Annotated in this window: 89 protein-coding genes and 5 tRNA genes; 45 read left to right on the top strand and 49 right to left on the bottom strand. The window is 57.2% G+C overall.

Going from position 1 to position 103967, the window contains the following annotated elements; genetic code table 11:
* The 7 genes from ACTRXA_RS13045 to ACTRXA_RS13015 all read left to right on the top strand — a co-directional run.
* A partial coding sequence (locus ACTRXA_RS13045; RefSeq protein ID WP_442427609.1) for a hypothetical protein occupies positions 1 to 2221 on the top strand: 2221 nt, incomplete at its 5' end.
* A gap of 269 nt (positions 2222 to 2490) precedes the next feature.
* Positions 2491 to 6138, top strand: a complete 3648-nt coding sequence (locus ACTRXA_RS13040) for an eCIS core domain-containing protein (RefSeq protein WP_442427608.1) — start codon at positions 2491 to 2493, stop codon at positions 6136 to 6138.
* A gap of 152 nt (positions 6139 to 6290) precedes the next feature.
* Positions 6291 to 7667, top strand: coding sequence for an MmgE/PrpD family protein (locus ACTRXA_RS13035; protein WP_442427607.1), 1377 nt, complete (start codon positions 6291 to 6293; stop codon positions 7665 to 7667).
* Positions 7664 to 8512 (top strand): isocitrate lyase/PEP mutase family protein, encoded by an 849-nt coding sequence (locus ACTRXA_RS13030; RefSeq protein WP_442427606.1) that lies wholly within the window; start codon positions 7664 to 7666, stop codon positions 8510 to 8512. The genes ACTRXA_RS13035 and ACTRXA_RS13030 overlap by 4 nt, the downstream gene beginning before the upstream one ends.
* Complete coding sequence (locus ACTRXA_RS13025; protein ID WP_442427605.1) at positions 8502 to 9698, top strand: citrate/2-methylcitrate synthase; 1197 nt, start codon at positions 8502 to 8504, stop codon at positions 9696 to 9698. The genes ACTRXA_RS13030 and ACTRXA_RS13025 overlap by 11 nt, the downstream gene beginning before the upstream one ends.
* Positions 9699 to 9733: 35 nt before the next feature.
* A complete protein-coding gene (locus ACTRXA_RS13020) occupies positions 9734 to 10999 on the top strand; it encodes a cobalamin-dependent protein (protein ID WP_442427604.1) in 1266 nt (421 codons plus the stop codon).
* The gene (locus tag ACTRXA_RS13015; protein WP_442427603.1) at positions 10989 to 12740 is read left to right on the top strand and encodes a methylmalonyl-CoA mutase family protein; all 1752 of its coding nucleotides are present in this window, start codon (positions 10989 to 10991) and stop codon (positions 12738 to 12740) included. The genes ACTRXA_RS13020 and ACTRXA_RS13015 overlap by 11 nt, the downstream gene beginning before the upstream one ends.
* Before the next feature lie 7 nt (positions 12741 to 12747).
* On the opposite strand, the gene ACTRXA_RS13010 is transcribed toward ACTRXA_RS13015, so the two are convergent.
* A complete protein-coding gene (locus ACTRXA_RS13010) occupies positions 12748 to 13917 on the bottom strand; it encodes a thiolase family protein (RefSeq protein ID WP_442427602.1) in 1170 nt (389 codons plus the stop codon).
* Positions 13918 to 13962: 45 nt separating this feature from the next.
* On the bottom strand, positions 13963 to 17817 hold the full coding sequence (locus ACTRXA_RS13005; protein WP_442427601.1) for a DUF6537 domain-containing protein: 3855 nt from the start codon (positions 17815 to 17817) through the stop codon (positions 13963 to 13965).
* A 478-nt stretch (positions 17818 to 18295) separates the two neighbouring features.
* Here ACTRXA_RS13005 and ACTRXA_RS13000 point away from each other — a divergent pair, with 478 nt between their 5' ends.
* The 5 genes from ACTRXA_RS13000 to ACTRXA_RS12980 are packed head-to-tail and all read left to right on the top strand — an operon-like array spanning position 18296 to position 23513.
* Positions 18296 to 19708 (top strand): thiolase C-terminal domain-containing protein, encoded by a 1413-nt coding sequence (locus ACTRXA_RS13000; RefSeq protein ID WP_442427600.1) that lies wholly within the window; start codon positions 18296 to 18298, stop codon positions 19706 to 19708.
* Positions 19709 to 19711: 3 nt separating this feature from the next.
* Positions 19712 to 20311 carry a hypothetical protein gene (locus ACTRXA_RS12995; RefSeq protein WP_442427599.1) on the top strand — a complete coding sequence of 200 codons (600 nt, stop codon included), beginning with the start codon at positions 19712 to 19714 and terminating at the stop codon, positions 20309 to 20311.
* Positions 20312 to 20329: 18 nt separating this feature from the next.
* Positions 20330 to 21232, top strand: coding sequence for a 3-hydroxyacyl-CoA dehydrogenase family protein (locus ACTRXA_RS12990; RefSeq protein ID WP_442427598.1), 903 nt, complete (start codon positions 20330 to 20332; stop codon positions 21230 to 21232).
* A 3-nt stretch (positions 21233 to 21235) separates the two neighbouring features.
* On the top strand, positions 21236 to 22594 hold the full coding sequence (locus tag ACTRXA_RS12985) for an acyl-CoA dehydrogenase family protein (protein ID WP_442427597.1): 1359 nt from the start codon (positions 21236 to 21238) through the stop codon (positions 22592 to 22594).
* 28 nt (positions 22595 to 22622) lie between these two features.
* The gene (locus ACTRXA_RS12980; RefSeq protein ID WP_442427596.1) at positions 22623 to 23513 is read left to right on the top strand and encodes a hypothetical protein; all 891 of its coding nucleotides are present in this window, start codon (positions 22623 to 22625) and stop codon (positions 23511 to 23513) included.
* 109 nt (positions 23514 to 23622) lie between these two features.
* On the opposite strand, the gene ACTRXA_RS12975 is transcribed toward ACTRXA_RS12980, so the two are convergent.
* The 7 genes from ACTRXA_RS12975 to ACTRXA_RS12945 all read right to left on the bottom strand — a co-directional run bounded on the left by ACTRXA_RS12975 (position 23623) and on the right by ACTRXA_RS12945 (position 27511).
* On the bottom strand, positions 23623 to 24666 hold the full coding sequence (locus ACTRXA_RS12975; RefSeq protein WP_442427595.1) for a PIN domain-containing protein: 1044 nt from the start codon (positions 24664 to 24666) through the stop codon (positions 23623 to 23625).
* A 39-nt stretch (positions 24667 to 24705) separates the two neighbouring features.
* A complete protein-coding gene (locus ACTRXA_RS12970; RefSeq protein WP_442427594.1) occupies positions 24706 to 25599 on the bottom strand; it encodes a S1 family peptidase in 894 nt (297 codons plus the stop codon).
* 252 nt (positions 25600 to 25851) lie between these two features.
* Positions 25852 to 25928: transfer RNA gene (locus ACTRXA_RS12965), tRNA-Pro, on the bottom strand.
* Positions 25929 to 25992: 64 nt separating this feature from the next.
* A complete protein-coding gene (locus tag ACTRXA_RS12960; RefSeq protein ID WP_442427593.1) occupies positions 25993 to 26661 on the bottom strand; it encodes a Spy/CpxP family protein refolding chaperone in 669 nt (222 codons plus the stop codon).
* Positions 26662 to 26726: 65 nt separating this feature from the next.
* Positions 26727 to 26803 (bottom strand) — tRNA-Arg (locus ACTRXA_RS12955).
* A gap of 9 nt (positions 26804 to 26812) precedes the next feature.
* Positions 26813 to 26888: transfer RNA gene (locus ACTRXA_RS12950), tRNA-His, on the bottom strand.
* Positions 26889 to 27037: 149 nt separating this feature from the next.
* Complete coding sequence (locus ACTRXA_RS12945; RefSeq protein WP_442427592.1) at positions 27038 to 27511, bottom strand: ClpXP protease specificity-enhancing factor SspB; 474 nt, start codon at positions 27509 to 27511, stop codon at positions 27038 to 27040.
* Positions 27512 to 27610: 99 nt separating this feature from the next.
* On the opposite strand from ACTRXA_RS12945, the gene ACTRXA_RS12940 reads away from it, so the two are divergent.
* Complete coding sequence (locus tag ACTRXA_RS12940) at positions 27611 to 28489, top strand: MBL fold metallo-hydrolase (protein ID WP_442427591.1); 879 nt, start codon at positions 27611 to 27613, stop codon at positions 28487 to 28489.
* 79 nt (positions 28490 to 28568) lie between these two features.
* Here the strand turns inward: ACTRXA_RS12940 and ilvB are convergent, their stop codons facing one another.
* The 4 genes from ilvB to ACTRXA_RS12920 all read right to left on the bottom strand — a co-directional run bounded on the left by ilvB (position 28569) and on the right by ACTRXA_RS12920 (position 33775).
* Positions 28569 to 30368: a biosynthetic-type acetolactate synthase large subunit gene (ilvB, locus tag ACTRXA_RS12935; protein WP_442427590.1), complete on the bottom strand. Its 1800-nt coding sequence runs from the start codon at positions 30366 to 30368 to the stop codon at positions 28569 to 28571.
* A 253-nt stretch (positions 30369 to 30621) separates the two neighbouring features.
* A complete protein-coding gene (locus ACTRXA_RS12930; protein WP_442427589.1) occupies positions 30622 to 31563 on the bottom strand; it encodes a Ppx/GppA phosphatase family protein in 942 nt (313 codons plus the stop codon).
* Positions 31564 to 31575: 12 nt separating this feature from the next.
* The gene (lptG, locus tag ACTRXA_RS12925) at positions 31576 to 32679 is read right to left on the bottom strand and encodes an LPS export ABC transporter permease LptG (protein WP_442427588.1); all 1104 of its coding nucleotides are present in this window, start codon (positions 32677 to 32679) and stop codon (positions 31576 to 31578) included.
* A 22-nt stretch (positions 32680 to 32701) separates the two neighbouring features.
* Positions 32702 to 33775, bottom strand: a complete 1074-nt coding sequence (locus ACTRXA_RS12920; RefSeq protein WP_442427587.1) for an aminoglycoside phosphotransferase family protein — start codon at positions 33773 to 33775, stop codon at positions 32702 to 32704.
* Positions 33776 to 34010: 235 nt separating this feature from the next.
* On the opposite strand from ACTRXA_RS12920, the gene ACTRXA_RS12915 reads away from it, so the two are divergent.
* Positions 34011 to 34337 (top strand): (2Fe-2S) ferredoxin domain-containing protein, encoded by a 327-nt coding sequence (locus ACTRXA_RS12915; RefSeq protein ID WP_005007988.1) that lies wholly within the window; start codon positions 34011 to 34013, stop codon positions 34335 to 34337.
* A 46-nt stretch (positions 34338 to 34383) separates the two neighbouring features.
* On the opposite strand, the gene yihA is transcribed toward ACTRXA_RS12915, so the two are convergent.
* The 10 genes from yihA to ACTRXA_RS12865 all read right to left on the bottom strand — a co-directional run bounded on the left by yihA (position 34384) and on the right by ACTRXA_RS12865 (position 48093).
* A complete protein-coding gene (yihA, locus tag ACTRXA_RS12910; RefSeq protein WP_442427586.1) occupies positions 34384 to 34995 on the bottom strand; it encodes a ribosome biogenesis GTP-binding protein YihA/YsxC in 612 nt (203 codons plus the stop codon).
* Positions 34992 to 36287 carry a DUF1015 domain-containing protein gene (locus tag ACTRXA_RS12905; protein ID WP_442427585.1) on the bottom strand — a complete coding sequence of 432 codons (1296 nt, stop codon included), beginning with the start codon at positions 36285 to 36287 and terminating at the stop codon, positions 34992 to 34994. The genes yihA and ACTRXA_RS12905 overlap by 4 nt, the downstream gene beginning before the upstream one ends.
* A 153-nt stretch (positions 36288 to 36440) precedes the next feature.
* A complete protein-coding gene (locus tag ACTRXA_RS12900; protein WP_442427584.1) occupies positions 36441 to 36935 on the bottom strand; it encodes a c-type cytochrome in 495 nt (164 codons plus the stop codon).
* Between the two features lie 2 nt (positions 36936 to 36937).
* Complete coding sequence (locus tag ACTRXA_RS12895) at positions 36938 to 37624, bottom strand: c-type cytochrome (RefSeq protein ID WP_442427583.1); 687 nt, start codon at positions 37622 to 37624, stop codon at positions 36938 to 36940.
* Between the two features lie 5 nt (positions 37625 to 37629).
* Positions 37630 to 40557: a hypothetical protein gene (locus tag ACTRXA_RS12890; protein WP_442427582.1), complete on the bottom strand. Its 2928-nt coding sequence runs from the start codon at positions 40555 to 40557 to the stop codon at positions 37630 to 37632.
* A 7-nt stretch (positions 40558 to 40564) separates the two neighbouring features.
* Positions 40565 to 42643 carry a hypothetical protein gene (locus ACTRXA_RS12885; RefSeq protein ID WP_442427581.1) on the bottom strand — a complete coding sequence of 693 codons (2079 nt, stop codon included), beginning with the start codon at positions 42641 to 42643 and terminating at the stop codon, positions 40565 to 40567.
* Between the two features lie 82 nt (positions 42644 to 42725).
* Positions 42726 to 43043 carry an Hpt domain-containing protein gene (locus ACTRXA_RS12880; protein WP_442427580.1) on the bottom strand — a complete coding sequence of 106 codons (318 nt, stop codon included), beginning with the start codon at positions 43041 to 43043 and terminating at the stop codon, positions 42726 to 42728.
* A 79-nt stretch (positions 43044 to 43122) separates the two neighbouring features.
* Positions 43123 to 45225: a glycogen debranching protein GlgX gene (gene glgX, locus ACTRXA_RS12875; protein WP_442427579.1), complete on the bottom strand. Its 2103-nt coding sequence runs from the start codon at positions 45223 to 45225 to the stop codon at positions 43123 to 43125.
* A 74-nt stretch (positions 45226 to 45299) separates the two neighbouring features.
* Positions 45300 to 45809: a nuclear transport factor 2 family protein gene (locus ACTRXA_RS12870; RefSeq protein ID WP_442427578.1), complete on the bottom strand. Its 510-nt coding sequence runs from the start codon at positions 45807 to 45809 to the stop codon at positions 45300 to 45302.
* A 94-nt stretch (positions 45810 to 45903) separates the two neighbouring features.
* The gene (locus ACTRXA_RS12865) at positions 45904 to 48093 is read right to left on the bottom strand and encodes an NHL domain-containing protein (protein WP_442427577.1); all 2190 of its coding nucleotides are present in this window, start codon (positions 48091 to 48093) and stop codon (positions 45904 to 45906) included.
* Positions 48094 to 48523: 430 nt separating this feature from the next.
* Between ACTRXA_RS12865 and ACTRXA_RS12860 the strand changes: the two genes are divergently transcribed.
* The 7 genes from ACTRXA_RS12860 to ACTRXA_RS12830 all read left to right on the top strand — a co-directional run bounded on the left by ACTRXA_RS12860 (position 48524) and on the right by ACTRXA_RS12830 (position 55004).
* Positions 48524 to 50338, top strand: a complete 1815-nt coding sequence (locus tag ACTRXA_RS12860) for a B12-binding domain-containing radical SAM protein (RefSeq protein WP_442427576.1) — start codon at positions 48524 to 48526, stop codon at positions 50336 to 50338.
* Between the two features lie 60 nt (positions 50339 to 50398).
* On the top strand, positions 50399 to 50671 hold the full coding sequence (locus ACTRXA_RS12855) for a hypothetical protein (RefSeq protein ID WP_442427575.1): 273 nt from the start codon (positions 50399 to 50401) through the stop codon (positions 50669 to 50671).
* 219 nt (positions 50672 to 50890) lie between these two features.
* Positions 50891 to 51700 carry a diaminopimelate epimerase gene (dapF, locus tag ACTRXA_RS12850; RefSeq protein WP_442427574.1) on the top strand — a complete coding sequence of 270 codons (810 nt, stop codon included), beginning with the start codon at positions 50891 to 50893 and terminating at the stop codon, positions 51698 to 51700.
* A 27-nt stretch (positions 51701 to 51727) separates the two neighbouring features.
* Positions 51728 to 52603 carry a 4-hydroxy-tetrahydrodipicolinate synthase gene (gene dapA, locus ACTRXA_RS12845; RefSeq protein ID WP_442427573.1) on the top strand — a complete coding sequence of 292 codons (876 nt, stop codon included), beginning with the start codon at positions 51728 to 51730 and terminating at the stop codon, positions 52601 to 52603.
* 91 nt (positions 52604 to 52694) lie between these two features.
* On the top strand, positions 52695 to 53501 hold the full coding sequence (dapB, locus tag ACTRXA_RS12840) for a 4-hydroxy-tetrahydrodipicolinate reductase (protein WP_442427572.1): 807 nt from the start codon (positions 52695 to 52697) through the stop codon (positions 53499 to 53501).
* Positions 53502 to 53517: 16 nt separating this feature from the next.
* Positions 53518 to 54282 carry a molybdopterin-dependent oxidoreductase gene (locus ACTRXA_RS12835; RefSeq protein WP_442427571.1) on the top strand — a complete coding sequence of 255 codons (765 nt, stop codon included), beginning with the start codon at positions 53518 to 53520 and terminating at the stop codon, positions 54280 to 54282.
* A complete protein-coding gene (locus tag ACTRXA_RS12830; RefSeq protein ID WP_442427570.1) occupies positions 54282 to 55004 on the top strand; it encodes a formylglycine-generating enzyme family protein in 723 nt (240 codons plus the stop codon). Before ACTRXA_RS12835 ends, ACTRXA_RS12830 begins: the two co-directional genes overlap by 1 nt.
* Before the next feature lie 17 nt (positions 55005 to 55021).
* On the opposite strand, the gene ACTRXA_RS12825 is transcribed toward ACTRXA_RS12830, so the two are convergent.
* The 12 genes from ACTRXA_RS12825 to ACTRXA_RS12770 all read right to left on the bottom strand — a co-directional run bounded on the left by ACTRXA_RS12825 (position 55022) and on the right by ACTRXA_RS12770 (position 66078).
* Positions 55022 to 55621 (bottom strand): GNAT family N-acetyltransferase, encoded by a 600-nt coding sequence (locus tag ACTRXA_RS12825; RefSeq protein WP_442427569.1) that lies wholly within the window; start codon positions 55619 to 55621, stop codon positions 55022 to 55024.
* A gap of 115 nt (positions 55622 to 55736) precedes the next feature.
* Positions 55737 to 58319, bottom strand: a complete 2583-nt coding sequence (locus ACTRXA_RS12820; protein WP_442427568.1) for an ATP-binding protein — start codon at positions 58317 to 58319, stop codon at positions 55737 to 55739.
* A gap of 351 nt (positions 58320 to 58670) precedes the next feature.
* Complete coding sequence (locus ACTRXA_RS12815; protein WP_442427567.1) at positions 58671 to 59153, bottom strand: hypothetical protein; 483 nt, start codon at positions 59151 to 59153, stop codon at positions 58671 to 58673.
* An 85-nt stretch (positions 59154 to 59238) separates the two neighbouring features.
* Positions 59239 to 61038, bottom strand: a complete 1800-nt coding sequence (locus ACTRXA_RS12810) for an SUMF1/EgtB/PvdO family nonheme iron enzyme (RefSeq protein WP_442427566.1) — start codon at positions 61036 to 61038, stop codon at positions 59239 to 59241.
* A gap of 19 nt (positions 61039 to 61057) precedes the next feature.
* Entirely contained in the window at positions 61058 to 61651 is a 594-nt protein-coding gene (locus ACTRXA_RS12805) for a peroxiredoxin family protein (protein ID WP_442427565.1), read from the bottom strand.
* Positions 61652 to 61696: 45 nt separating this feature from the next.
* Entirely contained in the window at positions 61697 to 61918 is a 222-nt protein-coding gene (locus tag ACTRXA_RS12800) for a NifU family protein (protein WP_005008039.1), read from the bottom strand.
* Positions 61919 to 61981: 63 nt separating this feature from the next.
* Positions 61982 to 62236, bottom strand: coding sequence for a YfhL family 4Fe-4S dicluster ferredoxin (locus ACTRXA_RS12795; protein WP_442427564.1), 255 nt, complete (start codon positions 62234 to 62236; stop codon positions 61982 to 61984).
* A 49-nt stretch (positions 62237 to 62285) separates the two neighbouring features.
* Positions 62286 to 62741: a Mov34/MPN/PAD-1 family protein gene (locus ACTRXA_RS12790; protein ID WP_442427563.1), complete on the bottom strand. Its 456-nt coding sequence runs from the start codon at positions 62739 to 62741 to the stop codon at positions 62286 to 62288.
* 115 nt (positions 62742 to 62856) lie between these two features.
* Positions 62857 to 63156 carry a 2Fe-2S iron-sulfur cluster-binding protein gene (locus ACTRXA_RS12785; RefSeq protein WP_442427562.1) on the bottom strand — a complete coding sequence of 100 codons (300 nt, stop codon included), beginning with the start codon at positions 63154 to 63156 and terminating at the stop codon, positions 62857 to 62859.
* Complete coding sequence (locus tag ACTRXA_RS12780; RefSeq protein ID WP_442427561.1) at positions 63150 to 63497, bottom strand: hypothetical protein; 348 nt, start codon at positions 63495 to 63497, stop codon at positions 63150 to 63152. The genes ACTRXA_RS12785 and ACTRXA_RS12780 overlap by 7 nt, the downstream gene beginning before the upstream one ends.
* Before the next feature lie 54 nt (positions 63498 to 63551).
* A complete protein-coding gene (locus ACTRXA_RS12775) occupies positions 63552 to 64592 on the bottom strand; it encodes a rod shape-determining protein (protein ID WP_442427560.1) in 1041 nt (346 codons plus the stop codon).
* Entirely contained in the window at positions 64585 to 66078 is a 1494-nt protein-coding gene (locus ACTRXA_RS12770) for a GAF domain-containing protein (protein WP_442427559.1), read from the bottom strand. Before ACTRXA_RS12770 ends, ACTRXA_RS12775 begins: the two co-directional genes overlap by 8 nt.
* 266 nt (positions 66079 to 66344) lie before the next feature.
* Here ACTRXA_RS12770 and ACTRXA_RS12765 point away from each other — a divergent pair.
* Both ACTRXA_RS12765 and ACTRXA_RS12760 read left to right on the top strand, forming a co-directional pair.
* Positions 66345 to 66420 (top strand) — tRNA-Val (locus ACTRXA_RS12765).
* A 132-nt stretch (positions 66421 to 66552) separates the two neighbouring features.
* Positions 66553 to 66629: transfer RNA gene (locus ACTRXA_RS12760), tRNA-Asp, on the top strand.
* Positions 66630 to 66736: 107 nt separating this feature from the next.
* Here ACTRXA_RS12760 and ACTRXA_RS12755 read toward each other — a convergent pair.
* Positions 66737 to 67291, bottom strand: a complete 555-nt coding sequence (locus tag ACTRXA_RS12755; RefSeq protein ID WP_442427558.1) for a DUF2059 domain-containing protein — start codon at positions 67289 to 67291, stop codon at positions 66737 to 66739.
* 148 nt (positions 67292 to 67439) lie between these two features.
* Between ACTRXA_RS12755 and ACTRXA_RS12750 the strand changes: the two genes are divergently transcribed.
* Entirely contained in the window at positions 67440 to 68171 is a 732-nt protein-coding gene (locus tag ACTRXA_RS12750) for a TlpA family protein disulfide reductase (RefSeq protein WP_442427557.1), read from the top strand.
* Between the two features lie 40 nt (positions 68172 to 68211).
* On the top strand, positions 68212 to 68844 hold the full coding sequence (locus tag ACTRXA_RS12745) for a class I SAM-dependent methyltransferase (RefSeq protein WP_442427556.1): 633 nt from the start codon (positions 68212 to 68214) through the stop codon (positions 68842 to 68844).
* Here the strand turns inward: ACTRXA_RS12745 and ACTRXA_RS12740 are convergent.
* The gene (locus tag ACTRXA_RS12740; protein WP_442427555.1) at positions 68841 to 69242 is read right to left on the bottom strand and encodes a hypothetical protein; all 402 of its coding nucleotides are present in this window, start codon (positions 69240 to 69242) and stop codon (positions 68841 to 68843) included. The two genes, ACTRXA_RS12745 and ACTRXA_RS12740, sit on opposite strands and share 4 nt — an antisense overlap.
* Before the next feature lie 715 nt (positions 69243 to 69957).
* Between ACTRXA_RS12740 and ACTRXA_RS12735 the strand changes: the two genes are divergently transcribed.
* Positions 69958 to 70656: a response regulator gene (locus ACTRXA_RS12735; RefSeq protein ID WP_442427554.1), complete on the top strand. Its 699-nt coding sequence runs from the start codon at positions 69958 to 69960 to the stop codon at positions 70654 to 70656.
* The gene (gene pnpS, locus ACTRXA_RS12730) at positions 70653 to 72455 is read left to right on the top strand and encodes a two-component system histidine kinase PnpS (protein WP_442427553.1); all 1803 of its coding nucleotides are present in this window, start codon (positions 70653 to 70655) and stop codon (positions 72453 to 72455) included. The genes ACTRXA_RS12735 and pnpS overlap by 4 nt, the downstream gene beginning before the upstream one ends.
* Here pnpS and ACTRXA_RS12725 read toward each other — a convergent pair.
* Positions 72452 to 73069 carry a DUF1566 domain-containing protein gene (locus ACTRXA_RS12725; protein WP_442427552.1) on the bottom strand — a complete coding sequence of 206 codons (618 nt, stop codon included), beginning with the start codon at positions 73067 to 73069 and terminating at the stop codon, positions 72452 to 72454. The genes pnpS and ACTRXA_RS12725 overlap by 4 nt on opposite strands.
* 103 nt (positions 73070 to 73172) lie before the next feature.
* On the opposite strand from ACTRXA_RS12725, the gene ACTRXA_RS12720 reads away from it, so the two are divergent.
* Positions 73173 to 73478, top strand: coding sequence for a Rieske (2Fe-2S) protein (locus ACTRXA_RS12720; RefSeq protein ID WP_442427551.1), 306 nt, complete (start codon positions 73173 to 73175; stop codon positions 73476 to 73478).
* A 4-nt stretch (positions 73479 to 73482) separates the two neighbouring features.
* Here ACTRXA_RS12720 and ACTRXA_RS12715 read toward each other — a convergent pair whose 3' ends face one another.
* Together ACTRXA_RS12715 and ACTRXA_RS12710 are read right to left on the bottom strand one after the other, a co-directional pair.
* On the bottom strand, positions 73483 to 76059 hold the full coding sequence (locus ACTRXA_RS12715) for an ABC transporter permease (RefSeq protein ID WP_442427550.1): 2577 nt from the start codon (positions 76057 to 76059) through the stop codon (positions 73483 to 73485).
* The gene (locus tag ACTRXA_RS12710) at positions 76056 to 76745 is read right to left on the bottom strand and encodes an ABC transporter ATP-binding protein (protein ID WP_442427549.1); all 690 of its coding nucleotides are present in this window, start codon (positions 76743 to 76745) and stop codon (positions 76056 to 76058) included. The genes ACTRXA_RS12715 and ACTRXA_RS12710 overlap by 4 nt, the downstream gene beginning before the upstream one ends.
* Positions 76746 to 76863: 118 nt before the next feature.
* On the opposite strand from ACTRXA_RS12710, the gene ACTRXA_RS12705 reads away from it, so the two are divergent.
* Positions 76864 to 77463, top strand: a complete 600-nt coding sequence (locus ACTRXA_RS12705; protein ID WP_442427548.1) for an arylesterase — start codon at positions 76864 to 76866, stop codon at positions 77461 to 77463.
* 4 nt (positions 77464 to 77467) lie between these two features.
* Here ACTRXA_RS12705 and ACTRXA_RS12700 read toward each other — a convergent pair whose 3' ends face one another.
* The gene (locus ACTRXA_RS12700) at positions 77468 to 78592 is read right to left on the bottom strand and encodes a hypothetical protein (protein ID WP_442427547.1); all 1125 of its coding nucleotides are present in this window, start codon (positions 78590 to 78592) and stop codon (positions 77468 to 77470) included.
* 46 nt (positions 78593 to 78638) lie between these two features.
* Here ACTRXA_RS12700 and ACTRXA_RS12695 point away from each other — a divergent pair, with 46 nt between their 5' ends.
* The 3 genes from ACTRXA_RS12695 (at position 78639) to ACTRXA_RS12685 (ending at position 81917) form a co-directional block, all read left to right on the top strand.
* Positions 78639 to 80357 (top strand): radical SAM protein, encoded by a 1719-nt coding sequence (locus ACTRXA_RS12695; RefSeq protein ID WP_442427546.1) that lies wholly within the window; start codon positions 78639 to 78641, stop codon positions 80355 to 80357.
* Positions 80358 to 80365: 8 nt separating this feature from the next.
* Positions 80366 to 81259, top strand: coding sequence for a CDP-alcohol phosphatidyltransferase family protein (locus ACTRXA_RS12690; protein WP_442427545.1), 894 nt, complete (start codon positions 80366 to 80368; stop codon positions 81257 to 81259).
* 118 nt (positions 81260 to 81377) lie between these two features.
* Entirely contained in the window at positions 81378 to 81917 is a 540-nt protein-coding gene (locus tag ACTRXA_RS12685) for a hypothetical protein (RefSeq protein WP_442427544.1), read from the top strand.
* A gap of 238 nt (positions 81918 to 82155) precedes the next feature.
* On the opposite strand, the gene ACTRXA_RS12680 is transcribed toward ACTRXA_RS12685, so the two are convergent.
* From ACTRXA_RS12680 to ACTRXA_RS12645, 8 genes are all read right to left on the bottom strand, one after another.
* A complete protein-coding gene (locus tag ACTRXA_RS12680) occupies positions 82156 to 82815 on the bottom strand; it encodes a putative metal-binding motif-containing protein (RefSeq protein WP_442427543.1) in 660 nt (219 codons plus the stop codon).
* Positions 82816 to 83044: 229 nt separating this feature from the next.
* Entirely contained in the window at positions 83045 to 83695 is a 651-nt protein-coding gene (locus tag ACTRXA_RS12675; RefSeq protein ID WP_442427542.1) for a response regulator, read from the bottom strand.
* Positions 83692 to 84996: an ATP-binding protein gene (locus ACTRXA_RS12670; RefSeq protein ID WP_442427541.1), complete on the bottom strand. Its 1305-nt coding sequence runs from the start codon at positions 84994 to 84996 to the stop codon at positions 83692 to 83694. The genes ACTRXA_RS12675 and ACTRXA_RS12670 overlap by 4 nt, the downstream gene beginning before the upstream one ends.
* Before the next feature lie 270 nt (positions 84997 to 85266).
* On the bottom strand, positions 85267 to 85956 hold the full coding sequence (locus ACTRXA_RS12665; RefSeq protein ID WP_442427540.1) for an LON peptidase substrate-binding domain-containing protein: 690 nt from the start codon (positions 85954 to 85956) through the stop codon (positions 85267 to 85269).
* A 9-nt stretch (positions 85957 to 85965) separates the two neighbouring features.
* On the bottom strand, positions 85966 to 86853 hold the full coding sequence (locus tag ACTRXA_RS12660) for a transglutaminase family protein (RefSeq protein WP_442427539.1): 888 nt from the start codon (positions 86851 to 86853) through the stop codon (positions 85966 to 85968).
* A 19-nt stretch (positions 86854 to 86872) separates the two neighbouring features.
* Entirely contained in the window at positions 86873 to 87607 is a 735-nt protein-coding gene (locus ACTRXA_RS12655) for a peptidase (protein ID WP_442427538.1), read from the bottom strand.
* The gene (locus ACTRXA_RS12650; protein WP_442427537.1) at positions 87604 to 88587 is read right to left on the bottom strand and encodes an alpha-E domain-containing protein; all 984 of its coding nucleotides are present in this window, start codon (positions 88585 to 88587) and stop codon (positions 87604 to 87606) included. Before ACTRXA_RS12650 ends, ACTRXA_RS12655 begins: the two co-directional genes overlap by 4 nt.
* Before the next feature lie 45 nt (positions 88588 to 88632).
* Positions 88633 to 90078, bottom strand: coding sequence for a circularly permuted type 2 ATP-grasp protein (locus ACTRXA_RS12645; RefSeq protein ID WP_442427536.1), 1446 nt, complete (start codon positions 90076 to 90078; stop codon positions 88633 to 88635).
* Positions 90079 to 90261: 183 nt separating this feature from the next.
* Between ACTRXA_RS12645 and ACTRXA_RS12640 the strand changes: the two genes are divergently transcribed.
* The 13 genes from ACTRXA_RS12640 to ACTRXA_RS12580 all read left to right on the top strand — a co-directional run.
* Positions 90262 to 91659: a hypothetical protein gene (locus ACTRXA_RS12640; protein WP_442427535.1), complete on the top strand. Its 1398-nt coding sequence runs from the start codon at positions 90262 to 90264 to the stop codon at positions 91657 to 91659.
* Positions 91660 to 91671: 12 nt separating this feature from the next.
* The gene (locus ACTRXA_RS12635) at positions 91672 to 91914 is read left to right on the top strand and encodes a glutaredoxin family protein (RefSeq protein ID WP_005008148.1); all 243 of its coding nucleotides are present in this window, start codon (positions 91672 to 91674) and stop codon (positions 91912 to 91914) included.
* Between the two features lie 17 nt (positions 91915 to 91931).
* Positions 91932 to 93065, top strand: coding sequence for a KamA family radical SAM protein (locus ACTRXA_RS12630; protein WP_442427534.1), 1134 nt, complete (start codon positions 91932 to 91934; stop codon positions 93063 to 93065).
* Positions 93066 to 93192: 127 nt separating this feature from the next.
* Positions 93193 to 93654: a pilus assembly FimT family protein gene (locus ACTRXA_RS12625; protein ID WP_442427533.1), complete on the top strand. Its 462-nt coding sequence runs from the start codon at positions 93193 to 93195 to the stop codon at positions 93652 to 93654.
* Entirely contained in the window at positions 93651 to 94109 is a 459-nt protein-coding gene (locus ACTRXA_RS12620; protein ID WP_442427532.1) for a prepilin-type N-terminal cleavage/methylation domain-containing protein, read from the top strand. Before ACTRXA_RS12625 ends, ACTRXA_RS12620 begins: the two co-directional genes overlap by 4 nt.
* A gap of 4 nt (positions 94110 to 94113) precedes the next feature.
* Positions 94114 to 94602: a prepilin-type N-terminal cleavage/methylation domain-containing protein gene (locus ACTRXA_RS12615; RefSeq protein WP_442427531.1), complete on the top strand. Its 489-nt coding sequence runs from the start codon at positions 94114 to 94116 to the stop codon at positions 94600 to 94602.
* Position 94603: 1 nt separating this feature from the next.
* A complete protein-coding gene (locus ACTRXA_RS12610) occupies positions 94604 to 95701 on the top strand; it encodes a DUF7305 domain-containing protein (protein WP_442427530.1) in 1098 nt (365 codons plus the stop codon).
* Between the two features lie 183 nt (positions 95702 to 95884).
* Positions 95885 to 97711, top strand: a complete 1827-nt coding sequence (pilM, locus tag ACTRXA_RS12605) for a type IV pilus assembly protein PilM (protein ID WP_442427529.1) — start codon at positions 95885 to 95887, stop codon at positions 97709 to 97711.
* Positions 97708 to 98295, top strand: coding sequence for a hypothetical protein (locus ACTRXA_RS12600; RefSeq protein ID WP_442427528.1), 588 nt, complete (start codon positions 97708 to 97710; stop codon positions 98293 to 98295). Before pilM ends, ACTRXA_RS12600 begins: the two co-directional genes overlap by 4 nt.
* Positions 98296 to 98302: 7 nt before the next feature.
* The gene (locus ACTRXA_RS12595; protein ID WP_442427527.1) at positions 98303 to 98731 is read left to right on the top strand and encodes a hypothetical protein; all 429 of its coding nucleotides are present in this window, start codon (positions 98303 to 98305) and stop codon (positions 98729 to 98731) included.
* Positions 98732 to 98878: 147 nt separating this feature from the next.
* Positions 98879 to 100843, top strand: a complete 1965-nt coding sequence (locus tag ACTRXA_RS12590; RefSeq protein WP_442427526.1) for a secretin N-terminal domain-containing protein — start codon at positions 98879 to 98881, stop codon at positions 100841 to 100843.
* A 9-nt stretch (positions 100844 to 100852) separates the two neighbouring features.
* Entirely contained in the window at positions 100853 to 102382 is a 1530-nt protein-coding gene (locus tag ACTRXA_RS12585; protein WP_442427525.1) for an AAA family ATPase, read from the top strand.
* Positions 102382 to 103967 (top strand): tetratricopeptide repeat protein (locus tag ACTRXA_RS12580; protein ID WP_442427524.1); only part of this gene is annotated, 1586 nt, incomplete at its 3' end. The genes ACTRXA_RS12585 and ACTRXA_RS12580, both read left to right, overlap by 1 nt.

Here is a 103967-nt window from a genome sequence, read left to right as displayed (position 1 = left end):
ATTGAACGGCCGCGAGGCCTCGGTGCGGGATGTGCTCGACGCGCTGCTTTGCGATATGAACGCGGCGCACCTGCCCCTCGATGTGGACGACACCGAAAACTGCCTGCTCACCCGGGACGAAAACCTGGAGACGGTGCAGCAGGCACTCAACCGCCTGTGCGAACGCATCCGCGATCTGACGGCGGAGGACATCGCGTTCACCCTGCCGGAATGCGCCGAGCCCAGTCTCAAGACCTGCCTGGAGGACCTGGTCGAACCCAAGTGGAAACCGGAAAACCCGGGTGAACCCACGGATGTGGCGAAGGTGCTGGAAACCCTGCTTTGCCAGCTCAACGCGCGGCACCTGCCGATGGACCCTACCGACAGCCAGTTGTGCCATGAGTTGAAGGAAGACAAAACAGTACAGGATGCATTGAACACGCTTTGCCTCATGCGGCGTCAGGGATGCGTCACCCTGTCGCTCGATCCCGCCGATGGCGACATCGCGCAGGTGATCGAAACCCAGGTTCAAAACGACCCGGCCATCACCGACGTGCACGTGTGCCTGCGTACCGGCGAGTTTCGCATCAGCAAGCCGGTTCTACTGAAGGACAAAGGCCATATCAAGATCAGCGGTGCGGGCAAGGGGACGCGCATCGTTTTGGGCCAGGGCGAGAAAATTTTGGAGTTCGAAGGATGCAAGAGCGTGGTCGTCGAGGACGTGCATCTGGAAAGTGAAACGCTGTCGACGGGACTCCACGGGCGCAACGGTTTGCTTCATGCGTTGAACTGCGGCCCGGTGCAGGCGGAGCGGGTTTCTTTCAAGACCGCTGCGGGAGTGCGCACCAAGGCGACGGGAGTCACCGTGCGCATGGATGATTCCGCAACAGCCGCTCAAATGAAAAATGCTAGAGCGCGTATTCGGGAATGCGAGTTCAACGTCGGCCACCTGCAACAGGGCATTTTACTCATCAACATGAAACGCTCCATGGTCGAAGACAATGTCCTGCGTGTGGCCCCGAAACCGAAAAACCTCACCTTCGACACTCTGGTGAATAACAAAACCCGACAAAACAAACTGGTCAATCGCCTGATCTCCAATTTCAAGATCGACAAGACCGGCGTGACCGGTGCCTCCAAGGGCGACGAAAAAACGTTTACCATTGCCAAGGGCGGCAAGACGTATAAGGTCACCATGAAGTCCTCGGTTCCGGAAAATCAGTGGACCGCCTACTTCAAGAACAATCCCCCCAAGGACGCAGACATGAAGGATGAGGCGTCTTTTGAAGCGTACCTTGAAGAACAGATTAATAATGTAGTGGATAATCCGGATAAACTGCCGTCTTACAAATCCCAGTCCAACCGCATGAGATCCATCTTCGAAGCGCAGGGCACCATGGATGTGTACAACGGTCGGGCAATGAAAGCTGCGCGCCGCAACATGCTGGCAGGAGAAACGAAAGTCGAGGCTGCGGAATCCAAAGAGACCACGTCTTACCATGTGGCATTGAAAGTGGGAAGCCTGGAGGCACGCTTTGATTCCGAATTGCCCACCGACGTCTGGAAGCGGGTGTTGCAGGATGTGCCTTCCACACAGAAAACCGAATCCAAACTGGAAGGCGCGTTGCGCGCGCAGGCGGAAAAGATGATTGTCGATGCGGCTTATCGGGACAAGTTTGCGGAGGCGAAGGCATGGTGGGAACGATTGCGGACAGAGAGCAATCCGGCGGTTGCCGTGCAGGGCATCGTCTGCGCCGGACACCACGCGGAGGAGGTGCGCATTCACAACAATTCGCTGGAAGGTGTCAATGAGGGCATTCATGTCGGCACCAGCGCAAACCAGAAGAACCCGAACCGGGTTTACCACAGCGGCACCGTTTTCATTTCCGGAAACGTCATGAGCCTGCGCCGACCGGTGGAGCAGGCGGTGGGGGTCTCCGGGATTTTCGTCGGCAATTGCCGTCACCTGACGATCGAGAACAACCGCATCAAGGTCCCCACGTTCAAGAAAACGAAATCGCAGCCGTTTCACCACAACTGGGGCGTTCTGATTTTCGGTTACCTGGGCCGCATGGTGGTGGTGCGCCAGAACCGCACCCAGCATTGCCGGACCGGCGTCGGTGTGTTCGCCCGGCCGCAATCCGAGTCGGGCAACATGTGGGTGGCGGAGTACAATCTGGCAGAAGGTGCGAACATTGTGGTCAACGCACCGGACTTCATCAAGTCGAACAATATTTCTTGAATGGCGGTCATGGTTTGCTATAATTCGTTTTGCCACATTGATAATTTGGTGGGTCATCCGGAATTAATAAAAGAGCCGGCGATCCGGGGTTCGAGTCCCCAGTGGCGAATTAGGACACTATTGGAAGCGGGGCTATTGAAGGCCCGCTTCTTTTTTTTGTCCTGGACCCGGCAAGCCCTCGCTCCTCCCTTCCCTTATTCATTCCCTTCCGCTCCTTTTTGCACTTCGCATGATTTTGCGTTTACGCACTCTTTTAAGGAGGGTGTGTGATGGAAACGACGAAAGCACCTGTCCGTAAAAAATCGGCCACGTCCTCCTCGAAGAAAAACGCCTCTATCGAGTACAACCCGGCTGCCGCGGTACAGAAAAAAAGTCTGCGCCGTGCCCTGAAAGGCGAGGCCGGTGGCAACGCCGTTCCTGTCGGTCCCGTATCCGACAAGTACGAACAGGAAGCCGACCGCGTGGCCGATTCGGTCATGTGCATGCCCGATCCGGCGGTGCGTTCGATGAACCCTGCCGCAGGGCCCCCTTCCCAAGTACAGCGTAGCGAAACGCCCTCTGCATCCTCTGAAGAAATGAAAGAAGAGCCGCAACCGGAGGTTCCCCAACCTGAAGAGCAAAAGAAAGACTCCGAGGTTCTCAAGAAAAGCGTTCTCCAGCGCACAGCAACAGAAGATCCCTCCATACCTGACGAAAAGCCGGATGAAAAGGAGATGGAGCAGACCGAAGCCCGCGTACAGCGACAGGAAGCGGAAAGCGGCGGGGGGCAGGAGCAAGCGGGCCAAGCGGAAGGAGCGGGCAGTGAAGAGGAAATTGCTCAACAGGAAGCGGAAGCGCAAGGGGAAGCCGGGGAACCGGTGAGCGAGGAGGAACCGGAAGCCTGGCCGGAACCGGAACCGGGAGAGGTGGAGTCGATCGAAAAGGTGCAGCGCAAAAGCAACGGCGGCGGAATGACGCATGTGGCGGATCCGGGCACCAATGCGCGTATTCAATCGCCAAGTGGGGGTCGCCCGTTGTCCCCGGGATTGCGGTCGTTTGTCGAGCCGCGACTCAACCAGGATTTCTCCAACGTTCGGGTGCACGACTCCCAGCAGGACCGGGAAGACGCGTCTTCTTTGCAGGCGCGGGCCTTCACCTATGGCAACCATATCTGGGTCGGCAAAAACGAAAGTGCTGACGACCGCCGGTTGATGACACACGAACTGGTGCACGTGGTGCAACAGGGCGGCGGAGTGAAACGCAAACTGGCTCCCGAAATTTCGAAAGCTCCGAAACTGGTGCAGGGCGGCTGGTGGGACGATCTCAAATCCGCCGGCAGCGCGCTGGTGGAAGCTGTGGCCGATCCCGCCGAAGCTTTGCGCAAAGCCAAGGATGCGTTGCTCAGCAAGGCGTCGGAGTTCGTGCAGGAAGTGCCCGGATTCAAACTGCTCACCGTCATCCTCGGCAAGAACCCGATCACCGACAAAACGGTGGACCGCAACGCCAACAACCTGATCGAAGGTTTTCTCGAGTTCGTGCCCGGTGGCACAAAGATGTTCCAGAATCTGAAGGAATCCGGCGCCTTGCAAAAAGCCTACGACTGGTTGCAGGAGCAGTTGAAAAAACTCAACCTCGGCTGGTCCGTCATCAAGGGACTGTTCCGCAAGGCATGGGACGCGGTCAGCCTGTCCGACATCGCCAATCCTTTCGGCATATTCGATAAATTGAAACGGATCTTCATGCCGCCTCTGATCCGCATCAAGAACTTCGCGGTGGCGGTGGGCGAGAAGATCATCGAATTCGTTTTTGAAGGGGCGATGAAGCTGGCCGGGCCGCTGGCACAGAAAGTAATTGGAGTTTTCAAACAGGGCAAGGACGTGTTCTCCACCATCATCAATGATCCCGTTCAGTTCCTCAAAAACCTGCTTTCTTCGGTGAAAGGCGGTTTCGGCCAGTTCAAGGACAACATCGTCGAGCATCTTAAAAAAGGGTTGTTCGGCTGGCTGTTCGGCGCGCTGGAAGGCGCGGGCCTGACCCTTCCCAAAAAGTTCGACCTCAAGGGAATCCTGTCCATCACCCTGCAAGTGCTTGGCCTGACGTACGCCCGCGTGCGCACCAAGCTGGTGAAGGTGATCGGGGAAAAACGGGTGACCTACATCGAAAAGGCCATCGAAGTGGTGAAGATTTTGGTGACCGAAGGCCTCGCGGGGGTTTGGAAAAAACTGCTGGGCTGGATCGGGTCGTTGAAGGAAATCGTCATCGCCCAGATCCGCAACTGGGTCATCACGCAAATCGTCAAGGCCGCCGTAAAAAAACTGGTCTCGCTGTTCAGTCCCGTCGGCGCCATCATCCAGGCCATTCTCACCACGTACGACGTGATCGTGTTTTTCATCGAGCGCATCAAACAGATCATCGCGGTGGTGGAATCGATCTTTCAGTCCATCGGCAAAATCGCCCGCGGTCAGTTGGGCGAGGCCAAGAACTTTGTTGAGCAGACTCTGAGCCGAACCGTTCCGGTGGTGATCAGCTTTCTCGCCAGCTTTGCCGGGCTGGGCGGCATCTCGAAAAAGATCCAGGCCATCATCAAGTCCATTCAGAAGAAAGTGGACACGGCCATCGGCAAACTGGTCAACTTCATCGTGGGCAAGGCGAAGGCGCTGTTCGGCAAGGCCAAGGCGGCCGCTGGAAAAGTAAAACAGTGGTGGAGCGAGCGCAAGACCTTCACCGTCGGAAAGAAAAAGCATTCCATGTTTTTTGAAGGTGCGGACATCATGGTGCAGAGCGAGAAGAAGTCGCTCGGCAAGTTCCTCAAGGACGCCAAAACCCAGCTGGACCAGTTGCAGGCCGGCCAGAAGGGAGCGGACAAGGACGACCTGGGTCGCCTGTCCAAAATCTACGGCAAGGCCGATCTCCTGTACGCGCAGTTGAAAAGCGCCCGCGACAAGACCATGAGTGCCGCGCGCAAGGGAGAGGGCGACGCGCCCACCCAGGATGAAGAAAAGAAGTACACGGAATTGCGGGATGCCGTGGCCACACTCATGGCGACTTTGAGCAGCGAGGGCGGTTCCACCGCTGAGCCGACGAAGGTCCAGTACGGCGGACTCGAACACGGCCAGATCGGGAAAAGCGCGACTGCAAACCCGCTCAGCATCAAGGGGGAAGCGGGAAGCGAACCCACCTCGGCCGTCAACACGGACATCTGGAACGCGGTCAGCCAGCGCAAGGAAAACGGCCGTAGTTTTTACATCCGGGGCCACCTGTTGAACGCGCGCCTGCACGGACCCGGCGATAAAAAGGAGAATATCACCCCGATCACCGAACCGGCCAACAAGCAACATTCCCGGGAAGCCGAGGAAAAAGTGAAGGACGTGGTGTGGAACCGGAAAGGCGATAAGGGGACGGACGAAAACTCCGAGGGCGTGGCCGTGTATTACAAGGTGACGGCGGTGTACGACGGCGGCAACAAATCCACCGCCGACAAACTGATCAAGCAGGTGGACACCACCGACAAATACGATTCGCAGGCCGGGCGCGATGCGGCGAAACACATTCTGGAGAACGAAAAGAAACTCCCCACCGCGCTCAAGGTGGAAGCTCACCGTCTGGACGACAACAAAACCCCGATCAAAGTCACCGCCAGCATATCGAGCAAGATGCCGGATGCGCTTCCCGGGGTCGAAAGCGCCCGTCCCACGCCGGTGAACCTGAGCACCGACGATGCCGCAACCATCCACGCCAACACCGACATCGGCATGGCCAAAGCCAAGCTGATCGCCGCGTCGCGTGCCGCGGACGGGTATCTGTGGTGGGAATCCAAATCCGCCGCCGATGGAGGTGCGACGGACGGAAAGCACACCGCCATCGAATCGATTCCCGGTATCGGATCCAAGACGATTGAGAAACTTAAAAGCATGCCGTGGGTCAAGCTTCGGAAATGAGTTTCCGGTTGGTTCCCAACATTTTTCACCTGCCATTCCCTTTGAGCATCCCTAAATTTTTCCTGAAAAAACGCAAGTTATGAAATGAAGTTTGACGTGCGGAGCCAAAACGCAGGGCCTATATTGAACAGTGTAGGCAGGAGGCTTTGCGTATGGACCGGTATGAAGAACAAATCACCCGGTACGTCACCGGGCTGACCTACGACCGCCTGTCGGAGCACGCTCTCTTTTGTGCCAAGGAGCGCTGGCTGGACAGCCTGGCCACTGCGTGGGCGGCGTACGATGCGCCTCCGGCCGTGGGCATGCGCCGCTTCGCCACCTCGGCCACAGCCATTCCCGGAGCGACGGTGCTGGGCACCGCTCACAAAGCCCCGATGGATTACGCCGCCCTTCATTTGGCGACATTGATCCGGGCCCTCGACTGGAACGACACCTACCTCAACCGCGAACCCGCTCACCCCAGCGACAACCTGGGCGCGGTGCTGGCCGTAACCGAAGCGGAAGGACGAAGCGGGCAGGACCTCCTTTTGGCCACCATCCTCACCTACGAATTGCATTGCCGGTTGTGCGATGCGGCGGCGCTTCGGCGTAAAGGGTGGGATCACGTCACCTACGGGTCCATTTCTTCCACCGCTGCCGCAGCGAAACTGCTTGGCTTGACAGTGGAACAGACCCGCGACGCCATCGCCATCGCTATCACCACTGGGAATTATTTGAGGCAGACGCGTATCGGCACCATCTCGCAATGGAAAGCTGCGGCATTCGCGCAGGCGTCCCAGAACGGGGTGCGTGCGGCACTGTACGCGAAGCATGGACTCACCGGACCCAGCGATATATTCACCGGGAAGCACGGATTCATCAACCAGATCACGCAGGGGGAATTCGACCTGGCACCCTGTTTTGGCGGGGAGGACCGGGAAGAGTTCAAGATCGTGGACACGTACATCAAATATTTTCCCGCCGAGTACCATTCGCAAAGCGCCATCTGGGCGGCGTTGGAACTGCGCGAGAAAATCGGTGCGGACAGCGTGGCCGGCATCGAGCGCATTCACGTGGAGACCAGTTTTCATTCGTATGAAATCATAGGCAAGGAACCGGAGAAGTGGACGCCCGGAACAAAGGAGACCGCCGACCACAGCCTGCCCTACATCGTGGCGGTGGCGCTCATGGATGGGGATGTCACCCTGGAGCAATTCAATCCCGCGCACCTGGAGGACCCGGCTCTTCAATCGCTGGTCCAAAAGGTGACGGTTTCCGAAAACAAACATTTCACGGATATGTATGGGAAGTCGTTCCCCAGCAAAGTCACGGTCACGATGAAAGACGGCAAGGTGTTCGAGCAGGAGGTGCTCGACCCGAAAGGGCATCCCAACAATCCGCTCAAACCGAAGGAACTTGAGAAAAAGTTTCGCGAAGCGGCCGGACCGTGGCTGAGTGTCCATCAGCAGGACCGTGTGGTAGAGATGGTGTGGCGCATGGACGAGTTGAAAAGCCTGGAACCACTGATGCAAGCCATGGTGTTGCCATGAAACCCCGCGCTTCGTTTAGAAACCTGCTGGCCGGTTCCAAAAAACCGCTGGTCCTGCCCGGCGTTTACAACGCCTTCACCGCCAAGCAGGCGGAGGCCATGAAGTTTTCCGGGTTGTACCTGTCCGGTGCAGCTCTTTCCAACAGCCTGGGGGTGCCGGACGATGGGACTCTCGGGCTTGATGAGTTCGCCTGGCTGGGCCGATGGATCGTGAAGGCGGTGGGCCTCCCTGTATTGTGCGATGCAGACACGGGGTTTGCTGATATCGAAGTGACGGTCCGCCGTTACATTGAAACCGGGTTCGCCGGAATCCAGATCGAAGACCAGGTGTTTCCCAAACGGTGTGGTCACCTGCAGGGGAAAGAAGTTGTGCCAATCAATGAGATGGTATCCCGATTGAAACAGGCGGTGGCGGTGCGAAATGGACTGGCTCCCGATTTTCTCATTGTGGCCCGCACCGATTCCCGTGGCGCAGCCAATGTGGACATCGCTTGTCAACTTGACGAATGCATCGAACGCGGCAACCGATACCGCGAGGCCGGAGCGGATGTGATCTTCCCCGAAGCGCTGAAAGATGGAGATGAGTTTGTCCGCGTTCGAAAGGAATTGGTGGGACCGCTTCTGGCCAATATGACCGAGTTCGGCCAGACGCCGCTCATGGGCGCCCGCGAGTTCGCCAGAATGGGATACGATTTCGTCATTTTTCCCGTATCCCTTTTCCGTTTTCATGCCGGATGCACTAAAGGATTTTTCTCGACGTTATCCAAAGAGGGCAGCCAGAAAAACAGGCTGTCCGAAATGATGAACCGGAAAGAAATCAATGGAATCCTTAATTATGAGCCCTAATACCGAAGTGCTGAATACAGTAGACAACGGATTGGACGGGGTTCCGGTCTGCACCTCCGACATTTCCCTGACCACGGTTGACAAAGACGGCAATCCCGTTCTCCTTTACCGGGGGTATAGCATTTACGATCTCATCAGGGGTTCTTTTGAGGAGACGGTGTACCTGATTCTTTATGGAGCCCTGCCCAACCGGGACGAGTTTGATGCGTTTAAGTATGAATTGAACGGTTGTGGGCACCTGAACGAAAAGATTATCGAGCATCTCAGATCGTATCCGATAAACGTGCACATGATGGACATGCTCATGACCGCCCTGTCTTTTGCACGCATGTGGGATGCCGATTATGCCAACTCCTTGTGGCAGACTCCGAAAATGGATGAAGAGCTGGCCCGCCTGCTATTGAACGCAGGCGTCCGGCTGGGGGCGAAGATCCCCATGCTCATGACGGCGGGCTGGCAAATCCGAAACGGTCTGGATCCGATCGCGCCGGACCCGCATATGTCATTTGCCGGAAACATCCTGCGTATGCTGGGTATCCGTGAAGAGCCGGAACTGGTGAATGCGCTCAACACCATCCTGATCCTGTACCTGGATCATACGATCAACTGCTCGACGTTTACTGCGCTCGTGGTCGAGTCTTCAATGACGGATCCCTACACCCCGCTCATTGCCGCGGGTGCGCCGCTCAAAGGCGTCCGGCATGGTGGCGCAAATGAATTGGCGGCAATGATGTTTGAGGAGATCGGCACACCGGATCGCGCGGCGCCCTACATTACGAACAAACTGAAGGGTGGGGAATTGGTATTTGGTTTTGGGCACCGCCTGCCGCACTACAAGCACAAGAAAGAATCGCGGGTCACCATCGCGGAACGGATCGGCCGTCCTTTGGCGCGAAAAAAGGGGATGAGCCACCTTTTTGAAATCTACGACATCATCAGCCGCATCATGCTGAAGGAAAAAGACCGCGCTCCCAATGCAGACCTGCCTATCTGCCTTCTACTCAAACTCCTGGGCATTCCGCGGGAACTGAACACACCGATTTTCCAGGCCAGTCGCCACTTTGGATGGCTCGCCAATATTCTCCGCCAACGTCGGGCGAAGGGACCGTTGTTTCGTCCCACGCAGGAATACACCGGGCCCGGTGTGGATGAGATGCGAACGTACGTTCCCCTGGAGAAACGGTGATTCCTTTTGTATTGCATTCAGCAGGATCAACACGCATGCCACTGTCCCGTCACAAGATCCGTGGATTCCTTGGGGTCAAAAGCAACGACGGCCACGATGCCCCCCTGTTGATTGTTGCCGATGCCCTGAAGCAGGCGGGCCTTGAAGTCATTCTTGGTGGCTATGATCTCACAGTGGACAAGTTCGTCCAGGCGATTGTGCAGGAGGGTGTGCAGTTTGCAGGAATCAGCTCCTACAACGGCGGGCACATTCCCTTTTTCCGTGCGGTGCGCGACCGACTTGAGACAATGGGGCATTCTCACATTCATCTGATCGGCGGCGGCGGCTCCACATTTCTCGATCGCGATATTGAACTGCTGGAGAAGGAAAAAGGAATAGACAAGATTTTTCGAACAGGTGAAGGTGCCAAAAGCGCGGAATTCATCCGCACTCATTACGGATTTTCCACCGTCCCGGAACGGCTGGATGATCTTTCAGAACGTGCAAGGGGAGGAGAGGTTACCGCCATCGCTCAACTGTTGAATGTGGCGGAAGAAAAAGCGTGGCTGCAGACCCTGATGGATTCGGCCATGCATTCCGGAAGTGAAGACGCCCTGGCGACAGATGGGGAGTTTTCCGACTGGCAGGAACGCATTCGCTATTTCGGGGATTGCCTGGATTCATTGAATGGAGCTTCATTCCAGGGCCAGGTTATCGGCATTGCAGGCCGGGGCGGGTCCGGAAAAAGCACGTTGCTTGATGAATTGCTCCTGCGCTGGTTTCAGGACAGGGACAATAACGAATCCAAGGTGGCGGTGATTGCCATCGATCCCTCCTCGCAAAGTTCGGGGGGAGCCCTTTTGGCCGACCGCATTGCGTACATGTACGCCACCGATAAAAACTGGGTGGACACCGACCGTATTTTTATCCGCAGTGTCGCGTCCCGGGGATACGGCGAGGGGCTGGCCCGGCCATTGGCGGACATGATCCGGGTCCTTCAGGTTGCAGACTACCATGTGTTTGTTGAAACCTACGGCATCGGTCAGCCGGATGCGGGGATCGTGGACCTGGTGGAAAAGTCGGTTCTGGTGACCACGCCTGATCTCGGGGGACCCTACCAGTTGATGAAGGAAGAAATGCTCAATCGGCCTGATGTCTTGGTGGTGCTGAATAAAAGCGAACTGCTCGGAGCCCGACGCGCGCAAAGCCTTTTACGTTCACGCGTTCCGGAAGGCAACCTGTTTATGACCACCGCTACCGAACATCGCAATCCGGGTGTAGATTCATTGTACCGGGCATTGATGGAACCTCATGAGCGATAGCTTCCTGAAAAATATCATTTCGGCCAACGAAGCGTACCAGGGGTGTGTCGAGGATTCCGTGCGTCGAGCAAAGTCGGATCCGGAATGCCAGCAGGAACTGCTCAAGCTCTGGAATGACAAGGCCGGCCGTGTTCAAAACCACGATCTCCCAACCGGAACATCAATTCCTCTCATTGCCCTGCCGCAGATCGATCACCCTGTTCAAATTGCGCGCTACCAGGGGGAATGGGGGTTTCCCGGAGAGTTTCCCTTTGGCCTTTCCATTTACCCGCAGGCCTTTTTAATTGTTGAAGGAAGGCGTGACCATGAGGAACCCACCCGCCTGTTTGCAGGGCTGGGCTCGCCGGAGATGACCAACGAGCGCTTTCATTATATTGTCAGCGGCCAGCAGTCCAAACGCCTGAGCACCGCCTTCGACACGAACACCCTGCTTGGGCGAAGCGCCGACGACCCGGATTATTTTTACGACATCGGTGAAGGCGGAGTGTCGGTTTGCACCTACAAAGACGTAAATACGTTGTATCAGGGATTTCTCAAGGAAGATGTCAGCATTTCCATGACCATCAATGGACCGTCGCTGTGGATGACCGCGGCGCGGTTGAAGGCGGCGCAGGAAGCAGGCCTGGATTTGAAACAGGTTCGTGGAACGTCTCAGACCGACCCCTGCAAGGAAGATGACGCCCAGAACGAACTTTTATTCCCTCTGGATAAGTCCATTTGTCTGGCCATGGACATGTTCGAATGGTGCATGGGGAACGCACCGATGTATTACCCGATTAATGTCAGTGGATACCATATCGAGCAGAAGGGGGCGACGCCCATCCAGCAGGCTGCGTTCACGCTGGCAAATGGATTTGTGTATGTGGAGGAGGCATTGAAACGGGGCCTGGACATCAACCATGTCGGAAGGCGTCTCCCGTTTTTCTTTACCTCCGGCACGGACTTCGAATACATCGCCTTACTGAGCGCCGCGCGGCGGTTCTGGGCTGTGGCCATGCGTGACGTGTATGGAGCAAAAGATTCTTCCGCCCAGAAACTCAAGGCCCATATTCAAACGTCCGGGCGCAGTCTGCACGAAAGGGAATACCTGAATAACATCACCCGCACTGCGCTGGAATTGTTTTACGCGTTATTGAATTACCCTCAGGCCCTTCACAGCAATTCTTACGACGAACCGTTCACCGTTCCCACGGAGCAGAGCGTGCGCATTGCTTCCGATGCGCAGGCGATTCTTTTGGAAGAGATGGGAGGATTCAAGGACATGATGGGATTTTTGAGCGACAGCTCCGGCCGCTATCAAGCTTACCGGAAGGTTCTTGATGGAATTTTGGATTATTTTAGACAGATTGACGATCTGGGAGGGGTCTTGGAAGCCAAGGCGGAAGGGTTTTTTCGTGACGAGATCACACGTTCATCTGCACGTTACGAAGAACAGCTGGAAAGCGGACGGCGTAGAATTGTTGCCGTCAATTGTTATCCACGACGGGAGGAGGAGAGGCCGAACGTGGAACGAACCGAAATATCGAACGCCCTGAAACGCCAACGCGCACAGGAAGTGAAACGGTTCAAGAAGAATCGCAACCCGCTGCATGTGCGGGAAAGCCTTCGCCGGCTGAAGGAAACCGCGAGCAAAGGTGGGAATGTGTTTGCGGTCACCCTGGACACAGTGAAGGAAATTACGCTTGACGAGTGGACCCGCGCTTTGCAGGAAGTGTACGGTATTTACCGGCGAAAGCTTTGATTGCAGTTCAAGCCACTCTTTCGATACCGAGAGCCACCGCTTCCCCTCCACCCAGACAGATGGCGGCTACACCTTTTTTAAGATTGCGGGCCTGCAGCGCATACAGCAGAGTGACCAACAGGCGTGCGCCAGAGGCTCCAATAGGATGTCCCAGCGCCACCGCACCGCCGTTCACATTCACCTTTTCCCGGTCCAGATGAAGGGCATCGCAGACGGCAAGCATGGCAACGGAAAACGCCTCATTGATCTCGAACAGGTCGATGTCCTCGATGCGGGCCGGCCACCCTTCCAGTAGCTGTGTGATGGCTTCAATGGGTGCGACAGGAAAATGAGTCGGATCGGTGGAAAACGTCGCCTGACCCGTGATCCGTGCCAGGGGTTTGAGATTGTTGTCCTCGCGTCCGATGACGAGGGCCGCTGCACCGTCGTTGATTTTGGAAGCGTTGCCCGCGGTGATGCACCCGGTGTCTTTCATAAACGCAGGTGGTAAATTGGGCAGACGTTCGAGATCGTTGGCGAAAGGCTGTTCGTCCTTATCGATCACCGCCGTTCCGTTTTTGCTTTCGATGGGAATGCCGACGATTTCATGAGAAAACCGGCAGTTCTCCTGCGCCTCCCGCGCCCGGCGGTAACTTTCGAGCGCGTAGTCGTCCTGCGCTTTTCTGCTGTACCTTTGTGAGAGCGCTTCCGCAATCTCCCCCATATGGCATTGGCCAAAGCTGTCCCAAAGCCCGTCGAGGATGAGGCTGTCCAGGGCTTGAATGTGGCCTAGCCGGGTTCCCTGCCGGGAGTTGGGCAGGAGGTGGGGGGCGAGACTCATGTTTTCCATACCCCCCGCCACGATGAAGTCGGCGTGACCCAGACGAATCGCATCGTCGGCCAACATCACGGCCTTCAATCCCGAGCCGCACACCTTGTTGATGGTGACCGCACCGACGGTGGAAGGCAAGCCGGCATGGATGGCCGCCTGCCTCGCCGGGGCCTGCCCCAGTCCCGCGGAAACCACGTTGCCCATAATGACCTCACCGATCGCATCCGGCTTCAGACCACTTCGTGCCACGGCTTCCCGGATTGCCGCTGCGCCCAGTCGAGTTGCGGGTATTTTGCTCAGCCCGCCACCCACTTTTCCAATCGGGGTGCGAGCCGCACCATAGATGTAAGTGTTATCGGGTTTCATGGATCACTCCCTGTTTGCGCTCAAACTTGCTGGCGCATCGGGATTTCATCCCGGGGTGTGAAAGGCTTCCGCGGCTTTTTTATCCGTCCATGCTTCGGTGCTTTTCAACGGGGCCGCGGAGAAGGTCTGGAGCATTATCTGGTACTTCTCACGCCACATGGATTCCGCCTGCTCGGTATGGATCTCCTTGACCAGTTCATAACCGCTGGCTTTGGCTGGGTAGGCCGCCGCTTCGCAGGCGATATGGTAGTTCTTTTCATTCAGAAGAGGAATGAGTGACAGCATGCGGCGCCGATAAAGACCAATGGCTTTGCGCTCGTGCTTTCTCAGGTCGCTGAACAGATGAAACACGTCCAGCTTCGTTCCACGCAAGAACTTGAAGTATCGAAGGAGTTTCAGCGACCACGGCGGAAACTCCCATTTACCGTCTTCCTCAAACCGTTTCCGGATGTAACTCCAGTCGCGAAGAAGGGGAATCTGTTCCAGGATCGGCGGTCTCAACTGGAACCGGATACGCTCGATCTCACCTGGGGCGTACATGCAGAGGATCCGTTCCAGTTCCTCAGGCCGGGTCAGGAGGTCCGCCACCCGGTACTCGTCCTTGTACGCCATCAATTGATAAAGGTGATCCGCGACAACCCGCGTGAAGTGCAGGTTGCGGTCCGGAAAGCATGCCTCATCGAAGCGGAAAATCTCTTCGACAAAGTCAACGAATTGCTGCGCGTATTTTCCGTTCTGAAAGCGAAACAGTTCGTGCACTTCGCGTGCAAACCTGGATCTATATTCACCTTCGAAGGGAAGCTTTCGCGCCAGGCTGTCGAAATGGACCCGCTGCCAGAATGGAAGGCTCCGTTTGAATCCGCGAATCCGTTCTTCCAGGGTTTGAGGCTTGGGAAAGGCCAGAGAAAAAACCCGTTCCGGATCGATGGCATACAATCGGCCGAAACGGAATGCAAGCAGATTGATTTCCACCTCCACATTGTTTTTTCGGATGCCTTCCTCAATGCTTTCCGGATCGTTCACCGGAAAATTTTCAATACTCTGGAACGCAATCCCCAGCAGGAACAGGTTGGTGGGCTTGTGATCCATGAACAGGGATTCCACGATATCCGTTGCATTGACGTAAATGTTTCGATCCGCATTGGTGAAGGAATCGATGATGCCGCGCAGGGACTGCACGGAAGGATACTCCGCCTTGCCGACAATCATGGGCATGGTGGGCACCTTGGCGGTATTGATGATGGCCCGGGTTTTCTCCGGGGAAGCCGCATTCAGGTTTTCCGGATTGACGGCCCCGATCAGGTCCGAACAGATATACAGGTCGGCTCCTCCCGCCTCGATTTTAAATCCTTCGCGCAAATCCTGCCCTGGGTAGGCGATCTTCAGGTTGTTGCGCACCTCACCGCCTTTCTGGGAAAGTCCGGTGTCGTCTTCCTTCACGATATTCCTTCCTTCCCGGGTGGCAGCGCGGGCAAGAATTTCATAGGCCGTCATCAATCCCCAGCCGCCAATCCCCACCGAAAACACCTCGTACACTTTTCCGGTATCGGCCCGACGGAAGGGTTTGGGCAGATCGGAGACGTGCTTTTGTAGTTTGTCCAGGCCTGGTGTTTTGAATGGCGTTCCGGTACGCGTATACACTTTCACGTAAGAGGGACAGTCTCCCTTGGTGCAGGCCATGTCCTGAATGCAGGAGAACTGGTGGATTTTGACTTTGGGCCCAAACTCGGTGTCGGTCTTCCACACCGAACTGCATTTCGCCTCGACCCCGCAGTCGCCGCAATCCTCACAGACTTCCGGATTGACGTGCACCCGGTAACGCGGCGCCAACTCTTCGTTTCTTCGCCGTTCCCGGATTTTCTCGATGCCGCATTTTTGCACGTACCAGATCACGCTGAGCCCAGCCTTTTGGGAAAACTCCTCTTTCACGCGAAGCGTTTCAGATTTCGGGTACACTTCGATGCCGTAGCGCTTTTTGAAGTGGCGGAACTCTTCCGGAGCTTCCGCCACCACGGCGATATGCTCGATGCCTTCGCGTTGAATATTGACAATGGCTGTTTCCGGATCGTCCTGCCCGACAGGACGCTGGCCGCCCGTCATGGCGACGACGCTGTTGTCCACGTAGAGCAGGGTCTGGTTGGTGTCGTCGATGCCGTAATGCTTTTTCAGGTGCAGGATGGCGTCGCGGATGAAATTGATATTGAGCCGGGCCGAGTGAAAATAGGTCCCGTCACCACAACCCTGATCGGCGTGCATCCGGTAACTGAAAGCCGAGGCGCCCATCCACAGCAGGCCTTCGCTTTCCATCGGACCCACCACCACCGAGCGGTTGCTGGCCAGCGAATCGATGATCGACATGGTGGAACAGCCGATGCCAATGCCCATGAGGTGTTTGGGTGAAATTTCAATGGTGACGGGATTGCCGTCGAGATCGTGTGAATGCACCGTTGTTGTGTCAACCGTGCCCTCACGGAGGTGGTGTCCCGCTATTTCCAGAGCGGTTCGGTGCTGGCAACCGGAACAGTAGGCGGGGGGGCGCTTGATCTGGATGGGCAAGTCGAGTTCCGCAAAACGGCGGCGTTCGTTCAATACGGTTTCCAGCTTTCTATCGCGGAAAGCCGGTTTTTCAGCAAGCCGCGGACCCAGGATTTGAGCGATTTGATCGGAATCAAGGTTTCCATTCGCCGGAAACAGCGTCACGCCGTTTTCATCCTGCTTGCCGACGATGACAGGCCGTCCTGCGTCATTGTATAGAGAATTTTTGATGTGCGATTCATAGAACGACCGTTTTTCTTCGATGACAATCAATTCTTTTTTCCCGCGGGCGAAATCGCGAAGCGATTCCATGTCTGCGGGCCAGGTGATGAGCGGTTTGAAAATTTCGATTTCCTCGCTGGAGATATTCAATTCCTTGAGCGCGCCCAGAAGATCGTAATAACTTTTTCCGGTGGCGATGATGCCGAAATCCGATTTTAAGTTGCGGTTGTACCATTGGTCTAAACCGAAAAGGCGCGAGATCTCGGAGATCATCGGAAGTTTGGAATATAAAAGTTCGGACTCATTGACCAGCACGCTGGGTGGCAACAGCACGGGACTGAAATGCCGCGCGTAATCTTTATTCTTTTCCAGGAAGTCCAGAAACTTTTCCGCCAGTTCGAAATCTTCGTCCGGGTCCAGCAAAAATTCCTGCGATCCGTCGCAGACGTAGGTTTCCAGTTTCAGGTTGATGGCGAGCCCGGAAAGCATCGATACGAGCATGATCCGCTTGCCGGACTCCAGAATTTCACGGACGTTTCCGGGGTAGGCAGTCGGAATGTGGTTGGCGTAATGGATGAGGTCGGTCTGGTGCGGCGTGGTGCTGCTTTTGCTCGAGTGGTCGTCGCCGCTGATGAAATAGGCGGAACAGAACTTGTCGATCCCCGCCATCTGCATGTGATCCTGCACATCGGCGATGCGGCGCACGCCAGGCCCCTTGCCGTACCACGCGCCGATGACGCCGTCCACCTTGGACGGCCCGAACAACCGGTGGATCTGGCTGCCCCACATCATGTTGGCCCCGGCTTCTTCGTTGCCGCCGGGTACGTGCAGAATGTGCCAGTCTTTAAGGAGCGAATAAACCTTGCGCAGGTTGATGTCGAGCCCACCCAGGGGGCTGCCTTCGTAGCCGGAGATGAAGTAGGCGAACCGCTTTTCCGGATAAATGGTCTGGAGCAGGCGCAGGTTGTCGAAGTTCAACCGAACCAGAGCCTGAATTCCGGTCAGGTGAATCGGACCTTCCGTTGTCAGGTACCGTTCTTCTTCAAGGGACAGCTGCTTTCGCTGCGTTCGCCGGATACGGACCGTCTCGCCCACGGGTTGCAAAGATTTCTCCTTGTTTCTGGACCTGGAACGAATCTTCATAACCATCTCCTTTGAGGTCGACAAGCCGAACTTACGGCCACCCCGTACCAAGGGGTTGCAAGTCGCCACTGCTGAGAAGGCGGTGTCAATCCGCCTCCGTTTCGGTGAACTCCTCATTCCCCTCAAAGAACTCGAACAGCGATAACTGCACTCATTATTAAAATTAGGCCTCGGAACAGCGATTCGCCAACCTTTTTGACACGTCTCATTGACTGAATTACCGGGAGTTAAATGATTAATGGAACGGAGAACTTTCAAAAGGGGGAGAAAACTCGAACATTGCCGCCGTGTGTTTTGCAGATACCCGGGAAAGGTTTAGTCAAACCCCCAACGCTTTATTCAAAATGAGATTCGGGAACTGGGTCTCCAGTCGTTTCATTGCCTGGGGATTCAAAAGCTATTTAAAGTGTGCGCAGTTTCGTTGAAAACTTTCAGCGCGGGCACCATATTACTTTAAGAATGTATGGAGGTACGACCCATGGCCGGTTCATTGCAGAGAAACGTGGTGCTCGTTTCCGGCGGCAAGGTGGATCATTTCGCCAAAGCCAACCCGGACCTGATGTTCTATGAAATGACCATGCAGGCGGTCCGTGAAGCCGTGACCGACCTCGGTCTCAAACCGAAAGAGTTCCGCTCGCTACTCAAGGAACGCGGCGGGGTGGTGATCACCCACTTCGCCGACCACTTTGCCGGGCAGCTTCTGGGCGAGGCGTTGACGCGCGACTACCTGGGCCTCAATCCGGTGGAGGCATACCGCGTGGTGGGGGGGGGTGCCACGGGCGGGCTTGGTGTGCAGGCGGCGATCGAAAAGGTGGCTTCCGGGCGTGCCGACATCGTGCTCGCCGTCGGTTACGAAAAGATGTCGGAGGTGGATACCTTCCAGGGAAACGAGTTCATCGCGCTGGCGTCGGACACGGTGACGGATTTCCCCAACGGCGGATTCTATCCGCTCTACTACGCGGCGATGGCCCAGGCCTACCTGGACACCTTCGTCGGCAAAACTGTTTCGGCAGAAGACCTGCGTGCCGCGTTTTCCAAAATCGCGGTGCTGATGCGCAACAACGCGCAATACAACCGCCGTGCCCAGACTTCCCATGAAAACCCCTACGCCACCGCTTCGACCAGCGGATTCATCCGTGTCGACCAGGTGGAGCAGTCGGGCATCGTCGCCACCCCCTCCTACCGGCTGGACTGCTGTCTTATGACCGACGGCGCGTCGGCGTTGATTGTTGCAACGGAAGAGTTGGCGAAGGAGTTCACCAGCAAACCGGTGCGCGTGACCGGGCTGGGCAACGGCACCGACTGCATGCGCACCGGCGAGCGACCGCGCCTGCAGGGTGGATTGGTAAAGGAAAACCTGCTCCTGCCGCATGAGTTGGACGACCCGGAACGGGTCGCCTATTACGAATCGCTGGTGTATCCGGGACTGCATTCGTTCCGCGCCGGGCGCTGGGCGGCGAAGAAGGCCTACGAGATGGCGGGTATCCGAACCGATCCGCTGGAATATTTCGACCTGATCGAAATCCACGACGCGTTCGTCATTTCGGTCGTGCAGACGATGGAAGACCTGGGCATGGTGCCCTACGGCCAGGCCTGTCACCTCTTCAACGAACTGCCGGTGACCAACGGCAGGGTGCCGATCAACCCGAAGATCGGCGGCGAGCGTGGGCTTTATGTCAACCCGTCGGGCGGTTTGATCGGGCAGATGCACGGTGTCGGCGCCACAGGCAACGTGCAGGCGGTGGATGTGCTCTGGCAGATGCAGGGCCGGATCGAGGAGAAGTACGGCCACGCCGAAACGCAGGTGCCCAAGGTGGAACGGGCGTTGTTTCACAGTCACGCCGGAACGGGAAGCGACATCACGGTGACGACCGTGGAGAAAGGATGGTGAGCAATGCCGGTCAATGATTCGTACCTGGACCCGAAAGACAGGGCCTACAAGCCGGCCAAAACCGAAGTGGTGATGGTTCGGCGGCAGGTGTCCATCGATTACAAAAAAACCTACGGCGGCCTCTCGCCTTACATAAATGGAATCATGGGGGGCACGCGGGCGCGGCTGCTGTTCACTTTTTGTGAGAACGCGGAGGGACACGACTTGGGCAAGGTGTTGCGCTTCCAGGTGCCGCGCGTCGATTGCCCGGAGTGTTACGGGCGCACGGAGTGGGCGGCGCTTCCCGGCGAGACGCGTTTCTTCATCGAAACGCTGTCCACCGCGGTGGAACTGGCGGGCATTTCCTTCAAGGACCGCCTGCCGGTGACGGTTGCGTGGGTACGGGCCCACCTGCCGGATGTGGAGTTCACGGAACTCGACACGCTGGTGGCGGGCATGGTGGAGAGCGACGATTATAAAAAACTGAAGCGTGGCGACGAGCTCAGGCCGGTGTTCCGCGACGATCCCATCGCCAATTTCAGCGACGTCATGTGGGTGCTGGCCGGCACACCGCGGAAAGAGTTTCCGGAAGGTTACGTCGCCAGCAAGCATTACCCGGTTTGAGACTGTGAGGTCGAAGCGATGATTCCCAGGATTGTGGGCGTTGTGGGCGCGGGGCAGATGGGAAGCGGCATCGCCCAGGTGCTGGCAGAGGCCGGCCTGGGCGTCCTGCTCCACGATGCCGCACCGAGGCAAATCGAGAAAGGAATGGACGCCATTCGCGGAAGATTGGAAAAATCCGTGGCCTTGAACAAAATCACGAGCGAACAGATGAAGAGCACACTCGGCCGCGTGATCGGGGCCAAGGGGCTCAAGGAGTTCAGCGACGCGGGGTTCATCATTGAAGCGGTGGTGGAAGACGAGGGTGAAAAGAAAATCCTTTTCGAGGGGTTAGGCGATATCGCCTCACCAACCACCATCCTGGCGTCGAACACCTCGTCCATTCCTATCACCGAGTTGGCGGCGGTGGCGCGTCACCCGGAAAACGTGATTGGGTTCCATTTCATGAACCCGCCGTTCCTCATGCCGGGTATAGAGATTGTTCGCGGCCTGTTGACTTCCGACGGCACCTTCGCCGCCGCCAGGGAACTGGCCGGGCATTTGGGTAAAGAGGTCGTGGTGTCGAAAGACCGCGCGGGGTTTGTGGTCAACCGCATATTGATGCCGATGATCAACGAGGCCGTAGCGCTGGTGGGTGAGGGCACGGCCTCGATCGAAGATATAGACCGCGGAGGGGTGGCCTGTCTCAACCATCCGATGGGGCCGCTGGCCCTGTCGGATACCATCGGAAACGACACGACGCATCACATTCTATCGGTGATGGAAAGGGAGCACGGCGACCGGTTTCGCCCGGCGCCGTTGCTCACCCGGCTGGTGGAGGCGGGTCTTTTCGGCAGGAAAACGTCTGCCGGATTCTATGAATGGCAGGGCAACACGATCCAGCGCGTCAATCCCGGAGTGCTGGAGTTTCGAAATGCGGGGTGATCCATGAGTTACGCCGTCAGTGCGCAGAAAGATCTGTTGACCATGATGTACGGGGACGAAACGCATCTCGAGATGCTCGACGCGTTCGGCAAACTGGTGGAGGAGCGTGTGCTTCCGGCGGAGATGGCAACGGAGGTGGCACGCGCCGCCAATCCTCTGCAGGAATTCCGCTCGCAATTGCTGGCGCAGAACACGCTCGATAAAAACGCGGTGGAAGCGGTGTACGAGAAGGCGCGATCCAAACGCAAGGTTCCGGACAACGTGTTCCAGCAGATTGTGGAGTCCGGCCTCACCGCCATGCCGTTTGCGGAAGAGCTCGGCGGACTCGACCTCCCGTTCCCCCTGTTCATCGCGTTCCTGGAAACGCTGGGCAAGGCGTCGCCCAGCATCGGCGTGCGCTACGCCATTTCCAACACGGTGGCGGAAGGGTTGAAATTCAATTATCACGCCGGACGCCTGTCCGATTATGGCCGGCGCATGCTGGAAGCGCTGGTCTCCGGCGAGCACCTGGCGGCGTTCTGTCTCACCGAGGCGTCGGCGTCGGGGTCGAACATCATGCAGGAAATGGCGACGCGCGCGGTGCTGAACGGCGACGGCGGTGAGTACTCGCTGACGGGCAACAAGTTCTGGATCACCAACGCCGAGTCGGCGACGGTGTTCGGCGTGTTCGCGCGCACGTCGAAGGACCCGCGCCACGGGGTCAGCCTGTTTCTGGTCGAGCGAGCGCAGGAAGGATGCCGCACGGGACAGGTATTCGAAAAGTACGTGGTGGAAAACTCGTCTTTCGGGGAGATCGTGTTCAACGAAGTCAAACTGCCGCTCGACCACATGGTGGGGCAGGAAGGTTTCGGAATGGACTACGCCATGCGCATGCTGAACTCCGGCCGCATCACCATCGCCGCGCTGGCGACGGGCCTGGCGCAACGCGCGTTCGAGGAATACCTGGAGGTGGCCATCGAAGGCAAGAGGACCGCCGGGCGGCACCTCATCGAATTCGACCGCACCAAAACGAAAGTCGCCGAGTTGTCGACGGAAATCGATGCGGCGCGCGGCATGACCTACCGTGCGGCGTGGATGAAGGACCAGTACGACAAAAATTCCAGCGACGGCGACCTGCTTTCGCGTTATGTCGTCGCCGCCAACAGCGCCAAGCTGAAAGCCGCGGCGGTGGCGCAGAAGGCGTGCAATTACCTCATTCAAATATGGGGAGCGAGTTCCGTGGTCAAGGAAAACCGCGCGATGAAACATTACCTCGACTCGTGGCTGTATTACTTCGGCGAGGCGGTGCCGGAGGTTCTGGAGAACACCCTGTCGCGCATGGAAGTGAAACGCTACAAGGCGCGGAAAAGATTGCAGGACTGATATGGGCACGCACGTGGAATCGAGATCAATGAAAACCAGACCGCTGGAGATAAACCTGTGCACGTTCGGCATGGCGGCGGAAGACAGGCAACTGAAAGAAATCGCGCGAAGGGTGGAGTCGGCAAACGCCGGCGACATCCTCCTGTTTCCGGAGTACGCCGCGTACACGGCGGAGGGATCGGACATCGCCTACGACGCGTTTTGCCGCTGGGCGAAGGAGAAGCAGGTCACGCTGGTTACCACTCTCAACCGCGGGGCGGACGATTTGCCATACAGCGAGGCGGGCGAGCGCACGAACACGTTGTTCGTGTTTTCCGCCAATGGGAAAGTGCATGCGCCCCAGGCGAAGGTGACGCCACAGTCGTTCGAGATGAACTGGATGGATGAGAAGTCGCCGATCATCAACGTCCAGCCGTACACGCACCTCAACCGCGTGGTGCTGCGTCACGAAGGACAGGCGTACTCGGCCCTGTTTTTCATCTGTTCCGACCTGTACCTTTTGAAATTGTTTCCGCCGGAAGAGTTGCAGGCGGACGTGCTGTTCTGTCCGGCGAACTTCGGCAACGGTGCGGAGGGCGTCGCGGGACGGCTCATCGAAACCTGTGTGAAGTATGGCGTGTTCGGCCAGGCGTTTTATGCCAACTGTTACCAGAAACCGAAGAACCAGCACGTTCCCCTGACGGTGGCGGTGACGCAAAGCTACCGGGGGATGGACGTCGCGGCTGCGAAGCTGGAAAGCGCCGACCTGGTGCGGCAGGTGGATGCCTCGCATCACTTGTATCATGACGACAGCCATCCCAATTTTTTGAGCATGCTGGAGCTGACCCGGCAAGGCGGGTTCACCGTGCCGCATTCGCGCAGTGTGGAGTCCGGCCTCACCGTGTACTCCGGAGTCTACGATCGGGTGATCGAAATCTAATCAAATTTCAAATTTTGATCAAAAAGACCAAGTATGAAATGGTGCCTAAAAAAATGACAAATGCGAACTTTTGTTGGCAGTTATCTTAGTAAATACAAATTTATTCTTCTCATTTATAGAGTTCAGAAGGATAAAGATCGATAAATGTAAAATCATCGTTCCTAAATAGGAAATCATCAATTTGTACGGGATTGCTTTCGTCGTCGGTTAGGATTGTCATAGAAAAATCGGCATAAAGAGTAACTTCAGTTTCTCCAGCCACCTCATCCCAAGGAATTAGTACCTTGTCCTCTGAATCGTAAGATGCGGTCCCCCAATCAGGGTGGGTATAATAAACTTGAGTAGTAATTTTTAATGTTCCAACAACCAAAATGCTCCGATCATCTTTATCGTGGAATGAAAAGCTAATAAGCTCTACTGGTACCACTTCCAAAACTTGATCTATTTCAATGTCAGCATCCATTACATCGGAGGCGTAAAGGGTAAAGTCTATTAGTTCCCTTTCGCATAATTTCAACAATTCTGCTTCCTTCTCAATAAGGAACTCCTCTATCTCGGGGGCCTCTACCTGTAAACCAAGGTTTTTAAATAACGTAGGGAGATCCTTGACTAGTGAGATATTATTTTCAGACTCAACAGGACTTTCAAAGTCATTATCAAGTGAAACTATTATGACAGGTGAATCCGCCGAAGCTTCAGCCTTTAAGCATTCGAAAATAAAAGCGTCGGGAAACTGATCTTTTTTTCCCTTTCCAGAAAAAAAACTACTTTTGTCTCCATACGCTTTAAAAACGTTTGATGGTTTTACATTGTCTATGGCAAGGGTCCTAGCGTTAAGTTTATTGAACATCAATTCAACCTCTTTTAAATATTCTTGAAAGATTGATGCTCTTAGTTCATCTTTGTTTAATTCTGGTAAATTTAACCCGATGTGTTTTTTCGCTAGATTTTGGAAATGGGGGCTACCCAATTCCTTTATGACATTATAATCGTTTTCAGTATGTTTTTTTGCAACCTCAGTTACTGTTAAATCCGTGGTAAGGACTTCAATTATTTGAGCTTTTGCGAGATCCTCAATACGCGAAACAATGGGCCCTCCCGGTGGTTTGCCCCCCTGTATAAAAATATTTGAATCGATAAAAATCCTGAACATGCATCTTCTCCATGATGGTCGAGGTATTTGGCCATTTCCTCAAACATGTTTCTTTATATAACGCATTGTGATTGGCCCACCCGTACCTAGTTGATCTTCAATTTGAACACGATCCCATCCATTTGGCTCAAAAATTCCTTTTGCTGCCAAATCCTGTAAGTTGTAACGGATGCCTCCAGAAACACCTGGAATCAGACGAGCATCTATAGGGATTGCCATCATTGGCCATAGCATGGTGACATAGGAAACATGACTGTAATCATTTAATCCAGGAGGCAGACTTCCACATACAATTCCGCAAACCTGACTCTCCTCGTTAATTACCAGTCCACCGCTCATACCATGGTCAAATCTGGCATCAACTTCAAAACAGGGAAAGCTATATAAACCGGAATCTCTTTTATCCCAATAAATTTGCTTTATAGTTCCAGTTGATGTGGAACGTTCGCTTTTTATCTCAATATGTTCGAATTTCCCATTTGAATTTACTCGAGACCCGTCGAAGGAGATGTCATGGTACCCAAAAGCTCTAACTGTAGATCCAATTGGTGGCACGTCAAATGTTATTGGAAGAATTGACCATTTACTATGTTGGGCTGCATTTTCATCAAAAGCACGTAACCAAATAATTGCAATGTCAGAGTGGGGTGAGGTGGCTATAGATTCAATTGTCCAGATGATGTAGTTGTGATCGTCACCGGCCCATTTGATTTGAATAACCCAATATTCAGTGTGGGATGTACCAAATTCAATATTAGGATCATTTCTCAAAAGTTCTTCGAAAACATGTTTTGCTGTTATTGCCATATGAGGTCCGGCGATAAAACATGATCCATAAAATGATAAATTTTCATTTGGACCGATCCCGATCAAAATAGGCATCAATTCATAGAAAAATCGGTCATTCTTATTTACAGGTCGAAAGTCTGGCATTTTTCGATCAAAAAATTTGAAGGATAAAAATTTAACTCATCATATTATTGTAGGAAAACCAACTCCGCGTAATAGTTTAAGATAGGTCGAGGACTAAGCGAAGGCAATTTACCCAATGTATCTTGAATCACTCAAGATAGAAACCATGCTGATTAACTTGAACTAATTATAATTGAGTAGAGTGAGTTAGAATTTAGGTTTTTCAAATTACAAAAGGGATCACGGCGTGTTGCCGTGATCCCTTTTCGTTTCTGGTCGGGGCGAGAGGATTTGAACCTCCGACCCTCTGCTCCCAAAGCAGATGCGCTGCCAGGCTGCGCTACGCCCCGTTGAATGCCATGCGTCGTTCACGATTTGGGCGATGTGCCCCGCCGCCCGTCCGGACTTCCGGACTCAGCCGCCGTGGTGCAGGCCGCCGATCTTCTTCCGCTGTTCCTCGGTCAGCACCTGAAGCAGCGCGATCTTCGCGTCGATCATCAACTGGATCGATGCTGCCTTCACCGTCTTCATGCGCTCGCCGACTTTGCGGATGGCGCTCTCGTCGAACTCACCGCTGTGCACCAGTTTCTCCAGTTCCATGTGCGCGATGCGGTGCTCGGCATGCAGTTGCACGCTTTTCTTCTGGTACTCGAACTGCTTGTCACTGATGGTTTTCAACTGGTCTTCAGTGAGACCCAGCGGCTTGGCGAACTTGAGCAGGTGCGAGAACGGATCGCGGTCGCCGTGGTGTCCGCCGCCATGACCGTACTTGCCGTGGCCTTTTTTGTGATGGCCTTTGTAGCCGTGTCCGTACCCTTTCGAACCGTGGCTGTAACCCTTGCCGTGTTCGTAGCCCTTGCCACTGCCTTCTTCCTTGCCGTGGTGGCCGGAGTAACCGGAATCGTGCGGGGATTTGCCATGCGGCGACCCGTGGGTGTAGCCGTGCGGCGATTTCGGGTGGCCTTCGGTTTTACTGCCTTCTTCCGGGCTGGCCGACGCGAAGGTGACCGTCCCGGTCAGTAACAGGGGCAAGGCGAATCCGTAAACGAGAACGCGGGGAACGGATGCAATGAAATGGCGCATGGGATACTCCTTTCTCACTCACTTATGAGGCAGTCTGGACTGGGTCCGGAAAGATGGAACCAAAATGGCACGCCCGGCAGGATTCGAACCTGCGACCTACGGATTCGAAGTCCGGTACTCTATCCAGCTGAGCTACGGGCGCAGAAAAAAATGGGGTGAGCGACGGGATTTGAACCCGCGACCACTGGAGCCACAATCCAGTGCTCTACCAGCTGAGCTACGCCCACCATAGTGTCTTGTAGGGTATTATATAAAAATAAGGAGTGCAGTTTAAACCATTCATTCAGCGGGTACAAGCAAATATTCCCCGCCAACTGCTTGAAAACCGGGGCCTACAGGCCGTCAGGCGGCATCCCACACGATTGCGGGGGTGTTCTCACTTGATGACGCGCAAATGCGAGCGGTCGCGTTTCGGTTTTTCGCCGCTTTCCTTGTCTTTTTCAGTTGATTTGGCGGCGGCGCGGGTTTGCGGCTGGATGGTGGTTTTCCGCGTGGGGTCCGGTTTTTTTGCCTTGCTCATCTCCTCCATCAGGTCGATGTCCTGCGGGATGCTTTCTTCCCACACCTGGCCTTCGTTGGTTTGCGGGTCATACATGGCCCATACGGAGGTGAAGGGGATGATGCACTTGTGGGGTCGGCCGCCGAACGACAGGGTGGCGTAAATTCCGTTTTCATCCGCTTCGATGGGGCGGCGGAACCCCAGGTTGAGCACCAGGTTGAGCATGGGATTGTGCTTGTGTTGTTTGGGCACGTCCACATCCGGCTGGCGCGCATCGAGACACACCATGGCGTCGCCCTGGCTGAGCAGGTGGTTCAGCATTTCCTGTTTGGTCTGGGAAGGAGTCTCCATGGCCCCAAAGTTACCACAATTTTTTTTCGGCGAAAAGCGGATCATGATACCATTTGCGTTCACAACGAAAGTTCAATTAGATACAAAAGAAGGACAATCATGATCGCAAGCAAGGCAGGGAAACGAGCGGGTTGGGTGTTGGCAATCTGGCTGGCGTGGGCCGGCGTGGTGGAAGCGCAGGAAAAAACGATCGAGATCCTGCCGCACATCTGGACGGTTCATTCCGAAGGCGGGCCGGATGCGAACGCGACGTTCATCATCACCGACCAGGGCGTGATGGTGATCGACACGCGGATGACCGCGGAGGGCGGACAACACCTGCTGGGCGAAATCCGCAGCAAAACGGACAAACCCATCACGCACGTGGTGAACACGCATCATCACAAGGACAGCGTGCTCGGCAATTCGGCGTTCAAGGAGTGTCCTTCCATCATCGCGCACCTGAAAGCGCAGAAAAACATGGAAACCATGGCCGAACTGGAAGGTTTGAAAAACCTGACCTACCCGAACCTCGCGTTCGACACGGAAGTGGAGCTGACGTTGGGAGGGTACCTTCTTGAGTTGCGGCATCCGGGTCCGGGCCACACCGATGGGGATTTATATGTATACCTCCCCACCTGGCGGACAATCATCGGCGGCGGGCTGGTTTTCAACCGGGTCATTCCGGACACGCGTGACAGCTACATCGATCCGTGGATCGACGCTCTTCAGGAGATGGAAGACGTGGATGCGGAACTGATCGTGCCCGGTCAGGGGCGTCCCGGCGGCAAGCAGATCATCATCCAGGCGAAGCACTACCTGATTCTTCTTCGGCAGTATGTCAATCGCGAACTCGACAAGGGATACGATCTGAACAAAACGGTCGAGAACGTGACGGCGAGGCTGATGGAAAAGTACAGCGACTGGGCGCACACCGAGAGGATAAAGGAGAACATCCGCCGGGCGTTCATCGAATACACAGCCAAACGCGAAACCTGATAAGAGCAGTCTGATCTGAAATAAAAAACCCCTTTCCCGATCCGGGAAAGGGGTTTTGTTTTTTGATCGATGATGCGGTTTAAATGTCGATTCCTTTTTTCTTCCAGTAATCGCGCAGGTTGGTATCCGTGTCGAGAATGGTGTCTAGGTACGTGTGGCCGCCCGGGATCATCGGGATGACGTGGCCGTGGCTCTTGTCGTTGTACGGGTACTTGACGTCGAGCACGTAGGGTCCCTTGTGTTTCAACATGCGCTTCAGGGCCGGTTCCACTTCCTCCGGTTTGCGGATGGACTCGCCTTTGATGCCGAAGGCGTCGGCGATCTCCGCGAAATCGGCGTCGCCGATGTACGTGTGTCCCCGCAGGGACTTGTAGAAGCGGTCTTCCCACTGCGCCACCATACCGAGGTGCGCGTTGTTGAGAACAACGCTTTTCACCGGGATGTTCTCGATCTTGCAGGTCTGCAGTTCCTGTATATTCATGAGGAACGAACCGTCGCCGTCGATGTTGATGACAGGCACATCCGGCCGCGCCACCGCCGCACCCATCGCCGCGGGCAGGCCGAATCCCATCGCGCCGAGGCCGGACGAACACAGCCAGTGCCGGGGTTGCTTGAACCGCCAGAACTGAGCCGTCCACATCTGGTGCTGGCCGACGCCGACCGAGACGATCGCCTCGTCTCCGACAAGGCGTTGCAGTTCGGTGATCACGTGCTGGGGCACGATGTCCTTGTCGCTCATTTTGTACGTCAGCGGAAACTCCTGTTTCCACTCCTGGACCTGTTGCAGCCAGGGGCCGATGTCCTTTTTCTTTTCCGCCAGTTCGACCATCATCTTGAGCGCCTGCTTGACGTCGCCCTGGATCGGAACATCGACGGTGATGTTCTTGTTGATCTCCGACGGATCGATGTCCACGTGAATGAACTTCGCGTTCGGGCAGAATTCGGAAAGCTTTCCGGTAACCCGGTCGTCGAATCGCACGCCAAGGGCGATGACGAGGTCGGCGTGGTTGATGGCGATATTCGCATACACCGCGCCGTGCATGCCGAGCATGTGGAGCGAAAGCGGGTCGTCCATCGGGAAACTGCCGAGCCCCATGACCGTGTTGGTGATGGGGATGCCGGTCTTCTTGACGAACTTGCGCAGTTCGTCAGAAGCTTCCGCGGAGATGATGCCGCCGCCTGCGTAGATGATGGGCCGCCGCGACTCCTTGAGCAGGTGCATGGCTTTCTTCACCTGTTGCGGCGCGGGCTTCAGATTCGGGCGGTAACCCGGAACGTCCAGCCCGACCTTGAAATCCGGGATCGTCTCCTGTTGCTGGATATTTTTCGGGATGTCCACGAGCACCGGACCCGGCCGCCCCGTGGAGGCGATGTGAAACGCTTCGTGAATGATCTGCGGAATATCGTTGATGTCCTGCACCAGGTAGCTGTGCTTGACCAGAGGAAACGAGGCGCCGACGATGTCCGTTTCCTGAAACGCGTCGCTGCCGATCACCGGCGTCGGGACCTGACCCGTGATGGCGACAAGCGGAATGGAATCCATCTTTGCGTCCATGATGCCGGTCAACAGGTTGGTGGCACCGGGGCCGGAAGTAGCGATGCACACGCCCGGCCGACCCGTCACACGCGCGTACCCGCCCGCGGCAAACGAACCACCCTGTTCGTGGCGCGGCAGAACGTGACGGATTTTCTTGGTGAGCGTCAGTGCCTGGTGGATTTCCATCGACGCGCCACCGGGATAGCCAAATACCGTGTCCACGCCCTCGTTTTCCAGAGCCTTTACGAGGATGTCCCGTCCCTTCATGGGCGGGCTGGCGAGATCTTTTTTGCGGTCGATGTTGACGACTTTTTTTGCTGTGGACGGACGCGTGCGTGACATGGCTTATAACGTGTTAAAAATTAATAAGATAAGTTGAACCTTAGCCTATGGGCCGGGGCTTGTCAACCCAAACTCCGGGCGCAAACCGGGCAGGACGGGTGACCTGCTGTGCTGTGGATGGTGATGACGGGATTCGGCTCCGGATACTCTTTTATAACGTGAACCGCCGGAACCTATCAAATTTTTTTTACCCCGCGGCGTAGGGAGGACGTTTTTATAATCCACAGGCCGATATTCAGGGGGCTCCTCTCGCTCAACCCCCGCCGGCCCGGTCGCCGAAGGCGTCGATCAGCACCCCTTCCCGCAGGCTGTATTCGCTGACCGTCAGGGTTTCGCAGGCGAAGGTGTGCATGGTTTCCAGCAGGATGGCGGTGCCGGCGATGATGAGGTCCTCGCGTCCTTCCTCCAATGTGCGGATTTTACGACGCTCTTCGATGGATTTTGCCTTCAATTCGCCGTTCAGGCGTTCGATGTCCGCCAGCGGCAGGTGCATGCCGTGGATACGTTCCGGATCGTAAGGGTAGATATCGTCGCGGATGGCGGCCAGGGTCGTCACCGTACCCGCGGTGCCCACCAGAATTTCGGGTTTCGGCGATCCCAGTTTGCGCGACACGTCGGCCAGTTCTTCCGCCAGGAAAGCGCGCAGGGGCCGGTACTCGGTTTCCGCCACGGGGTGCTGAGTGAGAAACCGTTCCGTCAGGCGAACCACCCCCAGAGACGTACCCGCCACCGCTTCCACCTTGCGGCCCCGGGAATAGATGAACTCGGTACTGCCGCCGCCGATGTCGAACGTCACCATCGGCCGGTTGTCTTCAGGCAGTTTCCAGAACACCCCGGCCAGGGTCAACCGTGCTTCTTCCTCCCATGGAATGACGTCGATCGTGAGGTCCAGTTCGTCTTTCGCGCGGTTCACGAAGTCCTCTTTGTTCGCGGCTTCGCGTACGGCGCTGGTGGCGACGAGTTTCATCGGCACGTCGCCGTACTTGCGGCACCGCTCCTGAAATCCGCGGAGGGTGTCCAGTGCAAGGTCGATGCGGTGCGGCAGGAGCTTTTTTTCGGTATGGATGCCTTCGCCCAGACGCGTGATGGCACGCTCCGAGTCCACTTCATGAAACTCGCCCTGTCCGTTGACCTGCATGACGAGCAGACGGATGGTGTTGGAGCCGATATCGACCGACGCAAAGTGGTTCATCATGAAGTCGTCTCTTTATATGGGCAGCACTTTTTCGCTGTCGAGTGTGAGTAAAAGATACAGGCCCACGGTGATGAACAACAGGCACGGACCCCACGCCGCCAGCACGGGTTCGAAGGTTCCTTTCTGGCCGAGAGAAATGGAGGTGGCGTAGAAAAAGAAAAACAGGAACCCGATGGCGAGGCTGATACCGATGCAGAACAGAAGCCCGCCCCGCCTGCTGGAACGAATGGAAAGCGGAATACCCACCAGCGCCAGCACCACGCTGATGAACGGATACGACAGCTTGTGGTGCAGGTCGACGCGGTTTCTGGCCGTATCGAATCCTTCCGATTCCTTAATCAGGATATTCTGGTACATCTCACGTGCACTCATCTCTTCCGGACGTTTCTGGACCTTGTTGAAATCTTCCGGTTTTTCCATCACAGGAAACACCTGTGTTTCAAAAAACTGGGTTTTGTCGAGACCGCCCGGGGAGAAAAACCGCATCGCACCCTTTTCAAATACCCACTGGTCCCCGGTCCACGAAACTTTTTGCGCGTCGATGCGCTGTCGCATGACGGGATGTTCGCGATCATAATAAAACAGGCTGACATCATACATCACGTTGTTAACCGGATCGAAGGTTTCCATGTTCCAGATGGAACCGTTGGGCGACCTCAACCACAAATTCTGGTGCGAAGCCTGGTGCAGGTTTTCGTGGCCGCGCACTTTCACGTAAAAAATATAATTCATGTTTTCGCTGGTTTTGGGGGTCACGAACTCGTTGAGGAAGACCAGCCCCAGCGCAATGATGAGCGAAGTGCTCAGGATCGGTTGTGTGATTCCGGTCAGGCTGATACCGCAGGCGCGCATGGCAGTCAGCTCGTTGTTGCGGGCCAGCTCCACCAATGTCACCACCGTCGCCAGCAGGATCGCCTGGGGCGCCATGTAAGACAGGATGAATGGAATTTTGTAAATGAAATAAAGAACAAAATCCCAGAACGTACCGTGCTTGGTGACGAATTCATCGAGCCGTTCGAAGGCGTCGATCACCAAAAATACGCCGACCATGGCGACGACCATCAACAGGTACGTCTTCAGGAACTGGGCCAGGATGTAGCGTTTCAGGATTTTCATAAGGGTAAGGGTGCGGAAAGAGTCAGGAGGCAAGCTCCGGGATGGCCGACTCCAATGCGTGACGCAGGCCTTTCCAATCGTCGTGGCGTTGCAGGGTGGTGCGTACGTAGTTCAGGGTCGGAGCGATACAGGGTTCATAACGTTCGTTGCCAACGGCGTGTTTCTGGTAGGCGAAGGTGCCGATGGCTTTCAGGTTGCGCTGAACGGACATCAAATCGAACACGCGCCGGTATTCGTCTGCATCCACATCCCCTTTTTCCTTTTGTTTTTTCAGGCTGATGAAGCGAGTCACCATGTCGCTCACAAATTCCTCCGGAAGGACGTGGTACGAGTCGCGGAGAAGGGATGCGAGGTCGTACTGGCTGGGGCCCATGCGTGCATCCTGAAAGTCGATCATCACCAGCTCCTCATCGTGGACCATCAGGTTGCGGCTGTGAAAATCCCGGTGGGTGAAGTGCAGCGGTTGCCGGTCGAGTTCGGAACAAAGGCGCTGCAGGTGGTGCTGCAACGCATTCCATACGGTGTCGTTCAGTTTCAATCCCAACAGGCCTTCGATGTAGTGCTCGATCATGAAGTCCATCTCCCCCATCAGCTTGGCTGTGTCGAAACGCAGGTGGTACGCCGGGCAGTCCGGGCGGATGCGTTGCGTCGCGCGGAACTGCATGTCGGCCAGCTTGTCGACCGCCTGCCGGTACCATGCGCGGCTTTCGGCCTCATCGCTGTTTGAAAGCTGGTGCTCCAGTGTGATGTCGCCGCAGTCCTGCAGGAAAACAAATCCCTGCGCGACGTCATAGTGGTAAAGATGGGGGACCGAAACATTCAACCCTTCCAGAAATTTCTGGATCAGGACGAAATCATATTTCTCGCCGGGAAAGGGTTCCGGCAACTGCATCAGGACAAGTGAGTCCGGTCCGCGTCCGCGCGACCGGTAATGCGGATGCAGGCGAAAATAACGGCGGGTGGAGGCATCACCCTGCAGCGGTGTGGCCTCGACCCCGGCCACCGATTGCCCGAACAGCCCCCCCAGCGTTTTGGCCAGGTAGGGCAGGTTGAAACGCGGCTCGGCGGAAGGGCTGGTTGCGATTTTGGAATTCATTGGATAGGTCGTTTATGGCCTGTGAATACAGGTTCGGTTTGGAACTTTGTGCAATTATAGTATACTACCAGCCCGTTTGGCCGGAGACAATGCGGCCCCGGGGCGGGTGAAAGAGGGAAAGCCACCCTGCCCACGGAATTTTGGAAGATTTCCTTTAAATTTCCAAAGCGAACCCTAACCAGTCGCATCATAAATGGGACCTGCGGGTCCCTTGAATTATTTACGGAGGAGAACAATGCCGAAACCTGCATATCACATCCTGGTCTGTACGAACCAGCGCCCTCCGGGACATCCCCGGGGTTCCTGCGGCGAAAACGGAGCCATGGAAGTCTTTGAAAAAATCGGAATGGGCATCGAACAGAAAAATTTGTTTGGCAAAGCCATGCTCACCACCACGGGATGCATGGGACCCTGTTCCATGGGGCCGGTGGTGGTTGTGTACCCGGACGGAGTCTGGTACAAGGGCGTCAAGCCGGACGACGTGGACGAGATTCTCGAATCCCACATCATGAACGGCAAAAAGATCGAGCGCCTGGAAATTCCCGACGAGATGTGGGGCTGATCCCCGTTCGTTACGCTGGTATCAACAAGTAAATAAAAGAGGAAGCTCACTCCTCGGCGGGTTGGGCTTCCTCTTTTTTTCTGCGGTTTGAAAAATAGTTCCACAGTTCCTTCCGGCCCTGGTTGTTCTTGCTGGAATACATCAGCACCGTGCGCACCCCGTCACCGCCAAATTCTTTTTTGATTTTGGTCATCTGCTGTTTTCTCTCCGTCTGCGACAGTTTGTCGGACTTGGTGGCGACCACAACGTAGTCCAGCCCCGCGTCCTCCAGCCAGTCCCGCATGACCAGGTCCAGCTCCGTTGGTTTCCGGCGGATGTCTACGATCAGCACCACGCTCTCCAGACGTTCGCGTTCCTGCAGGTAGTCTTCAATCAGCACCTGCCATTTCTTCTGCACCTGCGGGGGTACTTTGGCGAAGCCGTAGCCCGGCAGGTCCGCCAGCATCCACACATCGTTGATGTTGAAAAAGTTGATCATCTGCGTTTTTCCCGGTGTGGCGCTGGTTTTCACCAGCTTTTTGCGGTTGACCAGCGAATTGATGAGCGACGATTTGCCCACGTTGGACCGCCCGATGAACGCGATTTCGGGAAGCGGCTGGTTGGGAAACTGTTTGGCGGACACCGCACCGGTGATGAATTCGGCCTTGACGATTTTCATGATTTGAAACGGTTGATCACCAATCCGGAGAGCAGTTTGGGATAGAAGTAAGTGGCTTTCTGGGGGAGCCGTACGCCCTGCTCGGCGAGGCTCCGCACCTGATCGATGCGGGTTGCGTTCATGAAGAACGCGAGGTCGAACTCGCCTTTTTCCACGTTTTGAATCGATTCCTCCGCCCGAACATTGTAGGTGATGCACTGCTGATGCTCCGGACGTTTGGTGTCTATGCCCATGAGGTGTTTCAACACCAGGGTATGCAGTTGAAATACATCGAGCACTTTCAGCGGCTCCGCGTCATCAGCGTTCATGTGCGGAACCACGGCATCGATATCTTTCAGTTTCAGTAATGCCGCATTGCCGTTACCCAGATACGCGCAGAAGGCGATCCCATGATGCCCGACTTCTTCCAAAGTGGCAATCATTACGCTGGCAGAAGCATTTTTCGGGAAGGATTGAATATGAAAATAGGATTCCAGTTTTTTGAGGAAGGCATCGCGGTCGAACGGTTCCGGTGATTTGATCTGCCGATGGATGGGATAGATGGCGAGGGCGTCGTTGTCCATGTTGGTGAGGAACATCAACACGTGCGCCGAATCGCTCCCGGGTCCGCCGTTCTCCAGATGGTAGGCGAGAGCGGTTTCATAACGGTGATGCCCGTCCGCGATGTATACCTTTCTATTCTCGAACTGTTCTGCAATCCTGGCGAGCGTCGCGGGTTCGGTGAGCTTCCAGAACCGGTGCGTCACGCCGTCTTCCTCAATCACTGCCAGTGGCTCCGACTGCATGACCACTTCAAGTGAGCCGTCTACGGTGCGTTCGGGATCGGAATACAGACCGAACACGGGACTGAAGTTGGCCTTGCAGGCGCGGATCAGTTTGGCGCGGTCTTCCTTTGCTTTGGCCAGCGTGAACTCGTGCGGGCAGATGTTGCCCTTGCTGAACTCTTCCAGGCGAACGCGGGCGAAAAATCCGTAGCGGCTGTACGGCCGGCCGTTGTAGGTGTACTCCTGGGAGTAAACGTAAAATCCCGGCCGGTCGTCTTCCTTCAAAATGCCCTTTGCCTGCCAGTCGGCGAAGTCTCTGGCCGATCGGGTGTAGCGGTTATCGGTTTCGGTATCCTGACTGCATTGTTTGCCCAGAATCAGGCGGACCACATTGTACGGACTCCGGCGGTACAGGTCGTCCTGCTGATCGGGAGTGATGACGTCATAAGGCGGCGCGACGAGATCGGCCAGTGGTCCGGCGGTCCGTTCATCGTATAGCAGTCCGGTGAAGGGAGCGACATCAACCATAATGCGGTCCTGGGAATCGGGTAAAAAATAAATATAGATGGTCTATTCAGGCAATATAAATTCCACCGAAGCGGGCGGCGGATATAAAAATCATTCTACGCCCTTTGCCGAATTGAGACAATTGCTACTTGGGAAGTGCGGTGGAGTTCGGGTTCAGGTCAGGCCTTCGCACTCGCACAACTCACGGATGTAGCTGACGAGGGAGTGGATCATGGCGTCATCGAAAGTGTTTCCCCAGGCAGGCATGCACGGGGCCCGGCCGGTGGAAAGGCCCCCATGCTTGATGGCGTGAAACAATTGCTCGTCGGAACGGCTTTCCAGGTACACCGCTTTCGTGTGGTCACGTGGCGGCACCACAACATGACGCGCATTGATACCGTCGCCCTTGCCTTTCAGGCCGTGGCACTGCGTGCAGTAATACTGGTACGTGGCACGGGTCTCTTCAGTGACGGGATAGGAGCGGGCAGTTTTTGGTGGTTCCGGTTGCATCGGTGGAGGAGGGGTCTGAGCTACCGGCGGTTTGGGTTGGGATGATTCGGTCTTGGACGCATCGTCGCCGCAGGCGGAAAGCATCAACGCAATCACCAGTGCGAGCACAAGGGGATGGATGAAATGCCCACGCCTGGATCTGGAGAGCCGGTCACGCATCCTCATTCACCCTTCTTGTGAGACAAAACGTAGCGCGTCATCAGTTTCAATTGGATTTCGTCAAAATCATAAACCGGCATGCGGCTTTTCTCAGTGAATTGTCTGGGGTTTTTCAGCCAGCGGTACACCCACCCGGGTTGCAGGCGGTTTCCTGCATTGATGAGCGACGGACCCGACACCCCCCCGCGCGGCTGCCGGGCCAGATTGTAGCTTTCGTGGCAGGCGATGCAGCTGTGGTCCCGTTCGAACAGCATCTTGGCGCGCACCCGCTCACCGCGCGCCAGCGGCTGGAAATCGAGCGACAACGGTTCCAGTCCCTCCAGCTTCTGCGCCATAAGCAATGAGGCCAGCGATTCCGCCTCCTGTTTGCTGACCGACATGTGCGGTCCTTTGAATTCCGGTTCGCCTTTCAGAAACCCCGGGTCGCGAGGATGCCCCATCTTGCGGACGATCCCTGGGTTCTGCAGGTATTCGATCAGCCACGCATGTTGGTATTTGTCCCCGGCGTAAAACAGGTCGGGTGCGGGGTGAGTTTCCGCGGGCTCGTCCGCCGAAAGTCGATGACAAGTGCCGCACCGTTTCTGTTCGAACAAAGCTTCATCGGCGAACGCAGGGACGGGGGTGGTGAGCAGAAAAAAGATCGCTCCCATCCAGTACAACATATTGGTCTGCCAGGGGTGTCGGTGCATGATTTTCACTCGATCGGCGGCGGTATGGTGCGCAGTGGATTGGATTTCGGTTCGGGCGTGAACTCCGGCGTCGGCTCCGAGCCGAAAGGGAAGATGGGGAACGATTCCGCCGGCGGCGTCACTTCCTCCACCGCTTCCGGTCCCGGACCGGGGGGCGGGGTCTTCATGTCTTCCGGTGGATGCATGCGTTCTTCGGATTTGACGCGGTTCTCGTTCAGGTCGTAATACAGCACCAGGTCTTCATCCCCTGCGGGCTTTCCGAATTTTTTCTCATTCAGTTCATGACGGCTGTCGAAGGGATACACCTCGCGTACCAGCAGGCGTCCCAGCCCGCGCGATTTGAGGTCGGTGTAATACCAGCCGCGGTACCGTTCAGTCATGCCATTGAGTGAGTCGAGAAGTTTTTTGTCGAGGAAATTCGCATCGGGCACCGCGGTTTGAAGCGCCCGGCCTTTCGGGGTGACGGTCTGCTTGATCTGGAACTCCGGCAGGACGCGATTTTCTTTTTTCAAGGCCTGTATGAACCGGTTTGCGTCTTCCACCCTGTGCAGTTGCGGCTCACCCAGCCCGGTTGCGACGGAGTTCTGGTGGCAGGATTCGCATTTGCGCGCGCTTGATCGGATGGTGTGCGGCGTGTGCTTCGTCCACACCAGGCCCGGTTTGCCGTCGGTGGTGATGGGCACCTCCGCCTCATTGCGCTGGTCGCCCTTCTCAACAAGGTCGGTGACAAAATACTGGTAACGCGGTTGCACGACGATCACCTTTCCGCGGCGGTCGGTGCCCAGCATGGGTTCGCTCCAGCCGGACTCGGTGACGAGGTTCACCCACACCCCTTCCTGCCACGTGCCTTCAATGCCTTTCGGCGTTTGCCGGGCCCTTGTCCAGTCGAGCATTCCGGGATCGGTTGAGGTTTCCTGCGGTTCTTCGTCTGCACCTGTTTTGAAATCCGGCGTGGTGAAGCGTTGTTGCAGAACCGGGTCGGCAAAGTTCCATTCGTTCCACTTGCCCGGCTCCAGTTTTGGTTCGCGGATGGCATGCAGGCCCCACTCGTTTGCAGACCAGCGCGCGTGGCAGGCGGCGCACTCGACCTGGGTCAGGTGTTCGGTGACGCGGTGCGCCAGCGGAACGGATTTCAATTCGTCGAGGACCGGGATGACGTGTTTCTTGCCGGTGACCTTGGAGAACAGCACCCATTTGCCGTCCTCCTGCTTTATGTGCGGCAGGGGATTCCCCTGTCCATCCAGCATCACCACGTCGCCCATCTCGACCTTGGTCATGAGGTTGGGATTCAGCTGGTTCGACTTTAAGAGTTGCTGCGCCTTTTCATCCGCTTCCACCAGTTTGTATCCTTCCGGCGGTTTGTGATGCACCCCGTGGCAGGTCTGGCAGCGGATGGTGACAGCGCTGTGCATGGTCGGATTCGTCGTGGCATCGGCTTTCAGGTCGCCCGCACCGTGGCAGTCGATGCAGTGCATGCCTTTTTCGCGATGGATGTCGGGAATCAGGAACTCATGCTGGCGGCCGTACAGGACGGGTTGATCGGCCAGCACGTCGGCATGCGATGTTTTCGGCCGCGCGGGTTTGCCGAACAGGCCTTCAAATTCGTTGCCGACGCCGTTGTTGTTGTGGCAGTGCTCACATTGCACGCTGGGCACGGCGACGGTGAACTTGTGCACCAGGGGGTAACCCCGCCGGTTTTCGAGTGGCGTCGATCCGTACCGATAGGCAAACCGCGAACCTTTTTTGCGGATGTCTTTCTTCTGCACTTTCTGGATGGCGCGGTCGCGGCTCAAAGTCACGCCGTCGTTGGTGTAGATCATGTGGCAGGCGGCACACCCCGTGGCGCGGTAATCCCCCGCGCGATGCGGCGCGGGCGACTGCAAATGACAGCGCATGCATTTTTTCTTGAGAAAGTCGTCGGCACGGTGGCCCGTGTCTTCAAACGTCCACGGCTTCGGATCTTTGCCGCCACCTTTGGAGTCGTTGAACGGTGAATGGCCCCAGGCATAGCGTGTGGTTTCCACCAGGCCCCGCGGATTCGCCATGATGGATTTGTTTACCTGTTCGACCTGATCCGCGTGGCACTTGCCGCAGGCATTGGGCGCGTGTTCAAGAGAGGATGGATTCGGGATCATGCCCGTGTGTGCCTGCTCCGGCGTCTGGCCGCGTTCGTTTCCGTTGTGGCAGGTGGTGCAGTCGAAGCGGTGATTCTCGCTGATCTCCTCAATACCCCGGTGGCAGGTGAGGCATCCCCCCTCGATGTTGACGAGGTCGATCCGGCCGAACACGTCACGCAGGCGGAAGTTGGAATCGCGGTAAAAGTTTTCAATGAATCCGTTACTCTCCGCGTACGAGTTGAAACGGATGCCGTCCAGGGTGGTCCCGGGTTTCAGCACTTCCTGCGACGATTCGCGCTTGTTTCGGATAAGAAAAAACGGGTCGCGGAAATCGTCGGCGGAGAGCGGGACGTCCGAGGAAAAGGGTGGGATGAGCACCATCTTCTTTTCAAACGTGACCGTGGGTTCCGGCTCCGCGCTGTGCGTTTCCGGTTCGGCGGTTTCGGTTTTGGGTTTGCCAAAAAACGGTTCCGGCTCGGGTTGCGGTTCCGGCTGGGTTTCCGGTTGTGTGGCAAAGGGATTCCACGGCGTCGCCTCCTCCGGTGAGAACGGTTCGCTGGAGGGGGGCGGTAACGGCGTTTGGGTCGGTTCCTGCGTCGGGGATTCCTTTTCCTGTTCCGGAGCTTTTTCCGTCGGGCCGAACAGGTGTCCGCCGGGCACAGCAGGAGAAAACCCGAGGTCCGGTTCCTCTTTCTTTTCTTTGGACGGTTCTGTGCCGAAAGGCGTAGCCATCTGGGCCTGCAGGTTCGGGATCAACAGGAAGGCGGGCAGGGCCAGGAAGGCGGCGATCCAGACTGTTCGTTTGAAAAAAGTCATATCGGTTTCAGCGTTGGTTCAGAATCCGGTCACGCAGTCGGCGGTGCTGGATCTTTTTCTCAAATTCATAACTTTTTCCCAGGTTCCGGTAAACCGGATCATCATACGCATCGTGACAGGGAATGCAATTGCCCACGCGCAGGGTACGGAGGATCTCCGACTGGTTGAGCGGCCGGGCGTTGGGCTGGCCCGTCCCTGCTACCGGTTCCCCGCGTATGGTCACGGCGGCAGAGGGTCCCAAATGACTCTTCAACGTCTTCAGATCCGTCAGCACAAGAAAATTGTATGCGTCGTCCTCGCCAGAGGAGTCGCCCTGGATTTTCAGTTCGCCTTCGCCCAGGCCGAGAGACTCCGGCGACAGGTGACAGCTTGCGCAGGAACGCACGGATTTCGTTACCGAATGCGGCTGGGCGGCGTACATCAGAGTGGACCCAGAGTATCCCAGTGGATTCGTGAATTGCCACTCATTATATTCGCCTTCCTTATCTCCTTCCTCATTGATGACGGGAAGGGGATGCCCCTGTCCGTCGAGCACGGTGAGTGAATGAAGTGGTTGATCCATTACGGGTGCGATCTTGCCGCGGGGCCCTTTCATGAGCCGGGGTTTGGTCCAGCCGGTGGGATGGGACGGACCCGATCCCCATGGATTCTTTCCTTTTTCATAGGCCGCCTGATCGTAGGTGATATGGCATCCCTGGCACTGCGGCACCCATGAGGCGTGGCAGGTGGTGCACTCCAGCTTTCCCTCATGTCCCGGCAGGGTGTGGGCGCTTCGTTGCCACGCCGCCTGCGGAATGGGAATCTGCTTGCCGTCGCGTTTGCTGAAAAAGACGAAACGCTTGCCGATTTTTTTCACGTTCGTCATTTTATTGCCGCGAGCGGTGAGCACCATCTCGTCGCCGGCCTGGTTCTGGAATCCTTTGTAATGCCGGCTCAGGCGCAGGGCGGGGTCGTTTTCGGATTCGATTATTGCGGTCTCCGGATGGGCCGACTCCGTGCCGTGGCAGGTGGTGCACCGGATTTCCACAGCCTGGTGCTGGCGCGAATAAATGTTGCCGTCGCCCATCACATCGAACGCCGTATGGCAATCGATGCATTCCATGCCTGCCTTACGGTGGACGTCTTCCACCGGCCGACCGGTTCCAGCGAAACGGAAATGCCGACGCTGGCCATCGAATCCGGTTTGGGAAGCCAAAGGCGCGCCTTTTTCAAACTGCCGGTGGCACTGCGTGCACACCTGCTCCGCAGGCAATACGGTCATCGCGTGCGAGGCCGGATGGCCCGGTTCGTCCTTCGGGATGGTGGGATCGTCACCCGCATACAACCCGGTTTCGTTATAACGGGAATGGCAGGCGGCGCAACCCTGCGAGCGGAACACGCCTTCCGGGGCCGGGGCATCCAGGTGACACGAAAAACACCGGTCGCGCAGAAGCAGGTCGGCAAAGTGGTTGGACAACAGCACCGCGTCGCCGGTTTCCTCGGTGGGAGGGTTGCGGCGCACGGTTTTTTTGTCGAAGTAGGGCAGGCGGGACAGTTTTTCCACCGCGCCCTGCTCGAGGGGCGTGTTGCCGTCCTCATCTTCCACGGCATAGATGCCGAACTTCGCCTCCTTGCCGGTTTGCCCAGACCATTGAAAGCGCAGACCGGCGATCATCCCGGCCAGTGTGCCCATCGGCGATTTTCTAACATGGTCCGCCCAGTTGCGGCTCTCGTCGGCAAACCCCGAGTGGCACTGTGCCTGGCCGCAGCTCAGGTGCACCACCTTGAGGGAGGAGGGGTTGCGTTTTCCCGTGCCCGCCTCCGGATCATATACGAGCGTGGCGTGTGCGTCCTCTTTTGTGGTGGCTGTGGCATCGCCGCCATGACAAGCGGTGCAACCGAGTTTGAGCGGATGCGACCGGCTGGCCGGCTCAATGCCGTTGTGGCAATGCAGGCAGGTTTCCTGGTCTGGTGCGATGGATTGCATGGGGTTCCATGCTACCGGTTTCGCCTCCGGGGTGTTGGAAGCGGTACCGCTGGGTACGGGCAGAATCGCAGCGGTCAAGGCCATGGCCGCAATCCAGATCCAGTTGCGAATGGCAGTCACCAGCGTCCCCGTTTATGAAGGTGGCGCCGGACGCAGGGATGGCGAAGGACAGGCTTTTCTTTCAGAAAGGGGGGGAACCGATTCATACGTATTCAATCTCCACATTGTCGAGATACCGCGCCATGCGTTCCAATACCGGCGTGATTTTTTCCGGTTCGCTGTCGGCGGCGGTTTCCAGCGTCTCCCCCAGAAAACTCAACTCCTCGAAACCGTAACTGGCGCCCGAACCCTTGAGCATGTGTGCCAGGTTTTTCAAGGTGGCGAAGTCGTTCCGCTCCAGGGATGCCCGCATTCGTTCCACATCCTGCCGACGGTCGTCAAGGTAGCCGGGGATGAGGGGGCTCAATTCTTTAGGAATGAGGACCGGGATTTTCTCCGGGGACGGGTTGGGCTGGTTCATGAACTCACTTCCAAAACGTTGAAACACTTATCCTAATGAATTTCACGCGGAGTTTTCAACTGGTTCCACGGGAAAAAACTCAATTCCATTGCAATACGGCCAGCGTGTGCGCGGCAAGGGGATACAGGCTGTCTGCCGGATGCAAGGTTTGCAGACGGTTTTCAATGGTTTCGGTATCGAGAAGCACCTCCCAGTTGCCAGCGGGGGGCAGGGAAGGCAGAATCCACGGGCACTCCTCCAGGCCCGCGTTCATGAGGAGCAGGATGGAGCCCCGTGCCAGGAGCGTTTGATTCACATCGGGACAGGTGAAAAGGCAGGCGAGAGTCAGTGCTTCCGGGTCGTGCCAGTCCGTTTCTTCCATTTCCGTACCATCCGGTTTCAGCCACGTGACGTCTTTGAGTCCCGATTCAGGATCGGTTTCTCCTGTCAAAAACCGGTCCCGCTGGAATATGGGAGAGGACTTGCGAAGATGGATGAGTTTTCGGATGAACTCCAGAAACTCCTGTCTGCCGTGGTCGAGATGCCAGTCATACCAGCTGGTGCTGTTGTCCTGGCAATAGGCATTGTTGTTCCCGCGCTGGGTGCGGCGCAATTCGTCGCCCCCGGAAATCATGGGTGTGCCGAGCGAGAGCAGGAGGGTGGCCATCAGGTTTTTCATGTGGCGCGTGCGCCGTTTCAGGATTTCGGGTTTCCGGGTGGCGCCTTCGATACCGTGGTTGCAACTGGCGTTGTCGTTGTTGCCGTCCCGGTTGTGTTCGCCGTTGGCCTCGTTGTGTTTGCGCTGGTAGCTGACCAGGTCCTGAAGCGTGAAGCCGTCATGGCAGGTGATGTAATTGACGGAGCTTCGCGGGGAACGATTCTGCGGTTGGTAGAAATCGCCGCTTCCCGAGAGCCGCCGCGCCATGAGTCCCACGTGGTCCGGTGCGCCCAGCCAGAACCGGCGTACCGTCTGCCGGTACTGATCGTTCCACTCCGACCAGCCGTCGGGGAATCCTGCCACCTGGTAGCCTTCGTGACCCAGGTCCCACGGCTCGGCGATGAGCTTGACCCGCGAGAGAACCGGGTCGGCTTGCACCGCCTGGAAGAACGCCGCATCGGTGGAGAAGCCGTTTTCGTCCCGGCCCAGCACCGCCCCGAGGTCGAAACGGAAGCCATCGACGTGCATGTCGGTGACCCAGTATCGCAGGCTGTCGAGGGCGAGCTGGCGTACCTGTGCGTGAGCAAAGTTCATCGTGTTGCCGCAGCCGGTGATGTTTTCGTACTGCGCTGGATTTTCGGGATCGAGCCGGTAGTAGGTGCGGTTGTCGATACCGCGGAAACAGAGGGTGGGGCCGCGGGCATCGCCTTCCACGGTGTGGTTGTACACCACGTCGAGGATCACCTCCAGCCCGGCTTCATGCAGGCTCCGCACCATCTCCCTGAATTCGCGGATGGGGTCGCCGGTGGCGGCGAGACGCAGGTCCGGTGCGAAGAACAGGAGCGTGTTGTAGTTCCAGTAATTGGTGAGCTGGCTTTGGACCAGGCGCTGTTCCTCTGCACCCTGGTGAATGGGTAACAGTTCGACGGCGGTGACGCCGAGGGATTTGAGGTGTGCGATGGCAGGCTCGCTGGCCAGGCCGGCGAAAGTGCCGCGCAGGCCGGGAGGGATGTCCGGATGCTGGCGGGTGAAACCTTTGACGTGGGTTTCGTAGAGGATGGTCTCCGCCCACGAGGTACCAGGCGGTTTGTCTCCCTGCCAGTCGAACTCCGGATTCACCAACCGGCAGAGCGGCGCACAATCGGCGTTGTCTGCCCCGTCCGGCCGGATCCTGGATTCGGATCCTCCCTCTAGGTCGGGGGGCAGGCTGTGCCAGCGGCGGTTCCATCCGGGTCTGCGTCCCAACAGGCGACCATAAGGGTCGGCCAGGACCTTGGAGGGATTGAACCGGTGTCCCTGCTCCGGTGCGTAGGGACCGAACACTCTAAAGCCGTACAGGCAACCGGGTTTGAGATCCGGCACCCAACGGGTCCAGAGGTGATCCGTCCCTCGCTCCATTTGCAGACGGCGGGTTTCGGGCCCCTTGTCCGATTCAAACAGGCATAGTTCGACCTGCGTTGCATTCTCCGAAAATATGGAGAAGCGGACCCCATCCGCGGAAATCACGGTTCCCTGTACAGGCCGCGTGTGGGGTGAACCGGTCATGGTGCGCTCCCGCCGGGGATTCCGCGAAGGCGGCCCCCCGGCATCCGTCAACGGGAAGGCTTATCGCATTCCCGTCAGTACACCGGATTGTGGAAATAATACAACGCGTCGTCCCCCGGCACGATGGTGTAGTCCGGCAGGCTGGAACAGTGTTCATGCGTGATTTTCCACTGTCCGCTGTTCTTGTTGAATACGTAGGTGCAGACGCTGTGCTGGCGTTCGTCCGTGCTGAGCCGGGAAGTGACGCTGATCAGCTCGTCCACCAGCAGGAAACCGACCTTTTCGCCGGCGTTGCCAGCCAGCACGGTGCGGTTCTGTTCGCATTTCAGACCCTGCAGTTCCGAAATCATGACTTCGTAATCCTTGATCCGGTTTTCGGGCAGGATGCGCTTGTCATCGTTGATGATGACCATGTCCGCCGAATAGAAATTGAATATCTGCCGGGGCTGGGTGCACACCACCTGGTCCACCTTTTTGAGCACGTTGGTCAACGCATCGGTATCCGCCGCGAACGCCTGGCCGGCGTTCACGATCCAGAATACCCCGGTTACGAGCAGGGGAAGAAGGCGATTATATCGTTTCATGAGAAATGTCTCCCAAGTAGTCACTTTTTAAATTTATGAATGAATTGGATTCGTTATTCCGCGTTCCGCAATCCGTTTTCGATTGCGGTGGGCGTCACGGGAAGTTTTGGAAGTAGATGTTGACCTCTTCCCCCTCATATCCCCAGCCGAAGCTGCCGCGGCCTGCAAGAGTGGTGATGATGCCATTGGTATCCACCTTGCGGATGCGGTTGTTGCCCATGTCGGTGATGTACAGGTTTCCCTTGGAATCAAAAGCGATGCATGCCGGTTGCTTGAGCATGGCTTCCGTCGCCTTGCCACCGTCGCCAAACAATCCCTGGACTCCCGCCCGCCCGGCAACCCGTTCGACTTTTCCATCGCGGGTTATCTTGCGGACCGTGTGGTTTCCGGTTTCGACCACATGCAATTCACCGGAAGGGCTGAAGACGATGTCGCCGATCGACTTGAACCCGGCTTCCAGTGCCGGACCACCGTCGCCACTGTACTCGTGGTTGCCGTTGCCGGCGTAAGTGGTGACGATGCCGTTCTTATCGATCTTTCGGATCACGTTGTTGGCGGTGTCTCCGATGTAGAGGTTGCCTTCTTTGTCCATGGTCAGGGACTGCGGGTCCCGGAAGGACGCATGCTTGGCAGGTCCGTTATCACCCGTGTAATCAGAGTTCCCGTTACCGGCGATGGTGATGATTTTGCCTTCGGGTGTCACCTTGCGGATCTGGTGATTGATGCGGTCGGAAACGTACAGGTTTCCTTCCTTGTCAAACGCCAGACCGGAGAACTGCGTGATGATGGTGATCTCCGAATGCGACGACCGGCCAGTGTAGCCCGCCTGCATGACGGCCTTTTGGTAGTCCTGGTCGCCGGTGGAAATCAGAAGGCTGATGATTCCGTTGTTGTCAACTTTGCGGATGAGGCTGACGAATCCGCTGGGACTTAAGAAGAAGATTTCATCCTTATGGTTCAGCTCCAGAATGGTGGGGAATACCGATGCTTCCAGCGCGGGACCGTTGTCACCGATATTGCCTCGGATGCCGTTGCCCACGATGGTGGAAATGACGCCTTCCGGATCCACCTGGCGGATCCGGTAATGGCCCTTGTCCGCGAATATGACATTGTCGTGCTTGTCCACCACGATGCCATGCGGGAACTCCAGATTGGCACCGGTGGCGGGACCGTTGTCCCCTGCGAAGTTCTTCACACCGTTGCCGGCGATGGTCTCCACGCGGCTTCCCTTCTGGTACATCTTGCGGATGCGGTAATGCGACCGGTCAACCACCAGCAGATCGCCGTTGTTATCAAGCGTGAGGGCAAAGGGCAGATGCAGGTTGGTTTCACGCGCCACTTCCGCGTCGCCGTTGTAATCCTGCTGTCCCGTGCCCATGACGGTGCGGATCATGCCCAGCGTGTTGATTTTGCGGATGCGGTTGTTGTTGCGGTCGGCGACGTAAACGTTTCCTTCATCGTCAACGGCCACGTCCGTCGGACCTGCAATACTCGCCCGATAGGCGGGGCCGTTGTCCCCGATGAAGAAAAAGCCGCCGTCGCCCCCGATGGTGCTCATCAGGCCGGAATCCGCGTCCACCTTGCGGACGCGGTTGTTGCCACGGTCGGCAATGTACAGGTTGCCTTGCTTGTCCACCGCCAGCCCGAAGGGTTTGTCCAGATTGGTGCGGAGGGCGGGCATGTTGTCGCCATTGTAACCTTCGTTGCCCGTTCCGGCGTAGGTGGTGATGGTGCCGTTGCGATCCACCTTGCGGATGACGTTGTTGGACCGGTCGGAGATGAACAGGTTGCCGTTGTGGTCCACCGTCATGTCCGAAGGCAGGTTCAGAGCCGCCTTGGTGGCCGGTCCGTTGTCGCCGCTGTAACCCGCTTCCCCGGTACCGGCGAAGGTGGTGATGATGCCGTTTGCGTCCACCTTGCGCACGACGTGGTTTTCGCGGTCGGCGATGTACAGGTTGCCTTCCTTGTCGAAGGTGAGACCCGCCGGAACTTTCAGCGTTGCCGCCGTGGCCGGGCCGCCGTCGCCGCTGTAGCCGGATACGCCGGTTCCCACCACGTTGGTGAGAGTTCCATTTTGATCGATCTTGCTCACGATGTTGTGTGAGCGGCGTGAGATATAAACATCCCCGTTGGGTGCCACCGCGATTCCATCAACCAGCGAAATGGAAACGTTGGTGGCCTTCCGGGGCTTGCCGATTTTCGCCTCTCCCGCAGGAGGTATCAGAAAAACGGCTGCCAGCAAACACAGGCCGGCATAAAAGGCGGTTCGGAGTGTTGGTGTCATGCAAAACCTCGTTTTGAAATTACGGACCCGAGGGGGTCCTTCTTTTTGAGTAATGACCCAGAGTATCACTTTCCCGGCGCCGGAGGGCACCCCTCAAATTCCTGTTTGGCTGACCGGTGAATGTTGCACCGGATCAAGAGATTCTCAAGATTAAAATGCCCGTCAGTTTTCTGGGGAGTGGCCCCCATCCAACCCGGGCGCAAATCCTGTAACTCTCTTGAATATTGGAATTTTAACGGATTATACGGAGCCACCCCCTGATGTCAACGGAATTTGTGGGTTTTGCGCAGGGTGGGTCGGTGCAATCCTCACTGCGGATCAAAAGTTGTGGAAAGCATGGGATCGGTTCGGGAAAAATGATATGATGGATTTCACGCGAAACGAGGCATCCCGTATGGTTATTTAAGGTAGGAAGAAAGCTTAACGTATCATGAAAGTACTTCTTATATTTCCACCGGACTGGCTTCCCTCGGAGCCGTACCTCAGCCTGCCCGCCCTGACATCCGTCCTGCGCCCGGCCGGGCACGAGGTGATCCAACGCGACATCAATGTGGACATGTACGACCTCATGTTCAGCGAACGGTTCCTGCGACACGTGCAGAACCGCATCGATTTTGAGCTCCGTCACCTGCAGGTGGTGGCCGACCAGCGCGGCCTGGACCAAGAGGAAGGGGAACTTCGCCGGCAGTTGGAGGTGTGGGACGAATCCAGCCTGCAGGCCCTCATTCGCGACGTGACCGAGGCCAAACGTATTCTTCGGTGTGAGGATTTTTACGACATCGACAAGCTGGAATGGGCGACCCATATCCTGCATACGACGATGGCCTATATCAGCCTCGGCTATTATCCCGCCCAGATTTGTTTTCCCCCCATTGAAACGGAACTGGTTTACAAGCCGTTCATGTCGTCGGAAATCCTGGAGGCATTGGACGACACTCAAATCAACGTATACCGGGATGTGTACCGATTCTTACTGGCAGATGTCATCGAGCAGGAAAAACCCGATGTTGTGGGCATCTCCATTGTCCAGCAGAAGCAACTCATCTCCACGTTTACGTTCGCAAAGCTGATCAAGGAGCAGGCCCCCAGCACGCACATCACCATCGGCGGCAACATCGTTACCCGGCTGCGCGACGCGCTCATGGAAAAAGGCGACCTGTTCCAGTTCGTGGATACGGCGGTGCTGTATGAAGGAGAAAGCGCGTTCCTGAAACTGGTCGATGCGCTGGACGCGGGCGAAACCGATCTCACCCACCTGCCCAACCTCATCTGCCGTACCGAACACGGCCTGCAGAAAAACAAGGATGTGTTTGCGGAGGACATGGACAAGTTGCCTCCGCCGGATTTCGACGGCCTGCCGCTGGAGAAATACTTCGTGCCGCGACTCATCCTGCCGTACCTGGCCACACGCGGCTGTTACTGGGGCAAGTGCACTTTCTGCGATCACTTCCAGGGTTACGTAGAAGGCTATCGCACCAAGCAGATCGGCCAGATCACCGAGGAGATCCGATTCCTCCAGAACAAATACGGCAACCGGTATTTCCATTTCACCGACGAATCGTACCCGCCGGCCCTGTTCCGCAAGCTGTCGAGGTCTCTCATCGACAATAAGATCGACATTGCATGGACGACGCACATGCGCTTCGAGGAAACCCTGCTGGATGAGGAGGTGTGGCGGGTTGCGGCGGAATCCGGGTGCCGCTATCTGCATTTCGGTTACGAGTCCGGCAACAAGCGGGTCCTCGACCTCATGGACAAGGCGACGAAGCTGGATGCCATCCGCACCAACCTGCGCATGTCGTCGAAGTTCGGCATCTGGAACCACATCATGGGCTTTTTCGGCTTTCCGGGAGAAAAACCTGAAGAGGCGGAGGACAGCAAACGCTTCTGCCATGAAAACCGTGAGCACATTCACTCTCTGGGATTCATGACTTTCGTTCTCGGCCGTTTCAGTCCGGTGGCCATGGAGCCGGAAAAGTACGGCCTGACGGCGTACAAGAATCCTGAATGGGATCTGGCTCTCGATTATTATTTCACTGTCGATGAGGGATTGAGCATCCAGGAGGCGCTGGAAGTGTTCGACGAGTTTGAACGTGACCACGATCCCAAATGGGATCTCCGTACGGCGGTGCGCGAATACATCTTTTTGTATGTGGATCACTTTGGGACCAACGAACTCACCCAACTGCACGTCCGCCCCGACCAGCGTCCCGCCGTTTACAACAACCCCGTCGGCATGGTATAGAACGGAACCTCACCGGGATCATCAACAACGTTCTCTATTGAAAGAGGAAAGCGAGGGCACATGAAACACTGGATTTGTGCGGTTTTGTTTCTGGGAATGGTGGGTTGCGCCACGGCGCCGGTCAACCCGGAAGACGTGGACAACTCGATGGGCGAGGCGCGGAAGGTCAACAAAAAGTACGGTGCCGGATGCCTCTCCATGGGCTGGCCGGAAGGATCGATTTCCTACATCAACTGCGTGCTCAATTTTTACCAGCAGGAAAAGACGGATGTGGAGGACAGGCGTCCCGTTCTGGTGGAAGCGTTGAAGCGCGTCACGCAGAAAGACGACTGAGCGCAGTTCATAAACAGAGTGTGGAACCCGGCCCCCGCAAGCCGGGTTCCATACGGATTTTCCGACCCTGCATGGGTGGGCCGTTCGCGAACGGGTGTCTGCCCGGTTGTTTGATTCCTCCCCCGGCCGTGTGCTAAACTCCCGTTGCTCCCACCGGATTGAATCCTTCGTGGCAGTACCTGCATCCTAAATGAAACAACTCTTTTGCAAGGTTTCCAAATGAATATCCCCTTCACCAAAATGAGTGGAAGCGGCAACGACTTTGTCATTATAGACAACCGCGACGGCGTGGTGGCGGATACCATCAAGCGCGATTTTGTGGAAAAGGTCTGCCGCGTGAAGGACTCCGTCGGCGCCGACGGGGTGATTTTCATCGAAAACACGGACCGCGCCGACTACAAGTGGGATTTCTACAACAGCGATGGCTCGTCCGCAGAGATGTGCGGCAATGGCGGCCGCTGTGTGGCGCGTTACGCGTTTGAGAAAGGCATCGCCCCGAAGTCCCATACGTTCGAAACCGTGGCGGGCATCATCAGCGCGCAGGTCAACAGCCCGCTTGTGAAAGTGAAATTGACCCCGCCGGAGCATTTGCAGGAGGGGCTCGACATTGAATTCGAAGGGGTCCACTACAAGGTGGACAGCGTCAACACCGGGGTTCCGCACGCCATCGTCTTCTCCGAGGACGTGGAGAAGGAAGACGTGACCACCGTCGGCCGAAACATCCGGTACCACACCGTGTTCGCCCCGGCAGGCACCAACGTCGACCTGGTGCAGAGGCAGAACGGCGGGCTCAAGGTCCGCACCTACGAGCGTGGGGTCGAGGGGGAAACGCTCGCCTGCGGTACCGGCGTGGTGGCCTCCGCCCTCATCGCATCCAAGCGGTTCGAGATCCCGTCTCCCGTAGAGGTTGAGACACGCGGGGGAGAAGTGTTGAAAGTGCATATCGAGCCCAATGACAACAGTTTGCCCACGGTGTTCCTGGAAGGCATGACCAAGCTGACGTTCGAAGGAACCATCGTCGAACTCTGATCCAACCTCAATCCTACGGAATCCAACATGTTTGAAGGCTCCCTCGTTGCCATCGTCACGCCGTTTAAAAACGGCAGGGTGGATGAGCAGGCATTTGAAAAACTGCTCCGGTTCCATATCGACCACGGAACCCAGGGCGTGGTGCCCTGCGGCACCACCGGTGAGTCCGCCACCCTGACGCACGAAGAACACCACCAGGTGATCCGGCAGGCGGTCGAGGTGTGCAAGGGCAAAATCCCGGTGCTGGCGGGAACCGGTTCCAATTCCACCGCCGAGGCGATCGAACTCACCCGGCACGCTGAGAAGATCGGCGCCGACGGATCGCTCCTCATCACGCCTTATTACAACAAGCCGTCGCAGGAAGGGCTGTATCAGCATTTCACCGCTGTGGCGAAAGAGACGAGCCTGCCGATCATTCTCTACAACGTGCCCGGGCGCACCTCCGTCAACATGCTTCCCCCGACGGTGGAGCGGCTGGCGAAGGAACACAAAAACATCGTCGGCATCAAGGAGGCCTCCGGCGACCTGATGCAGATCAGCGAAGTGGTGGAGCGTTGCGGCGATGATTTCGTTGTGCTGTCCGGTGACGACGGTCTGCTGTGGCCGATCCTCGCGGTCGGCGGCAAGGGCGTGATTTCCGTCACCGCCAACGTGGTGCCGGAAAAAATGGCGGCGCTCTGCAAAAGTTCCGCCGACGCGGACATGAAAACCGCGCGGCAACTTCACTACGAACTCATGGCGCTCAACGACGCCCTGTTCATGGACACCAACCCGGTGCCGGTGAAGGCGGCCCTGTGGCTGATGGGCATGATCTCGGATGAGCTGCGCCCGCCTTTGGCGAAGCTGTCCCGCGAGCACATGGAGCGGCTGAAAGCCACCCTGAAGCAATACTCCCTCCTTTAACAGCGCATCCCCGAACCCTCCCGGATTCCGCTTGCAAAGGCGTGGGAGGTTATTGTCCAATAGAATTGAAAACCCGAACAGGAGACATACCTTGATCAAAGTGGGTGTGGTCGGCGCCGCCGGCCGTATGGGACGCAACATCATCGCAAGTATTGAAGACACCCAGGGTGTCGAACTGGGTGGCGGCACGGAAGCGGCGGGCTCTCCGGACCTGGGCCGCGATCTGGGCGAGCTGGCCGGACTGAATAAAAAAAATGTCGCATTGACCGACGATGTTGGTGCACTGGCGGAGGCGTGCGATGTGATCATCGACTTCACTCTGCCGGAAGTCAGCATGGGCACGCTGAAAGCGGTGACGGCGAAAAAGAAAGCGGTGGTGTTCGGCACCACGGGGTTTTCCGCCGAGCAGAAACGCGAGATCGAACAGGCGGCCAAAAGCATCCGTTGCGTGCTTGCGCCCAACATGAGCATCGGGGTCAACGTATTGTTCAAGATCGCCGGCGAAGTGGCGCGCGTGCTGGGCGATGGGTACGACGTGGAAATCGTCGAGGCGCACCACAAGTTCAAGAAAGACGCGCCGAGTGGTACTGCCGTACGCATCTCGGAAATCGTCGCCGAGGCGCTGGAGCGCAACCTCGATGAGGTCGGCGTCTACGGCCGCAAGGGTTTCAGCGACGGCCGCGGTGAAAAGGAAATCGGCGTGCACACCCTGAGGGCGGGCGACATCATCGGCGAGCACCGCGTGCTGTTCGGCGGCATGGGGGAAACGCTGGAATTGTCCCACCGGGCGCAAAGCCGCCAGACGTTCGCGCGGGGTTCCGTGCGCGCGGCCGAGTGGGTGGTCAACCAGAAACCGGGTTTGTACGACATGCAGGACGTACTCGGTTTGCGGGATTGATTGAAGGATACACATCATGCCGGGCATGAACTTCAAACTGGACCGACGTGTCTTCCTGAAAGCGTTTTCGCTTTCGGCGCTGGCCGCCTTGTGGCCCAAAAGGTCCGAAGGCACGGTGCAGTTCCAGAACGACGAACGATTCCCCTCCCATTACATCCAGAACCGCGATGTGCCGGGGTTTTACATCCGCAGTGCCAACCCGTTTCCCGGTGTCAACATGAACGAATGGGCGCTGTCGGTCCGGGGACTGGTGGAGAACCCCACTGCATTCCAATACGAGGACCTGTTCGGCTTCAAGATGATCAGGCAGACCTCGCGCCTCAAGTGTGTGGAATGCTGGTCGGCGAAAGCGGAATGGGAAGGCTTCCACATGAGCGAGATCATTGATAAGGTGAAGCCGAAACCGGAGGCGAAGTACGTCGCGTTTTCCTCGGCGGATTCGTATTACGAAAGCTACACCATCAACGAGTTGCTACGCGACCGGGTGCTTTTGGTCCTGCGCATGAACGGCTCGGCGCTTTCCCCCAATCACGGGTTTCCCCTGCGGCTCATTGCGCCGTTCAAGTACGGTTACAAGAACATCAAGTACATCACCGGCATCGAGTTCACCGATGACCGCAAGCGCAACTACTGGGCCGATTTCGGACCCTACTCCGTGGACGGCACCATCCAGCCGGGCATCGACCATCCCCTCGATTTCAACAAAAAGCCCCTGCCCATCAACGGCGGCGAGGTGTTTCACTTCTTCGACAAGCGACCCGATACCCGACGGAAAGGCTGATGATCCGGACACGCGGCCTGCTGGGAGTTCTGGTATGGTGCGTTGCCACTGCCTGCTCCGACAACTCCGTCGAGCAGATCGAGGTCACCGTGCCACCGGGCGTCACCGTTCCCGAAAACATGGTTTATATTCCCGAAGGCGAGTTCGTTTTCGGCGACCCCTCCGACCCCAAAACCGCCCTCGGCAAACGTGTGAAGCTCCCCGCCTACCTCATCGACCGCTATGAAGTGACACGGGGTGAGTACAGCCGGTTCGATTCCAGTTACAAGGTGGACTCCAGTCGAGCGAAGCTTCCCAGGGTACTGGTTGATTACGATCATGCCCGCGCCTTTTGTGAGTGGGCGGGAAAACGCCTGCCGACGGAACAGGAATGGGAAAAAGCGGCTCGGGGCACCGATCGCAGAAAGTGGCCGTGGCTCAATTTTCAGCCGCATCCCAACAACGGCTTTTCCGGGTTTTTACCGGAACCGGTGGACAGGCGGAACGAATGGATCAGTCCCTACGGCGTGTACGGCATGGGGCACAATGTATGGGAATGGACTTCCACGGATTACGATTACAACGGGATGCCGGGATCGGAACAGGGCCGTTTCAAGGTGATCCGCGGCGGTCTTTTACAAAGCCACCTCAAGATCGATTTCACTCCCACCTGGCATCGAAATCACATGGAACCGGAAGCGCGCTACAATTTCCTGGGATTTCGTTGTGCGAAGGATGTTTGAAAAACGAGCGGGAACAATCAGGGTTTGAAGACCAGACGGCGCAGGGTGTAGTGCATGCGTTTGAGCGATTCGTCGGTTTTGTCGCGGATGACGTGAAGCAGGCCGGGCCGGTCCAGTCCCTTTAAATCCAGCGTCCGGTGCAGGGATCCATCCTGTGAAGGAAGGAGGGTGAATTCCAGGCTTTGTAAAACCCGGTCCGCCGCGGGATGGGGTGTCGCGGCGCTGATGGATTGAAGGGAGTCGCCCAGCGTTTCCAGCAGGTAGTACATGCCCATGAGCATCATCGAACGACCGATGCCCATTCCACGAAAGCCATTGGCAACGATCACGAGGTCCAGTCGTGCGTTATAAAAGACGCGATTGAGTGTGTCCGTGCGGGGTAGATGGACGAGCGAAATGCAGCCCAGCGGATCGTTTTTGTATACAAGGACAAGTACCTTGTGGTGGTTTTCCAAGGCTGTCGGGTTGGAATCCAGCAGGCTCACCAGTCCCGGTTCCAGGAAGCGGAAGCGCTTGAAAGTGACCATGTCTCCTTCCAGCACCCGCATCTGGGGATAGGTCGCCACCCGGCTTTCCACCGATTGACCTGCCTCGAAATTTAAGGTTTCGTCTTTCACAATCCGTTCTTGCTCACAAGTTTGGAATTATCTTCAGTATAAAGGCTCGGAATTGTTTGCCAACCGGGGTCAATCCGATATTTTCAGGAGCGTTTTTTAAGAAGGCAAATTACAATCAGTTTTCAACCTGAACCTGATCGAGAATTTTGAGGATGCCTTCCATGTCGTAGGTGTGGATGTACGATTTCAGGTGGGTGGCCAGTTCGCGGCTGTCGCCTTCCAGGTCTTCGAGGTATTTTTTAAGCTGAGTGATGTTGTAGAACTCCGCCGCGTCCCGCAGATTTTTCAACAGTTCTTCCGGAACCACAAAATGCGAATAGTCGTCCGGTATTTTCTGCTCGACTTCGGGTTTTATTTCCTCGTGGTATTCAAAGGTGACATCCAGAAGCTTTTTCAGGGAATTGAACACCTCCTGCGTGCGGAACGGTTTCAGGATGATGTCGTGGCATCCAAGCTGGAGGAACCGCTCTATCTCATGTTCCAGCGCTGAAGCGGTGATGACCACAATTTTGAAGCGGTCATTGCCGAATTCCCGGATGATTTCCTGAATGGCGCGGGTGCCGTCCATTTTTGGCATGCGAATGTCCATGAAAATGATGTCAGGAAGGTGTTCCCGGGTTCTTTCCAGGGCTTCTAGGCCATCTTCCGCCTCGATGGTCGTCACGCCGATGCTTTTCAGGAACCGGCACAGGACTTCCCGGTTTTCCTCCACGTCATCGGCAACGAGTGCGGTGATGTGCTGGCCTTCCTCCAACCGGGAAACAAACTGAAACATATCCTGGGCGGGTTTCACCTCCTGGGTCGGGGTGGGCAGCTTGACTGTAAATGCGAATCGGGTCCCTTTGCCAACTTCAGACTCCACCTTCAAGTCGGAACCCAGCAAAATCACCTGTTTGCGTGCGATGGCCAAACCCAGCCCCGTCCCTCCCGACTTGATCCCCTGATCTCCCTGCCGGAAAGGGTCGAAAATCGACTGCAGGTCTTCCGGGCGAATGCCCTGTCCGGTGTCAGCCACTTCAAATTTATAAAAATGGTTGTTCTCCGGTATGACGGAAATGCGGATGCTCCCCTGGTGGGTGAACTTGATGGCGTTGCTGATGAGATTGATGAGGACCTGCTTGAGTTTCGCCTCATCACCAAATACCACGGTCTTTTCCTGTGGAAGAGGAGTGACTTTCAGTTCCAGTCCTTTTTGTTCGCTACGCAATTTGAACATGGAGATCAGGTGGTCGAGAAGCATATCCAGGCTGAAAGGAGCGGGTTGCAATTCCATTCGGCCTGCTTCGATTTTGGAGATGTCGAGGATGTCGCTGATGAGAGCCAGCAGATTGCTTCCGCTCGAGATGATGGTTTCCACCGCTTTCCGTTGTTCTGGGTCGAGCCTTTGATCGCGTTGCAGGATCTGCGAGTAACCCAGGATGGCGTTCAGCGGCGTGCGGATTTCATGACTCATGTTGGCGATGAAGGTGCTTTTCGCCATGTTCGCCGCCTCCGCGGCCGCTTTGGCCTGTTGCAGCTGGATTTCGAACTGTTTGCGTTCGGTGATGTTGGTGCACAAGGCACAAAGACCGTAAATTTCGTTGTTTGAATCCCGCAGGGGAAACTTGACCGAAAGGTAGGTTTCGGTGGAGCTGTTTTGAATCACCAGCTCCTCGGTTTCCACGGATTGACCGGTCTGAAAAATGTCTTCCTCCTTGAGGAAAAACTGGTCCAGGAGATCCCGATCAAAAATTTCTTCCGAGGTTTTTCCGCGCACTTCGTCATTGGAAAGCCCGAACAGATTCACAAACTGATGGTTGACCAGTAGAAAGCGGCGTTGCAGGTCTTTCATGTAAACCAGGGGCGTCGCATAATCGAGAACGTTCTGCAGGCGTTGTTCGCTTTCGCGGAGGGCGTTCTCCGACTTTTCGCGTATCTCTATTTCATGTTGCAGGTCGCGGGTGCGTTCTTCAACTTTCGCCTCAAGCTCTTCGTGCGCCTGCAGCAGGGCCTGGTCGCGCTCCTGGATCTGACCCAGCATGACGTTGAACTGGTTGACGAGAAAACCCAATTCGTCTTCCCGGTCCCTTTCAACCCGAATTGAAAAATTCTGTTCCTTGGAAACGCGGTTCACGATTTCTGCGAGATGAAGAATTGGTGCGGAAACCGTGCTTTGCACCCGGGCGGAAATGAGAAAAGAAACCAGCAGGGAGAGTGCGAATACGATTCCCGATACAACGGCGTAATGCTGAAGGCGCTCCGTAAGCAGGTTGGTGTCCGACTGGAGGTACAACGTGCCAATTTGTTCTCCATTCGCCATTACGGGGCGGAACAAATCGATTATGTCGTCCCTGTGGAATTCCGCCGAGCTTTCAGGGGGCGGGCGGGGGAATGTTTCAGGCCCCTTTCCCTGCCGATGGTAATGGGAAAACAGGTTGCCCTGTTTGTCGTATAAAGCCGCGGAGACAATACGGGAATCCGTTTTGAGGGCCTGCAACAGTTCAAACCCGGTCTGGGAATCATGAAACCGCAGGGAGGCGGTGCTGTGGGCCCCCAGGATCTGCGCCAGGCTTGCGAGCTCCCGGGTTTGCGTGTTGCGAAAGGTCAGTACGTCGTGGATGCTGAGGCCAATGACCGCAAGCAACAGGGCCACGGTACTGGTCAGCATTATGATGGCGATCAGTTTATGCCGGAGGGAAATGTGTTTCCAGAATTTCATAACCGCTCTTGAAATGAAAATTTGCGATAAATTCCTCCCTTATTATTTTAAAGTGAAAATCCGAAAAGCGAAGTCTTTATCCACTTCCTGGAAAAAGAAAGCCCCACCCGGGGAGGTGGGGCTTTCAGTCCTGTTGGAGAGTCTCCAGAAGAAACGACCGGTTGGGTCATTTCAAACCGGAGGCTCCCATTGTACAGTGACTAGACAATGGATCACCTCCTTTCATCCAGGGGGTGGATCATCACGCTCAGGGCTCCCTGGCTCCCATTTGCGCAACCCTCCCCAATCCCGATTGAATCATAAAATTGCAATCGGGAAAACAGAATCTGGCAAGGGTTTTGCGCGGGCGCTTCAGTACCCGCGCAGATGCTGGCGGATCTGCTTCGCCGCCATTTTGTATAACTGACGTTCCGAGCCTCCGAGCATGCCACCGCTGACTTGTGTGTGCACTTCCCACGCGCCCAGCATGCCCTGCTCTCCCATGAGCGCGAACTTGACCACCATGTGTGCCTCCGCCGAATCGCTCAGCCCGAAGCTGAAAAACCGGCCCCAGCGGTTTCCCGCTGAATACCGGTCGATCTTGAACTTCAGCTCCCACCGGGCGTCTTCGGGTTCGAGAGCGACGATGTACAGGGAGTTGCGAAACTCCTCCTCCAGTGCCAGTTTCAGCTTGAGGCCGGGCTCGGCGAACGCATTCCGGTTTTCCGTCAGGTGGTTCAGGAACACGGTGTTGCGATGCTCGCTCCAACGCTTGTGTGTGGTGGACTCGGCATGCGTGCACGCGTTCAAAAGTAAAGTCGTGATCAACGCAATCAATGTAAAAAATCGGGTCATCGGGCTGGATACTCCAGAATACGATCGGGTTTTCATGTTAGCGGTTTGAACAGGTACAGTTCAAGTAGGGTCCCTTAAAGTCAGGTCACGACAGCCATTCCACCACCTTTTCCTCGAAGCCGCTGAACCAGATTTGCAGTTCGATCGGGATCATGCTGTTGAAGTAAGTCAGGTAGCCCGCGGCCAGAGCGTAACCCAGGCCGATCAACAGCAGGCCGCTGAACAGGTTGGTCGAGTGCAGAAGAAACGTGCGGCTGCCCAGTTGTATGTTCCAGCCCTTGCCGCGCAACATGCGCCAGAACCAGCTGTCCTTGCTCAGGTGACTGCAGAACGCCGACAGGATGACCAGCGGCATGCCCAGCCCCACCGCGAAAAAGAACAACAGTGTCATGCCCTGAAGAATGGTTTTTTCCGAAGCGGCAAGGATCAGGATGCCGGACAGGATCGGCCCCACGCAGGGGGTCCAGCCCATGGCGAAGGTTGCGCCGAACAGAAAATACCCGATGAAGGTCGAAGCCGGTGCGTTCTGAAACGTCGCCCCGGAAAATCCCTTGCCGAAGAGGGTCATCACCCCGAAGATCAAAACCAGGACTCCGCCCCAGGTGGTCAGCGAAAACAGGTAGTCACGAAGCAGGCTTCCGAGAAAACTGGCCGATGCCCCCATCAGGATAAACAACGACGCCAGCCCGCAGAAAAACGCAAACGAGTTGAGCGTCATGCGTGCCCGCGTGGTCTGCGCGGTGACGGCAAAGTACGCGGGCAGGATCGGCAGGGTGCACGGAGACAGAAAACTGAACAATCCCGCCAGAAAGGAAAGAATGCTCAGCAGGAGGATGTTGGCTTTCGGCAGGGTGGATTCGGGCTGGAAAGGATTCGACGCGCTGGCGGAAAACAGACTGCCGCTTTCAGAAGAGGCGTCACTGGACGAGCCGAAAGGCGAATCTCCGCTGTTGCCGAAAGGATTGGACCCGGATGCGTTGTTGTCGGAGGGCGTGTTGGAAAACGCGGCCTGGGTGGTTTCCTTGTAATGCTTGGGCGCGTGGTTGCTGGCACAGCGGAAACCGACATCCGGTCCCATCGAGTCCGGCGGGGTGTACTGCCGGTAACCCGCACGCGCAAACTCTTTCAACACGATGTCATAAAAACCGCCGGGAAAGTGCCCGGTGTTGGCCGCGGAGTGGCCGCGCAAAACCTTCTGCCCCTGACCGAACCCGGTCAATTGTTTGTCATTGCCTTTGTATCCATTGTAATCGTCCGCCACCCATTCCCACACGTTGCCGACCAGGTCGTGCACGCCTTCGGGAGTGGCGCCTTCCGGATGCGAGCCGACTTTGTTCAGTTTCAACTTCGTGCGCGAGTTTTTGGGCAGGTTCGCCCTGGTTGCGTCGAACTCATTGCCCCACGGGTATTCGCGCCCATCGGTACCGCGTGCGGCGCGTTCCCATTCCTTTTCCGTGGGCAGTCGCTTCCCCGCCCAGTCGCAGAAATTGGAGGCGTCGTACCACGATACCCAGACCACCGGCAAATCGCCTTCTCCTGCGGGGTAAGTGCCGTTTTCCCAGTAATCCGGCGACACCGCGCCGAGGGCGTCCACGTATTGTTTGTAACGGCGGTTCGTCACTTCATGGCGATCGATGTAAAACCCTTTGAGGAAGGGTTTCTGCAGGGGTTGCTCGTCTTTGTACAGAGGTTTGGGGACGCCGACCGCCAGCAGATCACCGGTCTTGTCCACCTTGTCGGTGCCGAAGACGAACTGCCCGGCGGGGATGTGCACCATGTCGCCTTCCAGCGGGCGGTCCGGCTGACCATCCTCATGCGCGAAGGCGGGCGCGGCACTGAGGCACAGGAAGCAGATCAGATGTGTGATGAATGTGCGCACGGTCATGTCCGGTAGGAGAACGGCATCAGGGTCCGGAAGTGGAGCTTTTAAGCGGAGCGCCCTGTTGAACTTTCAAGAGGTCCATGAAGTAGGCGATGGTTTCCGGCTTGGACCAGTCTTCCGCACCGGCCAGCACTCCCAGAATCCGGCCTTCGGGATCGATCAGAAAAGAGGTCGGCAGGCTGTGCACGCCGTACTGTTTGCTGATTTCCTGCTTGGGGTCGAGCAGGACGGGAAACGTCAGGTTGTAGGCATTCATGAACGGTTCGACCACCCGTTTGCCAAAGGGGTCATTGGAGATGCCGAGCACGGTCAGGTTTTCCGCTTGAAACCGGCGGTGCAGGGCTTCCAGCGAAGGCATTTCCATTTTACACGGACCGCACCACGTGGCCCAGAAGTTAAGAAGCAGGTAGCGCCCACGGTAATCCTTGAGAGAGCGGTCGCCGCCGTCCAGGGATTTCAGGGTGAATGGAGGCGCAGGGGTGGTGTCCGATTCCGCCACTGCGGGGGAGGAAACCAAAAGCGCCGCTGTGAGCAGAACCGCAAGCCCGAAGAAAACGTGCCTGAAATGAAAACGACCCGGCTGGCACAGCGGCCGGGTCGAAATTACCTGACGCATACGCAATGAAACGGGATGACCGGGACAGGCCCGGTGTGTGTCCAATTACTCGACCGCCTCTATACAGCGTACCATGGGAATGGCTTTTTTCAAGGCGCGTTCGATGCCCATTTTCAGGGTCATCGTGGAACTGGAACAGGAACTGCATGAGCCCACCAGGCGCAGTTTCACGATTCCATCTTCGATGTCCACCAGCTCCACATTGCCACCGTCCTGCATGAGCTGCGGTCGCAAGGTGTCGAGGACGGACTCGACCTCATCTTTCATTTCATCAGCCAAGGTTCCGGTTCCTTGTTATTGCGGTTGGGGTCCAGAGACTGGACCCGAGGATCAGTCTTCGTCGCCGACGAGGGCTTTTTTCTTCTCGAGCAGCTCTTCCTCGGTTTCATCGTGTTCCGGATCCTTGGGAATGCAGTCCACCGGGCAGACCTCCACGCACTGAGGCTCTTCGTACCAGCCCACACACTCGGTGCAGCGCTCCCAGTCGATGATGTAGATTTCGTCGCCTTCAGCTATGGCTTCATTCGGGCATTCGGGTTCACAGACTCCGCAGTTGACACAATCCTCGGTGATCATCAAAGCCATGGTGTAACTCCTCCGCCAATTTCAGGCAGGCTAATTATGAATCGGGGTATCAAACCCGTTTTTCAAACGATTGGGAATCGGGGTCCCATTCAAAGAACGCCTGATCCCGTATTTCCCTATTATACACAGAAATCACCAGGTACCGGGCCTCGGGGTAGGTCGGCTGACCGTCGAACAAGGCCATTGCCTTATCTTCCTCCGAAAAGTATGCATCGTGTTCCGGATGGGAATGATAAAACAACTTGATCGCCAGTTTTTTCTGTTCCGCCTCGCGAAGGATCCCCATCAACTCCTTGGGGTCGATGTAGAAGGCGGTGCGTGCGTCCCGCACAAATGTTTCAGGATCCTTTTCGTGCAACTTGTTCTGAATGTTGGTGCACCGGAAAAGGATGTCTTCTCTATCCGAATCGGGCTTTCCAATGATGATCCCACAGCATTCGTATGGATACTCATCCAGAGCATGCTGGCGCGCTTCTTCCAGCTTGTCGGCTGCCAGTGAGATCATGATTTATTCCCTATTTTGGTTCCCGAAATCGGGGTTTGTCAATGAATTTCTGGGGCGTTTCCGGGGTCCGTAAATGGCCCTCGTGGTTGTCCTAAGGCCTGCAGACACAACCGTTTTAAACGTGCGAGCGGACCACGAGATCGTCTTCCACCTTGATCTGGCAGGCCAGCCGCAGGTTGGGATTTTTGGTGAGCGCTTTTTTGAGGTTGTTCTCTTCCACCTCGTTACGGGGCGCCACGTTTCCCGATGTGATCTCCACCCGGCAGGAGGAGCACAGGCCACGTCCACGGCAGTTGAGAATTTTAAAAATATGCTGGTAGATGCCGATTTTGTTGCCAATCGCGGCTTCCCGCAGATTGGTGCCCGGCTCCACTTTTATGGTGCGGTTTTGTTTTTCAAAATGAACAGTCAGCATGCTTCCACCTGTACGAAATCACCCAGATGTCCTTTTCCCAGATACCCGTGAAAAGCGCTGCCCACAGTGGTGCAGGCAACGGTCATGTGCACGTACTGGCGTTCGCCATTGTCGGCCTTCAGCACCCCGACCTGGGTGTACGGGGGGATCTTGCCGCCGCAGTTGGCGCATTCCACTGAGTGGGTCTTGCAGATCGATAGCAGACAGGACCGGCACACAACGGGGTTGAACACGTGCACATCCTGACCTTCGTATTCGATGGCGGTCGGCAGGCTTTCCACTTTTGCGCCGCACTGGATGCAGGAATGGGTGTCCGTGGTACCCGGGGTCTGGTCAGTCATCAACGATCTCACCGTTTTTCAGCAGGTTCGAGGCCATTGTATACCAAACGGGGTTCAGTTGATGCAAACTTTTCTCAACTCACGGAACTGGTCGATGACCTTACCCGCGCCTTTCACGATGCTGAGCAGGGGGTCTTCCGGCTGGTTGACCTTGAGGCTGGTGGTTTCTTCCAGCAGTTTGTCCAGACCGCGGATCAGGGCGCCGCCGCCGGTCAGGTACAGGCCGTTGGTGTAGATGTCACCGGAAAGCTCCGGCGGGGTTTTTTCCAATGCTCTCAGCACCGCGCCGGTGATGGCTCCCAGCGGTTCCTTCAACGCTTCACGGATTTCCTCGTCGTTGACCAGGATGGACGTCGGCACACCGGTCTTCACGTTCAGACCGCGTACCTGCGTGGTCAGCGGTTTGGGTTGGGGATACGCACTGCCGACGGCGATCTTCACGCGCTCGGCTTCGAAGATACCGACGTTGAGGTGATGCTGGAGGCGCATGTAGCGCTGGATGGCCTCGTCCATCTCGTCGCCGCCCAGACGGATGGACTCGCCGTAGGCGATGGCGGAGAGACACGTCACCGCCACATCGGAGGTGCCGCCGCCGATGTCGATCACCATGTTGCCCTCCGGCAGATGCACCGGAATGCCCACGCCGATGGCCGCGGCCATGGGTTCTTCCACCAGGTACACTTCGCGCACGCCGGAAAGAAGGGCGGCGTCGATGACGGCTTTTTTCTCCACCTGCGTGATGCAGGTCGGGATGCCCACCACCATACGTGGTTTCACCAGCCGGTAATTGGTCAGCACTTTTTTGATGAAGTACGAAATCATCTTGTTGGTGACCTCGAAGTCGGCGATGACGCCGTCCTTCATCGGGCGGATGGCCTGCAATTTCGCGTGGGTCCGGCCATACATGCGCTTGGCCTCCAGCCCCACCGCCTCCACCTGCTGAACCCCCGCGCCGTTGCTGCTGACGGCGACAATGGACGGCTCGTTGAGCAGGATGCCCTGGTTCCGCACGTACACCAGCGTGTTGGCCGTGCCCAGGTCCATGGCGACGTCCGAAGTGAACAGGTTGACGAGATGACTCCATAAACTAGGCATGCACGTTGTCTCCGGTGGGGGCGATGCGGGTGAGGGAAGACACCAGCAACGCGGTCAGGTGATCGCCGTCCTCGGGATAAGCGGATATTCCGAATTCCAGATCCGGACGGTACAGGGTGTCGCCGCTGGAAAAGACGGGCTCTCCCAGCGCCTGCAGGATTTCCGGCTCCAGCGCCAGGGCCTGTTCGCCATCCACGTTGACCAGCAGCGCGGCCAGGGTCGTCTCCCCCGCCTTGAAGAGCAGCTTGGGCTGGGGCAGGACCGGGGCCAGGCGCGTGGCGGCTTCGTTCAAAATGGTCTCGCTGGCTTCGAATCCCTGCTTGCGGGCGAGGCCGTCGAGGTTGGTGAAATGAATGCTCAGCATGCTGATCGTGCGGTCGGGACTGAAGATTTCGTCTTCCACGCTGACCGACTGAACGGCGGCGAAATGCGGCGTGTGCAGATACCGCCGGGCTGGTGGGTCTTCTCTTTCCTGTGCGCCGAGCGCCGGGGATTGCAGGGCGAAGGTGGTCATCCACAACAGCCGCCCCAGGTCCACCGGTTGCAGGCCGCCCACACGCTGGGTGGCGCAGAGGACCACGCCGGCGGGGTCGCGCCTGAAGTTTATCGGCACGGCGAGAATGGATGAGAACGCACCGACGTTTTCGTTTTTGGCGAACAGCACGAAGGGACGGTTTCTGGTATCGCCGATCAAAACGGGGCTTCCGGACTTCGCCGCCTGTCCGCAGATGCCCGTGCCCAGTTCCAGCGGCAGGTCCTTGAGGCCCGCACCCCAGCCCCGCGAGGCGGCGAGGCGTCCGTCGCCGTTTTCGTCGAACCACACGACGGCGAGGGCGTCCATCTGCATGATGTTTTTCGGAATGTGCACGAAGCGCTCGCTCAACGCCCGCAGGTCCGGCGATTCCGCCAGGAAACGGCACCACTTGAGGAGCGCTGCGAAATCCGCGGGCTCGCCCGCAAACGAGACCGGTGCGGTCTCCTGCTCCAGGTGCCACAACAACTGGCTGGTGAGGGGTGTCATCATCTTCTGCACCTTGGTGGGCACGCGGTACTGCTCCTTGGAGTCGATGTACAGGATTCCCTTCAAGGCATCGTCATCCATCAACGGGATCACCCACAGGGATTTCAGGTCCTCTTTCCTGCGGTAGAGCTCCAGCTTCGGCGCGGCTTCCTGGGAGAAGTCTTTGACCAGCGGTTTCAGGTCGAACGCCGCCCGGCCCAGCAGGCCCTGTCCGATTTTGAACGACGCGTCTATTTTAATCTGGGGGCTCAACGACTGATGCACGCGGAGCGTCAGGGTTTCCGCGTCCGGTTGCAGGACAAACAGCGCCGCGGTGTAGGCATCGGCAAGGTTGCAGATGATGTCCATCAGGTTGTGCAGTGGATTGTCGGTGGCCATGACGCAGGTTTGTTCCCGTCGGCGCGGGCGGCGCGCCGTCACGAAGTGTGTTGGATACTCGACACCGTTCAAAAGCCCGGACCGCATTTTTCCGGAACCCGACGGCGTTAAAAAAAACAGGTTTTGGGAAGGCGGTCCGCAGTTTCAGGTGGCCCTGGATTGCAATAACCCATTTAAAATAAATATTTTAAAGCCCGTCTGGGAGGGTGTCAATCGTTTTACAGAAATGGCGGACCGGACCCGGTGGAATGTGCGTTTGGTTTGCCGTGCAATTACCTTGACAGAAACTCAAGGGGTGAATATACTCCTAGCCTCTTGCACGGATTTTTTGTTATGATTCCGGAACATAGCGTGGGCTGATAGCTCAGCTGGGAGAGCATCGGCCTTACAAGCCGAGGGTCACAGGTTCGAGCCCTGTTCAGCCCACCATTTTTTTTGCAATCCGGGACGGGGGCCGGAAAAGGGTGCCGAATCCACCTTCCGCCGCCATTTTTCCCGCCGTCGGATTCTTGTGACATGCAGTACCCGGGGACAAGGCCCGTCCCCCCACGACACCAGAGCGGGGTCGTAGTTCAGTTGGTTAGAACGCCGGCCTGTCACGCCGGAGGTCGCGAGTTCGAGTCTCGTCGGCCCCGCCATTTTTTCTGCAGGCCGTGAACACGGCCCAGCCGGACGCCCGATTTTCAGTTGACGAATCGGGCGATTTTTTTTGTCTGCGGTTCCCGTCCAGCGGAACCTTCCCGCATCAACGCATGCCGCCGCCCTGCGGTGCGCCCTCGCTGGGCTCCCCCAGGTTGTATTTCATTTTCAGATTTTCCAGCCTCTGCTGAATGACGCCCGACTGGGCCAGGCTTCGACCCCAATTCCGCCCGGCCTCGGACGACGCCTGCATCATCGTCGGCAACCGCTGCACCCATTTGCGGTAGGCGGGCGTGCGGAACGCCTCGATCAGTTCGCGGATTTCATCGTGTGTGAAGTTCTGGTCGTAGATCGGCAGGATTTCGTCCACCAGGCTTTCGAGATCGGCGTCGGTGATGATCGTGTTCATGAACTCGTCCCAGAACCCCTGCGGGAGGTTCTGGTCCTTGTACGCCGTTTTCAGGATATTGGAATAACTCTGGAGCATCAGCGGCCGGAACTGCTTGAGGCTCTCGATGGTGCCGGACACCTCCATCAGTGTCTGGATGTCGCGTTTCTTGGCGGGGTCCATTTCCGCCCAGGCGGGCAGGGCGAGCCCCCACCCGGCCAGCAATACCAGTCCCACCGTCATCGTTTTCTTGATCCTCTGCCAGGTGCCCATCGCCGCCCCTCCTTGAAATTGGAAAGAAAAAATGAAATCCTTACCAATATAACCCGACTACCGAAAAAGAAAAGGCATCGTTGAATCGGATTCGCGGCGCCCGGGTTTGCCTCCGGCGCGGCCGCGGGCCGGAATCAGGAGGTCTTCCATGGACACGGCCTACAACTACCCCCGCTTTTCCCACGAATATTACGATTTTTCAGAGTTTCCCGGACCCAGACCCGGCGAGATCATTCCCGATATTTCGGTGACCGACCTCGAAGGCAAGCCGGTGCGGCTGTCGGATTTTCGCGGCCGGCCGGTGGTGCTGGAGACGGGTAGCGTCACCTGCCCCATCTACGTGCAGGAAATCCGCCCGATGAACCGGCTCGCGCGCGATTACCCGGACGTCAAGTTCCTCACCCTCTACGTGCGCGAGGCGCATCCCGGCGAGGAGTTGCACGAGCACAAGGACATCGAGGACAAGCGCCGCTGTGCGGGCATGGTGGCGGAAAAAGACGGCGAGAAACGGCAGATCCTGGTGGACGATCTCGACGGCAACGCGCACCGGAAGCTGGGCGGCTTTCCCAACATGGTGTACGTCATCAACGCCGAGGGTACGGTCATCTTTCGCGGCAACTGGAATCACCCGGACAAGGTGGAGGAGATTCTCCAGTCCGGCGACTTCACGAGTGTGCGTCACCGGGACCTGTACGGACCCGACTTCCCCACGCCGTACACCATGTACCGTGTGCTGGCGCGGGGAGGCAGGCTGGCCTTCTGGGACCTGGCGAAATCCATCCCGCGCCTGCTCAAGAACCACCAGGTGGTGGAACAGCAGGGCCGGCGTCAGGAGGAAACCCACCGGCCTCAACCCACCACGGAAGCCCGCGCCGGTTGAACGGGAAACCGCAATGCCGCGTCGCGGGTTTTGAGGGATCATGGGATTTTATGAAGAACACATCCTGCCGCGCGGCATCGACTGGGTGCTGTCGGCGGAACGCTTTCACGCGGTGCGTCAGCAAACGGTTGCAGGCGCGCAGGGTGTCGTGCTGGAAGTGGGCTTCGGCTCCGGACTCAACCTGCCGTTTTATTCTGACGCGGTGAGCAAGCTGTACGCGCTCGATCCCTCCCGCGTAGCGCGCAAACTCGCGGCCAAACGCATCCGCCGCGCGCCATTCCCCGTCGAGTTCGTCGCCTTAAAGGAAAACGGCGTCATCGACCTGCCGGATCAGTCGGTGGACGCCGTCGTCACCACCTTCACCCTGTGCACCATTGCGGACGCCGCCGCCGCGCTCAAGGAGTTTCAGCGCGTGCTCAAGCCCGGCGGGGTGTATCATTTTCTGGAGCATGGACGCGACCCCGATCCCAACATCGCCCGCTGGCAGGACCGGTGGAATCCCATCCAGAAATGTCTGGCGGGCGGCTGCCACGTCAACCGCCCCATCGCGCAGATCATCCAGGACGCCGGCTTCACCCTCCACGAGTCCACCAACTTCTACATGGACGGCCCCAAAATCTTTACTTATATGTATCAAGGAAAAGCGGGGATGGCGGGAAGTGGGTCGCTTTAATAGTTCTTCCAGCTTTGGTCGGAGTCGAGCTTTGATCGGATGGTTTCCTCGGAAATGACTTGTCCTTCTTCTAGGTAAACGATGTGATTCCCGTATCGGGTTCGAAGGATTCCTCCGTGGCAGTAAACAGTCAACCCTTCGCCGCTCTCCTCACAATCCTCAATCCACAAATCCTGTTTCTGAATTGTAGAAATGTTCTGCAGATAATGGCTTTGGTCTTCGGGTTTAAATTCAAATAACTTGCAATTTCGAAGCTCAAGCCAAATCCAGTCGTTTTCTTTAGAGAACAATTGTTTCAGCCATTTGATTTCTATTTTGAGAAGCAGATCGCCCGGCACACCCCCGTCGATGCTTGCGATGCTCCCGTCGTGAAACAAGTCCCAGACTCCGGATTTCATTTCTTTTCTCCAGCAAGAATAGCCTTGATTTCATCCAGCTCCCTAAGTTTAAACAATATGACATATACAAGAATTGCCGCATGGGCAGATACGGACCAGTAAATTGAGGCGGCCGGATTCATTTTTTTACAAATAAACATCATTAGGAGAATGGTGAACAACGTAAAAGACGCGTGCAAAAAATACAAATAACACTGTTTTAAAAGTTTGACTTTGGCGTTGCTATTCTCCAACGCTATTTTCCTGTAATAGGGAATAAAAAATGCATTGAGGTAAAAAACAAAAGCCAAAAACATACAGATGCAAATCAAAAGATAGATAATATGGGGAAACATTGTGCAATTTGATTCCTAGTGGAATGTTTTAGTCTAATTCCTTGCAACAGAGTAGCCTTTGCAAAAGCCATCCCAATACCCTCAATATTTATGGTAAAGGGCTTTGCGGGAATTGCAACTGGGACGGGCCGAAGGAGATGCCATCGGTACCTTATCCGGACCCACGCAACTGACCCGGGAGGGATGGCGGCAATCCAAAACCCTTTACAATCTCACCGGTTACAAATTCCCGCCTCGCTGTTTCTCCCCGGCGGGTCCGGGAAACCGGCCGCGCCGGCCCCGGCCGGGCGCGATCTGCCCACATTCAAACAAAACGCTAACCGGATTCAAACATGGCGGTCGTTTAATGGTACGATATGAAACGATTTTTGGAGGGTCGCATGACCGCAGAAAAGATACTGGTGGTGGAAGACGAGGAAGACATTCAGGAACTGATCCGTTACAACCTGTCGCGCGAGGCGTTCAAGGTCACCTGCGTGGACACGGGCGAGAAGGCGCTCAAGCAGGTGGCGGCGGAGGTGCCGGACCTGGTGGTGCTGGACCTCATGCTGCCGGGCATCGACGGCCTCAATGTCTGCCGCTCGATCAAAGCCGATGCCGCGTTGCGCGACATCCCCATCATCATGGTCACCGCCAAGGGTGAGGAGAGCGACGTGGTGACGGGGCTTGAAATGGGCGCGGACGATTACGTCACCAAACCCTTCAGTCCGAAAATTTTTATCAGCCGCGTGCGCGCCGTCCTGCGGCGCCGGGGCGAGGCCGCGAAGCCCGCCGACCCGAACGGCGTCCTCACGGTGAAAGACCTCAGCATCCACCCCGGCCGTCACGAAGCCAAGGTGAAGGGCCAGAAACTGGACCTCACGTTCACCGAGTTCCGCATCCTGGAAATCCTGGCGTCGCGCCCGGGCTGGGTGTTCACGCGCGGGCAGCTGGTCGATGCCATCCGCGGTGAGGACCACGCCGTCACCGACCGCTCGGTGGATTTCCAGATCGTCGGCCTGCGCAAGAAGCTGGGGGACTGCGCCGACTACATCGAAACGGTGCGTGGGGTGGGATACCGTTTTCAAGACGACGCATGATCAACAAAACCCTCCATCACCAGATTTATCTCTCCTACCTCCTTCTTACGTTCATCGCGCTCGGCGCCATCGGCTGGTACTCCTTAAGCTCCCTCCATGATTTTTTGTACGAACGAACCTTTCAGGACCTGGAAGCGCGCGCCAACCTGGTCCGCACGCAGACGCGGGACCTGTTCCGGTCCGGGAACCACGACCGCCTGCGTCAACTGGCGGATGAACTGAGCCGCGCAGGCGGCATGCGGGTGACCGTCATCACCGTGAAGGGCGACGTGATCGCCGACTCGCACCGCGATCCGTCGCAGATGGACAACCACGGTTCGCGGCCGGAAGTGGTGAAGGCGCTGAAGGGCGGGCACGGTTCGTCGCAACGCTACAGCCATACGGTCAAGGAAGAACTGATGTACGTCGCCGTGCCGTATCGCCATAACGGACAGGTGACCGGCGTGGTGCGCACGGCCCTGCCGCTCACGCTCATTCATGAAACGCTGGAAGGCATCACCTACAAGATCGCGCTGGCGGGACTCGTCATCGCGCTCATCGCCACGCCCATCAGCCTGTTCGTGTCGCGGCGCATCAGCCGTCCTTTGCTCGCGATGAAGGAACACGCCGAACGGTTCGCCAGCGGCGACCTGCGTTCGCGCATTCATGTGGAAGGACCGCAGGACATCGACAACCTGGCCGACGCCCTCAACACCATGGCGGCGCAGCTGGACGACCGCATCCGCACCATCACCGCCCAGCACAACGAGCAGGAGGCGATTCTCGCCAGCATGGTGGAGGGAGTCATTGCCGTGGACAGCGACGAGGCCATCATCAGCATCAACCAGTCGGCGGCGGAGTTCCTGGAGGTGCGGGTGGAAGATGCGCAGGGGAGGAGTGTGCCGGAGGTGTTCCGCCATTCACAGATTCAGCAGTTCATTCGAAAAGCGCTCAAAAGCAGGGAGCCGGTGGAAAGCGACCTGGTGCTCGACCGGCCGGACAACGAATGGTATTTGCAGGCGGTGGGCACGGTGCTCAAGGATGCGGGCGACACCACCATCGGCGCGGTCATCGTGCTCAACGACGTCACCCGCCTGCGCCGACTGGAAAACATGCGGCGCGATTTCGTTGCCAATGTGTCGCACGAGTTGCGCACGCCCATCACATCCATCAAGGGTTTCGTGGAAACGCTGCTCAGCGGCGCGTTGAACGAACCGGACAATGCCGATCGGTTTTTACAGATCGTCGCCAGGCAGGCCGATCGCCTGAATGCCATTATCGACGACCTGCTCAGCCTGTCGCGCATCGAGCAGGATTCGGAAAGGGAAGGCATCGTCATCAAGGAAACGGGACTGCGGCAGCTTCTGGAGACCGCAATCCAGCAGTGCAATGCGCGGGCCCTGGAGAAAAACATCGTCATCGAGCTCGACTGCGATCCGGAACTCAAGGTGGCGCTCAACCCACCTCTCATGGAACAGGCGGTGGTGAACCTGGTGGACAACGCTATCAAGTACAGCGGGGAAGACACCACGGTCCGCGTGGCCGCAGCAGCCTCGCACCAGCAGGTGGTGGTGTCGGTGAAGGACCAGGGACGCGGCATCGAGAGCGAACACCTGCCGCGGCTGTTCGAACGGTTTTACCGCGTGGACAAGGCCCGAAGCAGGCAGATGGGTGGGACCGGGCTGGGGCTGGCGATCGTCAAGCACATTGCACAGGCGCACGGAGGAAAGGTGAGCGTGAAGAGCAAGGTGGGCGAGGGCAGTGTGTTCCACATCCACCTGCCGGTGGGCGATGCCGGACGCGCGGTGGAGAAAACCTAGTCTGCGTTGCGAACCGCGCGCACGCCGCCGTTCTGGCAAAACGACAACCGGCGCACGTTGACCAGGCCGCGTGGGAAGTACATGGAGCGGGCGCAACAATCGGTCAGTTTCGTCTCTTCCTTTTCGCTGGACCAGTACCAGTACGCCGCGCCCGGTGCGAACTTTTTGTCCAGGCGGAGCGGGTTTGTCGGATCCTTGTCCCACGCCAGCACGTTTTCCTTGGTGTCGTCGTAAATGGTGGCCAACTCCTGGATGGTGGGCATGCGCCAGTCGGTGTGGCCGCCCGTCTTGAGGCTTTGCACGTATTTGAAGGCATCCTGCCAGTTGACGCAGTGGCCGAGATCGGCGTAGCTGTCCTTTTGCGTCCACATCAACCCGTTGGCGTCCGTGAGGGTCCCGTCACCGTTGTCGGAGAAATGGGTTTGGGGTGGCGGGGGAGGGGGAGGCACGTATGGGGGCGCTTCGAAGGGTTTGTCCTGAATGTAATGACTGGGATCGGCGGCGTCGGCTGATGCCAGGCCCAGGGTTCCGGCAAACAGCACGGCAAAAAAAGGCCACGACCGGTTTTTAAAGAAATCCCTCCGCTTCAGCCCTGTTGATTTTACAGGTTTCATGCAACCCCCTCTTCAATTGGTCCCCCCGGATTGTATATCATACGGAAGAAATGCAAATGGAATTTCTATTACCCAACCCATCTTTACGGGATGAAGGTACGTCATGGCCAAATATAAAGTCTGCAAAACCAGCGACCTGGCCGAGGGCCAGGGCAACAAATACGAAGTGAACGGACAGGACATCGCCGTTTACCACGTGGACGGCCAATTCTGGGCGACCGCGGATTTCTGTCCGCATCGGGGCGGGTCCCTGGGATACGGCAGGCTGGACGGCAAAACCGTCATCTGCCCCAGCCACGGGTGGCAGTTCGATATCACCACCGGCGAATGCCTGAACAACGTGAGCGGGGAAGTGAACACGTTCGAAGTGTCGGTGGAAGGCGACGACGTTTTCGTGGAGTTGCCGTGAGGCGTTATCCGTCCACGCGCCTCAACGTGTGGATGGGCTTGTTGCGGAGCACATCGACACTGCTCAGGATGCCCGTGATGGTGGTCAGCACGAACGCCGCGAGGAACGACCAGCCCAGTGGCCCCATTCGGAAGTGCCAGTCGGATTTGACGATGTATTCCATCACCGCCCACGACGTGCCGATGGACAGGAGCACGCCGACCGCCGCCGCGACCACGCCCAGCGTACCGTATTCGTAACCGAGGATCGCCGCCACCATGCGCCGCCGTGCGCCCAGCGTTTTCAGGATGGCGGCTTCTTTCAGGCGGCGGAACTTGGTGGACGCCACCGCGCCCGACAGGATGAACAGGCCGGAGGCGATGGCAAACGCGGACATGAAGTCCACCAGCGTCAGCAGTTTGTTGACCACGTTTTCGATGCTCTCCACGATGTCGCGCGTGCCCAGTGCGGTGACGTTCGGCAGGGCATCGACCACCGCCTGTTGCAGCTGCAGTTCCTTTTCACGCGGAATGTACACCGTGCTGACAAAGGTCACCGGCGCGCCTTCGAGTGCCCCCGGCGAAAACACCATGTAGAAGTTGGTGCGCATGTTGCGCCAGTCCACCCTTCGGATGTTGTGCACCGTGGCGGAAACATGAATGCCCTGGATGTCCATCACCAGTTCCGAGCCGATGTGCGCGTCCAGCCGCCGGGCCGCGTCTTCCTCCAGCGACACCAGCGCCTGCTTCCCCTGCTCCGGCGTCCACCACTCTCCCTTGATCACCTCGTTGCCGTCGGGCGGCGCATCCAGCCGGTACGTCAGCACGAACTCGCGGTTGATGAACCATTCCTCCGCGTGGCGGTTGGTGTAATCCCACTGGTCGGCGCGGTGTCCATCGATGCTGAACAGGCGCGAGCGCACCAGCGGGGTCGTTTCCTGCTTTGCCTCCGCACCGAAGGAGTCGATGATCCGTTTGTACTCAACCACCTGGTTTTTCTGGATGTCGATGAAAAAATAATTCGGCGGTTTGTTCTCGGTGTTCTTGTTGAGCATGGCGATCATGTCCATCTGGATGAGATGGATGGACAGCACCAGCATGATGCCCATGCCGAGCGCGGTGATGATCGACACGGCCTGGTTGTTCGGGCGGTACAGGTTGGCCAGGCCATAGCGCCGCGTCATGAGCGGCGACGGCGGCAGTTTGCGGATTGTTTTCAGAAACAGCGTCGCCACGCCGGCGAGCAGGAGCGTCGAGACCGCGAGAATGGAAAGAAACACCAGGCCGCGCTTGATGGATTCCGCCTGCCAGAACACGATGGCCACCAGCCCGAGCGAAAACAGAAGGCCCATCGCCCAGCGCTGGCGGCGCGATCCGCGCGCGAGTTCTTCTTCTTCCGCGATGTGGCGGAACAATCTTAAAGGACGCGTCCGCACCGCGCGGATGAGCGGCCATACGGTGAACAGCATGGTTGTCAGCAAACCCAGCAGAAGCGACTGCACTGCGGGCTCCCAGTGAAAGCCGGGGCTCACCTGCAGGTTCAGCAGATCGGACATTTTCCCCGGCAGGCTGTACTGAAGGGCGTAGCCGATACCCACGCCGGCCAGGCTTCCCGTCAGGCCCAGCAGGAGCGCCTGTATGAGGTACACGTAAAGCACCGTGCGTGAGGTCGCGCCGAGGCAGTTGAGGATGGCGATGGTGTCCATCTTCTGCGCCATGAAGGTGCGGATGATCATGGCTACGCCGATACCCCCCATGAGGAGCGCGATGACGCCGACGGAGCCGAGGTACTTGCTCATGCGGTCGATGGCCCCGGTGAGCGACGATTCCATATCCTTATAGGTGCGTATGGAGGCGGCCTTGTCCTGAAGTCCGCGCTCCAGCAGGGCGACCCCCTTCTCCAGTGGAAAGCCTTCCGGCAGGTGAACGAGGGTCTTGTTCTTCACGCGGCTTCCCGGCGCGATGAGTTTCGCCTGCTCGAGCGTTGCGTTTGACACCATCACGCGGGGGCCGATGCTGAATGCGCGGGAGATGCGGTCGGGTTCGCCTTCGATCACCGCCGCCACGCGCGCTTCCACCTCGCCCAGTTGGAACCGGTCTCCCACTTTCAATTGCGATTTCACCAGGAAATTCGGCTCCACCAGCGCACCGTGGTCGGCGAGCAACTCCGAGAGCGGTCCCGAAGGATTGGTGACGAGCGTGCCGTAGAAAGGATAAAACGGCGGCGTGGCCGGAACTGATTTCAACTCGACCAGCAGGTTGGCCTGGTGGCCCGCACGTTTGGGATCGGGGAACCGCGTCATGGCGTGCAGTTCCTTAATAAATAGAAATTCGGTGCCCGGCGGCAAAGTGTCCTTTTGATAGGCGCGGTCTTCGGGGCTTTGCGGCCAACTGCTTTTGATCTCGATGTCAGCGGCGAGCAGGGCTTTCGATTCGCGCTGAATGGCCTGCTCGAGGATGTTGGAAAAACTCTTGATTGTCATGATGGCGCCGACGCCGATGGCGAGGCAGATGACGAAGAAAACGAAACGCTTCCCCGCGCCGCGGCTTTCCGCCAGGGCCAGCCGCAACAACTGGGAAAACGACAACTGTGCCGATTTCATGACTGCTTCCAGTTGGAATTGAGCACGTCATCCTCGATGTTGCCGTCGCCCATGGTGAGCGTGCGCTGGGTGCGCGCCGCGATGTGCGCCTCGTGTGTGACGAGGATGATGGTCGCCTGCTTGACGCGGTGAAGCTCCGTGATCAGGTCCATGATCTTGTCGCTGTTTTTGGAGTCGAGGTTGCCCGTCGGTTCGTCGGCGAGCACGATGTCCGGTTCGTTGACGAAAGCGCGGGCCAGCGACAGGCGCTGTTGCTCGCCGCCGGACAACTGCGACGGGTAATGGTGCAGGCGTTCGCCCAGACCGACCACGCCCAGAATGTCTTCCGATTTCTTGTGCGCGCCGGATCCGCCGTTGAGCTCGGCGGAAAGCAGGACGTTCTCCACAGCGGTTAGGGTGGGGATGAGGTGGAAATTCTGAAAGACGAAACCGAAGCGCTCGCCGCGCAGAACGGCCAGTTCATCTTCGTTGAGATTCGTGATATCCTTCCCGTCCACGATGATGGACCCGCTGGTCGGGCTGTCGAGCCCCGCAATGAGGCTGAGGAGGGTCGTCTTGCCGCTTCCGGAAGGCCCGGTGATGGCGACGAATTGCCCGTCCGGCACCGTCAGGTCGATGCCCTTCAGGATGTCCACCCGGTGTCCGCCGCCATAGAGGGATTTCGTGAGTTTTTGGATTTCGATCATCAGGTTCCGCGGGTCTGCTTGGAATTGGCGTATGATTCATTGTTGCAAAGTCGGGCGCGCATTTACAAAAATTTTTTGCGCTGTCCTCTGGTTTTTCACCCTCACAGGAGCTGGCTCCGTGTCAGATAAACCCGTTATCCTTGCATTTGGGGACAGCCTCACGTTCGGCTACCAGGTGCCGCCGGAAAAGAGCTATCCCTCACGTCTGCAAAGGGTTCTGAAGGCCAAGGGCTACCCGCACACGGTGATCAACGCCGGGGTCAGCGGCGACACCACCGCGGGCGGCGCGTCGCGCATCGACTGGCTCCTGCGTCACGATCCGGAAATCGTGATCGTCGAACTGGGCGCGAACGACGGCCTGCGCGGCCTGCCCGTCGACCAGATGCGCAAAAACCTTTCCTATATTATAGAGGTGTGCCAAAAGCATGGTGCCAGGGTGCTGCTTGCGGGGATGAAGATCACCCCCAACCTGGGACGCGAATACACCGACGCGTTCGAGCAGGTGTTTCACGACGTGGCGGAAAAATACGACGTGCCGTTGATTCCGTTTTTCCTGGAAGGCGTGGCGGGCGTGCAGGAACTCACCCAGGCCGACGGCCTGCATCCCCTGGAAAAAGGCTACGCCAAAATCACCATCACCGTGTGGAAGCATCTTGAGCCCCTGCTGGATGACGACGAAGATGATGAGGACGATGACGAGGATGATGACGACGGTTGAATCGTCAGCCGACCTTTACCAGGTACTTCATCAACGCATCCAGCGTTTTACTCGATTTTAAAATTTCGACGGCTTGGGTGTATGCGTCGGCGACGTCGCGGCTGTGGCCGGACAGGTGCGACAGGGTTGCGGCGTGGTGCGCGATCATCGGGGCGGCGGGGCCGGTTCCATCCTTCAGCGCCTGCTCGCCGAGTTTTGCGATTTCCGGTTTGGTTGCGGGCACGTCTTTCAATACGGTGAAGGCGTCTTTGATCGACTGCACCGTATCCGCGTCGTAGAGCGATTCGTAATCCAGCTTCATCTCGGCGAGGGAATCCGCGCCCATCTGCATGAATACCTTCGCCTGCTTGTGCACGCCGTAAAGCGTGCTCCCCTCCATGCCGTTGCCGATGAGCACGCGGTCGAATCCGGAAATCTTCGCCACCTCGATCATCGCCGTCTCGTATCCCGGATGGAAGTAATTCGACGCGAGGAACGTGTGCTGTGCTTTCAAGGGCATCAGCATTTTTTCCAGCGTCGCCAGCGTGGTGCGCTTCACCACCTCTTCGCGCAGGTGTCTCAGTCCTTCCAGTTTCGGATGGCATTGTTCCGTGCCGAGGTAGCCGAAACCGAACTCTTCGATGAGCGCGGCGCGTTTTTCCAGTGTGGTGTCCTGGCGTGCGCCGTAGTGGTGGATGAGCAAATCCTCATACGTGACGCCGTGCTTGGGTGCGGTGGGAAGCGCCGACAGGCCGAACGCAGGCAGGCCCATCTGCGCCAGCACCGGCGGAACGTAAAACCCGAACTGCGGCGCGCGGACGAATCCGTCGAACGCATCGGCGATTTGAAGCAACCGGTCCAGCTTCACTTCCCGTTTTGAAGTCGTCTTGTCGAGCGCGCGGTAAAATCCGCGGGTTTCGGGCAGGGACTCGATCTTCATGCGCGAGGCGATGAGGAACACCGCCGCGCGCGCTTCCGACACCCCGTGGTCGAGTACCAGGCTCAACCCGTCCTCCGCTTCCTCCTCGCTGAGGTCTTTCGACATGCGCGGCCCAGTGGCGATTTTCTCCAGGTAGGCGCGCATGCGCTCGTCCGCGTCGGCCGAGCGGGGTGACTGGCGGTTTTTCGTCCAATCCTGATTCTGGTTCATTGGCGCATTTTGCAGTATGATGAATGGTTATCTATACGAGGATTATATGCCCGATACCGAAATAGCGAAACAGGCGATTGCGTCCGGCCCGGTGGTGCGTCCGGTGAGCGTCCTGCTGATCTACCCCAGCACGACCGATGTGGCTCTGGCGAACCTGGGTTTTCAGCGCGTGTATGGTCTGCTCAACCGCCTGAACGGCGTGGTGTGTGACCGCTACAGCCTGCCTGACGACTGGACGCCGATGACGCAGGCGTTGAAACCGGAAGCCACGCGTTCGCACGATGCGGGGCGCATGCCCATGGACTTCGACCTGATCGCGTTTTCGATTTCGTTCGAGCCGGATTACCTGAACGCGGTGGCGATCCTCGATTACTTCGGCATCCCGCTCGACCGCCGTGAGCGCGGCTCGAAGTACCCCCTCATCGTTGCGGGCGGATCGGCCCTGTTCATCAACCCGGAACCGCTTGCGGACATTTTCGATGCCGGGTTCATCGGCGAAGCCGAGGGCATGATCGAGCCGTTCTTCAATCTCTACACGCAGACCGACTGGCGCGACCCGCGCGAACTGTTGGAGGAAGCCGCCCGCCTGCCGGGCATTTACGTGCCGCAGTTCTACACGCCGCAGTACACGGATGGCGTGCAGACGGCGCTCATACCGGAGCCGGGCGTGCCGGAGCGCATTCCGCGCCACTGGGTGGCGGAGGGCGATCCCGCGTTGTGCACGCATTCGGAGTTGCACGGCGAGACCACGGCGTTCCGCGACATGGCATTGATGGAAGTGACGCGCGGGTGCATCTGGGCGTGCCGCTTCTGCACTGCGGGGTTCATCTACCGGCCGCCGCGCGAACCGGATCTCGACCAGACTTACGAATCGCTGGAACGCGCTCTGGCGGCGCAGAACCAGAACGCCTCGACCATCGGCCTGGTGGGGCCGTCGGTGACGGATCACCCGCAACTGCTGTTGCTGGCGCGGCGCATCGTGGCCGAAGGCAAGATGCTGTCGTTTTCGTCGCTCCGCATGGAAACGCTCACCGATGAGCTGGTGGATTTGATTTTGCAGAGCGGTCAGAAAACGGTGACCGTCGCGGTGGACGCGCCTTCCGAACGCATGCGCGACGTCATCAACAAGTCCGCGTCCGACGATTTCGTCATCGACAAATGCCGCTTCCTGACGAGGAAAGGCGTTCTGCATCTCAAAATTTATTCCATCATCGGCCTGCCCGCAGAAGAAGACGAAGACATCGACCGGTTCATTGAACTCGTGAAAAACGTACAGAAAGTGTACGTGGAGGAATGCAGCCGCCGTGGCAACATCGGAACGGTGACCATCGGCGTCAGTCCCCTGGTGCCGAAACCGGGCACGCCGTTCCAGTGGCACCCGATGGAAGCCGTGTCCTCGCTCAAAAAGAAATTCCAGAAACTGCGCAAGGTGCTGGGGCCGCTGCCCAACCTGCACCTCAGTTTCGGTTCGCCCAATGAGGCGTACCTGCAAACCTACCTGTCGCGCGGCGACCGGCGGGCGTTGAGTTTCTTCGAAGCTTTTCTGCAAAACGGCCGCGACGAGAAACGCGCGTTGCAGGGCGCGGTGCCGCACCCGGACCAGTTCACCTACCGCCAATACCAGAAAGACGATTTTCTGCCGTGGGACATTGTGGACCACGGGTACTTTCCCAAGTTCCTGTGGCAGGACTACCAGCGCGGCCTGCGCGCCAAGCACACGCCGGTGTGTGATACGGCCACCTGCAAAATCTGCGGCATCTGTTGAGGGTTCCCATGCAGGAGGCCGGCCCGGACTGGAACAGGATGGAGAAACTGCCGCCGGGGTGCGGATTCTTCGACATCAATGAGCTCTGGTACTTTCCCAACCGCTGGGCGGTGAAAGCGCTGTATCCCCTTCCTGTCACCGCCAACCACATCACCATGCTGGCCCTGGTATCCGGCCTGCTCTCCGCCGCGTTTTATTTTTCCGAAAGCGAGCACGCGCTCATCTGGGGCGCGGTGTTTCTTTATGGAAAGCTGTTCTGCGACAACGTGGACGGGAACCTCGCGCGCCTGCGCGGGGAGGAGTCCCGGCTGGGACGCTTTCTCGATTCGTTTTCCGATTTCGTGGTGACGGTGCTGGTGTATGCGGGCATCACCTGGCAGGTGGCAAGGACAGCCGAGCACCCCGGCTGGATCTGGACGCTGGGTCTGCTTGCTCTCGTCAGCGCGCTGCTCCACTGCAGTTACTGGGTGTACTACTACGTGAGTTATACCGACCTCGTTGGCAGTTATGAAAAAAACCGCACCGACGAATCCATCACCGAAGAAGAACGCCGTAATTATGAAAAGGAAGAACGCGGCGTGTTGTTATACAGCCTGCAACGTTTCCACATTGCCGCTTACGGGTGGCAGGATGCATTGATAAAAACCCTCGATCAAACCAGCCGCAAATTCGCCCGGGTTCCCGACGGTCAGAAAGGGGATGAACGGTGGTACGGCGACGCCTATTTTCTAGTAGGAATGGGGCCTATGTGCATATGTACAAATACCATGGCGCTAATAGGATTTTCGCTGATTGACCAACTGTCTCTGTTCCTTCATCTTGTACTGTACTTGGGAAACGCTTATTGGGTGGGGTTGCATGTCTGGAAAATTCTACGTTTCAAAACCTCTGATACGGGATAAGCCGCAAGGGGCAGGGGGTTGCGGGGTAATACCCTTTTTTTGGGTAGCTCGCATTCGAAACATTTTCCTGCTGTTTCTTTTATGCTCCACCCTGGCGTGCACCTACCGCGAACCGGAAGTGTATGCGGACATTGAGAACGTGCGTGCCAAGCCCGGCACCCATCTCATGGCCGTGGCGGTCAAATACCTGAAGTGGCAATGGCCGAACGGACTGATCGGTTTTCCCAATCCCGGAGTTCCCAAGGTACTGAAACAGGAAGCCCGCATTTACCTGGTCGATGCGCACCATCCGGACGATCTGACCAAGATCACAGTTTCCTTTGATCCCAGGAAGTACTCCAACGTCGCACCCCTGATTCTCGGTTGGGAGGAAGATGTGCTGTATTTCGGGGTTTTCGATCCCACCGTGAACGCTAAAGAGAACTCACCCATTCAATACTACAAATGGAGTAATGAGCAGGGTCTCCAGGAAATTGCAACGGTGCCTATGCAACTCGCCTACCAACCCAATATTGGCCCCATCCCGGATGGTGTGTTTGTGCGTTACAGCAAGGGACACGACACTGTGGACGTGCAAACGGAGCGGCATCCGGATTGGATCCGCAACGCTTTTCAGGTGGACCCCGTCACCGGGGAACTGCAACCCCGAGAAGGCTGACCCCCACTGGTTCCAAAATAATTACCCTGCCGTTGGTTTTTAACGCCAACGTGTGAGGTGGTTTTTCGTTGCGAGAGTGTGCCCACCCGCGGGATTGATTCCAAAATGTTGTGGATGGAGGAAGGGGGTGAATTGAATCCTGAAGGAGCTTTTTAAATGGGGGAGGGTGAAGAAAAATTGAAACAGAAAAGGGAGGGCCCGTGGCCTCGAAGGGGGAGAGGCCACGGGCACCACAGGCCTATGGAACTTGAGAATCGGTCTTGACTCGGCCTGTGTGGAATAATGTGACTTCCGGAGTTTCCGAATTCCAGCTCTGGGTTTTCACAGTACCCCGAAACTCAGGGTTGCTGTTGTTCCAGTTGCTGATGCAGAATTTTCCGCCTTTCGGGCACTTCCGGTAGGAACAACCTTCATCAACTTCTCCGTCTCCGTCGTTGTCAATGCGGTCGCAGATTTCAGGCGCTCCCGGATAGGAGCTGGCGTTCCTGTCATTGAAATCCGCAGTGACGGCATATCCGTCGCCATCCAGGTCCGGACAGATTTCAACGCTGCCCAGCAGGGTTTTCTGCGATGGCCGAACTTCGACGGTATTCAACGAGCGAAAGGTCCGTCCATTGCGCTCGAAGACGAGGTTATGAGTACCCTCAGGGACGAATAACAGCGTGAATGTACCGTCGTGGGGGAGTTTTGTAGATACCGATACACCAGGAATATGAACAATCGTCCCTTGAGGGTTGAATTTACCTGAACAACTGACCACCTTGCCTTCAATCTGACCCGAGTTGCTGTGGTTGCTCATTGCGGTGAACTCCACAGACACTTCGGAAGCGGCGGCCGGTCCTGCCAAAAAACCAAGCAGGGCAACAGTCATTAAAATGTTTTTAATTTTTTTATCCATGGGATTTTCCCTCCTGAGAAGAGAAAATGATTTTCTGCTTCTGCTTGTGATTTTCTATTGTTTTAAACGTGCGCCAACTCTGTTGTACCTAAGATAGAATGACCGGCCTTTAGTTGGTATCGTTCTGATAAGGATTTTGAGGTTTGATGTCTTGCGACCCCGTGTCGTAGAACTATGACAGCAAACCGAGGGGAGGTTGGAAGCTATTGGAAATAAAGGGGGATGGATTCTATATGAGTTTGTTTTTGATGGCGTAGTGGATGAGTTCGGCGTTTGATTTCATTTCCATTTTTTCAAGGATGCGGTGCCGGTGCGTACTGACAGTGGTGATGCCAACGGACAGCTCGTCCGCGATTTCCTTGAGTTTTTTTCCTGCCGCAATCATGCAGAAAATCTGGAATTCGCGGTCGGAAAGGCGCTGGTGGGGCTGTTCCTCCACGTGCTGACCCATTTCCTGAATCATTTTTTCCGCCAGTTCCGGGCTCACGTATTTTTTTCCCGTATGCACTTTGCGGATCGCTTCCACCATTTGTGCCGGCGCGCTTCCTTTGTTGAGGTAGCCGGAGGCCCCCGCGCGGATGAAACGCATTCCGTAATGTTCCTCAGGGAAAATGCTCAAGATGAGTATCGGCAGTTTGGGTGCCAGTGCTTTGAGCTCCACCATCACGTCCCATCCGGTTTTCTCCGGCATCTCGATGTCCATCAACACCACATCGGGCCCGAGCTTTTTGACGAGATCGATCACCTCCTGCCCGGTGGCCGCCTGGCCGATGATTTCGATATCAGGCGTTTTGGAGATGACTTTTTCAATGCCGTGCCGCACGATTTCATGATCGTCGGCGACGATGACGGAGATTTTTGAATTCTGTTGACGGGTCATTTGCTGTTTGCCGGAAGTTTGACGGTGACGGTGGTTCCTTTGCCAGGAACTCCGTGAAAGCGAACCTTGCCCTGCCACACCAGAGCGCGTTCACGGATACCCAGAAGTCCCAAAGACTGCGGCCGGTGGATCTGGTGTTTGCGGATACCGATGCCGTTGTCCTGCACTTCCATCACAACCTGACGGTTTTCCTGTTTCAGGCTGACGGACACCCGGCTGGCCTGAGCATGGCGCACGATGTTGGTCAGTGTTTCCTGGAAAATACGGAACAGGGCAATGCTCCGTTCCGCATCCAGCTTGACGTGTTGGTCAATGCCTTGCAAGTCAAATTCGATGTTCGTGCGTTTTTGTATTTCCTGGGTCTGCCATTTCATGGCTTCCGGCAGACCGAATACATCCAGGAGACGGGGCCGCAGTTCTGTGCTGATACGCTGGACCGCAGCGATGGTCTGGTCGATCAGCCGCGTCATGGTGTCGGAGGATTGCTTGTGCTCCGGGTTGTCCGGATCGAGTTCGTCCTGCAGGCAGGTGATCTCCATCTTGAGGGCGGTCAGTGCCTGTCCCAGTTCGTCGTGCACCGCGCGCGCGATGCGGGTCTGTTCCTCTTCACGTATGGCCTGCAAACGGTGGGTCAGCTGCCGCAATTGTTCACGCGAGTGGGTGATCTCTTCCACCATCGGGTTGCTGAGCCGCCAGAACAACACGATGCTGGCACCGATGACGCCCGCCCCCACGGTCACGGCCAGCAGCCCGGTTTTGTAAAAAGGTTCGCGAATCTCCGCAAGGTCGATTTTCGCCACCAGGGCCAGGCCGAGGTGTTCGATGGGTTCGTAGGCGGCGAGGGTGGTCACGTTGCGGTAGTCGGGGCCGACCATGAACCCCGCCTGACCCTGGAGTGCTCGGCGAATCGGTTCTCCCCGCGGCGAATCAAAGGGAATCGAATCCGGAATCATCAGGCTGGAATGGCGGTGGCTGAGCAGGAACTTGATCTGGTCACCCACCCGCTTGGCAAGAATGAACTCGCCGGTGTCGCCAAATCCCTTGAATTGCTTGTGCGCTTCGATGAACTGGCTGAGTGTCGCCGCCTCGGTACCTTCCGGGTAGTTGTGGCTGTACACGCTGTCGAAACGGGCCACCGCTTCCATTAACCGCGCCTGGCTCTGTGCGGTTTCGGTGAGACGGGCCTTTTCCTCTTCGAACGCGGTGCGATACAGCAGAAATATGGCGAGGAACACCACAACAAAGGCCGCGCCTGTCATGATCAGTATCAATACCAGCCGTTGTCTCTGGGTGTCGCGCATTCCAACGTCCTTCCCATGACGGGCGCGCTGGAGGAGGGATTGCCGCCGCATCGCCCGTCGAAGAGAATTGTATCACGGCAATCCAAAGAAGGAACTGCAACGAGGAAGGAAGGGGACAAAAAGAAAACCGCTGAATGGTCGCCCCATGTCCTGTTCGTCTGACCTTGTTTGGTTGAGACTTATGTGAATTGGGTCAGGCTATTCCATTTGCGCCCCGGAACTCTCAAGACAACGCCCCGGCATCGCATATTTGCTCCCGCCCACGGCGGGTCAGTTCATGCGGACGTCCCAGTTGACTTTGGAGAAGCTTCGCGAGCGTTGCACGATTTCCAGCTTCAGGTTGATCTGGGTTTTAATCAGGTCGAGACGTTTGCGCACGTCCAGTTCTTCGAGGAAGGCCTGTTTCTGGTCGAGAGCGGAATCGAACATGTAAGCAACGCGGTCCACCGCCTCACCCAGCGTCTGGCAGTGGGTGAGGTCCAGTTCCACCTTGTGCGCGTTCTTGCGTGGCAGGTGTTCGATGAATTTCCGGTAAAGGGCGGTGAGTTCGTCCAGTTGTGGCGGCGTTTTATCCAGGGGAACATCGTTGGTGCAGGCCAGCGGCTCCACCTCGGCCTCGCGGTACAGGTTGTCTCCCACCTCGCTCACGATTCGGAAACGGGAGCGGCCATTGAGCACGATGTCGTAACGGCCGTCGTCGTACTGAAACCATTTTTCCAGGTTGCCCATGCACCCGACCTGCTTGATGGTCGGCCGGGCAAAATACTCCTCTTCATATCCAGGTTCCAGCAGCACCATGCCGATCCACTGGCCGTTGTCGATGGAGTTCTGGATCATTTCGCGGTACCGGGGCTCAAAGATGTGGAGCGGCAGGTACGTTTTTGGATAGAACACCGAAGTCGGAAGAGGGAACAGGGAAATGCGTTTGGGCGCCGTGTCGCCGGAATGGGAATCGGTCATGAATTACCTTCAGTCTTCCATCAGGTCCGCGTTGTGGGTTTCCAGCGCATCGATGCGCGAGATCTGGATGTTGTATTCGATGGAGGAAGTCACACCGGTACCGCGGTAGGTGCCGCTGGTGGGGGCGGTGAGGGAAGACTTGCAGGCCGAGGCCATGGCCACGTGCCGGTCCGCCACCGCCAGGCCGTGAGTGGGATCGTACCCGCGCCAGCCGCCGCCGGGCAGGTACACCTCCGCCCATGCATGCAGTTCGTGCTGGTCGAATCCGTCGTCGTCGCCGAAAAAGTAACCGCTGGTGAACCGTGTGGCCATCCCCAGCACGCGGCAGACGTCCATGAACAGAACGGTCAAATCCCGGCATGCGCCCTCCCGCGTTTTCAGCAGGTCCGACGGATGCAGCGGCTCACCCTGTTCGCGCAGGACGCGATTAAAATTTTCATTGAGGTACTGGTTGAGGCCTGTGAGAAAGGAAGTCGTGTTGGTGCCGAACTCCTTAAGAAGGACATTGGCAAATTCGTGCACATCATCGCTGGAATACTCCCGCGTGATATACGGATCGAGCGCATTGCCGTAGCTGGCATCGTACTTTATCGGCAGGCTCAACGCCTGGCTGTCGTTGATGATGAAATTGAATGGGTTTTCCTGCGCTGTCTCCACCTGCGACACCGCCTTGATCGACAGCCGGTCCAGCAGGCCCGTGGACCAGATAGACGCCACCGAGTTGCCCTCCAGGTCCACCGATTCCGTCATGCCATTGGGCGCGGGTTCGATATCCAGGGAATGTTTGTGGAGCGTCTGCCAGCAGTCGGAACGCGGGCGCAGTCGGATGGTCATCGGCTCGATGAACGCACGGTCGGAATAAATATAACGAATGGCGTGCTCGATACGAAACAGCATAAGGAAAACCTCCGGAAAGTCAGGAAGGCGAAGAAGGTTGGTTGAACAGCGCTTCCACCCAGTCTGAGGGAAGGGCCTGGAGCGAGCGTTGGATCTGGTTCTTCCACCATTGAGATACCTGGCGAAGGTCCCGTTCCTTGTAACTGTACTCCAGCATGGTTTTGGTCTCCGCCTGGTAAACCACCACGTCCAAAGGAAAGCCGACGTCCGTGGCGCTCTGCCGGGTGGCATCGAACGCCAGCGCGCCGATCTTGAGGGCCATTTTGAGATCGGTGTCGTAACGGAGCGCCCGGTCGCAGATAGGCTTGCCGTACGCTGAATTGCCGATGATATGATAGGGAGTCCCCTGCCCGATTTCAACCCAATTGGCTTGCGGGTAAATCATGTAAAGTTTGGGTTCCGCGTCCTTTTCCAGTTGCCCCCCCACCAGCGCGTGCAGATTGAAGGCGAGACTGCTTTCCTCCAGCGCTTTCTTGTCCTCGTCCGACACTTTCCGCACCTGCGAGGCCAGCCGGTTGACCGCCTTGTACAGCTTGTCGAAATTTTCCTGTTCCTCCTCCAGCACCTCGTCGAAATAGGTGATGACCTTGTCGCGTGCCGAGCGCAGGCCGGAGGACATGACGAACATGGGTTTCCCGCCGGGGCGGTGGATGGACAGCTTGCGCGCGCGGATCTGTTCGGTGCCGGAAGTCAGGCGTGAGTCGGCGATGCCCACCAGCCCCTCGGCGACCTTGATTCCGATGCAGAAAGTCATGCCTGTCGCGCTCCTCTTTCGAATTGTGGGGGGTCCAGCGAGAAAAACGTGCGGCCGATTTCCTGCGTGATCTGGACGAGGTCCGCCTGGAAATCGTCCAGGTATTCGTGCAGGCCGTGGGAGAAAATTTCCGCGACGGTGGTGTAATTGATACGGGAGCGAAGACGGCCGAGTGTCTGTTCCGCGTTGTTGCGGTAAGTGCCGGGCGGCGAACCGGTGATCTTCGACAGCGCCTCTTCGGTTTCGTTGAGGCAGAAATGAATCGAGCGGGGAAATTCCCGGTTAAGAATCAAAAAGTCCACGACGTTATCCGGTGAAATGTGTTTGTACTGTTTCCGGTACATTTCGAGGCCGCTGGTCGATTTGAGCAGGACCGCCCACTGGGTGTCGTCCACGGGCGTTCCAATATACTCCAGCTTGGGAAGCAGGATGAAATATTTCACGTCCAGGATGCGGGAGGTTTTGTCGGCGCGCTCCAGCATGCCCCCCAGGTGCGCGAAATTCCAAGCCTCCCCGTGCGTCATGGTCGAGTCCATGACACCGTTGAACAGGTGGCTTGCGGTCTTCACTTCGTAAAAGAAATCGAAAGGATTGGACAGCGCGTTGCCGTTGGATTCCTCCATGCGCACCAGCAGGTAAAACTGGTTGATCTGTTCCCACATCTCGGACGAGATGACTTCGCGGATACTGCGCGCGTTCTCGCGCGCGGCGGTGACGCAGGAGATGATGGAGTTCGGGTAGTTGCGGTCGAAGGTATGGAACCGCATCACGTTTTCGCGCGTGGGCTCGCCGTAGGTTTCGTAAAAATATTCCTCGTCGCCGGTGATGTTGATCAGCGGTTTCCAGTGATTGTTCTGGTTCTGAAACAGGGGCAGGTCGAGGATCATCTGCAGGTTGACGTCGATGAACCGCGCGACGTTCTCGGCGCGTTCGAGGTATGTGCTCATCCAGTATAAGGAATCGGCGACGCGGCTCAGCATGGGGTCACTCTATAAAATGCAAATGAGGTTTCATTTCTCATCACTTCATCCATTCTCCGAATCGTACAGCACCCAGGTGTCCTTGCTGCCTCCGCCCTGAGACGAATTGACGACAAGCGAGTTTTTCTTGAGCGCCACGCGCGTCAGCCCGCCGGGAATGACCTGGATTTCCTCGCCGTACAGCACGAACGGTCGCAGGTCCACGTGGCGGCCCTCGTAGCGGTTCTTCACCAGGATCGGCGCGCGCGACAGCTGGATCACCGGCTGGCCGATGTAGTTCCGCGGATTGGCCTTGATCTTGTCCTCGAACAGCTTTCGCTCCCGGTAGGTCGAGGCCGGGCCGATGAGCATGCCGTAGCCGCCGGAAGCGTTGGTTTCCTTCACCACCATGTTTTTCAGGTTGTCGATGATGTGACTGCGCTCCACCGGGTTTTCCGCCAGGTAGGTCGGCACGTTGGGCAGAATACAGTCCTCGTTCATGTAGTAGCGGATGATCTGCGGCACGTAGTTGTACACCGCCTTGTCGTCCGCCACCCCCGTTCCCGGTGCATTGATCAACGCCACGTGGCCTTTCATGTAGGCTTCCATGAGGCCGGGGCAGCCGAGCAGGGAATCGGAGCGGAACACCTTCGGGTCCAGGAAGTCGTCGTCGATGCGGCGGTAGATGGCATCGACGCGCTGGAACCCACGCGTCGTTTTCATGTAGACGAAATCGTCGGAGACGACGAGGTCGCTTCCCTGCACCAGTTCGATGCCCATCTGCCGGGCCAGGAACGAATGCTCGAAGTACGCTGAGTTGTGGACCCCCGGCGTCAGGATGACGCGGCAGGGATCGCGCACCGATTCGGGGACGAGGTGATCCATCACCTGCAGCAGCAGATTCGGATACGCATCCACCGGGCGCACGCGCATGGCGCTGAAGATGCCGGGAAACGTTTGCTTGAGTACCTGCCGGTTGCCGAGCACATAGGAAACGCCGGATGGGCAACGCAGGTTGTCTTCCAGAACGTAGAACTGGCCGTCCCTGTCGCGCACCAGGTCGGTCCCGGTGATGTGCGCCCAGATGCCTTTCGGCGGACGCAGGCCGATGCACTCCTTACGGTACGGTTCCGAGGAAAGCACCAAATCTTTCGGCACCACGCCGTCCTTTAATATTTTCTGGTCGGAATAGATGTCCTTGATGAATTCATTGAGGGCGAAGATGCGTTGCTTGACCCCCCGCTCGATGTAGTCCCAGTCTTTCGCGCTGATGGTTCGCGGGATGATGTCGAACGGAAAGATTTTTTCCACGCCCTGTTCGGCACCGTACACGTTGAAGGTGATGCCGAGGTTGAGCAGGATGGTTTCCGCGGCGCGCTGTCGGCGCTGCAGATCGCCTTTTTCCAGGTTGTGGAGGAGGTCGACCAGCGATTCCACGCCCGGCCGGGCGCGGCCCGGGCCCTCGAAGATTTCGTCGTAAAAATGGCCGGGGTCGTAGTCTTTGAAATTCATAGAAGTAGTGTAATAGTAACACAGGGTTCACGACTTTAAAATGCGGTTCGGAAGGGGAAAAAGCTGATTCCAGGCCAAATGGGCCCCTTACGGAATCCATTTTGAACCCTTCGGGCAATCCGGGCATCTTTATAAATGATAGTCGCAATCGGTTCATCATTCATCAACCATCTATCAGAAATCATGATCGCAGGTCCCTCAGCCCAATGCACCGACATTGAAAACGCCCTGGTGGCCTCCGGAGTGTATTCCCCGAAATCGGACGACCCGGCCAACACCTGGCGCATCTCGCCGCAACCGTTTTACCTTCCGGCGAAGGACGTCGCCTTTTTTGAAAACCTGGGCGGGCACCTGCTCACGTTTTACACCGCCCTCAACCGCCTCTACTTGGACAGCGCGAAGGGCAAGATGCCCGCATGGATCGCCGAATACCTGGACGCCGGCAAGCCTTCGGAGCTGACCGACCTCGCCCGCATGAACCGCTTCAAGGGAAAGTTGCCCGGCATCCTCCGCCCTGACGTCATGGCGCTCGATGACGGTTTTGCCATAACCGAGCTCGACTCCGTGCCCGGCGGTTTCGGCGTCACCACGCGGTTGATGACGCTGTACGGTGGGGAGGATATTGTCGGTACGAAGGCGGGAGGGATCCCGGAACTGTTCTACCGCATGCTGGAGTCGGTGGCGGGAGTGGAGGGATGCACCGCCGCGATCGTCGTTTCCGACGAGGCGGCGGATTACCTGAACGAGATGCAGTACCTGGGGCGCGTGCTGAAAGAGGCGGGACGGCCGGTCTATGTCGTCCATCCGCGCGACCTGCTGTTTAAGGAAGACGGACTCTACGTGCAGGATGGAGAGCGGGAGGTCGCGCTCGATGTGATTTACCGCTTCTTCGAGCTGTTCGACCTGAAGAACATCCCGAAGGCCGAACTGGTGGCTTACGCGGTGAAGAAGGGGCGGGTGAAGGCGACCCCGCCCTACAAGCCGCATCTGGAGGAGAAGCTGAGTTTTGCCCTGTTTCATCATCCGGCGCTCGCCACGTGGTGGGAAAAAGCGCTGGGGGATGAAACTTTTAACCTCCTGAACCATCTAATTCCAAGTACCTGGGTTCTGGATTCACGGCCCCTGCCGCCCCACGGAGTCATTCCCGGCCTTTCGGTGCGTGGTGATAACGTCAATGACTGGAAGATGTTATACGACCTCACCCAGAAGGAGCGGGAGCTGGTCATCAAGCCTTCCGGCTTCAGTCCGGATGCCTGGGGGAGCCGCGGTGTGGTGGTGGGGCACGATGTTCCCGCCGAACAGTGGCAGGAATCGTTGCAGTCCGCATTGAACGCGTTTCCTGAACAACCGCACATCCTGCAGGCGTTTCACAAGGGAAAGCGGTTCCGCCAACCCTTCTGGAACCACGGGGCGCAGACCGTCGAAACGATGGAATGCCGGGTGCGGTTGACGCCGTATTATTTCGTGACCGGGGAGGAGGCGCCTCTGGGCGGCATCCTCGCCACCCTGTGTCCGCAGGACAAAAAGAAAATTCATGGCATGGTGGATGCGGTCATGGTACCATGCGCCGCCGGAAAGTGAAGAAAAGTGAAAATGATTAAATTTTATAGTGTTTACGGTTGCGGTTACTGCACCATGGTGCAATCCGCACTCGAGCAGTTGGACCTCGATTACGAAACCATCATGGTCCCCGCGCCGCACCACCAGCGGCAGGAAGTCAAGGAACTGACCGGCCAGACCTTCGTTCCCGTTCTCGTCGATGGCGACGTCATCCTGCATGACGAGTACGAAATCATCCGATACCTGAAATCCACGTACTCCAACAACTCCAACTGAAATCGGAAAAGGTAGCCATGCAATCCTGGCAAAGGCAATTGAGTGACAGCGTCGTCAAGGTGGAGGATCTTCCTTTCGTCTCCGGCGATGAACAGTACCGGGAAAAACTGAAGAAGGTTGCGGAAATCTTCCCCATCCGCATCAACTCCTATTTCCTGAAACAGGTGAAAAGCGAACACGACCCGCTCTGGAAACAGGTGGTGCCCACCGCCGATGAGCTGGACGACCTGCTGAGCTCCGAAGAGGGCCTGGACTCGGATCCCCTGAACGAGGAAAAGGACATGCCCGTGCCGGAACTGGTGCATCGCTACCCGGACCGGGTCCTGCTGATGCTCAACAACCAGTGCCCCATCATCTGCCGCTTCTGCACGCGCAAACGAAAGATCGGGTTTCCCGGCATCGTCACCCGCGAAACGCTTCGCCAGGGCATCGAGTACATCGCCCAGCACCCGGAAATCCGCGATGTCATCATGTCCGGCGGCGACCCCCTGCTGGTTCCCGACAAGGAACTGGAACGCATTCTCAAAGCCCTGCGCGAAATACCGCATCTGGAAATCATCCGCATCGGCACACGCGTGCCCGGCACGTTGCCCGACCGCATCACGCCGGAGCTGTGCGAGATCCTGAAAAAATACCATCCCCTCTACGCCAACCTGCACTTCAACCACCCGGACGAGATCACGCCGGAAGTGGAAGTGGCGTGCAACCGGCTGGCCGACGCGGGCCTGCCGCTCGGCGCGCAGACCGTCCTGCTGAAAGGCGTCAACGACACGGTGGAGGTGATGAAGGAACTCGTGACGAAACTCCTGCGCATCCGCGTGAAACCGTATTACCTCTACCAGGCCGACATGACCGTCGGCACCGACCACTTCCGCACCTCGGTGGAAAAAGGGCTGGAGATCATCCGCGGCCTGCAGGGCCACACCTCCGGCATGGCGGTGCCTTACTTCGTGATCGACACGCCGGGAGGCGGCGGCAAGGTGCGCCTGCTTCCGGATTCCATCGTCGAGTTCACCGACAAAGAGGTGGTGGTTCGGAATTTCGAAGGCAAGACCTTCCGCTATCCGCAACCGGTGGAAAAACAGCCGAAACGCAAAACCCCGCAACCGGAGCAACCGGCCCCTTCCAGCAAATTATGCGAACTGGCCTGAAACGGCTCACTTTAAATCCCTCAAACTCCTTTTCATTCAGCACAATGCCCTTATACTGTCTGTAAGGCCCTTGTGACCCGCCCGCAGGGTTTCCGGGCTTTCGTGAACCTCAAATTTCCGGGGAATCATGAGGCGACGGAACGCACCTCAACCGAACGGTTTTCATAACGAACACGGATTCACCCTGCTGGAAGCGATCATGGTGATCATCCTGGTGGGAGTGCTGGGGGCCATGTTTCTGCCCCGGCTTTCGTCGGATGCCATCCCCCTGAACAGCGCCACCAGCATGGTGGCGGCGGACCTCAAGTTCGCGCAGGAGCTCGCCATGGCACGCAACCCGGCGGCCGGCAGTCCCATCGGCATCACCTTTACCGGCGGCTCGTCCACCTATACGCTGACCGATCCGGTCGGGGCGTTCACCGCCAACCGCACGTTTCCCGGCGGCGTCACCATCACCTCAGGCGGCACCATCAACTTCAACAAGTACGGCGAGCCCCAGACCATCAGCAGCATCACGCTGACGGCGCCCGACGGCTCCAACAACTCCATCACCGTGGAAGCGTTCTCCGGGAGGGTGATCATCTCATGATGCATCGAATCCATAAAATACGGCCGGCAAGACTCGGTTCCGAAGGGGGCTTCACCCTGATGGAGATCATCATCGCCATCCTCATCGTGGCCATCGCCGTGCCGTCAATCATGATCGCGTTCTCGTCCCTGAAAGGTTCTGTCATTCCGGAGTACACCATCGAGGCGGCGGAGCTGGCGCAGTTGCAGATGGAGGCGATATCGGAGAAAACCCGCACGCAGATTCCGGCGGCGGGCAGCTACACCTGCGCGGCGTTCCAGGCGACCGTCACCGAGGTGCAGTGCGCGGTTGCCGGGTTCGGCGCCTACACGTTTGCCTGGGTGGTGGCGGATGTCGATGCCAACGATCCCGACACCTCCAATCCCGGTGCGACCTTCGCCAAAAAAGTCACGCTCACGGTGACGCGCGCCAACATGACCCCCGTTTCCTTTTACGCCCTGTTTGCGACGGACTGACGCCATGAACTTCCGACACACGCTTCATAACCAGCGCGGCATGACGATGGTGGAGATCATTCTCGTGATCGTGATCCTCGGCATCATGATCGCCGTGGGCGCGCAGTTCCTGTTTCAATCGGCGGAAGTGGATCAACAGCATTCGGAACGCGTGGACCGGGTGACGCGGGCGTACGTTGCCATGGAAGTGGTGGTGCGGGAGTTGCGCATCGCCGACCCCGCCTCCATCGCCATTGCCGGAAACAACTTCTCCTTTGACAAGCAGTTCGGTTACCCGCAGGACCCTGCGACAAACAACATCAATTACACCTACAGTCCCGGAGCCCAGACCCTGCAACGCAACGGAGGTGCCACCACCACCATCGCCAACAACATGACGGCCTTTTCGATCACCGACAACGGCGGCTGGTACACCATTTCCATGACCCTGAGCGGAACCGTGAGTGGAAACTTCACCCTGACCTCGGCGGTGCGGCCGCGGACGTTGAGCTGATATGCTGAATTGGAGATACAAATTCGGATCGTTGCACAACCAGCGGGGCATCGCCGCGCTGGTGATGGTTCTGCTTGGCGCGACGCTGGTGACCGCCATCGCGCTCAGTTTCCTTTCGCAGACGCAGACCAAGCAGTATGGCTCCAGCCTCGCTTCCACCGGGGTCAACGCGTTCATGACGGCGGAGTCCGGACTGCGTTACACGGAGAAATGTTTGCTCAACAACGATCCGGCGTGCCCCGCCGTGACCGCCAACACCGACTGGACCCTGTTGACGGTGGGCTTCACCAAGACCTTCGGCTCGGGAAACGGGCAGTTCGACATCACCTTCGCGCCGATCGACTCCAGCACCGTGGTCGTCACCTCCGTCGGCACCTACCGCGGCGCCCAGCAGGAAGTGTCCAAGACCATCGTCAATAATTCGGCGTGCAAGCTGGTGCCCAATGTCCTCACCACCTGCGGCAACCCGAACATCCACGGCCAGGCAACCGTGGTGGGGAACGTGGAGACCGGTTACTGCCCCGCGACCCCTCTTGTGGATCCGATCACGCTTCCTCCCAATCCTGCAGGCTGCCCGAACCTCTCGTATCCCCCGTTTCTGGGCGTGGGGTTTGCGGCTCCCTACCAGTACTGCTCCTGGACCCAGCTCTTGGGCAATGTCATCATCAACGGACCGCTCACGGTTTATATCGCTGAAAAAATGGAATTATCACTGTTTGCCCAGATCACCATCAATGGCGACGTGACCATCGTGACGGGAGACGACATCACCCTCGAGGACAATGCTTCGATCACCGTCAACGGCACCCTGACCATCCATACGGATGAGAAACTGACTTTGGTGGACCAGGCGTCGATCAATGTTCCCAGCGGGGACCCCGCCCGCGTGCTGGTCCTGGCGGGCAACCACGCTGAGTTCGAGGATGACAGCGTCTTTGTTGGCGGGGTGATCACCAACAGGGATTTTAAAGTCCGGGATGATGCTCAATTCACCGGTGCGGCCATTGCGGATGACGGCCGGCTGGATAGGAGGACGGTCACCACCCACGGTTCCACGGCCGGGGTGAACTCCCCCATGTACAACCAGTGTTTCCCCTGATTTTCCAGTAAGGAAACTTTCCCCACCGCCCTCAAAAATCGTCCCGATTTCGTGATTTTTGTAAAGTATTGAAAAAAATAGTATTAGGCGGGGCGGGGTGTTTGGGTTAAAATGGAGCATCACAGGCAGTCAGATTTCAAGTCTTTGAAACGGCTTGATTTTCCCTTTTTTTGAGGCGGCGGGATGAAATTTCCCTCTTTTCCCAAACTCACGAAGTTGCCCTCCCTTCCGATCGGCAAGTCGGCAGTGGGTCTGGACATCGGGTCGCATTCGATCAAGATCGTCGAGCTCAATGCCCGGGTGGGGGGCTGGTCCATCGGCAACTACGGTCACCAGGTGATCCCGAAATCCATTGCGGAAAGCGAAGGCAACCAGGATATGGTCGGCGAACTCATCCGCCTGCTGTGTACCCGCAACAACATCAAAAGCAATCGTGTGTTCCTGACCATCGGCAGTTACAACGTGCTGATCCGCAAACTGCAGATCCCGAAGATGCCGGAAAACGAAGTGGTGGAGGCGATCAAGTGGGACGCCCGCGAGTCCATGATGTTTTCTCCGGAAGAAGCGGTGCTGGATTACCATGTGCTGGGCGAGACCACGCAGGAGGGCCTGCCTTTCGACGAGGTGCTCGCGGTCATCGCGCCGAGGGAAGAGATGGAGAGGCTGGCCAGCATTGCCCACCATGCCGGACTCAGGGTGGAAGGCATCATGCCGCATCCGATCGCGCTGGAGGAATACGACAACGTCTGGGTGGAGGACACGCACAAGGAAGGGTACACCACCTGCTTTGTGGACATGGGGGCGCAACGCACGCGCGTGTACTTTGTGACCGGCGTCGAGATCCTGTTTTCCCGCGAGATTCCCAATGGCGGCATCAACGTCACGCAGGCGCTGGTCGGCGAATACGTGACCGAAAGCGGACGCGTGGTGTCGGTCGATGAAAAACGCGCCGAGGAGATCAAGCACCGCTACGGCCTTCCCCTGGAAGGCAGCGATGAAGAGACCCACGACCGCATTCCGGCCAGTGAGATCCGAGGCCGGGTTCTTCCGGTCATCGAACGGCAGGTGGAGGAGATCGAACGGTCCATCGAGTCGTTCATGAACTCGTACATCATGACGACGGTGGAACGGGTGGTGTTCACCGGGGGCGGGGCGGGGCTCAAGGGCCTGCTCGATCACGTTCACGAACGGCTGGACCTCACCGTGACCGCTTACAATCCCCTGGCCCAGCTGGAAGTTTCCAGCAAGCTGAAACGGGAAGGGGATGCCGAGGATTTCGGCTACAGCATGGTGGCCGCGGCCGGTTGTGCCGCGGACCAGTGCGAACACGTCAACCTGTTTCCCGAGCACCTGCGCCAGACGTTTTCCAAGCGCGTGCAGGAACTGACCCGGTTCGCGCCCGTGGCCCTGCTCGTCATTTTACTCGCCGCCATCAGTTTGTTCCTGCGTATCGACACCTATGAAAAAGAGCAATTCCTGTCGCTGGAAACGCGTCACCTGAACGAGTTGCGTCAGCGATTCGTGGCGCTGGACGTGCCGAAACGCAAACTGGAAAACCTGAAAGAGGTGAAGGACCTGTTGCAGGCCCAGCTGGACCAGTTACCCCAAAAGGAAATCACGCCGATCGACCTGCCGCAGGTGCTGAACGACATCGCCCGCCGGGTGTCCTGGAACATGGCGTTGGAGCAGGTCACTTTCAGCGAGTACGGAAAGAACGGGGAGAACGGAAAAGAGACGGAAAACGGCGGAACCGCGGAAATGGAAACGCGGGTGGTGCAGAAGGGCTGGGGTTTCCTGGTGCGGGGCACCATCTTCGGCAACCGCCGGAGGGTGCTCCAGTCGCTGGAAGAATTCTTGAAGGAACTCAAGTCCTACCCGCATTTTTCGGACGTCAAGCTGCTGGAGTCACAGGTGTCCGACAAGGACAAGTACACGCGCAAGGGGCTTGATTTCACCCTGTTCATTAAAACGGTGTCCCCCCAAAAACCCCTTCCGGAAAAAAGAATATGATATCCCTGGAACCCAACTGGTGGGACAAACTGACGAAGCGCGAATTCGCGTTCCTCGTGATCACGATGCTGATAGTGATCGGGGTCGGGTATTACCAGTTTGAGTATTCTCCCATCATGAAAAAGCGGGAACGCCTGGCGGCACGGACCCAGGAAGTCCTGAATAACCTGGAAAGCTTCAAGATGGTGCTGAACCGCTCTTCAGCGGAGAAGCTCACAAGGGAGATTCAACGGACCGAGGGGGAAATCAAAATCCTGCGCCATGAAATTTCGGACATCAAGTCCAGCATGACCGAGAATGTGGAAGATATCGTCCAGGCCCTGGGCAGGCAGGCCAAGACCCACCGGGCCGAGATGCTGCGCTTCAACTCCCATGAAACCCGGGTGGAGTTCAAGGGCGGTAATTTCCGGGCGGTGACGATGACGCTGGCGATCAAGAGCCACTACCAGGGCGTGGGCCGGTTTGTGAAATCGCTGGAGAGCATCCCTGCGGTTCTGTCGATTAAAGAGCTCCGGATTCTCCGCACGCGGGAGACGCACCCGCTGGTGGAGTCGGAATTGATCATCCAACTTCTGGTTTCGTGAGGAAGCCGTGAACCTCAAACGCATCGGGAAACGAACCGTTTTGCTGGTGGGAGCCCTTCTGGCAGCCACCCTGGCCTGGCCTCCGGCCCCGGCCTGGGCGGTGCGGGACAGCGACTCGTATCAGGGCAATCCGTTTGCCCTGCCGTCGGGGGTGTATTACAAGGCGCGAAAAGGCGAGATGGTGGAGCCGCCGCCGAAAAAGAAGGAAGAGGTCAAGGCTCCCGAACTGCCGCCGCTCACCCTGCAGGCCGTGGTGTGGGGCGGGCCCCGTCCCGTTGCGGTGATCAACAATGAGAATTTTCTGGTGGGCGACACCCTGTTCGGCCACGAAATCGTCGATATCGGCCGCGATGAAGTGGTGCTGATGGGTAATAAAAAGACCCAGACCCTGCGGCTGGAACCCGTTCCTTTAAAAGTGGAACGCACCCTTCCCTGACCCCCCGCCACCCCTTCCTGCGGGGCCGTTTTTGGCAAGTCCTTGAAAAATCATAAAAAACATTGATTTTTTGCTGGCGTACGGGCTTGTTCTGGTGTAATATTTATAGATAAATTTCAACAAATTTAAATACTTTCTGCGTGTCTTATGGCAAGGTTAAACAAACCATATTGTGCCTTTGCTGTCGCGTGGGTTTTGTGGGGCGGGGTTTCCTGCGCATCGAACCCGTACTACGATTCACCGCTTTCAAAAAACAACGCGGCGGAAATCAACCGGACTTTTGACAGCCAGGTACCGGACTCCTTCGGTCCGCAACCGGGGGGGCAGGGGCCCTCGTCTGAACTGATGATGAGCCAGCCGGAGTTTGTTTCGGAAAGCCTGGGCGAGGAAAGCATCCGGCTGGAACAGTTGCGCCGGGACGGTCCCCGATTCACCCTTTCGGCCCAGGACGCGGACATCAAGAACATCCTGCTGGCGCTGTCGAAAGGCGTCCGGCAGAACCTCGTCATCGATCCCGACATCCGCAGGAAAGTGACGGTGGACCTGAAGGACGTGACCATTTCGGAAGCGCTCGAGAACATCCTCAGCCCGCTCCATCTCGATTATAAATTCGACGGCAAGTTCATCCGCGTCTTCAAGCAGAAGATGGAGACGCGCATGTTCCGGCTCAATTACATCGTTTCCCAGCGGGCGGGGGTCAGCAACGTGCAGTCCCTGAGCGGCCAGGGCACTTCCGGCATTCAGAACAGCGTTGTGTCCGGCAACAACAATTCGGGATCGGGAGGTGGTGTGGGGGGCGGCAACAACGGCGGAGGTCAGCAGGAAATGCTGAACCGCACATTCACGCAGATGGTCACCTCCGAACGCAACGATCTGTGGCGCGAGATTTTCTTCGGCCTCAAGCGCATCGTCGAGGGCAAGATTGAAGATCCCAACCGGATGGACGAGGAGAAAATCTTTGAGGAGCAGCAAAACCGGGGACGGCAGTCGGGATCCAGCGGCCAGCAGCAGGGCGGCGGGATGCTGGGCAGCCTGCTGGGCATCAACCCGCCGGCGGCCCAGACCCAGCCGGTGAGGGACGACGAAACGGGAAGCAAGCTCCCCAGTCCCACGGATGAGGAGAAGCAATCGGACAGCTATTTCACCATCAACCGGCAGGCGGGTGTGGTCATCGTTCACCATTACCCGGATGTGTTGCTGGAGGTAGCGGAATTCCTGGAAGCGGTGGAGGGCTCCGTTCAGCGGCAGGTGTTCATCCAGGCCAAGATCCTGGAAGTGAACCTGAATGAAGAATACCGGCTGGGTGTGGACTGGAGCCAGGTGAGCCCGTTGAAGATCATCAATGACGGCGATCCCGACATTTTCCAGGGGTTGAGCCCGGGACCGGGACAGCCGTTCAATTTTGCCAATTCAGCAGGTTCCGGCAGCGCTCTGGGAACCATGGTGGCGGGTGCGGGTGGAATTTTTTACGGACTCAGCAACACCCAGATCAGCGTGCTGATCGATGCGCTCGGGCAGCAGGGCAACGTCAGCGTGCTGTCCAGCCCGAAGATCGCGACTCTCAACAACCAGCGGGCGGTGATCAAGGTCGGGACGGAGGATATTTTCTTCCTGCCCATCGTCATTCCGGCCACCACCACGCAGGCCTCGGCCACGCAGTTCGTGCCGTCGCAGATCACCATCGGCATCGTTCTGGATGTGCTGCCGCAGATCAACATGGACGGCACGGTGATCATGAGCATCAACACAAGTGTTTCGGAGCGGTCGGGAGAGCGCACTTCACCCGACGGATTGAACACGGTGCCCATTCTCGATGTGCGTGAGTCGAACAATGTGGTCATGGCCAGGAGCGGGCAGACCATCGTCATCGGCGGCCTCATGAAAAACACGCGCCAGCGGGACAACAACGAAGTTCCATTCCTCGGCAAGATTCCTCTGCTGGGAAAACTGTTCCAGTACGAAGCCAGCGTGGATGAAAAGACCGAGTTGGTAATCATCCTCACGCCGAAAGTCATGGTGGGTCAATCGATCGATGAACGTTTGAAGCAGGAATACGAACGGTTCAAGCAGTTCATGACGCCCACGCAGACCCAGGCGATGATGGAAGAATAGGGGGAAGCTGTGTATACGGTATTTTACAACTTCAAGGAAAAACCATTCAGCCTGACACCCGATCCCAGGTTCATCTTTTTCAGCGATGGTCACCAGGAAGCGCTGGACCACATGATGTACGGCATCAGCCAGCGGGAAGGATTCATGGCCATCACCGGGGGAATCGGCACCGGCAAGACGACGTTGTGCCGGGCTCTTCTGGAGAACATGGATGAAAAGGACAAGGTGGCCCTGATCCTGAATCCCATTCTTTCCTCCTCCGACCTTTTGCGGGCGCTGGTGCAGGATCTCAGTGTGCGGCCCCGTTACATGGAACATAAGCAGAACGCGCAGGAATCCGATATCTGGGTGGAGGAAAACGGCAAGAGTGACGAAAAATGGACCGTGGAGCAGGTCAAATGGCTGCGCAACGCATCCAAAAAAGAACTTCTGGATGCATTGAACGATTTCCTGCTGGACCAGTATGCGGCCGGGGGCTCGACGGTGGTCATCATCGATGAGGCGCAGAATCTTTCCCTGGATGTCCTGGAGCAGATCCGCCTGTTGTCCAACCTGGAGACGGACAAGGAAAAACTCCTGCAGATCATTTTCGTCGGCCAGTCGGAATTCGAGGAAAAACTGAACCTGCCCCAGCTCAAGCAACTCAACCAGCGAATTTCGGTTCGTTACGATCTGCGGCCCCTGACAAGTGAAGAGACCCGCACTTACGTGTATCACCGCCTGCGTGTGGCTTCCACCACGCCCCGGGTCACCTTCAGCCGCGGCGCGTTCAAGGCCATCTATTCTTATACGCAGGGTTATCCGAGGCTGATCAACCTCGTCTGCGACCGGGCCCTGCTTGCCGGCTACAACGAACGCACCAAGTGCATCGACGCAAAACACGTGCGGCAGGCGATCAAGAGCCTTCTGGGTGACGAAGACCAGCGCCCCAGTTTCGATCCGGTCATGAAACTGAGGCTTGCGGTTGCGGCGTCCATCCTGTTTTTTGTGGCGGGCGCGTTGTTTTTCGTACAGGGAGACTCCGCTTTTTCACGAACCGTGAACAACCTGAAGCATTCCATCGGTTCGGCCATCTCCATCGGAACTCCGGCGGAGGCAAAAGGGATTCCGACACTGCAGCCGAAGCTGCCTCCTGTCCAGGCGCCTGTGCAGAAACCCAAGATCACTTCGGAAAAAACGAAACCGGTGAAAGTTTTGCAGGAAGCGCCAAAGCAGGTTCTGGGTGTTGTTTCCCCCGAGAACATTATCCGGTTGCCCCTGAACTTTCCGGCACCGGTGGAGGAGGAACTGTTCCGCATCCAGATCAGCTCATGGAGCAAGCAGGCCAATGCCGCCCGGGTATTGAAGGATCTGGACAAAAAAGGGTTTGAAGGGTACATCCGGGAAAGCACTCTTTCCGGTAAACCCTGGTATGTTGTTTATATCGGGCCGTATGATACAATCAAAAAAGCCCGCGACGACATGCATCGTCTGGAAGCCGAAGGCAACGACCCGATTCTGCTTTCCTACAGTCCAAAGGGCATAGAAGGCGGCCTCTAATGAGCCTCATTGCGGACAGTCTGAAAAAAGCGCAAAAGGAACGTGACAAGGATCAATCCGCGCAAAACCGTTTGCGCGGTTCCATTTTTTCAAGTCTGTCCCCAAAGTATCAAAGGGCGTTGTCCCTTCTGGGCTGGATTCTGATTCTGGCCGGCGGGCTGATCACTGTTCTCATCCCTTCCGCAAACTACAAGGCCGAGGTCAAACCTCTCCTGCTGGCCAAACCTCCCATGCCGGGCGAAGTCCGTAAGAAAACCGGTCCGGAAACCGTTTCCACATTCCAGGATTCCCAGACCCAGACAGGTAATAACGGGTTTTCGAAATCGGAACCGGTGGCTGTTGTGGCCATGAACCCGAACGCGCCATCCCCCGAGCCTGGCGGGACGAAAACCCAGAGCGGCAAGGGAAAGAACACCCCCCCCTCCAGCAAAAATCCTGAAAAAAGCGGAACCGGAATGGCATCGGTGATTTCGACTTCCAAACAGAAACAGGCACCGGAAGAAGTTTCCGGCAAAAAGGGCATCCGGGGGACGAAAAAGCAGAAAAGCCAGGTGAGCGGGACCGGAACAAAGAAAAAAACGCGTTCGACCACGGTTCAGAAATCGATCAAGAAATCCAAGCCGAAACCGGTCCGGGCGATTCCTCCCGTTACTCCTGATAAGGAGGAAGTCGTGGCCTATGAACCCTTTGTCAAACCGGAATCCGCGCTGGAGCAGGTGGCAGCCTTGACTGAGGGGTTGAATTCGGAAGCCAGGCTGGAACCGGAAAGCAACACCCAATCCAAAAAGAAAAACCAGACCGGACCCGTTTCCGGTGAAAGCAAACTCGCGCAGGAAGTTCCCGTCACGGACCTGATAAAGGAAAATCCAAAGCCTCCTGAAATGGAGACGCAGCAGACCGATCAGCCGGAACAGGAAACGGAGACCATTGTGACGGTGACCAACGAAACTGAGCAGGTGGTGGGCGACGAATCCATTTCGGTTGTTCCCAATGAGAACGACCGCGCCACCACGGAAAAAATGAAAACCGGATTCGATCCTCGATCCCTGGATGATAAATCGCGCTATTTCAATATCGCCACATTCCACCACCGCAACAAAGATTATTTTGCGGCTCTGAAGTATTATGAAAAAGCGAAGCGGCGGGATCCCACCAACGCGCGCATTCATAACAACCGGGCTTTGATCTATAAGGAAATGGGCAAGCCCCAGCAGGCCATAGGCGAATTGCTTCAGGCGGTCCGGCTCGATTCCAACTACGGCAAAGCGTACAACAACCTGGGCCTCATCTATTACCAGATGGGTGACGGTATCAATGCCGTTCGTTATTTCGAGAAGGCGACGGAGCTTGATCCCGCAAATGTGGAAAGCATCAACAATCTTGCCATCCTCTACAAGCAGCAGCGGCATTATCGGCGCGCCGAGTTGCTTTACCGGAAGGTCATCAACCTGGAACCCCGCCACCCGGAGGGATATTACAACCTCGCCCTCCTGTATGAGGAAACGGGTCGCCTGAAGGATGCGATCGTGTACTACAACCGGTTCGTCGAACTGGCTGCCTCCACCCGGCCGGCCCTCACCATGAA

Origin of the sequence: Nitrospina sp. P1_D6, assembly GCF_052156615.1 — a bacterium.
In the GTDB taxonomy this organism is placed as follows: Bacteria; Nitrospinota; Nitrospinia; order Nitrospinales; family Nitrospinaceae; genus Nitrospina.
The sequence above is the reverse complement of the archived record's forward strand: the minus strand, read 5'-3'. Positions and strand labels throughout refer to the sequence as shown.

Bases quoted from the DNA above. Each gene is read 5' to 3' on its own strand.
- ACTRXA_RS12625 (WP_442427533.1), top strand. From the start codon at position 93,193: ATGAGGCGACGGAACGCACCTCAACCGAACGGTTTTCATAACGAACAC.
- ACTRXA_RS12640 (WP_442427535.1), top strand. From the start codon at position 90,262: ATGATCGCAGGTCCCTCAGCCCAATGCACCGACATTGAAAACGCCCTG.
- ACTRXA_RS12905 (WP_442427585.1), bottom strand. From the start codon at position 36,287: ATGGTTGATGTCGCTCCCTTCACCGGACTGCTATACGATGAACGGACC.
- ACTRXA_RS12680 (WP_442427543.1), bottom strand. From the start codon at position 82,815: ATGGATAAAAAAATTAAAAACATTTTAATGACTGTTGCCCTGCTTGGT.
- ACTRXA_RS12970 (WP_442427594.1), bottom strand. From the start codon at position 25,599: ATGCCAGACTTTCGACCTGTAAATAAGAATGACCGATTTTTCTATGAA.
- ACTRXA_RS12740 (WP_442427555.1), bottom strand. From the start codon at position 69,242: ATGAAATCCGGAGTCTGGGACTTGTTTCACGACGGGAGCATCGCAAGC.
- ACTRXA_RS12900 (WP_442427584.1), bottom strand. From the start codon at position 36,935: ATGCGTGACCGGCTCTCCAGATCCAGGCGTGGGCATTTCATCCATCCC.
- ACTRXA_RS12975 (WP_442427595.1), bottom strand. From the start codon at position 24,666: ATGTTCAGGATTTTTATCGATTCAAATATTTTTATACAGGGGGGCAAA.
- ACTRXA_RS12660 (WP_442427539.1), bottom strand. From the start codon at position 86,853: ATGCTGTTTCGTATCGAGCACGCCATTCGTTATATTTATTCCGACCGT.
- lptG (WP_442427588.1), bottom strand. From the start codon at position 32,679: ATGAAAATCCTGAAACGCTACATCCTGGCCCAGTTCCTGAAGACGTAC.
- yihA (WP_442427586.1), bottom strand. From the start codon at position 34,995: ATGAAAATCGTCAAGGCCGAATTCATCACCGGTGCGGTGTCCGCCAAA.
- ACTRXA_RS12775 (WP_442427560.1), bottom strand. From the start codon at position 64,592: ATGCCTAGTTTATGGAGTCATCTCGTCAACCTGTTCACTTCGGACGTC.
- ACTRXA_RS12690 (WP_442427545.1), top strand. From the start codon at position 80,366: ATGCAGGAGGCCGGCCCGGACTGGAACAGGATGGAGAAACTGCCGCCG.
- ACTRXA_RS12880 (WP_442427580.1), bottom strand. From the start codon at position 43,043: ATGAACCAGCCCAACCCGTCCCCGGAGAAAATCCCGGTCCTCATTCCT.
- ACTRXA_RS12985 (WP_442427597.1), top strand. From the start codon at position 21,236: ATGAGTTACGCCGTCAGTGCGCAGAAAGATCTGTTGACCATGATGTAC.
- ACTRXA_RS12785 (WP_442427562.1), bottom strand. From the start codon at position 63,156: ATGCTGACTGTTCATTTTGAAAAACAAAACCGCACCATAAAAGTGGAG.
- ACTRXA_RS12670 (WP_442427541.1), bottom strand. From the start codon at position 84,996: ATGCGCGACACCCAGAGACAACGGCTGGTATTGATACTGATCATGACA.
- ACTRXA_RS12805 (WP_442427565.1), bottom strand. From the start codon at position 61,651: ATGCGTCAGGTAATTTCGACCCGGCCGCTGTGCCAGCCGGGTCGTTTT.
- ACTRXA_RS13020 (WP_442427604.1), top strand. From the start codon at position 9,734: ATGCCACTGTCCCGTCACAAGATCCGTGGATTCCTTGGGGTCAAAAGC.
- ACTRXA_RS13010 (WP_442427602.1), bottom strand. From the start codon at position 13,917: ATGAAACCCGATAACACTTACATCTATGGTGCGGCTCGCACCCCGATT.
- ACTRXA_RS12590 (WP_442427526.1), top strand. From the start codon at position 98,879: ATGGCAAGGTTAAACAAACCATATTGTGCCTTTGCTGTCGCGTGGGTT.
- ACTRXA_RS12835 (WP_442427571.1), top strand. From the start codon at position 53,518: ATGCCGGGCATGAACTTCAAACTGGACCGACGTGTCTTCCTGAAAGCG.
- ACTRXA_RS12895 (WP_442427583.1), bottom strand. From the start codon at position 37,624: ATGCACCGACACCCCTGGCAGACCAATATGTTGTACTGGATGGGAGCG.
- ACTRXA_RS12860 (WP_442427576.1), top strand. From the start codon at position 48,524: ATGAAAGTACTTCTTATATTTCCACCGGACTGGCTTCCCTCGGAGCCG.
- ACTRXA_RS12700 (WP_442427547.1), bottom strand. From the start codon at position 78,592: ATGAACCAGAATCAGGATTGGACGAAAAACCGCCAGTCACCCCGCTCG.
- pilM (WP_442427529.1), top strand. From the start codon at position 95,885: ATGAAATTTCCCTCTTTTCCCAAACTCACGAAGTTGCCCTCCCTTCCG.
- ACTRXA_RS12960 (WP_442427593.1), bottom strand. From the start codon at position 26,661: ATGCGCCATTTCATTGCATCCGTTCCCCGCGTTCTCGTTTACGGATTC.
- glgX (WP_442427579.1), bottom strand. From the start codon at position 45,225: ATGACCGGTTCACCCCACACGCGGCCTGTACAGGGAACCGTGATTTCC.
- ACTRXA_RS12735 (WP_442427554.1), top strand. From the start codon at position 69,958: ATGACCGCAGAAAAGATACTGGTGGTGGAAGACGAGGAAGACATTCAG.
- ACTRXA_RS12665 (WP_442427540.1), bottom strand. From the start codon at position 85,956: ATGACCGATTCCCATTCCGGCGACACGGCGCCCAAACGCATTTCCCTG.
- ACTRXA_RS12810 (WP_442427566.1), bottom strand. From the start codon at position 61,038: ATGACCGTGCGCACATTCATCACACATCTGATCTGCTTCCTGTGCCTC.
- ACTRXA_RS13005 (WP_442427601.1), bottom strand. From the start codon at position 17,817: ATGAAGATTCGTTCCAGGTCCAGAAACAAGGAGAAATCTTTGCAACCC.
- ACTRXA_RS12755 (WP_442427558.1), bottom strand. From the start codon at position 67,291: ATGGGCACCTGGCAGAGGATCAAGAAAACGATGACGGTGGGACTGGTA.
- dapA (WP_442427573.1), top strand. From the start codon at position 51,728: ATGTTTGAAGGCTCCCTCGTTGCCATCGTCACGCCGTTTAAAAACGGC.
- pnpS (WP_442427553.1), top strand. From the start codon at position 70,653: ATGATCAACAAAACCCTCCATCACCAGATTTATCTCTCCTACCTCCTT.
- ACTRXA_RS12770 (WP_442427559.1), bottom strand. From the start codon at position 66,078: ATGCGGTCCGGGCTTTTGAACGGTGTCGAGTATCCAACACACTTCGTG.
- ACTRXA_RS12855 (WP_442427575.1), top strand. From the start codon at position 50,399: ATGAAACACTGGATTTGTGCGGTTTTGTTTCTGGGAATGGTGGGTTGC.
- ACTRXA_RS12710 (WP_442427549.1), bottom strand. From the start codon at position 76,745: ATGATCGAAATCCAAAAACTCACGAAATCCCTCTATGGCGGCGGACAC.
- ACTRXA_RS12645 (WP_442427536.1), bottom strand. From the start codon at position 90,078: ATGAATTTCAAAGACTACGACCCCGGCCATTTTTACGACGAAATCTTC.
- ACTRXA_RS12635 (WP_005008148.1), top strand. From the start codon at position 91,672: ATGATTAAATTTTATAGTGTTTACGGTTGCGGTTACTGCACCATGGTG.
- ACTRXA_RS12980 (WP_442427596.1), top strand. From the start codon at position 22,623: ATGAAAACCAGACCGCTGGAGATAAACCTGTGCACGTTCGGCATGGCG.
- ACTRXA_RS12940 (WP_442427591.1), top strand. From the start codon at position 27,611: ATGATCGCAAGCAAGGCAGGGAAACGAGCGGGTTGGGTGTTGGCAATC.
- ACTRXA_RS12745 (WP_442427556.1), top strand. From the start codon at position 68,212: ATGGGATTTTATGAAGAACACATCCTGCCGCGCGGCATCGACTGGGTG.
- ACTRXA_RS12790 (WP_442427563.1), bottom strand. From the start codon at position 62,741: ATGATCTCACTGGCAGCCGACAAGCTGGAAGAAGCGCGCCAGCATGCT.
- ACTRXA_RS12725 (WP_442427552.1), bottom strand. From the start codon at position 73,069: ATGAAACCTGTAAAATCAACAGGGCTGAAGCGGAGGGATTTCTTTAAA.
- ilvB (WP_442427590.1), bottom strand. From the start codon at position 30,368: ATGTCACGCACGCGTCCGTCCACAGCAAAAAAAGTCGTCAACATCGAC.
- ACTRXA_RS12815 (WP_442427567.1), bottom strand. From the start codon at position 59,153: ATGACCCGATTTTTTACATTGATTGCGTTGATCACGACTTTACTTTTG.
- ACTRXA_RS13040 (WP_442427608.1), top strand. From the start codon at position 2,491: ATGGAAACGACGAAAGCACCTGTCCGTAAAAAATCGGCCACGTCCTCC.
- ACTRXA_RS12995 (WP_442427599.1), top strand. From the start codon at position 19,712: ATGCCGGTCAATGATTCGTACCTGGACCCGAAAGACAGGGCCTACAAG.
- ACTRXA_RS12915 (WP_005007988.1), top strand. From the start codon at position 34,011: ATGCCGAAACCTGCATATCACATCCTGGTCTGTACGAACCAGCGCCCT.
- dapF (WP_442427574.1), top strand. From the start codon at position 50,891: ATGAATATCCCCTTCACCAAAATGAGTGGAAGCGGCAACGACTTTGTC.
- ACTRXA_RS12715 (WP_442427550.1), bottom strand. From the start codon at position 76,059: ATGAAATCGGCACAGTTGTCGTTTTCCCAGTTGTTGCGGCTGGCCCTG.
- ACTRXA_RS13035 (WP_442427607.1), top strand. From the start codon at position 6,291: ATGGACCGGTATGAAGAACAAATCACCCGGTACGTCACCGGGCTGACC.
- ACTRXA_RS12655 (WP_442427538.1), bottom strand. From the start codon at position 87,607: ATGACTTTCTGCATCGGAATCAAGGTCGCCGAGGGGCTGGTGGGCATC.
- ACTRXA_RS12600 (WP_442427528.1), top strand. From the start codon at position 97,708: ATGATATCCCTGGAACCCAACTGGTGGGACAAACTGACGAAGCGCGAA.
- ACTRXA_RS12630 (WP_442427534.1), top strand. From the start codon at position 91,932: ATGCAATCCTGGCAAAGGCAATTGAGTGACAGCGTCGTCAAGGTGGAG.
- ACTRXA_RS12675 (WP_442427542.1), bottom strand. From the start codon at position 83,695: ATGACCCGTCAACAGAATTCAAAAATCTCCGTCATCGTCGCCGACGAT.
- ACTRXA_RS12720 (WP_442427551.1), top strand. From the start codon at position 73,173: ATGGCCAAATATAAAGTCTGCAAAACCAGCGACCTGGCCGAGGGCCAG.
- ACTRXA_RS12870 (WP_442427578.1), bottom strand. From the start codon at position 45,809: ATGAAACGATATAATCGCCTTCTTCCCCTGCTCGTAACCGGGGTATTC.
- ACTRXA_RS12780 (WP_442427561.1), bottom strand. From the start codon at position 63,497: ATGACTGACCAGACCCCGGGTACCACGGACACCCATTCCTGCATCCAG.
- ACTRXA_RS13030 (WP_442427606.1), top strand. From the start codon at position 7,664: ATGAAACCCCGCGCTTCGTTTAGAAACCTGCTGGCCGGTTCCAAAAAA.
- ACTRXA_RS13025 (WP_442427605.1), top strand. From the start codon at position 8,502: ATGAGCCCTAATACCGAAGTGCTGAATACAGTAGACAACGGATTGGAC.
- ACTRXA_RS12610 (WP_442427530.1), top strand. From the start codon at position 94,604: ATGCTGAATTGGAGATACAAATTCGGATCGTTGCACAACCAGCGGGGC.
- ACTRXA_RS12750 (WP_442427557.1), top strand. From the start codon at position 67,440: ATGGACACGGCCTACAACTACCCCCGCTTTTCCCACGAATATTACGAT.
- ACTRXA_RS12800 (WP_005008039.1), bottom strand. From the start codon at position 61,918: ATGAAAGATGAGGTCGAGTCCGTCCTCGACACCTTGCGACCGCAGCTC.
- ACTRXA_RS12795 (WP_442427564.1), bottom strand. From the start codon at position 62,236: ATGGCTTTGATGATCACCGAGGATTGTGTCAACTGCGGAGTCTGTGAA.
- ACTRXA_RS12615 (WP_442427531.1), top strand. From the start codon at position 94,114: ATGAACTTCCGACACACGCTTCATAACCAGCGCGGCATGACGATGGTG.
- ACTRXA_RS12695 (WP_442427546.1), top strand. From the start codon at position 78,639: ATGCCCGATACCGAAATAGCGAAACAGGCGATTGCGTCCGGCCCGGTG.
- ACTRXA_RS13000 (WP_442427600.1), top strand. From the start codon at position 18,296: ATGGCCGGTTCATTGCAGAGAAACGTGGTGCTCGTTTCCGGCGGCAAG.
- ACTRXA_RS12890 (WP_442427582.1), bottom strand. From the start codon at position 40,557: ATGACTTTTTTCAAACGAACAGTCTGGATCGCCGCCTTCCTGGCCCTG.
- ACTRXA_RS12945 (WP_442427592.1), bottom strand. From the start codon at position 27,511: ATGGAGACTCCTTCCCAGACCAAACAGGAAATGCTGAACCACCTGCTC.
- ACTRXA_RS12990 (WP_442427598.1), top strand. From the start codon at position 20,330: ATGATTCCCAGGATTGTGGGCGTTGTGGGCGCGGGGCAGATGGGAAGC.
- ACTRXA_RS12830 (WP_442427570.1), top strand. From the start codon at position 54,282: ATGATCCGGACACGCGGCCTGCTGGGAGTTCTGGTATGGTGCGTTGCC.
- ACTRXA_RS12930 (WP_442427589.1), bottom strand. From the start codon at position 31,563: ATGATGAACCACTTTGCGTCGGTCGATATCGGCTCCAACACCATCCGT.
- ACTRXA_RS12820 (WP_442427568.1), bottom strand. From the start codon at position 58,319: ATGAAATTCTGGAAACACATTTCCCTCCGGCATAAACTGATCGCCATC.
- ACTRXA_RS12620 (WP_442427532.1), top strand. From the start codon at position 93,651: ATGATGCATCGAATCCATAAAATACGGCCGGCAAGACTCGGTTCCGAA.
- ACTRXA_RS12650 (WP_442427537.1), bottom strand. From the start codon at position 88,587: ATGCTGAGCCGCGTCGCCGATTCCTTATACTGGATGAGCACATACCTC.
- ACTRXA_RS13015 (WP_442427603.1), top strand. From the start codon at position 10,989: ATGAGCGATAGCTTCCTGAAAAATATCATTTCGGCCAACGAAGCGTAC.
- ACTRXA_RS12865 (WP_442427577.1), bottom strand. From the start codon at position 48,093: ATGACACCAACACTCCGAACCGCCTTTTATGCCGGCCTGTGTTTGCTG.
- ACTRXA_RS12920 (WP_442427587.1), bottom strand. From the start codon at position 33,775: ATGAATTCCAAAATCGCAACCAGCCCTTCCGCCGAGCCGCGTTTCAAC.